The following is a 115,343-nucleotide window of genomic DNA, read 5'->3' as shown; positions in this document are numbered from 1 at the left end:
ATTCTTCTTATATATTCCTTGATAGCAATAAAAGGTACATCATCAATTACTATCTCCCCCTTATCAAAAAGCAGCACTCTATCAAACTTTTTCAAAAGCTCCAAATCATGCGATACAACTATTACCGTTTGTGGTAATTCTTCTATCACTTGCGTAACGCGATGCTTATTTCGTAAATCAAGTAATGTTGTCGGCTCATCAAAAATAATGTAATCTGGTTTCATAGCAACCACACTGGAAATAGCAATGAGTTGTTTTTGCCCACCACTTAATAAATGAACAGCGTGATTTCTGAAATCTTGAAGTTCATAGCGCTGTAAAATTTCATCTACACGCTTCTTAATTTCGTCCTTACTAAGCTTCAAATTTTTAAGACCAAAGGATAAATCTTCTTCCACTAGGGGTAAAACAATTTGATTATCAGGATTTTGAAAAACAAATCCTACTTTACGCTTTACCGCCTTTGCATCGCACTTTGTATCAAGCCCATCAACACTTACAAAACCATGAGATGGTAATTGGAGCCCATTAATAAGACGCACAAATGTACTTTTTCCAGAACCATTCGCACCAATAATGGCAATGCGTCTTTCGGTAAGTTGTACAGTAATATTCTTTAAAACACACAACTCACCAAAGACTTGTGTCACCTTATCAAATTTTATAATTCCCAAGGTTTATTCCAATCAAACCCTTTATATTATTACCACCTTCTATTGTTATCGCTTAAGCTTATAGCCTAAAAGTAAAAATAAGCACCATAGAGGGATAATAATAACTGCCAAACTCATATCAGGCATCTGTACAGGAATATATGTTTCAAGAAAAGGTACTCTTATTCCTACCATATCCAAAAGTCGCGCTATTAATCCATTTTTTCCAAACCCACTTATAAGCATTATACAAAATAATAAAACAAGAAAGCATAAGCAAAGATAGTTAGCGTAAGGATATAAACTAAACGCATAAATAAAGTTTCCTTTTCTGTTTTTATGCGCCTTTCGAAATTTTAAATGAACAATAACAATAATAGCCCAAGTAATAAGTGCAGCAGCAGTTGCAAGAGCCATAATTCGCATAAAACTATTATCAGGAACGAGAGCATTAATAACAACGATTATTGCCGTACACAACGATGAAAAAAGGATAGCAACATAAGGAACACGAGCAGCATTCAGTTTACCGAAAATATGTGGTGCATTTTTTTGTATCGCTAAACTATAAAGCATACGACCATTAGAATAAATGCCACTGTTGTATACAGAAATAGCCGCCATAATAACCACAAAATTCAAAATATGACCCGCAGCGGGAATTCCTACAGTTTCAAAAATTGTAACAAAGGGACTACCATTTTTTCCAATCATATCCCACGGACTGATTATCATAATAACGCTGATAGAACCAATATAAAAAATTATGATTCTCCACATAACTTGACGAATAGCCGCCGGAATTGTTTTTTGTGGATTAGATGCCTCTCCAGCAGCAACACCAATAAGCTCGGTTCCTCCAAAAGAAAACATTACTACAGAAGTTGCCAAAACAACCCCTATAATTCCATAAGGCAAAAAACCACCGTGATCCCAAAGATAATGGATATTCGCTTGATTTTCCCCTATTCCAGTGACAATGAGAAAAATCCCAAAAATAATCATACCAAGAACAGCAGCAACTTTGATCAAAGCACAACCAAATTCAAATTCGCCATAAAAACGAACATTCGATAAATTAACGAGTGTAACAAACAAAAGTACAATAAAGGATGACTTCCAGTGATCAATCAAAATCCAATGATCTAGATAAAATCCAATCACTGTAAGTTCAGTCATACTGACGAGAATATAAAGAAACCAATAATTCCAACCTGTTATGAAACCTGCTAAACTTCCCCAATATTTATAAGCAAAAAAACTAAAAGCACCCGAGGTTGGTTCTTCTACAGACATTTCACCAAGCATTCGCATAATGAAATAGATAATAAGTCCCCCGAAAAGATAAGCTAGAATAGCCGAAGGGCCAGCCAATTGAATTGCTTCTGTCGATCCATAAAAAAGCCCCGTCCCTATAACGCCACCCAAAGCAATCATCTGAATGTGGCGATTTTGAAGATTACGCTTCAATCCATTATCCGCATTCTTCAGCATTACTCTTCACTCCCCCCTCAATATTGATTGTAATCTTTACACGAAGGGCTGATAATATCTTCGACATATTTTTTTTTCAACAGAAATTATAAAAGAGAACATAAATCTATTTTTTTGTCATAATGCAACTCCTTATCTTTCTGTGCATTATGCGAATGTTCCATTGAAACTACAGGAAGAAATATGCTTCGCTCTTTATTCAAATTAATGGCTTTCATTTTTGTTACACTAACAATTATAACGTTGGTTATTGATAATGCACACTCCGTCATCACGTCTCATTGGACAATAACCCCCCTTAATAGAATTCTCGTAACTCTTCTGCAAACAGATATCTATAATCTTAATCAATCTCTATGTAAGATAATGCCCGATTTTTTATCCTCCATTTGCATTACTCTCACTTATCTACCAGCATGGATTATCTTTGCTGCTTTAGCAATCATATTTTGTATCTTAACTTATGAAAAACAAAGGCCTTTTCAAAAAATATCATATACATATAATGGAGAATACATTTAAACTTGAAAAAGATTTATAGAACTCACTGTACTATACACAAACGATGTAACCTAGAGTCCCCTCACCCTATCAACACAGCTAAAAGTCATTTGATCATAAAAAAGAAATTAGCGAATAAATTTAATCCCTGCCTATAAAAAACTCTGTACAGAAAAATTGAAATACATTGAAGCCTTTAGATATTTTTGTAGCTGCTTTTTATACTCTACAAAAAACTTTTTTAAGTTTAGTACTAGAAATCATATATAAAAAGTGTCTTCCAATATCAGCACTCTTTATAAGATTGAAAATTCTTGAAATTAATAAGAAAGTTTTCTAAAGTTGATAAAAACTGTTTTCCATGCTAAAAAATACGTCCAATAAAAACTGGTCTGAAAATAACGCAAAATCGCGATAAAGAATTTTTCAAACTTTCCTTCCCTTATGATATTTACTCTATCACATCTAAAAAAAACAAGAGGCTATGACTAGAATTTTTTTCAAAAAGTATCTTCATAGAGGCACGTCCCTCACATAAAATAGAACACCATTAGGTTGCATATTCACGCGCTTGTTTTTAAAAAACATTTCTCAATATGCCCAAGCCTATTTCATGACATCGACCATGAATGATATAACGGTAAATCCATTCAGCACCTCCATCTTGACGCTTGTAAAGGAACAAGCTAACACCCTCACATACTTTGCCAGCCCTAAAATGTTTCGCTACAGCTCTTGGTACTTGAGGTGATTCATAAGAGGCATTTTTCGCCACTTCTTAATAGTTTTTATCCACACGGGCTCCTCCCTCTTGTAACGCGCAAAAGACATGGTTTTTACTTATTCAACATGAGGAAGATTTAAAATAAGAGGATCTTTCGGTATTCAAAGTTTTAATTCAAATTGAATAACGGTAAATATTATAAATCAGCCTGTTACTTTATTGAGAAAATGGCAAAATAACAGCTTCATTAAGGCTGTTCTCTTCTGAATCTGCCAAGCATCTCGTTAAAACATCAACTTTTTAGATATCTTCTCCAAACTTTTCCATTGGTCAGTGACCACACGAGAAAGCTCCTCAATGAATTTTTCTTGGTAAGCTTGCTTCGTTTCTCGTTCTATCAACCGATTTTATCCGACATGATTCCGACTCCATCTTAAGTAAAAAACGTGATTAAGTTTAATAACCCGCCCCCTTTTCCTTCCGATAAAATTGCAAAGTAGTTTCAACTAATTGCGCTCATCTTATTTTCACATTATATAAGATTTATGATAAATTTTAGTTTCCTGAGCACTTATTCAACAAATTTCTTCCATGTCTTAGAATCAGAAAATATTTTTATCTTTTCTAAGATCTCTTAACACCATTTTCTATCCTAAAGAGAGAGGTTTCCAGCTTCTTAATTTGAACACTATCACAAATCGGTAAGCATTTTATAGCATTACAATCATAAGAATACCGCCTCCATGACTCTTGTGCAGTCCTCTCCTTCAATTATTATCACATCTTATAAATTATTGAAAAAAATGCATACTTGCTTTTATACATACTTTTAGCTATTACCCTCAAATTAGTTTTGTTTCATTGACTTACAAACCTATGCCGCATTAGCTCAGTTGGTAGAGCACATCATTCGTAATGATGGGGTCGCTGGTTCGAATCCGGCATGCGGCACCGATTTGTGTGTTTAGAATATTTAAATATATAGATTTTTTCTTTATTTTCTATTTTTAGACCACCTTTTATGGTTTATATAATTTTGCTTATTTTTATACTCCATAAATGAGTGAAGATGCTGGAAAGAGAAATTTTCCTTCCTAACTTCAAGCAGCTTTTATCAAAATCTTTTATATCCCTTGTGTTATTACCCCTAAAAAGATTTCAAAAGCTGAACTGATTTATTTAAGATGCTGCTGGAAATGTAGCCAATACAACACTAGACAAGATAATGCCATTGCCAAAACGCTTCATATGAATAAAAAACATAATCAAGACTGCCGCTCAAATTTCTTACAGTACGATATTCTTTAAAAAATGATTAAATATCATTGATCTATAGATTAAATACGCTCCTCTGATATACTGTTTCAGTTGGAAACAGACTATAAGAGAGTGATAAAATATCCATTATGTTTTCATGTAAATATATTTTATTTATAAAAAAATTTATGTAACAGTTTATTTCAAATCCTTCATGAAGGTATGTTTTTAAGGAAATTAAGCAATTAGAGGAAAAAATAAAGAACAATTAAATTAACTATAGCTTTTTTGATTAAATATGTATAATACGTTATGTATTCGATATGTTGATTCTAAGATAACTGGTATATGGTAATGTTTAATTGTAATATCTCTTTTTGTTTTATAAAAGTTTATATAGTGTGAGTTATAGATTCTGAAATTATTTGAGAATCAATGCCTATTGTTTTGTTCATTATTATATTTCTTACTTTTTGTTGAAAAGCGCTTTTCTTCTATAAAAGTATTGAGGTATTTCAAATAAATTTTTTCTAAATCATTCTAGATCAATTGTATTTATAGGTGAAATATTTGATTATAAATTTATAAATTGGTTGATCAAAAATTGTTGTATTTAGGTTCAAGAGAAAGTTAATTACTACAAAATGAATAGTAATTAATGTGATTTTTGCTCTAATAAAAATGATATGGGTTTTAATAAAGTTCATTAAGGTGGTTTTATATCGATTAAACCATTTCACTGTTTCGTGTTTTAAAATTGAGTAGATGTAAGTTTTAAATTTATGTCCTGCTTTATGTAGTTTTTTATAGGATTAAGAATAATGCGAAAAATATCAACAGAAGGGCTTGCATTGATTAAGCAATGGGAGGGGTTACGTTTAAAGGCCTATGAGGATTCTGGTGGAATATGGACAATTGGTTATGGGCATACAAGTGCAGCTGGCGCCCCAAGTGTCCATAAAGGCATGCAAATTACGGAAAAAGAGGCTGAAGAAATCCTTCGTCGGGATTTGAAAGACTGTGAAGCTGCTGTTGAAAAAGCTGTTACCGTTCCTTTAAGTGATGAACAATTCGCAGCTTTGGTATCATTTTCCTATAATGTAGGAATAACAGCTTTTCGCAAATCTACGCTTTTAAAAAAGCTCAATAACGGTGAATATGAGGCGGTACCAACTGAATTGCAAAAATGGACAAGAGTAGGCGGAAAGCGTATTCAAGGTCTTGTCAATCGTCGAGCAGCCGAAGCAGGGTTATGGGCAAAGGGAGCTCATGTTGCCCCCAATTATCATGTTGTAGAATCAGAAGGCGTAACGGGGATTTGCAAAATAGAGGCTCTTGCACCAATCATAGGCTCTTTTTCAGGGCTTGGAGGGCTTTTTGCAGGAAATGGTCCTGTCCAGTGGGCTTTAGCAGGCGTTATGGTTTTAGCTGCTTGTACAGCTATGATATATATTGCTAAACGTTTTCAGGAACACCGCCTATGATCTTATGGATAAAGAAGTATCTGACGACGACCTCCGCAATCATAGCAGCTTTTTTTCTAGCTTTAGTGAAGGCATTTTTCCTTGGAAAAAGAGTTGAGAAGCAAAAACAAACAAAGGAAGCTTTTAATACAGCGAAAACACGGCTTGAGGTAGAAAATGAAATTAACAAGAAAAGTGATGCTGATGTGCGCAATAAGCTTTCTAACTGGTTGCGCGACGAATGAACGAACTTCTTGTATTGGGTGGCTGCCAATTTATTTGAATCGACAAGACATCAATGTCATTAGTCCAGAATTGGCAAGAGAGATTCTCAAACATAACGAACAAGGTGAGCGTGTATGTGGGTGGAAACGTACACGAAAAGTGAAGAAATAAAAGTACGATTTCTCTGAAACATTCATCAACGAAAAAATTTGAAAGAGGTGAATCCATTTAAATTAAAAACAGAAACCCTTAAAGGATTAAAACACTTTGGTCGTCTATTTGATTTATTTGGAGCGATTTAATTTCATTGGAGTAACAATTTCATTAGAGTGACAAGGGGGAACTTGACTTAAAATCAAAGGATTTAACTGGTTATATTTTCGTAAAATGATTGGATGTATTAAGATATTTTAGGGTTGTTCCTGTTATTCTAACCAAACAAGAGAAGAAAGGATTTTGTAGATTGCCCTTTTATTGCCTTTCAAAGATCTGATGATATAAAAAAGGGCTGTTTTCAGCAAAAATTATTTTTAGAGATCTGTCCATATTTAAGAAATATAAATCCGTAAAATTATATAGAGATATTAGATTTTTAGGGGATTTATTAATGACGTTGTTTCAGCTTTTTACTGTAATGTTCTTGAAGATAAAATAAATACTTTCGCATTGTATCTGCTGTTTATGCTAAAGTGGCGCAAGAATATTGCAAATAATATTGGTTGTTAATTTTTCTGTAGGTAAGCTCTCTATATTTGGAATAACATGCAATTTCAGTGGAGAAAACCAACGCCTATTTTTACCTTCATTTTTTTACTCAGCTTTTTTACTTTCAAAAGCTGCCTGCACAATTTCTTTAAAAGTATTGCTTTGCTATTTTAAAATAGTTTGTTCTCGAAAGATAAATGGCGGCTTCACGAATATCTGGAAAGACTGCTCAATGCGCAAAACTTTATCCGATATGTATTGTAAAAGTTGGAAGTGCTGAATAAAATTTGATAGGTATTGCTGCTAGTCTTACTTCATGTGAAAAAAGTTCTTGGTTGTTTTGCAAGCTTATTTTTTGATAACATGTGCCCTTAACAAATAAAGGTATACCTGCTTATTGTGAAAATTCTGTTCGATTAATTGATATTAGTGCGGGTATTAGCTATGGATCCTGAAAATAACCCATCATGCCATTTCCGATTTTGCTTCGTTTCGCACCATTCCTAACATACAGTATTATTGCTTCTGCAGATAATAAAGAAACAAAATCCATAATTCTCTCAACGTTAAACAATCCTATGCACGTTTATATCCCCCTAGAAAAGCACCCTGTTATAAATATTCATAAGAGTACTGCAAACATCGATATCAGCAAAGCTTCTGTTATCAAAAAGGGGAAAGATATTCTCCTATTTGCCACCGGAAAAATCATCTAAATTTATCTTGATGCAGCTGAAGCACTTCAAAAATATGAAATTATTCCAACAGTTGTCAGTGTATCTACAATCCAACCTTTAGATGGTACATCTCTATATTAGAACTCTGTAAATCTCGCAGATCTATCGTTATTTGTGAAGAGCATTAAGGAGACTTAGAGAAGAAATAGCAAGATTACTCATGGAACAAAATATCGTCTGTAAATTCCGTATCACTATAAATACCGGATGAGCCAATCTATAATGAAAGCCAATGGGATTGTTTTGCAAGTTATAAAATAAATCGATAAAATATAAAAAACTGTATTAGCAATGATATAAGATACAAAAAAATATGAAACTACATCTTAATATGCTCGCCCAGTTTAAAATCATCATAAATCATAGAGGATGCAAAAAAAGAGACTGATAAGCACATTAAATCACGTTGTCTTGCTTTCTAATGAAAGCGTTTTTTAAAAGATACTATACTGTTTTTTTATTATTTAAATATATATTCTATAAAAAACAATATCATGTCCATATAATATATTATTCATTAAAATCAGCATAAATAATATAGATATTATAGAACATATCTCCATTTTTTTATAATTTATACACATTAATAATACATATTGATTTTTTGAATAAAATTAATTATATACTATATGTATTAATTTAATATTAAAAGCATGATTAATATATTATATTTTTTATAATTAGGAGAGGAAAAATGCTCACAGCATTATTTATATCTATTTTTTCTTTCTCAACAGTTGTTATGCCTTTGTTGGCAGCGCTTGTTCCTTTTTATCCTTAGAACGCGTTTTAACAAAGTGAATAACAGGTTTATGAAGTATTATTTGTACTTTTTCTGCTTTGATTGTTATTAAGATTTTTTATTATTATAGTTATTGGATATTTATTGCCATTTTATAGAAGAGATTTTTGACCTTTTTCTTCAACGTTAACTGTCAACATATCTGTAAAATATACAATAATGCTCTTCTATAAAAAATTTCTTTTTCTAAAAGCAGTATAAAAAATAACTTTCATTGCTTAAAAACATCTGTATTCACTAAACTATCGCGTGTAATCTCTTTTACTGTCTGAGCACCAGTCAGTGTCATAGCTACCCGCATTTCATTGGCAAAAAGATCAAGCAGGTGAGTAACACCTTTCTCACCTGCTGCAGCAAGCGCATAAACAAAAGCACGACCAATCATAACGGCATCTGCGCCTTGTGCGATCATGCGTACAACATCAAGACCAGAACGCACACCAGAATCCACTAAAATAGTCAAATGATCCTTTACAGCATCCGCAATTGCAGGCAACGCCTGCGCCGTTGATAAGACACCATCAAGCTGGCGTCCCCCATGATTGGAAACAACAATTCCATCAGCACCAGATTGTACTGCTTCTCGCGCATCTTCTGGATCTAAAATACCTTTCAGAATCATTTTTCCTTTCCAAAAATCGCGAATCCATTGTAGATCATGCCAACTAATTGATGGGTCAAAATTTTCCCCAATCCAACCAACATAATCATCCAGTGCAATCTTCTTTTTGAGATAGGTGGAAACATTTCCAAGATCATGGGGGCGCCCCATAATACCAACGTTCCAAGCCCAATGTGGATGCATAAAAGCTTGTAAAAAACGGCGTAATCCAGCATAAGGACCAGACATCCCCGAATGCGCATCACGATAACGCGCACCTGGAACTGGCATATCAACTGTAAAAACCAACGTGCGGACACCAGATGCCCAAGCCCGCTCTAATGCGTCACGCATGAAACCGCGATCTTTGAGAACATAAAGTTGAAACCAAAATGTATCTCCAACTGCTTCTTGCACTTCTGCAATAGAACAGACTGAAACAGAAGATAGAGTAAAAGGAATCCCTTTTGCAACGGCTGCACGCGCAGCTTGTACCTCACCACGGCGTGCATACATGCCCGTTAGCCCAACAGGTGCAAGAACAATCGGTAAATCAAGTGTCTGATCAAAAAGCTTGATTGAAAGATCAACTGCACCAACTTGCCTTAGAATCCTTTGACGCAGTGCAAGTGCTTGAAGATCTGTACAATTACGTCGCATCGTTTCTTCTGCATAAGCTCCACCATCAATATAGTGAAAAAGAAAGGGAGGAAGACGACGCTTTGCAGCCTTGCGATAATCAAATGTTGAAGAAATAATCATTGATGGCACCATTGTTTCTAAATGAAAAGAGAAGATATCCTAAAACACATAAGAGCCCCCAATACCTCCTATTTAATATCTTCCCAAACGCTCTATTGAATAGATAGAGGTAACAGAGATTGCAACTTTCTAAAAAACTCATTGATAAAAACAACGTCTTTCTGTCTCTTTTCCAAATTTAAAACCTCACAGTATGGAGGAGGATCAATAACCTATTATTCAGACATTTATACATCGTTCATCTACAATTGAAGTGCTAGACTTTACTGTAAACAGATGCCCCTTTGAAAGCTATTGCGCCACCAGTTTGTTTATTGCCATTCAAAGTTATCTCTCCCTTAAAAGTTTATTTACATTATTTTTTATAAGAATAGAGAGTTTCTTATCATGTAGGATAAACTATAATCCCCCCAAAAGATAAAAAAAGTATTTATTAGCTCTGAATAATAAATTTTATAGAGAATAAACTATACTCGGTATTTAAGCTCTAAAACCATGAAGTTTATAGCAGCATCTAGGTCTTGCATGTTTGTTTTGAAAATCAAATACGCTATTGTTATGTTGAGTTTTATTAACTTGTTGATTTATTATCATAATGCATATACAATGACTTATTGAAATAAGAATTGAATACAGTAAAATTCTTTCATTTTAGATCTTTTTACGATGAAACAATTGGAATTATTCTTTTGCTCATGATAAACGGAGCTCATATGGAATAAAAATTGTTAAAAAAGAAGTAAAAATCCCTCTCATATCCTCTAAAATGCAAGGGTAGTCATAACTTTTAAAAATGACAATAAAATGCAGGGAGCCCGTTTTGTGAGGAAAAAAATTCTTACTTAAAAGATATTTCCTGCATAGATTTTATCAAAACTCTTAGTTTTTAGCTCATTTAAAATGCTTGGATAATTTTAAACCCTGTGCTTGATAATGTGACCCGACATCATGCCCATAAAGGGTTGTTGGTCGGCTAAGCATATGCTCATAGACCAAACGGCCAATAATTTGACCATGCTCTAAGATAAAAGGAACTTCATGGCTGCGCACTTCTAAAACCGCTCTTGCCCCTTTACCACCCGCTTCCATATGCCCAAACCCTGGATCAAAAAAGCCTGCATAATGCACCCTAAACTCACCTACTAAAGGATCAAAAGGGGTCATTTCTGCGGCATAAAGTGGAGGTACATGAACAAACTCTCGTGAAACTAAAATATAAAACTCATCAGGATCAAGAATCAGCTCCCTTTGACCACGATCAAAAAGAGGTTCCCAAAAATCTAAAACGTGGGCAACAGCACGTTTATCAATATCAATAACACTTGTATGATGTTTACCACGATAACCTATAAGCCCGTTTTTGTCTCCTTTTAAATTAATGGAAAGCCCAATACCACCAGCGCTAATATTAGGAAGATCATCCGATATCAGCGTTTCTTGCCTTTGCAAAGCATGCAGCTCAACTTCATTTAAATAACTTTGCCCTTTTCTAAATCGAAGCTGTGATAAATGCGAGCCTGTACGCACCAAAATTGGAAATGTTCGTGGGCTAATTTCCAGATAAAGAGGACCATGATAACCAGCACAAATTTTATCAAACTCTTGAGCATTATCTGTAATGACCCGTGTAAAAATATCTAATCGTCCCGTAGAGCTTTTGGGATTGGCAATAGCAGATAAAAATTCTGGTAAGGCTAAATTTTCCAAAAGTGGAACAATATAAACACACCCCGTCTCCAAAACAGCGCCATCTCGTAAATCAAACTCATGCAACTTTAACCGTTCAAGCTTATCCAAAACTTTTGCCTCAAGACCCGGCATAAAGGAAGCACGTATACGATAAGCTTTCTCCCCTAAACGAAGATCAAGGCTTGCTGGTTGTATTTGTGATCTATCAAACGGACTGTGCGCTGTCAGAAAGTTATTATCGATCAAAGCTTGTATATCACTATCCGCTAAAATACCGCTTATACGCTCCATATATATTGCCTTCCCTTTTTACACTGTTTCTTTTTTGACCTAGATGATAAATTGGTGCAAGCTATTTTAGGATGATCAAAATTATTTTTTTTCCAAGTAATTTGTTAATACTTCAAATAATGAAAAAAACTTAGTATAATATGCCCTCGAAAAAATAAGAAGCGTTTAGAAATAATACCTCTCATATCTCCTCATTCTTGAATGTTGTATAAATGATGTTATCATAATTTTCTATAAACCTCTTAAGAATCCTGTTAGAATTTATTATGATTATACGCCATCTTAGCGAAAATATTATTAACCAAATCGCCGCTGGTGAAGTTATTGAACGGCCAGCAAATGTTGTCAAAGAACTTGTTGAAAATGCTATTGATGCTGGTGCAACGCGCATTGAAATTATGACAGCAAATGGTGGAAAAAATTTTATAAAGGTAAGTGATAATGGTTGTGGGATTCCTGCTGATCAGTTAACTTTAGCCGTTTCTCGCCATTGTACCTCAAAGATTACCGATGACGTACACAATATCTGCTTCCTTGGGTTTAGAGGAGAAGCCCTCCCTTCTATTGGTTCTGTTGCTAAACTTAAACTTATTTCACGGACAAAAGAGGCTGAGAATGCCGCTGAAATTTCCGTTACTGCAGGCAAAATTGTAGGTCCCAAACCCACTGCTGCAAATCTTGGAACAATTGTTGAAGTTCGTGACCTTTTCTTTGTCACGCCAGCACGATTAAAATTTATGAAAACTGATCGGGCTGAAACAAATGCTATTAGTGATATGATTAAGCGAATTGCTATCGCATTTCCACATATCCGCTTTTCTCTTTCAGGACTAGACAGAACATCTATGGAGCTGTCTGCGACAGAAAATAATACTCAAGGACAATTACAACGTATTACCCAAATTATGGGAAAAGAATTTGCTCCTAACAGCATTGCACTGAATGCTGAACGCGAATCTGTGCGCTTAACAGGGTTTGCTTGTTTGCCATCTTTTAACCGAAATAACAGCCTGCATCAATTTGCTTATGTTAATGGGCGTCCTGTGCGTGATAAATTTCTATGGGGTGCAATTCGAGGCGCTTATGCTGATGTCATGACACGGGATCGTTATCCTGTCGCTATTCTTTTTATTGATCTTCCTCCTGCTGAGGTCGATGTTAATGTTCATCCAGCCAAAGCTGATGTGCGCTTCCGTGATCCAGGATTAATTCGTGGTTTGATCGTTGGAGCCATTCGTGAAGCATTGCAGCAATCTGGTATTCGCCCAACTTCAACTCGTTCTGAAGCAATGCTCACAGCTTTTCAAACACAAAAACCATTAACACAACAATCATTGGACAATTTTAAAAATGCCCACCAATCCTCTTCTTACAGCCCACAGCCTCATCATTTTGCCGCTGCTTCAATGGTGCACAAACCGTTGGATAGTAACGGTTCTTTTGGTTTAAAAGAAAATGCTACGCCTATTATGGAGGGCTTAAATACACCAAGTGGTGCTACCTACATTCCAAGCAATATACCTTCGTCAGAAGAGTTGTCGTATCCTCTAGGTGCGGCCAGAGCACAAATCCATAAAAACTATATTATTGCCCAAACTCAAGATAGTTTGATCATTGTCGATCAACATGCTGCGCACGAACGATTGGTTTATGAATCACTCAAAAATGCTCTTTATGCCAATCCACTTCCTTCACAATTATTATTGATTCCTGAAATTGTAGAACTCTCTGAAGAGGATGCAACATGCCTCCTAACGCACAAAGATGCTTTGCAAAAATTTGGATTGAGCATAGAACCATTTGGACCTGGTGCAATTCTTGTACGCGAGACGCCTTCCATGTTAGGAGAGATCAACGTTCAAGCCCTTATTAAAGATCTCGCCGATGAAGCTGCTGAGCATGATACAACAAACAATTTAAAAGAAATGCTTGATTATGTTGCAGCAACGATGGCTTGTCACGGCTCAATACGGTCAGGGCGCCTTTTACACCCCGAAGAAATGAACACACTGTTACGACAAATGGAGGCAACGCCCAATACAAGTACGTGTAATCATGGACGCCCTACTTATATTGAACTTAAATTAGCAGATATAGAACGGCTTTTTGGCAGAAAATAAATGTTTAACTCTTTTAGACCAGAAAAATATTTTTAAATTAACTCTCGACTTTATAATATATCCTATGGCATTTTTTTGAATAATACTGTCAAATAAAAAGGAACTAAAATGTTTTCCAATGGTGAACGCGAAGCAAAAGTTCGTTATTCTAATAATGGATATGACATTGTGGAATATGGAACCTATACCATTTGTGCCGTTAGCGGACAAAAAATTCCTATAGATGATTTAAAATATTGGAATCATCACCGTCAGGAAGCATATGCGAGTTGTGAAATTTCCTATCACCGTGAACTTGAATGCAATCCATATCTCAAGAAATTGTTAAAAACAAAAGAAAAATAGACCCTCGAAAGCTATAAATTTAGCCTTTGCCTTTTCGGCGAAGAAAACTCTAGGGAACGTTTTTTAAAGCGGTTCATAACCTCCTCAAGGAGCATATGACAGAAATCTTTTTGAACAAAATCGACATCCACATCAAAAACAATAAGATTTTTCAAATCTTTTTGCGCATGAACTGTCTGTATACGGATATAATCTTTAGCCGTTGTCGCTAGCCATAAATTTTGCATTTGAGCTTTTTGTACAAGGCTTGTTAAATTTTTATCGGTAAAAAAATAGTGATCTGGATAGGTATAAGTTTGCACCACATGACCAGATAATTCTTTAATGGATTGAAAAAATTTATCTGGATTGCCAATCCCTGCAAATGCTAAAAATAATTTTCCTGCAACCTCATCAGAGGCACTTGCCTTAAGATGAGCACGATGCAAAGGTTTTCCCGTACGCGCAACAAGAAAAGCAACCTTATCACGCGCATCTTGGTGACCAATCAATAAAACGCTATCCATAAAAGAAAATTGCGTTTTTAATGGTACACGTAAAGGTCCTGCTGGAAAGACGGCTCCATTCCCAAAACCACGCATCGCATCCACAACAAGTAACGCATAATCCATATAAAGGCGGCGACTTTGAAAACCGTCATCCATTAAAATAAGATTACATCCCTCTTTTTTCAGCCGTTGTGCTGCCGCATAACGATTAGCCGATACAGCGACAAAAGCATGCTGTGCCAATAAAAGGGCTTCATCTCCAACATCATGGGCAGTGTCATATTTCTCATTTACGAGATGCACTCCTTTAATGGCTCCACCATAACCTCGTGATACAACACCAGGAATGAAACCAAGTTCTTTAGCCACTTTGGCAAAAGCGATAACAACCGGCGTTTTACCCGTACCACCGCATGTAAAATTTCCAATACATAAAACTGGAAGATCAATCATGGGAGGCTGCCTTGCCATAAAACGATGTGCAAAATAACCATATCCCCATGAAACTGGAGCTAATAAAAAACGCAAAAGACTTCTATTTTTCCACCAAAAACGGGGGGCATTAATACGCATATCCACCCTGACGCTGACGTAAACCTGTTTGTATGACAAGAGGTTGTAAAAATGGATCTAAAATCTTTAATGTGCGCTCAAGTGCACCTGTCATACCAGTTGCTACGTCATGAGCCTTATCAACCATTTCTTGTCGCAATGTTTCATTTGTTAAAAGCTTATACACTTCAATCGCAAGCTGTTTTGTATCTTGAATCATATATGCTGCATCACGCGTTAAAAATTGTTCGAACATCTCTTGAAAATTTGAAACATGAGGTCCCGTTAAAATAGCAGAATCCAGCAAAGCCAATTCCAATGGATTATGACCACCCTTTCCACATAACGACTTACCAACAAAAGAAACTTTCGATAAACGAAGAAAAAGTCCCATTTCTCCAATCGTATCTCCCCATAAAATGTCGGTATTTATATCTGGAATAGCATTTCTACTTCTCCGAATAAAACGCAAACTCTGATTGTCACATTTTTTGATAAGATCTTCTACACGTTCAGGATGACGAGGTACAATAATTGTCAATAAATCTGGCAAATAATTTTTAACAATCTTATGAACCTCAAAAGCAATCTCTTCTTCCCCTTCATGCGTTGAAATAGCGGCCCAAACTGGGCGGTTGCCGATAGCATGACGATAACGTGCAAGCAATGTTTGATCTTCAACCAAAAAAACATCCGCCTTGAGATTACCAGAAAATGTAACAGATTTTACGCCAAGTGTATGGTAATAAACGACATCTCTTTCGTTCTGACTAATCGCCAAATCAATATCCTCAAAAATATGTCTGGCAAGAACGCGCCGTTTCTGCCAAGCTTTAAAAGAACGTTCAGACATATGGGCATTAACCAGAATCTGCGGAATACGCATTTTAGCAAGCTCTTTAATACGCAGAGGCCAAATTTCCGATTCACAAACCAAAACGAGATCAGGCTTCCAATGATGAATAAAACGCCGCACAACAAAATCTAAGTCCAAAGGCGCATATTGATGAATCACCCGATTCCCAAAATGTTTTTTCACAAGAGAGGAAGAGGTCACTGTCCCCGTTGTCAATAAGACATTGATTTTTAATGATAAAATATGATTAATAAGTGGAACAAGCGTAAGTGTTTCTCCCACACTTGCTGCATGCAACCAAACTAACGAACCTTGAGGACGTAGAAGGGAGCTTTTACCTAAACGCTCTTTTTTGCGACACCACTCTTCTTTTCCACGGATAGCACGAAAAAACAAATAAAAAGGGATAACAGGATATAGGCAAAAGCCAATCATCCGATAGGTTAAAAGAGCCGCGTGTGCCTTTAATTCTACCATTTAACATCACCTCATCCAGCTGTTTTGAGATATTTATAGGCTTATTTTGTTAAAAAATTTATCAACACTATTGGTTTACATCCATATTTTTTTAAGGCTATCCGTATCTTGGATAGAAAACATCTTTCATAAAAAAATTAAAGATACAAAAAGAGAAAAGGAACATGATTTTATTCCCTTTTTCAAAAATTTTTCTATAAGAATAACATATATACAAAATGCAATAGAATAGACAGACCATTGACTATACAATGTCTTTTTTCCAGCTTTCTTTATTCTTTCATATGAAATAGGCACATTTATAGCCATATTTTTTCTCAGATTTAAAGGCATTTCAAACGTTAATAATACTCAAATTTTTTTATAAACGTGATAAGCTGTACATCGTTCTATTCCAATCACAATCATGTTACACTTACACTGTTTTGTAAATTCCATATTTGTCTTTGTACAATCAAGAAAAAATAGAGCAAAAATTTTCTCAATTTGAGAACAAAAAAATTCCAAGACAATACTGCTTATGTAAAAAACGATAACAAATGCGTGATATGCACCTTTGTAATTGTCATCTAAATCTATCTTATAAATAAAGGGATATACCTCATTTCTTTCACAATAAAAACTTGAGCAAACCACCTTGTTATCTTTAAATGCTATATTTTACCAAAGTCACTTAAATGTACCATCTCTTTTTTGAACTCTTTTATGCACTCTGACTTTAAATCTAGAAACTTAATCACACGATATTCGTATAATTAGGCAATATATTGATATATAATGATTTGCCATTGCGTAACTTGTCCCTCAATTACTTACAACCAAGTTATGTTGAAGCAATCAAAACCTTTTGCTCACGCACCACAGAGAGGGAGTATAGATAAAAAAATACTGAAAAAAGGAATAACCATACCCCTTATGCCTCATCTCAAGTGCGAAAGTTTATTCTAATATTTTGACAAAGTGTACAATGATGTAAGAAAAGCATTTTTGTTCATATTTAAGCATAAAAGATAGTGATACAATAAATGCGCAAACACCATTATGAAATGGATTTGACGCCTTGAGAAATATTTCCTTAAGGAAGCGTAAGAATTTACAACAATAATGGTATTTTATTCTACGACGTTCTGTTTTTCTTAAAAGATACGCCTCTGAGAGAGCGTGATAAACAAGCGTAAAACAGCGGATATAATGACCAAATATTCAAGCTTTATTCTGCATCGCCTGTTTCAGTATCAAGAAACTGATGCAAATCTACGATGTAATAACGTTGTAATGCATTATCGACACTGCTTTGTGCTTTTGCCTGCCATGCTTCTTTAGCAGATTGATAACTTGAAAAAATACCAACCACATCTAAATCATCAGGATTCTTAAATTGATTACTCTTAAGATTTTTTAATTCACCACCAAATACAAGGTGTAAATATTGTTTTTTTTCGTTGGTTTCGGTCATATGTGCCTCCATATCATCCAGATAATTTTAGCGTGTTTTTATGTGATTAAACTAACTTTGCCTGATGAACAATATCTATCATATCCTGACAGCAATTATTTTTACCAGCAATTAAAAGTCCATATTGATAAGGTTCAATTCCGTAAGATAATAAAGGGGCATCAAGCGATAAAAAACGTCCCCCACACTCCTGCAAAATAAGATCAGCGGCGGCAATATCCCATTCATGACAATTCGGGCGAACTAACACAATATCGATCTCGTCTTGAGCCACGAGAACAATACGATAAGCAAGAGAAGGAAGGTAACGATAAAGACTAAACCGATTGCGAAAATCATCGGGTAATTTTTGTGCGAGCGATTGATCAAGAGAAATTTTATATTTTCGATGAGCCTGAAAGGCTAAACGAGGAAGTTTTATCCCATTTAATGTTGCCCCTCCCCCTGTGACAGCTGCATAGACATCTCCTTGAGCCGGACATTGTAGAACGCCCACAATAGGACGACCATTCTCAATAATAGCAACCGAAATACACCAATAAGGACTGCCAGAAAGAAAACCTCGTGTTCCATCAATAGGATCAACCACAAAGGAGCGTTCATAACTTTGTTGTTCTCGATTATCTTTTGTTTCTTCTGAAATCCATCCATAATTTGGACGCGCCCCAAGAAGCTTCTCTTTCAAAAAATGATCAACAGCAAAGTCTGCCTCACTGACCGGTGAATTACCCTCTTTCATCCAAACATCCAACGTGCATCCAAAATACCGCATTGCTAAATCTCCTGCCTCTCGACAAACCTCACGCAAAAGATTTAAATCAGAAAAATGATGCGTATTATTTTCCTGCAAGTGTCATCCCTTCAATTAATAATGTTGGAGCCGCTGTACTATAACGCCGATCAATATCATTGGCAGGTGTTAAATGTGCTAACATATGAAGCAAATCAGAACCCAGCGTCACTTCACTCACCGGATAAGCAATTTCACCATTTTCAATCCAAAAACCAGAAGCACCCCGACTATACTGACCGGTAACAAAATCAATGCCATGGCCGAATAATTCTGTTACATAAAATCCACTTCCTAAATCTTTTATCATATCGCAAGGTGATACTAAACCCGGTTCAATAGCAAAATTTGTACTTGTCGGCTGCACCAATGACCCCGAACGCACACCGTGTCCATTTGTTTGAAGTCCTAATTCACGTGCTGTGGATGATGAAAGAAGCCAGTTTTTTAAAATACCATTTTCAATAATATTGAGTGTTCTCCCCTCTATCCCTTCTCCATCAAAAGGATGAGAAGCATTTCCCCGTAATCGCAAAGGCTGATCGGTCACCTTAACATTAGGCTTCATCACTGGCTTGCCTAAGAAGTCCTGTAAAAGACTCGTTTTGCGTGCTACAGATGCTCCATTGACCATAGAGGCGATATGCCCTGCAATTCCACGCGCTGTACGCGGACTAAAAATAACATCAACGCCTCCTGTTGCGGCACGAACGGCTCCTAAACGCCGAACAGCACCAAGCCCTGCATTCTTTCCCACAGTTTCTGCATCCTCTAAATCAGAAAAATGTAAAGCTGTTGTGTAATCATAATCCCGCTCCATCTGTGTCCCTTCCCCCGCAAGAGCACTGCAAGAACGTGAAAAGCAACTGGAGCGATAGGCGCCACAAAAACCATCGCTGGTCACCAGAATAAACCCACTACGACCATAAGCTGTTGCAGCGCCGCCAGAATTGCTTACGCCTTTAACATCAAGAGCTGCTGCTTCTGTTTTTAAAGCATCCTCTGTTAAAAAATGACTGCTGGGTACAAAATTATCAAAAAGATCAAGATCTTTAGGATTCTTAACCAAACACTCTTTATCTGCCAACCCCTCAAATAAACTATCGGGAGAAGCTTTAGCCATTGCAACAGCACGTTCTGCAAGTTCTTGCGGATAAGACGCTAAATTAGCAGAAACACTTGCTACTTTTTTTCCAACAAAAACCCTTAAAGTAAAATCATTGCTCTCGGCTGCTTCTGTCGATTCGACTTTCCCAAAACGAACAGATACACTGGTGGAATGTGCATGAATAATAACAGCATCAGCAGCATCCGCCCCAGAACGCCTTGCCGCTTCAACCAATGAAACCGCTTTCTCAATCTGGTTTTTGTCAGTCATTCATAGACTCCCTAAAATATTTTATTATTTACATTGATAAGTACTCTGACAAATTTATACCAATCAGAATATAACTCTTGTGTGTTCATTCATAAAATTATGCACGTCTTCTGCATTCTTTTTCTTTTAATGCATTAAATCACTTCCCTGTTAGCTTCTTTATGAAAAGAGGTAATATGTCGTAAAATCTCTTTAGTTTCAAGATTTCTCATGGGCCCTTATCATTTTAAAAGCGAAATCTGCAACTCACAACCAGATCAACAGAAAACCTCGTAAATCAATAGAAGACTTAGCAATAACACTTCAATTTAAGCCAAAATCTTCAAAAATTCAAAAAGCATAAAACAACCTAAACCCCACACCTTTTGTTCTCTGAAGTGTCAAATAACCTCCCTCATTCCTATAGCATCCTTTAATGTCTCCACAAGAATCAAGAAAATGTTTTATCTTTTTGGATATTGCTTTACTTCTATAAGCTCTCTCGTAATGAAATGACAATCTTGTAACCATAAATAGTGTAAAATACCATGACAATACTGGCTAAAGCTTCACAAGAGCAGAAAAGAGTTTCTACAATTTTCTTATTTTCAATGAAAAAATCATCTTATAAGTTTTTATATAAAAAATAAAATTTTTATGACTTTTGTAAGATCTTTAGAGAAAAATTAATTCCGTAAGATAATTTGACACGCTCTTAATAGCTAACTAAAAAACTCATTGGTTTGTGATATACTCATAACTGATTTCATCCTAACAAGGCTATAATTTCTGTATCTTTTTTTAAAGATCAACTTCTCTATGAAGACACATCAGAGAGCTTTATTTTCAGTAAGAGCACGTCTACTCATTTCAATCATTGCATCGCGAAGATGTAACTTAATTTTTGATCCAATAATCATTCCGAAGAAAGGAGAAAGTAAACCAGACATCGTTACGGTATGACGAATTTTGTTATTTAAAGAACCAGATTTGGTTGAACCAATATATTCATGATCAAAACTCATGCGTGTAAGAGGAAGTTTTGCATAATCAGAAAAACAAACATTTTTTATAACTTTATCAAGTGTAAAAGTTACTATTGGTCCTTTTTTAGGTTTCATGCGTCCTACAGCGCCTTCCTTGAAAGCACCAGAAAGTTCTACCCATTCAAGTTCATGATCCCAGCAAGGCCATGTTGCTACATCTTCCCACATAGACCAAATCTGCTCTGCACTTGCTTGTGTACTAATTTCTTCACTATGCGTCCATTTAAACATGATAAGCTCCCCTTTTTTACAAAATCCTATATCTTCAGTGACAACGAGTAATATATTAATTACTCTTAAAATTGTATAACGATAAGATATTTAATCTTCTCAAGCGTCTTTAATAGGTAATGATTAAGTCAACAAGCAATATTAATAAAATAAACACAAAAATGTTCAGTATAAATGAACATTATTGTCTCCCTTAAATAAAAATATCTGTTTTTTAAGTTCATACAATAACAAAGAGAGAATTTACGCACCATTTAAGATATCAATGTCGGCGACATAGCTTAAAGCTTTTCACCGTTGATAAAACATTGATGATGAAGGTATAATTGAAAAAAGGAGAAAAAAGATGTCACAATTGTTGTCGTGAAATATATCTCCTATTTAAAAAGAGATATTGATCGGTCGGTAGTAAAGTTCATAATACACGAAAGCTTTGATAATGCGTTTTGCTTTTAATGTCGCTGAAATTAACAAATCAGTCCATAACTTACAAAAATGAGCAGCAGCACATACTGCTAACTCAGGTACAATACTATTTACACCTCAAAGTAATTTAGATTTGGATAGAAGATTAAAAGGTATCTTTCTACATCATAAAGAGCATATATCATAAAAGGTTCGCTTTTTGAGCTATAAAAAAGCTCCCCAAAATAGAGGGATTAAGATAAAAAGCATAATGAAGTTAAAACGCATCAATTTCTTTAACATTAGAATCTTTTATTGATTTTCTGCTTCACCTTGAAAGAAACCATATAAAATAAAGGAAGCTGTAAAGAATTTTTTTCGTCCTACCGGATAAAAAAAAGAACTTTCTCAAGATGCAAGCAATCGTAATTTATAAAGACGTATTGCTGTCTCACCATAAAAACGCTCATCATCTAGATAAAAGACGTCAGGTAAATGAATGATTGTATCTTTCTTTTCTTCAAGTACGAAAAGTGTATCCGCTTTTGCCCACCCCCCTCGCAAAGCTTCTACAAAAGCCTGTTCACCTAAACAACGGCTATAGGGAGGATCAGCAAAAATAACATCAAATGGAAGCATTGTTCCAATCTTGCCAAGTTTTGTTGCATCACGACGCAAAATCCGTCCAATCGACTGTAATTCAAAGGCTTCGATATTTTTTTGAAGCAACCCACGCCCCTCAACCGAATTTTCAACAAAAACAGCAGCCTTTGCTCCACGTGAAAGTGCTTCAATGCCTAAAGCACCAGTACCAGCAAACAGATCAAGAATGCGTTTATTGGTCCAAAATTGTTCTTCACGGCTAGAAAGAATATTAAAAAGGCTTTCTCGCGTACGATCACTCGTTGGGCGAATCGACTGATCAACAGGCGAAAACAAAACACGCCCAGCAAACTTACCGCCGATAATCCGCACGTGGTCCTCCAAATCGCTTCGAAGTTTTTGCACCATCTCTATGTGGTTTAGATTTTTTCAGAGCACCACTAAACGATTTTACCTTGTTTTTTCTCTCAAAAGAACGTTCATCAGGACCACCTCTTATCATTTTCTCTTTATCCTTAGAAAAGTGATCTTTCTTACTAAATGCACGCGTCTCATCATAAGGTGTTTTGCCACGTTTTTGAACAAAACTTCCCCCTTTTTCTTTCTGAAAGTGATTGTCTTTTTGTTTTTTCTTGCCTTGATGAAAAGATTTTTTACCAGTCAAATCGCTCTTATGAGCCTGTGATTTCTCCTCATTATAGGAAAGCTTCCTCCTCGCACTCTGCGGACGTGCACCAGGAGCCATCCAAACATTCGCACGACGAGATCGCGGTAGAAAACGCTCTGCTTTTCCTTCCTCACTTTTCCCTTTATTCATATTCTCATGAGACTTTGTATCTAATCGTGTGCGACCATGCTCAATAGAACGATCTCTCGTGCTGCGCCGCATTGCTCTTTCACTTGAAAAGACCCAACCATCATTTGCAACAGAAACATCCTTCTGTCTTTGTTTTTCCGCAGCAACCGCAGAATTTGAAAAGTGTTTCAGAATAGGAGCATCAAAATCGGCATTGGCCTGCATAATCAAACGCTCTCCCAACTGATCTCGTAACATCCGACCTTTTAATTCTTGTACAGCTCCTTCTTCTAAATCGGAGAGATGAAATGGGCCATAAGAGACACGGATTAAACGATTAACGGATAATCCCAATGCCCCTAAAACATTCTTTATTTCACGATTTTTTCCTTCTCGCAAAGCAACAGAAAGCCATATGTTAGACCCTTGTTCCCGTTCAATTGAGGCTTCAATTGAACCATAGAAAATTCCATTAATCGCAATACCATTTTTAAGGTTATCGAGCGTGCTCTGCTTTACTTTTCCATGGGCTCGGACGCGATATTTGCGGACCCACCCCGTCACAGGAAGCTCTAATACCCGCGCTAAGCCACCATCATTGGTTAAAAGCAAAAGCCCTTCCGTGTTAATATCAAGTCTTCCAATAGAAAGAACGCGTGGCATTCCTTTTGGTAAATGACTAAATACTGTAGGTCTACCTTCCGGATCACGGTTCGTGGTAACAAGCCCTGCTGGCTTATGGTAAAGCCATAAACGCGTTCGTTCTATAGGAGGTAAAGGTTTACCATCAACTTTAATAACATCAGAGCGACTAACATTAAAAGCAGGTGTTGTCACAACTGTACCATTCACAGAAACACGACCTGCAACAATCATCATTTCCGCATCTCGACGCGAGGCAACGCCAGCACGCGCTAACCTTTTAGCAATCCGTTCACTCTCATTATTTTCATTCATTTGCGTTTCAAACCAATTTTTGCCAGTATGTTCAGAAAATTATTCACATGCACCATACCGCTTATCCTGAAAGACGAAGTAGCACAATCATTTATCATTTTCTATCCTTTAACAACAATAACGTATCCATTGACTTGCAAGTTTGTTTTAAACACTTAAAAAATGAAAGTATTTCTTTCATTATAAAAGCGTAATAAATGATTCATTCCATAGCATTCTTTATTGAGATAATCTTTAGATTCTCTATGCTGTCAGTAGAAAGAACATTATGACTTTGACACCCATGGAAATAGCCCTTTTGGAAGCACAGTGTGCTGCAAAAAAACATGAAGTTCCCGTAGGCGCTGTCATTACACGTGGAAAAACTATCATCGCACGTGCTGGGAACTTTATAAAATCTGCCTATGACCCTACAGGACACGCAGAAATGCGCGCAATCCGTATGGCTTGTGAAACATTGCAAAGCGAAAGGCTTCCTGATTGCGATCTTTACGTAACACTTGAGCCTTGTGCTATGTGTGCTGCTGCCATTTCATTTGCACGCATACGACGTCTGTATTATGCAACAAACGATCCCAAAGGGGGAGCTATAGAAAATGGCCCACGTTTCTATCAGCAACCCACTTGTCATCACAAACCTGAAATTTATTCTGGTTTTAAAGAAAAAGAAGCTGCTCAATTACTTAAAGATTTTTTTATCCAAAAGCGATGCTAAAAACAACTCTTTATCCATAACTTTCACTCTTTAGAAACTATTCTATTCCTTCAAAAAGATGATTAATCCTTCTGATATGGCGAAAGCTAATTTCCCTCTAACATTCCTTTAACACTGCAGAGTGCTTCTATTGGATTGATTCATTCATTTATGAGAATAATTCATTGTTTTATCTATAAAATATAAAGTCCAAAAAATCGTAGAATACGCTCATTTCAAATCTGTTTATGGTGAATCAATAAAAATCTCTTTCTCGCACATCACAAAGTGGAGTACCATCTAGATAAAAAACAATTTAGAAAAAACTAAAAATACCCTTTATGAAGACCCTTCACTGCAACGGACCTATCACAACATTAAAGGCTGGCAAATACAATAATGATAACAGCCTGCTCCTTCATAAGCATAAAGATGTCGGTACAACAATAGATTTCACGTTATATCCTCCAAACGAACGATGGTGTGAAATGGTTTTGAAAACCTTGAGAAATACTTCTTGTGAGGGAAACACTGCACCACTCTCTTGATGCTATCACCATATATTTCATGCTTCCCTGCTGCAAAGGGAAAGCTCTGCGCGGATGAAAACTTGATATTATAAGTAATAGAGAACACCTCACATACTTTAATATTTTTTCTCTAGCGAGTAATAGGAGCAGTCTTTGCCGGTTGGCGATAACTTAATGGTGGTTCCGTGAGATAGCGACGGTATTTTGGACTTCCAACTTGTGCTCTTTGACGACGTAAATATTCTTGTCGTTGTTTTGCATTCAACTGTGAAGGATTTTCTGAACTAACGCCATTAACTGAGGACCCTTTGTGAGGAAAAGGAGCATTTCCTTGATGCTGTTTTGATGCTGCTCCTTTATTGATAGATCTATCCTGTTGTGGCAGCGGCAAAAATCGGCGTGCGCTAGCACTTGGTATCACAAGTTCTGGGCGAGGCTTTATAACAATCTGACTGCTGTTATTTACTGGTGTTAATGAAGCAATATTAGCAACATCCTCAAAAAACTGTACCGAAACCGGTTTATTTGTCCCATAGGTAGGAGCAGATAAATTGCATCCCGTTAAAACAAAGCATATACCTAAAATTCCTGCTGGAAATATTTTTACTTCACGTTTTCTCACTGCTTATTCCATTTCCCAAGTATATGGCTTATTAATATTCCCGCTATTTATGAGAGAACGGTCCATACACAAATTTCCCCCCCTGCAGATAAAACAACGGAATTCACCATGTACCACAAAAAACGATATTCATCAATATGGGAAATCTCCTTGCATTTCTTTTCTTTAATCTAAAGTTTTAAATCTTGCCAAGAATTTTTAATTCTCGCAAAGCAGCTGCATCACGAGCAGAGACATCAGGATAAGCTGGATCACTCCCAACATCTTGTGTATAACGCCATGATCTGGCACATTTTTTCCCCAATGCCTTCTGTGAGTATACACCAACACCTTCAACATCATTCAAAGTAAAAGCATCTAAAGGCATTGTATCCTGCACAATTGTGAGAGCACTGGTAATACAGATCTCCGCCATATCCACATTTTCTAGTGCCCCTCGTAAAACCGGATTGGAAATAAAAACAATAGGAGCTGCTTCTAACGAAGATCCAATACGCTTATCAGCGCGTTCAAGTTCTAAAGCTCCTGTCACAACTTTACGGACCTGTCGAATTTTTTTCCAACGCTCAGCCAAAGATTGGTTTTTCCATTCTTCTGGTACAGAGCGAAATTGTTCTAAATGCACCGATTGGCTTTCTGGATAACGCTCTAACCAAGCTTCCTCCATCGTAAAAGGCAACATGGGAGCAAGCCATACCACCATTCGTTCAAAAATCTCACGAACAACCTGCAAAGAGGCCTTCCGTTTTTGTGATGAAGGCGCATCACAATAAAGAGAATCTTTGCGGATATCAAAATAAAATGCCGATAATTCAATGATTGAAAAATCTAACAATGCACGCATAATTTTTTTAAAATCAAATTCATCGTAAGCGTGATTAATCAATTGATCAAGTTCAAAAAGCCGATGTAATATAAATTTTTCAAGATCTGGCAGTGCGCTATAAGATATTTCTTCTCCTTCATCGTAGGCTAAAGTTCCAAGCATCCAACGAATTGCATTGCGTAATTTACGATATGAATCCACATTGGTTTGAAGGATTTTTTTGCCTAAACGCTGATCTTCCCAATAATCAGTTGTCATGACCCAGAGACGAAAAATATCAGCACCAGATGTTTTAATGATCTCTTGCGGAACAACCGTATTGCCTAAGGATTTAGACATTTTCTTACCATTCTCATCCAAAGTAAAACCGTGTGTGATCACTGTCTTATAGGGAGAACAAGCACGCGTACCACTGCTTTCCAAAAGAGAAGATTGGAACCATCCACGATGTTGATCTGAACCTTCAAAATAAACATCTGCAGGCCACTTTAAATCAGCCCGATCTTCTAATACAAAACTATGGCTTGCTCCAGAATCAAACCAAACATCCAAAATATCATAAACCTGCACCCAAGGCTCATGCGCACGATCACCTAAAAAACGTTCACGTGCTCCTTTAGCAAACCATGCATCTGCTCCTTCTGCTTCAAAAGCCTGTAAAATACGCTCGTTCACGCCTTCATCTTTCAAAACAACACCATCCTCATTGGCAAAAATACAAATAGGAACACCCCAAGAACGTTGACGAGAAAGAACCCAATCAGGACGATCTTCTATCATAGAAGCAAGGCGGTTTTGTCCAGAAGATGGCACAAAACGCACCTTTGAAATAGCTTCCAAAGCCCGACTGCGTAAAGTTGAACCATCTCCAAGGTCTTTATCCATTGAAATAAACCATTGTGGTGTATTGCGAAAAATAACTGGTTTTTTCGAACGCCAACTATGGGGATAGGAATGCTTTAAACGCCCCCGCGCAAACAAGCGATCTGCTTTAATTAAAGCGTTAATAACCTCTTTATTGGCATCACCCATTTTTCCATTATCATCAATAACACGAGCAGCCCCCCCTTCACGATCCGGTCCCAAACCCGGAACATCTTTCGTATAGAAACCCGCATCATCAACAGGAAACGGTATCGATGTATCAATCCCCGCTTGCTCCAATAACAGCTTATAATCATTCCAAATTTCAAAGTCCTCACGCCCATGGCTTGGTGCTGTATGGACAAAACCTGTCCCCGCACTCTCTGTCACATGGGCGCCCTCAAGCAATGGAATTTTATAATTATACGCTCCAGCCAAACCTTTGAGTGGATGAGAAAGAACAAGAGCTTTCAATTCGTCAGCAGAAACAGTACGTAAACGTTTCAAAACAAGTTTGGCTTTTTCTGCGCAACCCATAGCGAGAGCATCTGCAAAGAGAAGCTTTTCTCCCACTTGAGGACCAAAATCATTTTCAGCACTTTCAATTTCGTAAAGACCATAAGAAATCTGCGAAGAATAACTCACTGCGCGATTGCCCGGAATTGTCCATGGTGTTGTTGTCCAAATCACGACATAAGCACCATATAAATCATCAGAATTTGCTTCAAAAATAGGAAACTTAACCCAAATCACCTCTGATTCATGATCATGATATTCAATCTCTGCCTCTGCCAAAGCTGTACGCTCCACAACAGACCACATCACCGGCTTAGAACCACGATAAATCTGATCTGATATCGCAAATTTTATCAATTCACTCGCAATGCGTGCTTCTGCTTGAAAAGCCATTGTGGTGTAAGGCGCCTTAAAATCGCCTACGACACCAAGACGTTTAAATTCTTCACTTTGAACGGTTACCCAATGTTGTGCAAATTCACGACATTCTTGACGAAATTCATTAAGAGGAATCTCGTCCTTATTTTTTCCTTGTGCGCGATATTTTTCCTCAATTTTCCATTCAATTGGAAGCCCATGGCAATCCCAACCAGGAACATAATTTGCATTAAACCCCCGCATTTGAAATGAACGGACAACCACATCTTTTAGAACTTTATTTAAAGCATGCCCGATATGAATATGGCCATTTGCATAAGGTGGGCCGTCATGAAGAATATAAAATGGACGATCTTTTGCTTGTTGACGCAATTGCGCGTAAAGCCCTATATTTTCCCAATGCGCCATTAACTCAAGCTCTTTTTGCGGAAGCCCTGCACGCATGGGAAAATTTGTCTGTGGGAGATAAAGAGTTTTTGAATAATCTATTGTTTCATTTTTCACAGTCATTGTGAAATATTCCTGTCCACTTTTACGATTTCATTTTTGCATAACTTCCCTGAACTCTGCAACTCTGGTTTTTATCTATAGGGAAAGCCGAGCTTATCATTCGTATTAAGCAGCGATCAAGAAAATATTCATCACACTCTATGGGCTTTATCATGAAATTTGCAAAAAAAGAAACCAAAAAATGAGCTTAAAAAAATAAAGGCCCCACCGATAGTGGAGCCTCTTAGAAATTTACTCTTAAAACAGATTAGAATTTATAAGCTACACCAACACGGAAATCATTGGTTTTGTAGCTAACTTCAAGCTTTTCCTTTGCAAATTTCTTTTTACCAAAATCGGAGTAACGATATTCTGCACGCACAATGACATTATCCAGCACCGAGAAATCAACACCACCACCAAGGGTGTAACCAATCATGGTTTTAGTTTCATCGGTTAAGTTTCTAGAAGAAGCAACGCTTCCATCTTCACCCTTAACAGATATTGATACAGTGTCTTGGAACTGCCCATAAGCAATACCACCCGCAAGATAAGGCATAAAGCGATCAGCAGCAAAACCAATACGTACCCGTGTAGCACCACCCCAATTTTGCTTGAAAGTATGATTTACAGTTTCAACTTCATCCTCCTGATTAAGACCAAATTCAGAAGCCATCTTTTTCATTTGTTCTATACCATATACGCTGGTATTATCCTTATCCGCCACTTGTTGACTTTGTACTCCATGAGGACGGGAAACATGTGGATGAGTACCATGTGAACCATGTGGGTTAGCACCAGAGCCATGATGCCCACCTGGGTGAGACGCACCATGCGGATTAGCATTATTTGCACTACCATGGGAAGAACTATGATGAGCTCCGTTTTTCGCTCCACTTGCTCCATTGGAAGCACCTGTCCCTGAGTTAGATGATCCTGACCTCGCCAGTACAAGTGGCCCAGCTGGCACTGTTCTTTCTGCTGCTGATGGTTGCGCAGATGCAGACTTTGCTGTGGGTGCGGATGCTGATAATGGTTGTGCAGATGCAGGTTTTGCGGATGCAGGTGTACCTGCTCCTGCTCTGGCGGCAGGTGTTCCTGCTCCAGCTGCTCCGGCGGCAGGTGTTCCTGCTCCTGCTCTAGCGGCAGGTGTTCCTGCTCCAGCTGCTCCGGCGGCAGGTGTTCCTGCTCCAGCTGCTCCGGCGGCAGATGTTCCTGCTCCTGCTCCGGCTGCGGGTGTTCCTGCTCCTGCTCCGGCTGCGGGTGTTCCTGCTCCTGCTCCGGCTGCAGGTGTTCCTGCTCCTGCTCCGACTGCAGGTGTTCCTGCTCCTGCTCCGACTGCAGGTGTTCCTGCTCCTGCTCCGACTGCAGGTGTTCCTGCTCCTGCTCCGACTGCAGGTGTTCCTGCTCCTGCTCCGACTGCAGGTGTTCCTGCTCCGGCTGCAGGTGTTCCCGCTCCAGTTGCTCCGGCTGCAGGTGTTCCCGCTCCCGCTCCGGTTGCAGGTGTTCCTAGCGCAGGTTTTGTTGTTGCTGGATCTGATGCAGCAGGTGCTTTTGGTGCAGATTGTTCTGAAGCAGCTCTTTGTGTTGATGATCCTGTTGTTAGTGTTTGTGCATTTTCTGCTGATCTGCGGGATCTTCCCACTGCATTTTCTACTGTAACGTTATCAGATGAACCTATAGTAATTGTCTTTGTGTGCTTTTTTCCAGACAGCGTTAAATCCGTATCGACACCAAAAATAAAGCTATCACCGAGATCAATATTAGACCCTCCATAAAAACCACCAGCAAAACCTGAAAGTTTAGGAGAGAACTCTTTATCCAGCGGAAAACTCTTTTCTTGACCGATAAGAGCCATATCAGCCTTGCTCGAAAAGCCACCAGCTTGGATACCTAAATAAAGCCCCGTCCATGAAAAAGCGGGCGCAACAATGGCAGAAGAAGGAGTCGATGGTGCTGTCTGATGAGGAATCAGTACATCAGCAGCTAGCGCTGTGGACGCTGAAATTAAAGAAAAAATAGACGCTGTTATTAAACGTTTTGTATTCATAAAATCTCTCCAAATATCCAAAATGAAATGTATATAGAGCATCTTTTTTGAAAGATCTGTAGCAAAAATGACACACTCACAAAAAAATAAAGAAATTATGAAAATAAGGCTTCTTAATTATTTAATTTTTCATCCAATGAAAATTTACCAACTAAACCATACTAAAATTATGTGTCTTAAAGTTGGATTCATTTTCCCTAAACTTTCACATAACTGTTAATGATTATATTTTTTTGTAAATTTCTTTTACCGAAATCTCAGTAACGATATTCTGTACACAACAGAATATTGCTTACCATTAGGAAATCAATGTCAGCGCAAATAATAAAACCCAATCATTGGCTTTTCTACCCAAGTATCATCAAAGTTTCATCTATTTACTAACATGGCCTATTTTTGATATTTTATTTGTATCTTAAATTACGAAAAACAAAAACACAAAAAAGGTGTCTGACTTTTTATGCTTGACGGTGCTATAGAAAATACTGGAATAACTGGCATCAAGAGCCCCTCTGCAAGCTTAACACCTGCTATCCAATAGGCAAACTGTTCATTCATAACAATGCGTTTATTTATAATGATAATTTACTGTTTTATATGTTGAATGAGAGTCTCGAATATCGTAAGATTCTCTTATTTCAAATCTGTTTATCTTAAATCAATAAAACCATCCACTTGCACATCAAAAGCGGAGCTGGCGTGTGAGTAAAACTTAAGAAAAGACTAAAAAATGGCACTTATGAATCGTCTTAATGCAAGAGCTAGCAACACTGAGGCTGGCAAAAATATAACGGATGGTGCCGGTTTGTGAAGTCGCACAAAGGTTGTGCAAAAACACGACCATAGTCCAAACCAACAAAGGGGCGAAGTTCTCCAAAAGTCTTTTTAAGAACCCCATTGTTGCACCACGGAACGTATTCTCAGCATCAAGTCATTACGGATAAAATCGTTATTGCAAAAAATCAAACTCTCACGCATACCACGAACATTGGAGGCGCGCTCCCCCCCAAAGATATCTGCTCTGCAGCCAATAAATTATGCGGTAAATATTGCCCACTCAAAAGATTCCTCTCAATAGGAAATTTCAACCTCCCACCTGAAAAGGTGTCTGGCACTGATCGTACCTGTAAATTTGGCAAATTGAGGCTCTGCATCCCCCGCTCCTAGATCTGGTTTTAACCAAATGAAAAAGGAGAAATCCTTGCAAATAACTATTATCAAAGGTCTAGGTTCCCTCTAACATTTCACTGGAATGCAAAATCCTAAAATTAGTAACACTATAATATTGACGACTCCCAACCTCTATCTTATTGTCAAGAAGGTAATTGTTGGTTCTTTTGTAGAAAGACCTAAATTCAAAGTTGTAAGGAAACACTATAGTAGCGGAGAACCCTGCTTGTACTGGCGTGTAACTTACTGGAATTGCCCGTCGTCTCAATATCGGTAAAATTGCCATGAAATAATACTTTGATAATTATAAACATAGCCATTTAAGCCAAAGGTCCAATCCCCATAGGGAATGCTCACACTTGCTGGAATATTATTACTCTATCTTTCTTGTTCGCTCCTGCCGCAATGATCTGATTAACTGTGTTGATAGCTAAAATATTTTCTAGCTTTAAGCCCGCCTGATAACGCGCATAACCCGTGGAGGATTGTCCCAAATTATCATGGGAAACAGTAACCTTAAAAGCTTTCTCCGGTTGATTGTTAATATTCACAATAGTGCTCCCCTCTTCACTTCCTAGAAGAAGCTCACTTTGAGCATGTCCTGAAATCAGCCTGTATCTGATCAAGCCCCTGCTCAATATCGCGCATATTCAAAATATAGCCTTCCAAACTAGGAAAAGCACTTCACACAACATAATTGTAAGAAGAAGCCGGCAAGCCATTTTAGTAAATATCCGAAAGCTTGCCCTCAACAATAAATTTAAGCACTTTACTGCTTTTTTATACCCTAGTCTGGGATATAAAAACGCGCTGTGACATAGTTTTTATCTAAATAGACTTTAACCTGATTAAAAGCTAGATATCGACAAGACCTATACATCTTCCAACATAAGGATCTGTCACCGCTGCTATAGAACGCTTTTTGATATGATAGTAGGATCTATCAACAATAATATCATGAATTTGAAAGAAGTATCCACTCCCCTAAAAGCACTCCCTATTTTCCCTTTACAAGGTGTTGTAAAGTCTTTGGGCGTTAAGGTGCATGAATAAGAGCATTTCTAATCTTATAAAAAGAAAAAATTAGAAAAAATATTAAAAAATGCATAAGTTAATTGATAATAAAAAAGCATAGTAACAGACTGTGTGCCGTATTTTCTTGCAGCCAGTACCCTTATAGAAGATTAATAGAAACTTTAAACCATGACAAGGATTTAGACGGAAACTATATCAAAAAACACTACAATTTTCTCTAACATTTCAAATAAAACTGCACCTGTGAGTAAACAAGATTCTGCAAAAAAATACAAATTTACGAATGAAAACCTTACTTTTGATGGCATTACTTTCACCACTTTCATGCCTTAAGGGATTTTGATGATATCAAGGGTGACTATCTAGGTGGTTATATTAAAAAGGAAAAAACTATCCCATGATGGCGATTGCTGGGTGTATGATTATGCTAGTGTTTATGATAATGTAAAAATACATCTTTATTGTAAAATCGGTGGTCAAATTTATGAAAATTCTGAAGTTTATGGCAAAGTTAAGATTTCTAGAAATACCGAGATTTGTGGGTTAACCTATATTTGCGGAAACACGAGCATCCCTGAAGATGTCCCCCCCTCTTTCTCACAGCAAAAACAATTCTTTGAGAATAAAAGCGTGATTTACGCCATAGGGAAATTGCACGTGAAATAAAGAAACAATAATGATAAATTCATAATTAGCTACTATAGCAAAGAATATGTTTTTTCTTATAACGAACTTCAAAAAATTATGATGAAAACTTGTATTGGTAATAAAAATGCTGAAAATCTCTCTTGAAGAGATTTGCTATTTTTCTTTTTATTGCCAATACGTACGACTTTAATCCTATAACTAAAGAAATCTACAAGCTCTCCCCCACAAAGCGGTAGCATGATCTCTGTCGTCTCTATCGAAAAATGGGGTAAGATCATTAAGATCTAAACCTGAATTTGATAGCATAACCTCTCTAAATGTACCAAAAAACAGAGAGAACTCATTCTGATGTACAATAGGCAATGTTCCATACGAAGCAATTAATAAGAAATATATTATAGTTGATATTGAGCGTCGTAAAGAAACACCAGAAATAGCTAGAAACTTTCTGAAAGATCTTAATGGATTTTTTAATTAGGCAATTATTTATGAGCGCAATACTATAAGTTTAAACGAAGAGACGCTGTCGTAAAAATAATACAATCATCAAAAATGGAGAATAATCCAAAATAAAATCGCTGCATACTTTCACTTCGTACAAGAAATTACAGGTTATAAACACCGATAAAATGTTGAACTTACAGTGTAATTATTATCTATCGTTTATGAGAAAGTTTTTAAGAAAATCTGAAGAATATCTTTTTACATTTGCAAGTAAAATATAGAGTGTGTGATAATATAGCAACAGAAAAAAGTAGAGGCTCTGTCTTCGACAGAGCCTCTAAGAAGTTTATTTTATGTTTATAATTTCATTTTTATGAAATTAGAATTTGTATGCAACACCAACACGGAAATCATTGGTTTTGTAATTGAACTCACGTGTATCGTTTGCGAATTTCTTTTTACCAAAATCGGAGTAACGGTATTCAGCACGCAACAGAACATTGTCTGTCATTGCAAAGTCAACGCCACCACCAATAGTGAAACCAACCATTGTCTTCGTGTCATCAGCCCAAGTACCACCCGTCAAATCTATAGTTTGCTTATTTCCTTCTGGTAACTCTTCACCCCCATCAGCTTTCTGCTCAACTTTAGCTCTCTCTCCTTTTCCAGCAACGGATTGAATACCCTGCACTTGCGCATAGGCAATACCACCAGCAACATAAGGCATAATGCGGTCAACAGCAGCAAAACCGATACGAACGCGGGTAGCTCCAGACCATTTTTCTTTGTAACTGTGCGTTTCCGTTACTTGGTCATCCTCTATAAATTTTTGCTGTCCTGTTAGTTCAACCTTAGCTTTTTTAAGGGCATCATTAAAAAATGTTGCATCTTTTTTAGTAAGAGTCGATTCACGAGCTGTTTTTGATTCTTCACGGTCTGCCCAAACAGCATCGGTTTCAACACCAAGAATAAGGCCACTTCCAAGGTCTACGTTAGATCCTGCATAAATACCCCCCATGAAACCAGAAGGACTTGGTGTGTTATCTTTCTTGAAAAGCTCTTTGTCTTCCCCTGGAATAGTTACTTTGGTTTTACTCGAAAAATTGCCGATTTGACCACCCAGATAAAAACCTGTCCAAGAGAATGATGGGGCTGTAACCACTGCTGGTGCAACTTCATGAGGAATTATAACATCAGCTGCATTTGCTGCAGAAACTGAAACCAACGTGACAACAGAAGTTGCCATTAAAAATTTTATATTCATAATTTTGCTCCTAAATTCACTATAAATGATTTTACAAGGTTACAGAGCAAAAATCTGTAGTAAAAATATCACAATTACAAATAAAAAGCCCAGAAAACAGCGGTTTTATAAAAGATAAAAACTTCTTGAAAATTTAATTTTTTATTAATACTTTGTATTCATAATTGCCATTTTGATGAAATTAGAACTTGTAAGAGCTCCAACACGGAAGTCATTGATTTTGTAGCCTAGTCTAAGATAGTCCTTTGCAAATTGCTTCTTACCAAAATCTGAGTGACAGTTTGTGTATGCAGCAAAACATTGTCTGTCATTGCGAAGTCAATGACACCTCCTACAATGTTGTAACAAACTATTGTCATCGTTTCAGTGATTCATATTCTGCTTTAAAGACAGTGTAGACTAATCCTGTCTAAAAATATTCCTGTGATTCATGTGAAGATGTCTCCTATGTCGAGATGACTCTAGAGGCAAGCTCTACTCAAGAATATTCATCTCACATAAACACCTCATGTGGGAAGTTTTATATGCACCTATCGCTCTTAATGCTAGAGTTTTGACAATATAATAAGATAAAGGCCTCGTTAAACGAGGCCTTTATATTTTTTGTATTAATTACGTTATTTACGAAATTAGAACTTGTATGCAACACCTACGCGGAAATCGTTGGTTTTGTATTGAAGTTCCTTAGTGTCGTTAAAGTATTTCTTTTTACCGTAGTCTGAGTAACGGTATTCAGCACGTAACAGAACATTATCTGTCATTGCGAAGTCAACACCAGCACCAAGGGTGAAACCAACAAGGGTCTTTGTTTCATCATATACGTTACCAGAGGCAACAACCTTATTAGCATCAGCATCAGCATGAAGACCTTTTTTCACTTCAAGTGCTGAGATGCCCTGCATCTGCGTATAAGCAACACCACCAGCGATATAAGGCATGATACGATCAGCAGCAAAACCAATGCGAACACGGGTCGCTCCAGACCACTTTTCTTTCATAGTAATATTTTCGACGTAGTCATCCGAGTTTTCAACTGTTAGACCATCGTTCCTTTTGATCTTAGCATCATCGAGGAGTTTATTAATTTCTTTAACACTTTTACCAAGTTCCTGTCCAACAACCATGTCCAGACCATTAATTGTGTCTTTTTTACCAATAAAAGAGACATCTGTATCCAAGCCGAAGATCACACCATTGCCGAGATCAACATTGTAACCTGTGTATAGGCCGCCGAGCATACCGGAAAGCTTAAGATCGTGATAACCTAAAGTGCTAGAACCTTTGTCAGTTTTCATTGAACGGCCACCAATCTGAGCACCAAGATAAAAACCTGTCCAAGAATAGGCAGGGGCTGCTGTGATAACTGCTGGGGCTGTTTCACGAGGGACGATAACATCAGCAGCTTGTGCCGCAGAAGCTGCAGCGATAGCGATAACAGAAGTTGTTACTAAAGATTTTATATTCATAAACTTTGCTCCTAATTTATTATGAGCACAGTGCTACAAGATTACACGGAGAAAAGCTGTAGTAAAAATGACACAGTCACAGGAAATGGAGAATTTGCCGAAGATAAAATCACTTCATAATTTCGTTTTGTACGAGAAACCACAAACTGCGTATACAAATAACTTATTGATTTTAAATGTGATTTTGTTGACGGTTTATAAAATTTTTTTAATAAAATCTTAATAATTCTTTTCCAGATCTACTATAAAATATATAATGTGTGATAATATAGCAACAGAAAATAATAGGGCTCTATCAGAGATAGAGCCTCTTTGTTATTTAATTTACCATCTGTTAGAATTTGTAAGCAACACCAACACGGAAATCATTGGTTTTGTAAGAAGTCTCATATTTATCATTTGAGAATTTCTTTTTACCAAAATCAGAATAACGATATTCCGCACGAACAATAATATTATTGGTCATGGCTAAATCAACACCCGCACCAAGAGTGTAACCAACAAGGGTCTTTGTTTCATCAGACAGAGTACCAGAAGCTATGACTTTGTCTGAATCTTTCTCTGTTATTGAAATCGACGCAGTATCTTGGAGCTGTGTATAAGCAATACCGCCAGCAACATAAGGCATAATGCGTTCAGCAGCAAAACCAATACGTACACGTGTTGCACCAGCCCACTTTTCTTTAAAAGTGAAACTGTGTGTTCGTTTATCACCCTTTTTCAGTGCATTTTCACCAATATTAATTGCAGCGTCTTTTAACATCTTGTTAATATAAGCGATGTGACCTTGATCAATAACGTATGTCTTTCCTGTCTTCGTATCACTTTTATCAGCCCACATGATATCTGTATCGACACCTAGAATAAGGCCGTTTCCGAGATCAATATTGGAACCTGCGTAAAGACCTCCCATAAAACCAGATAATTTAGGCAAAAAATCCTTATCTACCGGAATCTTTTGTCCGTTAGCAAGAATATCCATCTTCGTTTTACCCGAAAAACCACCAATCTGCCCCCCAACGTAAAAACCTGTCCAAGAAAAAGTTGGAGCAACAATAACGGGAGCAACAGGTGTTGGACTCGGGGGAACAATAACATCTGCTGCTTGCGCCGCTGAAACTGAAACAAAAGCGAAAGCAGAAGCTGTTATTAACCATTTCATATTCATATTTTCTCTCCATAGCTGAATATTTATTTGAACACGTCATGTCATATAGAGCCCAAACTTCAGATATCTGTAGCAAAAATGATACACTCATAAAAAAAACAAAAAGCCAATCAAAGTGCCCTTCATTGCTTGATCTGTAGTCAATGAGAATGAAACGATACCCATGCACAAATGAGTTCCTCTCACCATATTTTTCTTCTTTATGAATTAAAAAAACTCTTTCATCCCCCATGTAGGACATCTTTTATTAACTATGGAAAGATAGCCTATTGATTATAATAAAAAATTATCTTTTTCTCTGTAATATTGAAGATGCTTTCATCTTAAATCATTTTATTTAAAGTAACTAAAATTACCCACCTCAACGTTACAAACGAGCACGTGTGGATAAAACCGTAAAAAAAGCTAAACATGGCTTCTTATGAAGGCACTTAATATTAAGGACAGCGAGAAAACTATTACGATCTTGAGAACAAGCCAAATGCAACTGTACCATTTAAATTTATATAAACAATGTGTTTAGTTCATTATTTGCAAGACCAAATGCGCATAGCTCTTTGAGAGTTTTTTTACTGTAAAAGATGTGTATCGCACATAAACAAAGTTTTGAATACTTCATGGATTGCAATAAGATCACATTCAATTTACTCACTCTTTGTTTTTACTTTAAGCATTTATTATTTTTGAAAGATTGACCATTTTTTTATCTCAACCTTATAGAAAGTCTTTTTCAGAACTTCAGCCTTCTTTGTAAATGTCCTATCTCATACTCTTGTATAAACTAAATAAAAAAAAAACAATTCATAAACATTGAAACTTATATAAAAACTCTCCCTCAAGCTGAAAAAATGAAAAATCTTTCTTAAAGACATAAAAGCTTGCTTTAAAAATCATGAATTTGGCAGAAAAGCTCTTTTATATTTTAAATTACAGATAAATAAAGCTTTTTTAAACTTCACTACATTTGTACTTCATTACAGGCCTTCTCCTCGATTTTGAGAAAGAATTCTCATCAAATCCTGTATACAAACAGCCCAGATTCTTGTTAAGTGGGTTTTTCTTAGTTTCCTACTCATGTAATTGACTTAATTCAAGGGCGTATGGACCAAGTCCTATTCTTGATCCACCTCGTATCCTAAAAACACTTAAATAAAGGAGACTTATACCCTTCATATAACAAAACTTCAAATGAGGGAATTTGCGACATACATAATAGAGTCATCAAAAATCTACACGTTATATAATTCAATGAAATTTATAACGAGCGAGCACCACTCTACAGTGTGTTCTTTCACCAAAACCTCCCTACCCTTATCTTTTCCGAACAGTACCATTTATTTCCCCGCGCATAATCATAATATCCTTCGCAAATAAATAACTCCCCCCTGTTTTTAAGTGATAAATAGTATCTTCCATATTCAATTCCCTAACATAGACTTTTTGATGTTGTTTTCTTACTTTTTAATAACTCATTGGACTTCGTGCAAATGGGTTTGGCCGTTTGCCTTTTGTTGGTCCTTTTTTAGGTTTAGGACCTTTTTTTTTACCAGAATGTGACACAGGTACTAACTGAGCCGCTGTCATGCATTGATTGTTCTTTGTGCAAGAAAGCTCCATTTGAACAACTTCAGATAAGATCTTGCTCAACTGTTCCCTAAAAAAAAGATCTCTAGGAAGGATAACAGAAGATAGTCCCTCTGTGAACTTTTGAGAAGACAAAAAGCCCGCCCCCTGAGCAAAAGAGATTGAAAAAAAAGTAGCAAAAGCTGTAATAAAATATTTTATGTTCATAAATTTAACCTCGTATAAATATTCATAATGAATTTTACCTAGTGCCTTCATTGCCGATTTCCAGAAAAAATAGCATGTTTATAGATAAAAAGTGAAAACCCTCAAAAAACCAAGCCTTGGAGCATTTTAATTTTAAAATAAATGCAAATTACTCTGTGCGGTCAACATAGAAAATACGTGTTTGGCAATGAATAAAAGCACGAAGTATTGTCTGTGAGACGATAAAGGGCATAGGTTTCATATCAATATATTGATTTATAATAATAATATAGCATTATTTATATTGAATTAGTCGTCCCCCGAATACCATAAAACTTTCTCATATTGAATTAACCAAAACCGTTTGTTTTCACATTATAAGTGGAGAAACTTATGTGGAATGAAACTATACAATAAAAATGCTTCTTATGAAGAGTGCCAAGGATTGTCACAAAATTGGGTGTTGGCAAAATGTGTGAGGGTCGCGGCTTTTTTCTCCATAAGCATAAAGATGATAGTTCTCAATAGATTTTATATCATATTGGAGGATTTTATCGTTAGATCATTCATAAACGCCGCCGTGTCATGGACTTGGGTATCTTAAGAAAGTTTTTTTAAAAAGCACGTGAATGAGAAACCCATATATTCCGTTTAGGGGAGTATTTTGCCTGAGAGACGTGACTCCGCTAAAGAATGTGAAAAACAAAAGCATGAGGCAATGCATAATCTGCATGCCTTAATAGATATTGCTTTAGATATTTTTGAAAGGCGTAAAATAGAATTAGTGATAATAAGGATGAGGTTTGTTTTTACGTCGATGCCTTCATATTCTCCCCAAATTAGACTGTGTACCCGTTTCAAAGATTTCAGTCTCGATCTCTACCGTATATTCTAGCCTCTCTTCAAAATTGCTTTTATTGCCTAAATTTTAAATCAGAGAGCACTTATGTTACAACTTTTTATGAAAAGATGAGAGAAAAAAGGACAAAATGCCTACATTACCGGCATTTTGTCCTCTTGCATCAATAATTCACTTCTATTAAAAGCCGACTTTTAAAGTTAGCTATGGGCAAAAATATCAACTTCCGACCATCCTAAAAGGTCAAGCTTAGCTCTCATAGGCAAAAATTGAAAGCACGCCTTGGCAACACTTTCTCGCTCTTCGCGTCTTAAACGTTCTTCAAATATAACCTTCAAACGATGCAAATATAACACATCCGATGCAGCATATTCAATTTGTGCCTGTGATAACGTTTCTGCCGCCCAATCCGAAGATTGTTGCTGTTTAGAAATATTCACATTCAGCAATTCATTACAAATTTCTTTCAAGCCATGACGATCCGTATAGGTACGCGTGAGTTTTGAAGCGATCTTTGTACAAAAAACAGCCTCTGGCATAACACCAAATGTATGCGCTAAAATAGCAAGATCAAAACGCCCAAAATGGAATATTTTGGTAACTGCATTATCTTTAAGAAGCTTGGACAAATTAGGAGCACTTTTTTGTCCTTTAGCAATTTGTATAATATCCGCAGTTCCATCTCCAGGAGAAATCTGAACAACACACAAACGATCACGATGTGGTTGTAATCCTAAAGTCTCAGTATCAATCGCAACGGCATCAGTTTTATAATTGTCTAAGTTTGGCAAATCACCTTGATGAACGCGAATCTCAGCCATTCACCCTCCTCTTTGCTAAAGCGGTAAGAATGCGTGCCCAAGATCTCTGCCCCTTATGAAATGATTTTAGATTATACTTTTCATTAGGCGAATGAATACGATCATCAGCCAATCCAAAACCAACCAAAAGAGTTTCCATACCAAGAATTGACCGAAAATCAGCAACAATTGGAATTGACCCTCCCATGGCTGTCAAGACAGCAGGAACTTCCCACTCTTGTGATAAAGCATCCTTTGCCTCCTTAATAAAAGGTGAATCATCAGAAAGCTGAAGTGCTGGAGAAGAACCATGATTCTTAAATTCAACCGTACAGTCAGCAGGAATTGAGCTACGGACATAATCACGCAACGCTTGGCGTATTTTCTCTGGATCTTGCTTATGAACTAGACGACAGGATACTTTTGTGCTCGCTTGAGACGCAATAACCGTTTTCATCCCTTCCCCTTCATACCCCCCACTAATACCATTAAATTCCATGGTAGGGCGTGCCCATACAAGCTCTAAAATGCTCCGTCCTTTTTCACCTGATGGAACAGAAAGACCGATAGGACCAAGCAAATTTTCAGCAGTACAATGAAGCGCATTCCATGATTGTAAAATATGTGAAGGTGTTTCTTCTACGCCATCATAAAAACCAGGAAGCGTCACCTTATTATTTTCATCATGAAGTCCTGCCAAAATTTTAGCTAAAATACGAATGGGATTAGCTGCTACACCCCCAAAATAACCAGAATGCAAATCACGATTTGCTGCTGTGATAATAATCTCTTCCGCCATAATTCCTCGAAGAGAAAGAGCAATAGAGGGTGTATTCGCATCCCACATCGACGTATCACAAACCAATGCATAATCTGCCTTAAGTTCATCTTTATTTGCTTTTAAAAAAGGAATAAGAGAAGGAGAAGCACATTCTTCCTCACCTTCACATAAAATAGTCACTTTAACAGGAAGCTGTCCTGTTTCTTTCTTATAGGCACGACATGCTTCAATAAATGTCATCAACTGACCTTTGTCATCTGAAGCACCACGGGCACAAATAACTTTCTCTCCATCTCTCTCTTTTAAAGAAGGTATAAATGGATCATCCTCCCATAAACTCAATGGATCAACAGGTTGAACATCATAATGTCCGTAAAACAACACATGTAAACAATCCTCTGAAGGTCCTGGATGATGCCCAACAACCATTGGATGACCCGGTGTATCACGCCGTGAAGCCTCAAAACCTATGCTTTTTAAATCCTCTACTAACCAATCAGCTGCTTGACGACATGCGTCCTTATAAGCCGAGTCTGTAGAGATCGATTGAAAACGTAAAAGAGAAAAAAGGCGTTCAAGGCTCTTTTCTATATTTCCATCAAGATGTGTTAGTACTTTATTCAGCATAAAAAAACCTCTCAAGCCTCATATATTTATATAATTGTAAGAACCTGACTTTAAGCCTCTTGTAGGATTTTGCAAGACATCTTATTCATTTTTGACACTGTGAGCAGTAAAAACTTGAACGTCCAGCCTGTAAAATACGTAATATAGGCATTCCGCATTCCAAACATTCCTTACCTTCTCGCCCATAAACTGAAAAAGCATGTTGAAAATAACCAAGGGAACCATCTATATGCATATAATCACGTAAAGAAGAGCCACCAGATAAAATCGCTTCAGAAATTACATTGCGTATATTCTGTGCTAAAGAATCTGCAAGTTCACGTGCATGTACCGTTTTTGATGCCAATGTAAATGCACCACGCTGTGGAGACAAACGACTCCGCCAAAGTGCCTCGCAAACATAAATATTTCCAAGCCCTGCAACAATAGACTGATCAAGTAAAACACCCTTGAGAGACATTTTTTTATTAACAAAAGCCTTTTGTAAATAACGACCAGAAAATGCATGACTCATAGGTTCAAGCCCTAGCTTATTTAAAAGTGGGTGTTTATAAAGCTTGTCCGTATCAACTAACAGCATAAACCCAAAGCGACGCACATCATTATAAATAAGATGATAAACTTCACCATTCCTTGTCTGAATATCCATGATAAAATGATCATGCTTAACCAATTTATTGGTCGTTGAAAAAGCTTTTCTTAAAAGAGCATTTTCTATACGCCATGACCCCGACATTCCTAAATGGCTTAAAATCGTTTCATCCTGAGAAAGATGAAATAATAAATATTTCGCACGTCGACCAAGTTCTAGAATTTTTCTACCAATAAGCCGCTCAGAAAAAGCCTCAGGAAAAGGAAAACGCAAATCTCTACGATTAAGTTTGACAGATATTATCTTTGCATCAGTGACAACAGATTCGAGTCCACGACGAACCGTCTCTACTTCAGGAAGCTCAGGCATCACTCCTCTTTAATAATTATGCACTCTCCAAGCATATCCACTGATCAATTGAACTCTTCCCCACACTTAAAGAACAAAAATTTTAATCCCATCTGCTCTGTAAATAACGGTGATTCTTGTCGAGTGGGCTTTACTTGGCTTCATACTCATGTCACTTCATTTAACGAAAGGTATTACACGATCAAGCACTATCTTGAATATTCATCCACGTACTCTAGAAAGACTTGCCCTGTCAAGGAGACTTATCAACCTCAAATGACGTGTTTTACTTTTACGGTATAACAGGATTAAGAAGCCCATTCTCCCTTACGAAAGATAGGAACTCTTACACCATCCTGCGTAAGACCATCTATATCAATTTCACCAGAGCCAATCATCCAATCAATATGAATAATACTTTTATTACCACCACGTGCTGCAATCTCTTCTGATGTCAATGATGCCCCATTTAAAAAACATTTGGAATAACACTGCCCTAAAGCAATATGACAAGCTGCATTTTCATCAAATAAGGTATTATAAAAAAGGAGCTCACTCTTAGAAATTGGTGAAGAATGAGGGACAAGAGCAACTTCACCCAATCGGCTTGCACCTTCATCATTTTGCAAAACTTGCTGAAAAACTGCTTCGCCTGTTGATGCTCTGGCCTCAACAATGCGCCCTGCTTCAAAACGTACTTCAATATTATCAATCAGTGTTCCTTGATAGGAAAGAGGCTTTGTTGAGCGAACAACACCTTCAACCCTATGAGCATGAGGAGTCGTGAAAACTTCTTCTGTCGGAATGTTAGGATTGCAAATAACACCATTTTTTGCAACGGATGCACCCCCATGCCATTCATGGTCATCTGCTAAACCAACGATTAAATCAGTCCCTGGTCCTGTGAAGTGTAAGGCAGAAAAACGCTGCTCATTAAGCCAAGATGACCGTTTCTTCAAATTTGCATTATGGACAGTCCACGCATGGATAGGATCTTCTCCTGTAACACGTGAAGCAGAAAAAATGGCATCAGCTAATTTTTTAACCGCCTCATTAAGCGGTAAAGAAGGAAAAATCGCCTCAGCCCATCCCGCTGTTGGATAAGCAACAATCGACCAATTCATAGCAAAGTTCGATATTTGCTTGAGTGCCGGCTGGTAAGCCATTGAAGTGGCTTTATTTAATCGCGCAATCTTATCAAAATCTTGATTGGAAAGGAGTAAAGGATTATCACCAACAATCGCTAAACGTGCGGCCCCATTTTCAAAAGCCTTCGCCATTCCCTCATAGAGCCAAGAAGGAGCACAATCAAAACTAGCTGTATGGGCATTTTCAAAACGCGTAAGCGATAACATATCATCACTAAAAATTGGTGTAATGACACCAGCACCAACCTTATAAGCATGATATGCAATACGCCTAACAAAAGGTAATGCTGAAGCTGGAGCAGTCAAAACAAGATCCTGCCCCTCTTGTAAATTTAGCCCCACTTTTACCGTAACTTCTGCAAGACGATTAAGCATTTCAGGCGAAATTGTCTCATGAATATCAAAATACATTACCTATACCCTTCTTTAAGTAAAATGCGTTCTTTAACGCCACCATATTCTAAATTGCTTTTCCAGATCCTTTCAATTTACTGTCTCTACATCTATTTATATGTAGCACATTACTAAAGAGTTCACTGAATTCATAAACCGCAATGGGGGGTAAAACTCTTCTTCGGTCGCACAAAAACTTACCAGTTTCTGTGTCGTTTTTCTAACATGGCAACAATTGCATTTAACTGATCTGATGAAGGCAACGCCATAATTGTTTTATTTTCCTCTTTCCTCGCTAGATGTTGAGGGGCATAGGTTGGAATGGGAACTTTATCAAGCTGTACCATAGCAAAAGATGTAGGTTGTACAGTCTTGGACTGAGCTACTTCTGTTGAAGGAGATACACTTTTCTCTGCTTTGACTCCCTTACTTTCTAAACTTTCATCAATAAAGCTTGGCGCATAACCAGAACGCTCCTGAGCAAAGGCATAAGCAACATCATAAGGGCGATTATCCGTAGGAATTTGAAGTGATCCATCACGGGATCGTTTTTCATAAAAAGCATTCCCCCCTGCAACATGAACATAGTGCATGTTTTTATAAGGAAAAGACAAACCAGCGGTATGAAAAAACTTAGCGTGTTTAACCTTCTTATCTCGTTCACCCCGTAAAACTGCATCAGCAGCTTCTCTTACACGAGCAACAGACGCTTTCTCCGTCATAGGACGCGTTAAAACACCAGGCGCAAATTGCTTATATTGACCAACAACACCACAAATCGTCTTAGGATAAGCGCTTGAATTAACACGATTCATAACAACTGTCCCAACGGCAATCATCCCTTCACGGCTCGAACGATTTGACTCAAAATACATCGCACGCATAAGGCATTGGCGCTCTGTCAATGGGTACGTAACTGTTTTTGTTTTTTGATTATTTACTTTTTCAGCATCTAAATGATTTACAGCACACCCCACAACAACTAACGGCGCTACGCAACAGGTAACAAAAACATTCCAACGATTCTTTTTCATCTTAGGCAACACATTCCTATAATCTTTGAGCTATTCAAATTTTGAAATGAGCTTTAAATGTATCTCTCAATAAAGTATACAGCTAATTGTTACCACTCAGTAAAATTTTAATACAAATGGTAATCAAAAACTATCTATGCGAAATAAAAAATAAAATACTCTTAAATTTATAGATCAATATTGTCGCTCCTCATGGAACAATATAAGCCTCTAACAACCCACACATTTCAATCACAATAAAATAATATGATCACTCATTCTACATACGAAAAAAGACTGGGATATTAAAACTCTTTGCATCAATATTGAAAAAATAATACAGAGCCCCCCTTATAATATAAATCTTAACAAAATGATCAGAAAGAAAATCCCCCTCCGACCATAATCCAAGTGATGGTATCATCTAATATATAAAAATGTCAAATTAAGAGTTAACAATCTGCCGTGTTTGCCTAAAAAAACTCTTTGGTGCTTCTGTATGCTTTTTCATCATATGGTTACTATATCCTTTATTATGTTCTTTCTAAAGCTTCTGTATTGTAAGAAAATGCTCAATATATCTACAAGCAACTTTTAATCTCTTTTCTTCTCACCTACGCCAACTTTATAGGTAAGGTCATCGCGAGGACGATCAGAAGACATATGATAACCCGTTATGATATAATGCAACATTTCAGCAATATTGGTAACATGATCACCAATTCGTTCAATATTCTTTAAACAAAACAGTAAGTGCGTACAAACCGTAATATTGCGCATATCTTCCATCATATATGTCAAAAGTTCACGAAAAAGAGAAGTATACAAAGCATCAATCTTCTCATCACGCTCACGCACAGCGTCAATACGCTCTAATCGGCGACTCGTATATGCATCTAAGACTTCTTTTAATTGATTGAGCGCTAAAGCTGTAATTGTTTCAAGCCCATGATAAAAGGAGGCAGACTGACGTATTTCTGAAAGGGCAACAGTCCTCTTAGCAATATTTTTGGCCATATCCCCAATCCGCTCAAGATCAGAAGAAATACGAATGGCTCCTATAATTTCACGCAAATCTACAGCCATTGGTTGACGCTTGCAAATAATAGCAACTGCTTTTTCATCAATATCACGTTCTGCTTCATCTAAAAATACATCATCGGCAATCACTGCCGTTGCAAGTTGAAGATCACTACAGACAACTGATGAAACAGATCGTTCAATCATTCTTTCCGCATGGCATCCCATTTCTGTAATCCTTGCTTTTAGATATTTTAGTTCTGCATCATAAGAACGAACAGTATGGTTCATAGACATATCTTACACTCCTCAATTCACCTATCCAAAACGCCCCGTAATATAATCTTGCGTCCGTTGTTCTTTTGGTGAAGTGAAGATCATTTCAGTTGCACCAACTTCGACTAAATGCCCTAAATGGAACATGGCCGTATATTGAGAAACACGTGCCGCCTGTTGCATGGAATGTGTTACAATAACAATTGTATAATTCTGCCGTAACGCATCGATAAGCTCTTCAATCCGAGCCGTCGCAATGGGATCAAGAGCTGAACAAGGCTCATCCATCAAAATAACTTCGGGACTAACCGCAATGGCACGCGCAATACATAAACGCTGTTGTTGTCCTCCCGATAAACTTGTTCCAAGATCATGAAGACGGTCTTTTACTTCTTCAAACAAACCCGCCTGTCTCAAACTCTTTTCAACCACATCATGCAATTCAGAACGCGTTTTCACCAAACCATGAATACGCGGACCATAGGCAACATTTTCAAATATAGATTTTGGAAAAGGACTAGGCTTTTGAAAAACCATTCCAACACGAGCCCGTAATTCTACAACATCAATTCTTTGGTCATAAATATTCTCCCCATCCAAAGTGATAAGACCCGTTATTTTAGCCCCTTCAATCGTATCATTCATACGGTTGAAACAACGCAAAAAAGTCGATTTTCCACATCCTGATGGACCAATCAAAGCAGTGACCTGATGTTCAGGAATATCAAGGGTAATACCATGAAGTGCTTCTTTGTCTCCATAAGAAACCTTCACATCTTGACCACGCATTTTAATCTTCATGACAAAAACTCACCTTACAAAAATCTCATCGAAGTTGTTATTTTATTTAAATTACTGGCGGCGTTCAAATCGTCGACGTAAAAAAACCGCAGAAATATTCATGATCGCAAGAAAAATCATTAAGACAATAATAGCTCCTGATGTCTTTTCAACAAAAGCGCGCTCTGCTTCACCCGCCCACATAAAAATTTGAACAGGCAAAGCTGTTGCCGGATCCATGGGAGTTGTAGGAGTATTCACAACAAAAGCAACCATTCCAATCAAAAGCAAAGGTGCTGTTTCTCCTAAAGCCTGAGCGACTCCAATAATCGTACCAGTTAAAATACCAGGCGCGGCTAAAGGAACAACATGATGAAAAATCATTTGTGTTTTTGATGCCCCCAATCCTAAAGCTGCCGCACGAATAGAGAGAGGGACAGCACGCAAAGCAGAACGTGTTGCAATAATGATCGTGGGAAGTGTCATGAGCGCTAAAACAAGACCACCAACAAAAGAGGCTGAACGTGGTAATCCTAAAAAATTAACAAAAACTGCAAGTCCTAAAAGACCAAAGACAATCGAAGGAACAGCGGCAAGGTTATTGATATTTACTTCAATAAAATCTGTAAATTTATTTTTGCGTGCATATTCTTCTAAATAAAGAGCCGTTGCTATGCCTATCGGCAGTGAAACCAATAAAACGATGCCGATCATATAAAGAGAACCAATGATCGCAACAGCTAATCCCGCAGTCTCAGGGCGGCTTGAAGCACCAAATGTAAAAAAACCAAAATTAAATGTTTTATAAAGCGTACCATCATGCGCTAAACGCTTTATCCATTCTACTTGTCGATTAGAAACTTTGCGGTTTTTTTCTGCTACATGCAGATCAATCTGCCCCTTATAAGCAGAATCAATATCTGCGGCTGCCAAAACTTTGATTTTTTGCTTTGTGCCAATCAGTTTCGGATTTTTTGTCACCATCTCACGCAGTTGAACACGCACACTATTTGAAAACATACGGTTAATATCCCGCAAAGAGGTGTGATCATTTTGATTGACTTCAAGTTTTTTTGCTAAAGCATTGCGTACAAGAAGCGGATAATTCGCTGTTATGAGGACTTGTGGTTTTGTTTGACGTTGACCACTTGGATCAATGATCTTTTCATCTAAATAAATTGATAATGTCATTTCACTTTGAAAAAAAGCCGTATAGCCTTGACTAATGATCGACCATAAAAGCGCAAATAAAAAAAACAAACCAATAAAAATAGCAATCAAACCATAGGCTCGAAAACGACGTTCAGCCCTATACCGACGCTTAAGGCTAATATTGCGACGAGGGAAAAAATCTTCATTCATTCATATTGTTCCCGATATCTACGCACAATATAAAGAGCTAGAATATTCATCAAGAGTGTCATCACAAAGAGTGTCATTCCCAAAGCAAAAGCCACCAAAGTTTGTGGAGAATTAAACTCAAAATCACCGGTCAATTGATTAACAATCTTAACCGTCATGGTGGTCATTGCTTCGAAAGGATTAAGGGTTAAGTTTGCTGCAACACCTGCCGCCAAAACCACAATCATTGTTTCCCCAATTGCACGCGATGCCGTTAACAAAATAGCCCCCATAATCCCTGGAAGTGCTGCGGGTATAACGACTTTTTTAATTGTTTCAGATTGCGTTGCACCTAAACCATAAGAACCTTCACGTAAAATACGTGGAACAGCCGTAATAATATCATCCGACAAAGAAGAAACAAAAGGAATCAACATAATTCCCATCACAACGCCAGCAGTCAAAACACTTTGTGCCATAATAAAACCACCCCCACCTGAGAGAGAAACAGACAGATCTCGTAAAAATGGTCCAACAACCTTTAAAGCAAAAAAACCATAAACAATGGTTGGAATGCCAGCAAGAACTTCTAATAATGGTTTTACAATTGCTCGTAATCGTGCAGAAGCATACTCGGCCATATAAAGAGCTGAAAATAGGCCTATAGGTACAGCAAAAAGCATGGCGACAAAGGCAATATAAAGCGTACCAGCAAGGAGCGGTATTAAACCAAATTGTCCAGCTTCATCGCCGGCACCACTCACGGAAAAACGCGGATCCCAAACCGTTCCTAAAAAGAAATTTGAAAAGGATACAGATTGAAAAAAGCTTATTGTCTGAAAGAACAGAGACAATGCAATGGCTATTGTCGTCAAGACTGCAACGATAGAAGCACAAGCCAATCCAATAATAATTAAAGATTCAACTTTATTGCGCGCACGTTGATGAGGCGCAATTTGTATTATTCCACAGATAAAACCAAAGGAGGCAATAGCAAAAAGGAAAACACGACCAATAAATTGAAGCTTTTCAGAAGAAAGCATCCATGATCGCGCTATTTTGAACAAATCATCCGATACTTCATGAGGCAACATCAATCCTTTTGCAAGTAATTGTGTCTGCACTTCCTTATAAGAAGCGGTGGATAGATCCCCTTCAAAGCGATGCATCATTTTGACGAGATTTCGAAGAATCTCCCAAAGGAGATCATGATTGACAGATTCTGTTATATGCGCACTATACGCCCCAAACTCTCGAGAGGCATTATATTCTAGATAAATTGTACTCCCAGCATCCCACAAAATTAAAAAAATAAAAGCTGGAATAACAGTAATCAAAAAAGTCCACCAGCCGTAATAGTAGGCACGAGAATGCATTTTATGTTGTTTATATTCAAGAGTACGTGCTCGCATATAAGAAATACAAAAGCCACAAAATCCAAAAAGAAATAACAAAAAAACAATGAAGGAAATGCGCATTTTATCTTTCAGTTTTTATAAAAAATAGCACCGAAAACTCTTACTCTGGAACGACAATAAATTATTTCAACATCATGACTCGACCAGCAGAAAAAGTAGAACGCTGTGCTTGACGTTCCTGTTCAGGAGCAACAATCAAACCATACTCAGCCAAAGGGCTATCTGGACCAATCATTTGTTCAGAAAGAAAAAAATCAACATACTCTCGCAAACCTGGAATAATATCTAAATGTGCTTTCTTAATATAGAAAAAAAGTGGACGAGAAACTGGATATTGTCCGCTAGAAATTGTCTCAACTGTTGGCGCAAAACCATTAATATCGGCAACCTTTAACCTATCAGCATTATTTTGATAAAAAGATAAACCAAAAATACCAATCCCTGTTTTATTCGAAATTAGACGTGCAAATGTTTCAGAATAATCACCATCAATATCAACCGCTTTTCCATCCTTACGAACCGCAATACAAGCAGCGTGTATCTCCTTATCATCCATCCCTAAAGACTTCATTACCTCAACTGCACCACTCTCTTTACAACCCACAGCAAGTAATTTTTCCTCAAAAACTTCACGCGTTCCATGCTTCTCTCCAGGAATATAGGCTGCTATCGTCCAATCAGGAAGAGCACTATTGATGGCACTCCATTTTAAAACATGATTGAGCTGCAACTTCCCGTCTATAATAATGCGAGCTGCAAGGGCTTTATAAACATCTACTGGCTTTAATTTCCAATCAGGACCTTTAATATCTGTTGCAAAAACAATGCCATCGTACCCAATGCGTATTTCCTCAATCTCTTTCACACCAGCCTCAAAACAAGACTGCAATTCACTCGATTTCATTGCCCGCGAAGCATTCACAATATCAACGGTGTTCTCCCCAATACCACGGCAAAATTCCTTAATACCCGCTCCCGTCCCACCTGATTCGATAACAGGAACCTTAAAATGGGGATAAATTTCCCCAAAGGTCTCTGCGACAATCTTTTGATAAGGTAAAACAGTAGATGAGCCAGTAACCTGTATTTGATCGCGTGCATTGCCTATATTTACGGACAGCAGTAACGCAAAAACCAATCCCACTCCAATTGATAAGACTCTGCTCATCTATAAACTCCCTAAAAATCGAGGATAAAGCCTCTTAATTTATATCATACGCTCATTTTAGTTCACATTTGCAACATAACAAAATAAAAAACAACAGGGATCATTTTTTTAACAAAAACCATGATTGAACCCTGTATAAATTAATTTGAACGTTTAAACTCAACAATATCCCAAAACAGATGTGCAATATCTGTACCGCAGAAGCGTTTAATTTCACGAATTCCCGTAGGAGATGTTACATTGATTTCTGTTATATAATCTCCAATCACATCAATCCCCACAAACAGAAGACCACGTTCCTTTAAGGCTGGACCAATGCGTTCACAAATTTCATAATCACGTTTTGTTAACGCAACATTTTCCGCACGACCTCCAACATGCATGTTAGAACGCACATCTGTTTTTGTCGGAATTCGATTAATGGCTCCAACCGGCATACCATCAAGCAAAATAATCCGTTTATCTCCTTTCCGTACTGCCTCTAAATAACGCTGAACAATAAAAGGTTCGCGATAAATGTCCGCAAACATTTCCAACAACGATGCTAAATTGCGATCATCTTGTTTTAAATAAAAAACACCAGCGCCCCCATTCCCATAAAGTGGTTTCACAATAATATCGCCAAATGTCTCTCTAAAAGCAGTTATTTCTTCAATATCTTTGGTAATTAACGTTTCAGGCATCAAATCAGAAAATTCTGTCACAAAAATTTTCTCTGGACTGTTGCGGACCCATGCCGGATCATTCACAACAAGTGTTTTTGGATGAATCCGTTCTAATAAATGTGTCGTGGTGATATAATTGAGATCAAAAGGCGGATCTTGGCGCAAAAGAACCACATCCATATCTCTTAATTCTGTGCGAACAGGCTTTCCTAATTGATAATGCTTTCCCTCTTCATCATAGACAGTCAATGACTCTAAGCGTGCAATCACACAACCATTGCACAGAGATAAACGATCTGGAGTATAATGGAAAAGAGAGTGTCCACGTTCTTGTGCTGCTAAAGCGAGAGCAAATGTTGTATCTCCTTGAATCCGAACTGTTGAAATATGATCCATCTGAATGGCAATTTTCATAAATAAATCCTCCCTATCCGAAAAGCAGACTGGTCTATGCTCCATAAACTTAGTAAACAATAAAATAACGATGACAAGAGAAAATTCATGACACAAGAAACAGATACAAAATTCAATAACGAAGAAATCGAACGCTATGCACGCCACATCATTTTGCCTGAAATTGGTGGTGCGGGACAACAAAAGCTCAAACAAGCGCGTGTTCTCGTTGTGGGTGCTGGTGGTCTTGGGGCGCCCGTCTTAACTTATTTGGCTGCTGCTGGTGTTGGAACCCTTGGAATTGTCGATGATGACACCGTTTCACTTTCCAATTTACAGCGCCAAGTTATTCATAAGACAAAGGCAATCAACCAAAGCAAAACAGACAGTGCTGAAACCACTATAAAAGCCATAAATCCGCATGTTATGGTTGAAAAACACACCCTACGCTTAGATGAAAGGAATGTGGATAAACTGCTCGATGCCTACCATATCATTGTTGATGGAAGTGATAATTTTACCACACGCTATCTTCTTGCTGATCACGCGGCTCAATGCAAAAAGCCTTTAATAAGTGGCGCTGTAGAACGTTTTAATGGCTCATTAACCGTCCTTATGCCGTATAAAGACAATAATCCTCACTATCGCGATTTATTCCCCACCCCTCCTGCTCCCGATACGATCCCAACATGTGCTGAAGCTGGAATCATCGGTGCTTTACCCGGCGTTATTGGAACCCTACAAGCCATGGAAGTCATTAAAATGATCACAAACATCGGAGACCCATTAATCGGAAAAGTTCTCCTCTATAATGGCTTATTAGCGCAATTTCATGTTATTACCTATAAACGTTCAAATTCCAGAGAAAATACATAATGGTATTAAGAAACTTGGAGAATTATGATTTTATCCCTACTCATTTTTAAGACGCTCGCGATATGTCTTAAAAAACCAATTGTCTCTGTCTATAAGAAAAATACAGGAGTATTGATGTCTATAGAAGAATTCAATAAAACCTCATGGAGAGCTTTAACCACACAATGATTTATTATTCAAAAGCAGAAAGCCGTCATTCTGTGAATTGATAATCCTTCAACTATAATTTCACAGACAAGCATATGTGGAAAAAATGACGCAAACAGATCTTGAAAACCAATCTGCAGATGGTAGTGTAAAGAGTGTATTTTCTTACAAAATCTCTTTAAAACAAGCAGATGAATCGGTAACGTTAAATATCTTCCGTTTTACGTGAGAGGCGTTGTCCCTATCAAAACATCAATAAAATCTCTTTCAATAAAACCTTGAAACTAAAATCATAAACAAAAAAACTAATCATCTTTCTTTCTAAAATGAACCATCTATTATAGCATAAGTTAGTTTGGCTGGTTTGCTTTATTATTATCCGTTGGTATGGGAACAGGATGATCGGATAAACTGCGTAAATAAAGCAAAAGATCTGCACGATCTTGGTCATTTTTAATTCCACGGAAAGACATAATAGTCCCAGGGAATGCCTTATGTGGAGAATGTAGATAACGATCTAACGTTACAAAATCCCATTTTTGATCAGAATGTGCGCGCAACGCCCGTGAATAGGCAAAACCTGCTGCTGAGGCCAAAGGACGATTAACAATCTCCCAAAGAACAGGACCAACACGCCCTGCTTGATTGCGTCCAGAAGTGTGGCATATGGCACATTGGCGAAAAATTTTACGCCCATTTTCAAAATTGCCTTGTTGAAGGCGGCTATTGAGTGATACGGCGATATGAGATTCTTTTTGTTTTTCTTTGAATGTATCATTTTTGGTAGCTGTGTGCTGATATTGGACTGATGGAGAATGATCGTAAATGATATCGCTCAGTGTGGAAATCCCCACAACAATAACGAGCACACATAAACACGCACAAATAAAATAGATAACTTTCGAGCGATTCATAAAAACTCAAATGTTCATGGTTTCATTACCATTTTTAGTATAAGCTTTTTCTTTGTAACACACAACATCATAAATACATAACAGACGACATTTGGAACCTTATAATGGCTCTTGAACCGATTATTCTTATTCCTGCCCGTATAGGCTCAACCCGCCTTCCCCAAAAAGCTCTCGCTGAAATCGGTGGAAAGCCGATGATTGTTCATGTCGCAGAACAAGCCAAAAAAGCAGCAATAGGGCGTACAATCGTTGCAACAGATCACAATGATATTGCCAAAGTCGTTGCAGAGTATGGACATGAATATCTCTTAACACGCAGTGATCATAAGTCTGGATCTGATCGTATTTATGAAGCTTTAATACATATTGATCCTGAACAACGCTACAATGCTATTTTAAATATACAAGGTGACCTCCCAACGATCATGCCACATGAAATCATCAGTGCTCTACACCCTTTAGAAAATAGCTTTACTGATATCGCAACCTTGGGGGCTCAAATCATTGAGGAAGATGAAAAAAGAGATCCCAATGTTGTCAAAGTCATTGGAACACCGCTTTCTCAAAATCGCCTTCGTGCTCTTTATTTCACTCGTGCTACAGCTCCTTATGGAGGGGGACCTCTTTATCATCATATTGGAATATACGCTTATCGGCGCGAAGCACTTGAGAAATTTGTATCATTCAAACCCTCTACGCTCGAGATGCGTGAAAAACTTGAACAATTACGGGCTTTAGAGCATAATATGCGTATCGATGTGGAAATAGTCGATACGATTCCTTTAAGTGTAGACACACAACGTGATCTTGATAGAGTACGTAAGATTTTAGCATGAAAACACTCAAAAAAACCAATAAAATCTCTTTCCAAGGAGAATATGGTGCTAATTCCCATATTGCTTGCTCCAATATGTTCCCCAATATGGATGCTGTGCCCTCTGCTACTTTTGAAGAAGCCCTTAATTTGGTGGAAAATGGGAAAGCTGATCTTGCTATGATCCCTATTGAAAATACTCTTGCTGGACGCGTTGCAGACATTCATCATCTTTTACCACAATCATCACTTTATATCATTGATGAATATTTTTTGCCTATCCATTTTCAACTTATGGTTTTGCCCGGCGTTACCCATGACGAAATTAAAACCGTCCACAGTCATATACATGCCCTTGCACAATGTCGAAAAATCATACGAAAAAACGGTTGGAAACCTGTTGTTTCTGCTGACACCGCTGGAGCTGCGAAATTTATAAAAAAAAGTGCTCAACGTTCACAAGCAGCCTTAGCCCCTATGATCGCAGCAGAACTCTACGGGCTTGATATCCTTGAAAGAGATGTTGAAGATAACCCTCATAATATTACGCGTTTTGTCATTCTTTCGCGTTCTCAACAGCACGTGCCTATCCCCCAAAATGGCGAAAAAATCATCACAAGTCTTCTTTTTCGAGTGCGCAATGTCCCCGCTGCTCTCTATAAGGCTATGGGAGGATTTGCAACAAATGGTATCAATATGACAAAATTAGAAAGCTATCAAATTGGTGGAAACTTCAATGCAACACAATTCTTTGTTGACCTTGAAGGACATCCTGAAGATCCAATGATGAAACTTGCCTTAGAAGAATTGTCTTTCTTTTCTGAAGAACTTCGTATTATCGGTACTTATCCAGCACAAAACGACCGAACATCGTATATATAAAAGCAACAAAACCACCATCATTTCTCGCTGACATCGAAGAATATCCTAAAAATCCTATAGCAATGTGTCTTGAAGAAACTCGTTTTTTTACGCTCAACGTACTTCATCATGAAGCTAAAACAGATAAAGAGTAATAACATCCGATAATAGAATATATAAATTGCTTTGATAATATCCTTTGGAAATTTACATTATGATAAACAGCAATTCGACACGTACAAAGCTATGTAAAGGAAGCTTCTTAAAACAATCTATCATTTCCTCTAGCCGTTTATTCCCATAAAGATAACGAACTTCTAAATTAGTTCATAAAAACAATTTAACTTATCATTAGAGTATATTAAGTAACAGATCATTCAAACCTCTTGAATTTAGATAATTTTCAACGTGCTTTTTATAAAGCGAGAAAATGCTTTTAAACCCTGTTTTTTTGAATTCCGTTTGAATTTTCCTATTTTATAAAAACTGATTTATGATTCTTTTGTTAAAAAAGGAGACGATAATGCAAAAAATCTTCACGCAAGGATTATTAGCTGCAAATATTCTCGCCTACTCTAGTATTGCATTTGCTGGACTTGGTGAATCTATATGGGATTTTAAGCCAAATGAAACTGTTACAATTGGTGCACCCGATGAAATACAGCAAGGTGCTGAATATGGGTGCAAAGCATTTAAACCCGAAAAAGTATCCTTTACTTTATCATACTCATCTCCTTCTGACGTCAACAAACTACACATTGCTGCAGATGATGAAAAGAAAATAACACATGATAAAGAACATAAGATCTTTACGATCAAAGATGTCAAATCCCTCGATATAGGTTTCCCTAGATCAGGATATTATACTTTTAAAAATATTACTCAAGAAAGAGTTATTGGTCTAGATTGTGAAGCAGGGGATTTTTAATAATATTTTCAACAATATCTTAGCGTTGCGCAGATGTATAAAAAGGCTTAAAGTGAGCTTTTTTTCGAAATCGGGCATGTAAATCATTAACGCTCAGTTTTTAAAAAATTCAGCTTTGTGCTTATGGAATAAAAACGATATCATAAAGTTAAACCATCAAGAAAAACAAATTTCAAAAAGGCTGAAGATTGGACAACTTTTGTAAATTATGGAATTGTTTATTATATTTTCATTATCAGAATGACTGGTTTGTATGAGATTATCGTATCTGTCTGCGCCTTGAAGCCTCTCAAAATTGCTACACGCTATATCGTATATAAACAGAGAAATAAAAAAGCTTTGTTCATGGCAAATCAGTGGAGGAATTGTTTCTGAAAATTTAAATCTCCATTACTTTTTGTTGTCTATAATACAAGAATGAAGTTCAAAAGAAAAATTCTTATGTTTGTGTTATATTTTTTGTTTCTGAGCTTGATTTTTCATTTCAAATGGACAATATGAACTTGGGAGGTTGGTGGTGGACGAACTACTCGCCAACTGGGTCAGGTCTGGAAAGAAGCAGCCCCAACGAGTTCTAGTACGGGTCATCGTGCCAGCCTCCTTTTGCTGAAGGGATTATTTTTATGCTATGTTTTAGCAAGGTATTTAATCTTCAGAGCAGCATTTGTATGCAGCATGTAAAGGGATTTGGTTATTTTTAAGAAAATGATCCCATAAAAAATACATTGATTGAGAAAAAATCCTTTTATATGAGGGTACAGTATTGACCTATGCTTTGTGTATGATCAAAATGTACGCATAAAAAATTTCAAAGTTGGAAACATTCATGGAAAATGTGCCGGCAGAAACAGCCTATCGTGTTCTTGCTCGTAAATATCGACCTCAAAACTTTTCTGATCTTATTGGTCAAGAAGCGATGGTGCGTACTCTCACCAATGCCTTTGAAAAAGGTCGTATTGCGCAAGCGTGGATGTTAACAGGGATTCGTGGTGTAGGTAAAACTACAACAGCACGTATTTTGGCACGTGCACTCAATTATAAAACAAAAGATATTGATCAACCAACAACGGCCTTGGAATCCCTTGGTGAGCATTGCACACAAATTATCGAAGGGCGTCATATTGATGTTATAGAAATGGATGCCGCTTCTCATACTGGCATTGACGATATTCGTGAAATTATTGAACAAATACGCTATCGTCCTGTTTCTGCACGCTATAAGGTTTATATCATCGATGAAGTCCATATGCTCTCAACGCAAGCCTTTAATGGTTTGTTGAAAACGCTTGAAGAACCACCATCCCATGTGAAATTTATTTTTGCCACGACAGAAATTCGCAAAGTTCCCATTACAATTCTTTCACGTTGCCAACGTTTTGATTTGCGACGAATTGAATCAAAAGCTTTGAGTGCGCATTTGCGTAAAATTGCGAAGTATGAAAAGGTCGAAGTAGAAGATCAAGCACTCTCTATGATTGTTCGTGCTGCAGAAGGCTCTGCACGTGATGCATTATCCATTTTTGATCAAGCTATTGCCCATAGCAATGGCAATGTTAATGCCACCGCAGTGCGTACAATGTTAGGATTAGCGGATCAAGCACGTATTATTGATCTCTTTGAATTTATCATGAAAGGCGATGTTGTCCATGCTTTACATGAATTACGTAGTCAATATGATTCAGGCGCTGATCCTCTAACGATATTAACAGAATTGGCCGATTTTAATCATCTGGTCACACGTTTACGTTTCACACCAGAAATAGTGGAAGATTTCTCACTGACTGAAGAGCAACGTTTAAGAAGCTTAGACTTTTCAAAAAAACTTTCCGTTCCTGTTTTATCCCGAAACTGGCAAATGTTGCTCAAAGGCATACAAGAAGTTAATCAAACTGCACGTCCACTGCAAGCAACAGAAATGCTTTTAATTCGTCTTGCACACACAGCTGATCTCCCCACTCTTGATGAAGCCTTAAAAAAACTTACGCAGGAAAAAACACCTCTCACGTTTGTTTCAAACTCTTCTCATCAAGAATCGATAAATGCAAATAATACAACAAAAGAAACAACAGCTGATATCCATGCTTCCTCGAGCATTTCACATACATTACCAAATCAGACAGATTTAAAAACATCCTTGCAAGACCAATTAGACCACTCCTTAAAACTAGAAAATTTTGTTAAAAATCAAAAATATGACAACACCAACACCCAAGAAATAATAGAACCTCTTGAAACGCCTCAATCGACTAAACTTTCTGAAAATATTGCAAATTTATCGCAGTCTGTCACGCAAACAATAGGAGAGATTACTGAACCTAAACCCCTCGTGATTAATTCTTTACACGATATTGTTAAATTAGCCGAACAGCATAATGATGTGCCTTTCAAACTCCTTGTTAAAGAGTTTGTTCATCCTGTTTCTTTTGAAAATGGACGTATTACTTTAAGACTTTCTGAAAATACCCCACAATTTCTTACTCATGATATCGAAAAAAAAATCTCTCAATGGGCTGAAAAACGCTATGTGATAACTTTTGTTAATGAAGGCGGCGGTCCAACCTTACAGGAAGAAAGTGTTGCGATTCAAAAGACTCTTTTTTCCAATGCAGAGACAGATCCAGATATCGCAAAAATCCTCAACCATTTTCCAGAAGCAAAAATTGTCGATATTCGACTTAATAGAGAAGAAAATGATCTTGATTTACACCCCGATACCTTTAAAAATACTGATCTCTTTAAAAATGAAAACGATAACAATGATGAATAAGGATACCTATTCCTATGCGTGAAATGATGAGCATGATGAAAAAAGCCAAAGAAATGCAAGAAAAAATGCAGAAAATTCAAGAGGAAATGGCTAATCTGCAAGCTACCGGCACTGCAGGAGGTGATCTCGTCAGTATCACTTTAAATGGCAAAAATATTATAACAGCCATTCAAATTGATCCTTCATTACTCAAACCTGAGGAAGCTGAAATTCTTGAAGATCTTATTATGGCAGCTTATAATGAAGCAAGGACAAAAATTGACAACGCACTAGAAGAGAAAACCAAAAGTATGACGGCAGGACTACCTCTCCCATCAGGTTTCAAGCTTCCATTTTAATAAAACGGTTTTTTCCCCATGGAACAAAATATATGTCTAAATACATTGCAGGCCCTGAGATTGAGCGTCTCATTCAGATTTTATCACGGTTGCCAGGTCTTGGTCCGCGTTCAGCGCGTCGTGCTGCGCTTCATCTTATTAAAAAAAAGGAAACTTTGCTGGAACCTTTAGGAGCAGCGGTACAAACAGCGATAGAAAAAGTCGGCATTTGTTCTGTTTGTGGAAATGTCGATACTATTGATCCTTGTTCAATTTGTACAGATCCGCGACGTGATGATACAACGATCATTGTTGTTGAGGATATTGCTGATCTGTGGGCTCTTGAGCGCGCAAAAACTCTCGCCGCACGTTATCATGTATTGGGTGGACGCCTCTCCCCTTTAGATGGAATAGGTCCTGACGAACTGAACATTGCCACCTTAATACAACGTGTTGTACAAAACTCAATTATGGAGATTATTCTTGCTGTTAATGCGACTGTCGAAGGACAAACAACCGCTCACTATATCACCGATCAGCTTTCGAATTTTTCAGTTAAAATTACGCGACTTGCTCATGGTGTTCCTGTAGGAGGCGAGCTCGATTATCTTGATGATGGAACTTTAGCAGCGGCTGTACAAGCAAGAACAAATCTTTAAAACTTTTTACTTTGAACCTTTAGCTCTTTAATGATGGGGGAATATTCAAATGCTAAAGAAAAACCTCTCACTTTTAAACAACTTTGGTCCTGGTATTTTAGTATGTTTACTCATATCAGCTTTGGCGTATGGTTTAGAAGTCCTAGAAAAACAGCTTTTTGGGCAAGCATGGCTTGAAAGTCTTGTTTTAGCAATTCTCTTAGGGTCTGTTACCCGTAGTTGTTTTACGATGCCAACCTATTTTCAAAAAGGTATCACTTTTTGTGCCAAAACACTTCTTGAAGTTGCTATCGTCCTTCTAGGAGCAAGTATTAGTATTCATGCCGTTCTTTCCGCTGGTTGGAGTTTACTTGCAAGCATTGTATTCGTTATATTTGTAACCATTATTCTTAGCTTTATCATCGGGCGAATTTTCGGGCTTTCTAAACATTTGGCAATGCTCGTTGCTTGTGGAAATGCTATTTGTGGGAACTCAGCCATTGTTGCCGTTGCCCCTGTCATTAAAGCAAAACACGAAGAGATTGCTGCATCAATTGCTTTTACAGCTCTTTTGGGAATTCTTATTATTTTATGTCTCCCCTTTGCACATCCACTTCTAAATTTATCCTTTAATCAATATGGTGTGCTTGCTGGCATGGTTGTTTATGCTGTACCACAAGTTTTGGCGGCTACTGCATCTGTCTCTTTTGCCAGTGTTCAAATTGCAACCATTGTTAAATTGGTACGCGTTCTCATGTTAGGCCCTCTTATTTTTGCCCTGTCACTCATCTATCGTCGATCAGAACAAATACATTTTCGTTGGCATACTCTCGTTCCATGGTTTATTATTGGTTTCATTATGATGATGTTAATCCGCTCGAGTAATCTTATCCCCGAAACAGCTCTCAATCCGATCAAATTTATTGCTCAATTGTTCACGGTCATTTCAATGGCCGCATTAGGACTAGGCGTTGATATTCGTTCATTAAAAAAAGCAGGATGGCGCGTTATTTTGGCTTCGACTTGCTCTATCATTATTCTCGGTATTTGTAGCCTTATCATGATACAATTGAATGATTTAAATCATATAACATTTTGAAATATTTTTGTTTCTTGTTTCAACGGAACATGCAATCAATTTAAGGATTTGCCAATATTATTAAAACAGCTCTTTCATTTAAATAATTCTTTCTTAAACGATTTTATCCATATACTAACTCTGCTTATGATATGTAAGAAAATGGTTTTGATTTATGGGTTTAAATTGAACATAGAAACAATAAATTATCATTATAAATCAATTTATTGATAACCAAAACCGGATCAAATCAACATCTTCTCGTCCTATTCCATAAAAAGATAATGTTGCTTATTGGCACTAGCAACTTTCTTATAAATGAACTATACGACGATAAAAAAGATTTAAAACACAATAAGCCTTTTTTCTATCGTCTTATTCAATTAAAATGTTTTTATGCTTATTCTTGCTATCGATACTGCCTCAATTTATTGCGCTGTTGCGCTCATTCATCATAAGTCTGTTATTGCGCGTATCGATGAGCGCATGAATAAAGGGCATGCTGAAAGACTTATTGGGCAGATTACACAAATAATGACACAAGCCAATATGACGCTTGATCAAGTTGAGCGTATTGCTGTCAATGTTGGTCCTGGATCATTTACTGGTGTGCGTGTTGGTGTTGCCACAGCACGCGCTTTGGCATTAGCACTTGAAATACCAGCTGTTGGAGTAAGTGCACTTGAAGCGTTAGCCGCACAAGTCACAACCAGTCAAAATACTGCATCAGCCATTACTGTTGTTATTGAAGCAGGGAGAGGGATGTTCTACCATCAAAATTTCCATAAGGATCTCACACCTTTGGGAGAACCGAAATTACAAACAATTGAAAATATCCTCGAAGATTTGCCCAAAAAAACCCAACTAACTGGTCCAGCGGCTGATATCATTGAGCAACATATTAAAAAACATAAAATAAACGAAAAAATTGTCTTGGAAAAAATCCCTTGCGAAGCAGCGGATATTGTAAACTATGCTTACCTTTCTGCAAACAAACAACCACAAAATTCGCCTCGCCCCCTCTATCTACGCAGCGCTGATGCAAAACAACAAACCAATTTTGCTTTACCACGAAAAAAATAATGTTTAAATTTTCATTAACAAAAAAGCGTTTTGGAATTGCTCCACTACACGTTCATGATAGTGCTGCTCTTCATCAAATTCATCAATGTTGTTTTACCCCTGCTTGGGGAAAACAAGCTTTTGATACCTTTTTAACCGATCACTCTATCTTCGGATACAAAGTCTTTCTCATTAATCAATCTGATCAAATTTTAGGCTTTTGCCTATGCCGTCTCATTCTTGATGAAGCAGAAATCATCACAATTGCTGTCCATCCTCATTATCGTCAACAAGGAATTGGTACCTTGCTTATCGATCATACAATGCACCATCTTCACGATAAGCGCGCTATAAAATTATTCTTGGAAGTAGAATCCACAAACCTTTCTGCTTTAAACCTTTATCAACGCTTTGAATTTCAAAAAATTTCTGAACGTCTTTCCTACTACCCGTCAAAAAATGGTCGCGGTGATGCAATTATCATGCAAAAAACTTTTAAGCAAATAGATTGAGATTTATGTAAAAAACATTTAGACAAGCACTATGAATAAAGTAAATCCTAAAAATACATCTCCTGTTGCTCCTAAAAAGGTTTTTATCAAAACCTATGGGTGTCAAATGAACGTTTATGATAGCCAACGGATGACTGATAGTCTCAGTTCACAAGGTTATGTGACAACACAAACACCGGATGATGCCGATCTTATCCTTGTTAATACCTGTCATATTCGTGAAAAAGCAGCAGAAAAACTTTATTCTGATCTGGGTCGTTTGCGCGTTATGCGTCAAGAGCGAACACCTGATAAACCCTTAACCGTCGGTGTAACAGGCTGTGTTGCACAGGCTGAGGGAAGTGAAATCTTGCGTCGCGCTCCAATAGTGGATCTTGTGATTGGTCCACAAATGTATCATCGCTTGCCAGAATTGTTAGAAAAAGCCAAGCAAGGTAAAAAAATTATTGAAACAGATTATGCTGTTGAAGATAAATTTGCTCATTTGCCGCCTCATAATAAACGTGCAGTAAGAAAACGGGGTGTTAGCGCATTTTTAACAGTACAGGAAGGGTGCGATAAATTTTGCACTTTTTGTGTTGTTCCTTACACACGCGGTGCTGAAATATCACGCTCAGTCGAGCAAATTACTGAAGAAGCGCGTCAACTTATTGAAGCGGGTGTTAAAGAAATTACGCTTCTTGGACAAAATGTCAATGGTTGGCATGGGCAAAGTGCAGATGGCAAAACATGGCGGCTTGGTGATCTTCTTTATCATCTTGCAAAACTCGATGGTTTAAAGCGTTTGCGTTACACAACCAGTCACCCCCGTGATATGGATGATAGCCTTATTGCCGCGCACCGTGATCTTGATATGTTAATGCCTTACCTGCATCTCCCTGTTCAATCAGGCTCAGATCGCATCTTAAAAGCAATGAACCGCCAACATAAAAGCTCTTATTATCTTCAGCTTATCGAAAAAATTCGGGCTGTACGGCCAGATATTGCTTTTTCAGGTGATTTTATTGTAGGGTTTCCAGGAGAAACAGATGAAGACTTCGAAGAAACCATTAAGCTCGTTCAACAAGTACAATACAGTTCAGCTTATTCTTTTAAATATTCCCCCCGTCCTGGAACAGTGGGAGCTACAATGAAAAATCACGTTGATGAAGCTGTAAAAGATGCCAGACTCCAACATTTACAAGTTCTTCTCCTTGAACAGCAAAATACATTTTTACGTTCTAAAATTGGTCAAAAAACAGATGTTCTTATTGAAAAACCTGGACGTCACTCGGGACAAATGGTGGGACGTTCCCCTTGGCTTTTACCCGTTGTTGTAGATACAGAATCCTCTACAGGTAGCGTGATAGAAATTCATATTAAAAATGCAAGCTCAAATAGTTTTGTTGGTGAAGTGACAAACAGATAAACAAGCCTCTACCATCTTGTTCACAATAAAGATTTTGGAAAACTCTTTTATTTTCGAAGAAAGTAATTACATCTAAAGCATGAATTTTTATGAAAGAAAATTTGCCTTTTATAAAGTTTACTTAAAAAAATGTATAATATTGATGTCGATATGGAGAATAAGCTGAAAGCTTCAACTGAAAAAATAAATGCTGACATTGAAAAAATTGATCCCTTGGAACAAGAAAGCACTTCAGACATAAGTCAAGTTGTTTTAGTTTTCGAAAATAATCAATATGCAAAAGCGGTTTTTGGTAAATTTGATGAGAATCTTATCTATATCGAAAAAAAACTCAAACTTAGTATTCACCCGCGTGGTAATGAAGTTTTAATCCATGGAGATATTTCTGTTATAAAACGTGCGCAATATATATTGCAGCAGCTTTATGAACGTGCCAAAACACACCAAGAGCTCACTTTATCAGATATAAAAGGGGCGATTACCATGGCAAGTATACGACAAAAGCAGAAGGAAAACACAATAACACACAAGTCTACACCGAAACATCCACCAGCAAAATTAAGTACCCATAAAAAAATAATTCATGCAAGGACTCCAACGCAAGCTGCTTACATACGCGCGATGGAGCATACTGAACTTGTATTTGGTATAGGGCCAGCCGGAACAGGAAAAACGTATCTTGCCGTTGCTCATGCTGCAATGCTTCTAGAACGTGGTATCATTGAGCGAATTATTCTCTCACGTCCTGCTGTTGAAGCTGGAGAACATCTGGGGTTTCTTCCCGGTGATCTTAAAGAAAAAGTCGACCCCTATTTACGCCCCCTTTATGATGCTCTTTATGATATGATGCCTGCAGAAAAAATAGAACGCATTTTAGCTTCTGGTGTCATAGAAATCGCTCCTCTTGCTTTTATGCGCGGACGAACACTTGCTCATGCTGCGGTTATTCTTGATGAGGCACAAAATACGACACCGATGCAAATGAAAATGTTCCTCACACGTCTTGGAGAAGGAACACGTATGATTGTTACTGGTGATGTAAGCCAAATTGATTTGCCTATAGGACAAAAATCAGGTCTCATTGAAGCAATCCGCATTCTTTCAAATGTAGAAAATATTGCCATTGTGCGCTTTGATGAAAAAGATGTTGTACGCCACCCGCTTGTTGCTGCTATCGTTCATGCCTATGATCGTGATTCTGAAATACAAAATAAAAAAAAATCACGCACGTGCGATACATTAAAAAATGAATTTGATTCATCATGATTATTATTGATATAATGATTAAAAGCGCAGGGTGGAATGATGAGAAAATGCTTTATAATATCACCGAAAAAGCATTAATGGCGGTGATGCGTCATGTTTCATTGGAAAATGTTGTAAGCGAGATTAGCCTGCTTTTTACGGATGATGAACATATGGCACAAATCAATGCACAATGGCGGGGTAAAAACAAATCTACTAATGTGTTATCCTTTCCGGCGTTCCCAATTAAAGCTGGAAGTTCTCCTGGTCCCATGCTGGGTGATATTATTATTGCGCGAGAAACTGTTGTGCTCGAAGCAGAAAAACAAGGAAAAACATTTCAAGACCATTTAACGCATATGATCGTTCATGGTACCTTGCATCTGCTTGGTTATGACCATGAAACCGATGATGAAGCCTATCAAATGGAAATGCTCGAAAGAGAAATTCTTCAAAAGCTCTCCATCAAAGATCCTTACGCTGAGTTATCTATAAATGATAAAATTTAACTTTTAAAATCAATATGACGAGCATACCATTTAAAACCTCTCATTCACCTATCATAAAGAGAAAGTTTAGAAGATTTTAAAACCATGGCAAACAAAATAAATGAACAAAATAATAGTCAAATATCTTCTAATAATGAAAAAGATACCTCTCAACAGACGAATCATACAGAAAAATATTCCCTGATGAATCATTTGTTTTCATTCTTACGCGGCCGTAATTGTGCATCTACGTCACTGCGCGATGATCTTACCGTTGCACTTGCGACTAATAATGAAAAAGATACCGACCTCTTCTCACCTGAAGAACGTACTATGCTGCATAATATTTTACGTTTGCGTGAAGCACGCGTGGATGATGTTATGATACCGCGTTCTGAAATTGAAGCATTGGAAATAAATACCTCGCTTGGAGAAGCCCTTAAATGTTTCGCAAAAATTGGTCATTCTCGCATCCCTGTTTATGCTGAAACTTTAGATGACCCGCGCGGCATGATCCATATCCGCGATATTCTTAACTATATGACTCGCTTTATTATCAACCCTACAAAAACCGAACAGAAATCCAATTTGCTTCCATTAAACCATACAGATTTACATACCCCTATCGGTGAATTGGATTTGATCCGAACCGTTCTCTTTGTTCCAAGTTCTATGCTTGCAAGCAAATTATTAACACGAATGCAAACCACACGAACACAAATGGCTCTAGTTATTGATGAACATGGAGGAACAGATGGTCTCGTTTCAATGGAAGATATTGTTGAATTGGTCGTGGGTGATATCGAAGATGAACATGATCATGTCGACAATGCGATCGTCCGCGAACACAACAATAAATGGCTCGTTGATGCAAGAACCGAACTAGAAGATGTAGAGAAAGCTCTTGGACCTGATTTTATCGTAGGGGAATATGGTGATGAGGTTGATACTATTGGTGGTTTAATAGTCTCCATTCTTGATCGCATTCCTGCAAAAGGTGAAGTTATCGAAGCTGTTCCTGGCTATAAATTCCGTATTTTAGAAGCTGATAAACGCCGAATTAAGCGATTGCGCATTTTTCGCATTCCAGAAAATGAGAGTCTTGAAAATAATACCATTTCTAAAGAATAGTCGAGTGTTTTTAAACAATTTTATCGTTTTTTTGTTCTCTATTACCGGCTGGAAGCGACAAGCATGGATATTTCTATGTGGTGCTCTTACTTCCCTTGCACTGCCACCCTTTTATTTAACACCTCTGTGCTTTCTAACTTTTCCTATTTTTATCGTTTTACTTGACTCGATACAGTCCTCTCCAAACAATAAAAAACATTTTTTTACCTACGCTTTAAGCTGTGGAACTTTTGGTTTTAGTTATTTTATTTGCGGACTTTGGTGGCTCTGCAATGCTTTGTTGACAGATCCAGATTCTTTTGGTTGGGCTGTCCCACTAGCCATTTTATTTCCTCCTCTCTACCTTTCTCTGTATTGGTTTTTTTCTGGTTTTATTATCGGTTTATTATGGACAAAGGGAATAGCACGCTTTTTCGTTTTAGCCTTTGCCTTAGGGTTGGCCGAGTGGTTGCGTGCGTTCTTATTCACAGGATTTCCGTGGAATGCTCTTGGCTATACAGCCATGCCAACCCCGATGTTCATGCAATCTGATGCAATCGTAGGACTTTACGGAATGAATATTCTTGCTGTCTTAACCTACAGTTTGCCAACAGTTTTACTCACGGATGAAAAAAAGAAAGCAGCACTTTCTCTTTGCTTAGCACTTATATTCATTCACAGTAGTTTTGGATTTTATCGTCTCCATAAAATAGAGAATACAGCTGAAGATCAAACGAGAAATTATTGGGTGCGCATTGTCCAACCTTCTATCCAACAAAATATAAAATTGCGCGATAATACACGAGAAGCCATATTGGAAGCGCATATGCATCTGAGCGCAATACCAATAACTGGTAAAAATCCAGAACCCGATTTTATCGTATGGCCCGAAGCATCCGTTCCTTACCTTCTCTATGATAACTCATCTGTCACAATGCATATTGCCTCTATTTTAAAACCTAAACAATGGGCTATTATCGGAGCGATACGCGCCAGTGATGATATCCCTCATTCCCAAACACAATATTTTAATACAATTGCAGTCATTAACGCTCAAGGTAATATTTTACACACTTCCGATAAACTTCATTTGGTCCCTTTTGGTGAGTATCTTCCCTATCAGAATTTATTGGAAAAAATTGGATTGCGTATTCTCACTGATAATATTGGTGGATATAGTGCTGCACATGTACGCAAAACTGTCACAATGCCAAACGGATTTTCTTATCTACCGTTGATTTGTTATGAAGCAATATTTCCTCATGAAATGACTTTTAAAGGTTCTCCGCCTCAAGCAATCATTAATGTTACAAATGATGCATGGTTTGGTGTAACACCAGGCCCCTATCAACATCTTCAACAAGCACAGCTTCGTGCCATTGAACTGGGAATTCCCCTCATACGAGCAGCCAATAATGGAATATCAGCTATTATTGATTCTTATGGACGAATCGTTGTAGCCCTTCAACAAAATGCTGTGGGCATTATTGATTCAAAAATTCCATCATCCATTACCCCTATAGGAAGCAATGAATACAGAACTTTCGCTACTTTTATCTTATTCATCCTTATGCTATTGTGTCGTATTGGTTTTGGTTTTACAAAACAGCTTAAATGATTCAAGTGCTCCTTGTACGGTATTATGTTGCGTTTACCAGTAATATTGGGAAAAAATATTACATATTATTTTAATTGTATGATAAACCAACTTCGCATAAATCTGATGTTGGTTTAAAAGAAAAGTGCTGGAAATTAAAGAGTTGCATTATGACCGAAACTAGAAAAAAACCTGACCCTATAGATATCTATGTTGGAACTCGTATCCGTTTACGTCGTAATATTTTAGGACTTACTCAAGAAAAACTAGGTGAAAAATTAGGAATTACTTTTCAGCAAATCCAAAAATATGAAAAAGGAACAAACCGTATTGGTGCCAGTCGTCTTCAAGCGATAGCAGAAATTATGGATGTTCCTGTTTCTTACTTTTTTGATAAAGGCCTTACCTCTCAACAAGTAGAAGGTTTTGCTGAAAGTGATCACAATTTTATGGACTTTTGTTCTAGCAGCGAAGGTATCCAGCTGATGCGGGCTTTTACGAATATATCTGATGCTAAAGTGCGTCGAAAAATCATTGACTTGGCAAAAGCACTTTCTGAGGAAGATTTGACAGATAAGCTATAAAATTAAAATTATATTTTTTCTCTCTTGTTCATATCAATTTGCATTGACGATTTGCTATGATATTGGCAAATCGTAGCGATTTTAGTAGGCAATTAATTGAATTGTTGGTTTTCTTTTTTGAAGGAGTTCCTATGCCGCATCAAGATTATCTTTTTACGAGCGAATCGGTATCGGAAGGGCATCCTGATAAAATTTGTGATCGTATTTCTGATGAAATCGTTGATATGATCTATAAAGAAGCGCAAAAGACTGGTACTGATCCGTGGCTAGTGCGCGTTGCTTGTGAAACTCTCGTCAGTGTCAACCGTGTTGTTATCGCCGGTGAAGTCCGTGTTCCTGATACGCTCTTAAAAAAAGATAAAAATAAAGAATTTATTTATGATGAAACTGGCTTTCCACTCATTAATCCTACGCGTTTTCGTACAGCAGCGCGTCGGGCTATTCGCGCCATTGGCTATGAACAAGCAGGTTTCCATTGGAAAACTGTTAAAATTGATGTTCTTTTGCGCCCTCAATCCGCTGACATTGCAAGAGGCGTTGATAATGCGACAGATCGGCATGGTGAAGAAGGAGCAGGTGATCAAGGCATCATGTTTGGATATGCTTGCCGTGAGACACCTGACCTTATGCCTGCACCCATTTATTATGCGCATAAAATTCTCAAACTTCTTGCCGCAGCCCGCCATAAAGGAGAAGGAGAAACTGGGAAATTAGGACCAGATGCTAAAAGCCAAATCACCATACGCTATAAAGATGGAAAACCCATAGAAGTAACATCCATCGTTCTTTCAACACAGCATCTTGACGAAAGTTGGGATTCCAATAAAGTTCGCACAGTCGTTGAGCCTTATATTCGTCAAGCTTTACATGATATTCCCATTGCAGCTCAATGCAGTTGGTATATTAACCCAACAGGAAAATTTGTCATTGGTGGCCCTCAAAGCGATGCTGGACTGACGGGACGCAAAATTATCGTGGATACTTACGGAGGAGCTGCCCCCCATGGAGGCGGTGCTTTCTCAGGAAAAGATACAACAAAAGTTGATCGTTCTGCAGCCTATGCAGCACGCTATCTGGCTAAAAACATTGTTGCTGCTCATTTAGCAGAGCGGTGTACCATTCAGCTCTCCTATGCAATTGGTATTGCGCAACCTTTATCGATTTATCTTAATCTTCATGGAACAGGAAAAGTCGATGAAAAGGTTATTGAAGCAGCTATTCGAAAAATAATGGACCTTTCTCCCACTGGAATTCGCAAACATCTTGATCTTAATAAACCGATCTATACAAAAACAGCTGCTTATGGTCATTTTGGGCGAAAACCAAAGCATGATGGTTCATTTTCATGGGAAAAAACTGATCTCGTGAAAACGCTTCAAACAATGATCAAAATCCCATGATGAAACATAATGCACGCAAGAGTGAAGCCTTTTTTGGACGCCGGCAAGGAAAGCAGCTGCGAAACAATCAGCTTGCGCGTATAAAAATGCTTCTCCCTCATTTTAATATTGATTTAAATATCCCTCCTCCCTCAAATCTCACATCCTTATTTTCGAGTAAAGTAAAAGAAATTCGACTTGAAATCGGCTTTGGTGGCGGTGAACATTTACTCCATGAAATGGAACATTTTCCACAAACCGGTTTTATCGGCATCGAACCTTTTATCAATGGCATGGCAAAAATATTGTTTTCCCTTGAACAGCAGATACACTATCAAAATCATCTCCGTCTCTATAATGATGATGCTACACGCCTGCTTGATTGGCTTCCTGATAACTCACTTGATGGAATAGATCTTTTCTACCCTGATCCTTGGCCTAAAAGGAAGCACTGGAAACGGCGTTTCATCAACATAAAAAATCTTAACCGTTTTGCTCGCGTTCTTAAAACGGGAAAAATTTTTCGTTTTGCTAGCGATATAGATAGTTATGTAAACTGGACCCTCTATCATTGTGCACACCATGATCACTTTGAGTGGAAAGCAGAAAGCCCCCAAGATTGGAAAACCCCTTATCCACTATGGAGAGGAACCCGCTATGAAGCAAAAGCTTTACGAGAAGGGCGAACACCTACCTATCTTACCTTTATCAAGAAATAAAAGATCAAGCGCTTTTCTCATAAAGATCTTGAAAAATTTTGAATTTAAGAGTATCAATAACTAAATTCTTGGTCTTATGATGAAGAGTGGGTCGTTGGACCTGCTCTTTTTTAATATCGTAAAACTGACGAAAATAACTTGGATAAAATGTATGAACGAAGCTGAGAAAATAAGCAATCTTGATGAGCCACGTCTTTTTGAAGAAGATGGTATCGAGGCAAGAGTTGCTGCTCTTGTCATACCATTGCTTAAACCTTTAGGTTTTCGTTTGGTTCGTGTGAAGCTTCTTGGACAAAATGGTTTAACACTTCAAATTATGGTTGAACGGGCTGATGGTTCTCTCACCGTAGAAGATTGTGAAACTGTTAGTCGGACTGTTTCCCCCCTCCTTGATGTGGAAAATGTTATCGAACGCAAATATCATTTAGAAATCTCATCCCCAGGAATTGATCGTCCATTGGTACGAAAATCCGATTTTTTTCATTGGCAAGGGCATCTTGCAAAAATTGAAACCAAAATAACCATTGATGGACGCCGAAAATTTCGTGGAACACTTACTAATATCACGCAAGATGGATTTATTTTAAACACTGATAAAGCTGCTTACGGAGAAGCCATGTATACCTCTATTTCCTTTTGTGATATCATAAGCGCGCATTTAGTGCTTACCGATGAGCTTATTCGCGATGCATTGAAAAAAAATAAAGATTTAAGTCAACAATTCATTTCCGAAGATACTCCTACCGACTCAATACAGACGCTCAATTTCAAAAAATAATATCACTGGGAAATACCCATCGTGTGGCACAAAGAAGGAGAAATTTGATGGCTACAAGCGCTAACAGGCTTGAGATTTTGCAAATTGCAGATGCTGTTGCACGTGAAAAGTCAATCGACCGTGAAATTGTCATTTCTGCGATGGCTGATGCCATTCAGAAAGCAGCACGTTCTCGTTATGGTCAAGAAACCAATATTCGTGCTGAAATCAATTCCAAAACAGGTGAAATTAAATTACAACGCCTGCTTAAAATCGTTGATGTTGTTGAAGACTATACAACGGAAATTACTTTATCCGATGCACTCAAACGCCAAGCAGATGCAAAAATTGGTGATTTTTTTGCTGATCTTTTACCTCCTATGGATTTTGGACGCATCGCAGCACAATCGGCTAAACAGGTGATTGTACAAAAAGTACGTGACGCAGAGCGTGATCAGCAATATGAAGAATTCAAAAATAAAGTTGGTGAAATTATTTCTGGTACAGTCAAACGTGTGGAATATGGCAATGTTATCGTTGATTTAGGACGCGGTGAAGCTATTGTGCGTCGCGATGAATTAATTCCCCGTGAATCCTTCCGCTATGGAGACCGTATCCGAGCTTTTGTTAATGATGTACATCGTGAAACACGTGGACCTCAAATTTTTCTTTCACGCACACATCCTCAATTTATGGTAAAACTTTTTACGATGGAAGTTCCAGAAATTTATGATGGTATTATAGAAATCAAATCCGTTGCCCGTGATCCAGGTTCACGAGCCAAAATTGCTGTTGTTTCACGCGATGGTTCTATTGATCCTGTTGGCGCATGTGTGGGAATGCGAGGAAGCCGTGTACAGGCTGTTGTTGCAGAGTTACAAGGTGAAAAAATTGATATTATTCCTTGGTCGCCTGATGCTGCAACATTTGTCGTTAATGCATTGCAACCTGCTGAAGTTTCTAAAATCATTCTTGATGAAGATGCTGAACGCATTGAAGTCATTGTTCCGGATGATCAACTCAGCCTCGCTATTGGACGACGTGGACAAAATGTTCGCTTAGCTTCACAATTAACAGGATGGAACATTGATATTTTAACGGAAAAGGAAGAATCTGAAAATCGTCAAAAAGAATTTACTGAACGCAGTAAATTGTTTATGGAAGCCTTAGAGGTTGACGAAATGATCGGGCAGGTTATGGCATCAGAGGGCTTTTCTTCTATTGAAGAAATTGCCTATATTGATCTTGAAGAAATTGCTTCTATTGATGGTTTTGACCATGATACCGCTAATGAAATCCAAAGTCGGGCCCGCGAATATCTTGAGCATCAAGAAAAAGAACTTGATGAAAAACGCAAAAAGCTTGGAGTTTCTGACGAATTGCGTACACTTCCTGGAATGACAAGTGCTATGCTGGTTGCTGTAGGTGAGGATGGTGTAAAAACAATAGAAGACTTTGCTGGCTATGCCGTTGATGATTTAGCTGGTTGGAGAGAACGTAAAGAAGGACAAACAAAAAACTTTTCTGGTATTTTAACCCCTTTTGACATTACACGCGCAGATGCAGAAGCTATGGTTTTAGCCGCACGTGTACAAGCAGGCTGGATAGACCAAGCTGATCTTATTACAGAAAATCCTGTAGAAGATGAAAACTCTACAGAAAATGAGAAAACAGATGATTTGAATGTGGATACACTTTAAATGAATGAACGAACTTGCATTGTGACCCGACAAAATGCTTCAGCACAAACGCTGATCCGCTTTGTTATGGGTCCCAATAACCAAATTGTTCCTGATCTTAAAGCGAATTTACCAGGGCGTGGCGTTTGGATTTCTGCCCATCATGCTGTTATTGAGAAAGCGATCAAACAGAAAGCTTTTCATAAAAGTTTTAAAACAGAGGTTGAGGTTGCACCAAATCTTGTGCATATTGTCGATACGCTTTTACTCAAAGCCGCTCTTTCAAGCCTTTCCATGGCAAGAAAAGCGGGAGCTGTTGTCACGGGAGCAACCAAGGTTGACACTGCTATCCGCTCCGGTAAAGTTATTCTTGTACTTCATGCTAAAGAAACAACAGAAGATGGAAAACGAAAAATTGCACAGGCCATCCATACAATACACCAACAAACAAATCGGACAATAAAAACCATATCTTTATTTACAAGTGATGAAATGCGCGTGGCTTTTGGCTCTACTCCTGTCATGCATGCAGCCTTATTGGACACAAAGGCTGCGGAAGGATTTCTTAAAACGACATATAAATTGATCAGCTATCGTGATGACAACCATAGTAAACACGGTGAGATGACGGCACAAGCCGTGAAGGAAGTACAATGAGTGAAAATAACAACGACAAAACAACAGGCAAGAAGACACTAACTCTCAAGCGGTCTGTCTTGGAAACGAGTACGGTCAAACAAAATTTTAGCCATGGCCGTACGAAGGCTGTCGTTGTCGAAACCAAACGACGTAAAATTACGCGACCTGATGAAAAAGCTGAGACCCTTCAGCCTATTACAAAGCCGCATGTGGCACCTCAGCGCTCTAAACCGCGTTTTGAAGAAAAAAAACCTAAAGAATCTGTGGCCAAAAGCAATCTTTCATCGGCTGAAATGGAAGCAAGACTTCGTGCGTTAGAAGAAGCACATATCCAAGAAAGGATAACGAGAGAACAAGCTGAAAAAGAAGCAAGACGCGCTAAAGAGCGTGAAGAAATTTTAAAGCAAGAAATCAAAGAAAAAGAAATACTTCAAAAACAAGAAGAAGAAAAATCGCCAGTACAGATTCCACCTGTTTTTTCTGAGCCTCCCCTCATTGAGGAGACAGATATTCCTCTTACGCCTAAAAATGCAACTGTGATTGAAAAACGCAAAATAGATGAAAATAAAGAGGAAGAACGGCATAGCCGACGTGCTAATCCTGCTAAATCAGAAATACGTGCACCAAAAGTTATCAAAGGAGCTGATGAGCGACGCCGTGGAAAACTGACTCTTAATAGCGCGCTGGACGATGAAGGAAGTGCGCGGGGGCGATCAATGGCTGCAATGCGACGCAGACAGGAAAAGTTTAAGCGTGCACAAAACCAAGAACCAAGAGAAAAAATTTCTCGCGAGGTTGTTCTTCCTGAAACGATTACCATTCAAGAGCTCGCACAACGTATGACTGAGCGTTCTGTTGATGTCATTAAATTTTTAATGAAACAAGGACAAATGATGAAACCTGGCGATGTTATTGATGCAGACGTTGCCGAACTCATTGCTGTTGAATTTGGTCATACTGTTAAACGTGTTTTAGAATCTGACGTAGAGGAAGGTATCTTTAATATAACGGATAATCCTCAAAATATGCAGCCGCGTCCCCCTGTTGTAACCATTATGGGCCATGTTGACCATGGAAAAACTTCTCTTCTGGATGCTATTCGCAAAGCCAATGTTGTTTCTGGTGAAGCAGGTGGTATTACGCAGCATATTGGTGCCTATCAAGTAGAACAAAACGGTCAAAAAATTACCTTTATTGATACACCGGGGCATGCTGCATTTACTGCTATGCGTGCCCGTGGAGCTCGTGTTACCGATATTGCTGTTCTTGTTGTCGCCGCTGATGATAGTGTCATGCCGCAGACAATTGAATCAATTAATCACGCTAAAGCTGCTGGTGTCCCTATTATTGTTGCTATCAACAAAATTGATAAACCAGCTGCGAATGCACAAAAAGTGCGTACAGAACTTTTACAACACGAAGTGTTTGTTGAAACGATGGGCGGTGAGACTTTGGACGTTGAAGTTTCCGCTAAAACGGGTCAAAATCTTGATAAACTTCTGGAAGCTATCCTCCTTCAGGCTGAAATGCTTGATCTAAAAGCAGATCCTCAACGAACTGCAGAAGGCGTTGTCATTGAAGCCAAATTGGATCGTGGACGCGGATCTGTTGCAACCGTTCTTGTTCAAAAAGGGACATTACACCCTTCTGATATTATTGTTGCCGGAAATGAATGGGGGCGGGTACGTGCTTTGATTGACGACCATGGTCGCCATGTTAAAGAAGCTGTTCCCTCTACACCAATTGAAATTTTAGGCATGCAAGGAACACCCCAAGCTGGAGACCGTTTTGCTGTTGTCACGCATGAAGCAAAAGCACGCGAAATTTCTGAATATCGTCAACGATTAGCACGTGATAAAGCTGTTGCTCGACAAACCGGTTCACGTGGTTCTCTTGAACAGATGATGACAAAATTGCAAACCACTGGTGTTAAGGAATTTTCTCTTATCATCAAAGGGGATGTGCAAGGATCCATTGAAGCAATCGCTTCGGCATTGGAAAAATTAGGGAATGATGAGGTTCGTGCGCGTGTTGTCCATTCTGGTGCTGGAGGCATTACCGAAAGTGATATTTCTCTTGCGGAAGCTTCTAACTCAGCTGTAATTGGTTTTAATGTTCGAGCCAATAAACAGGCGCGTGATTTTGCTAAAACACAAGGAATTGAAATTCGTTATTACAACATCATTTATGATCTTGTCGATGATATAAAAGCAGCCATGTCTGGTCTCCTCTCACCAGAACAGCGTGAAACTTTCCTTGGTAATGCTGAAATTCTAGAAGTCTTTAACATTACAAAAATCGGAAAAGTCGCTGGATGTCGTGTTACAGAAGGTAAAATAGAACGAGGAGCCGGTGTTCGCCTTATCCGCGATAATATCGTTATTCACGAAGGAAAACTGAAAACACTCAAACGCTTTAAAGATGAAGTCAATGAAGTACAAAGTGGTCAAGAATGTGGAATAGCCTTTGAAAATTATGAGGATATGCGCGCGGGAGACATCATTGAGACCTTCCGTATCGAACATATTAATCGCACATTATAAAATAATCCAATAGCCTTTACTCTGTTTAAAAATGAGAAAAGTTTTTGGAATTCTATACACAATACCTCTTTTTTTCCTTATTGAGATGGTCAAAAGAAGAGGTCTTGGAGCAAGGATAAAACTTTGATGAAAAATGCAGGACCATCACAACGCCAACTTAGAGTAGCAGAGCAAGTACGTCATGCAGTAGCGCATATACTACAGCGTAATATTTTGCTTGATGAGGTCTTGAAAGATGTTGTCATTTCTGTCTCTGAAGTGCGCATGTCACCAGATTTAAAAATTGCTACTTGCTTTGTATCACCTCTCAGCACACTGAAAAATTCTTCCCATACCGATGTTGTTGATACCCTCAACAAACATAGTCGTTTTCTCCGTGGAGAGATCAGTCATGCGTTACGACAAATGAAATATATGCCAGAACTGCGTTTCAGACTTGATAATAGTTTTGATAATTTTTCAAAAATTGATGCCCTCCTCCGGTCACCTGAGGTTGCGCGTGATCTTCATAGTGGTAAAGATGAGGATTAAAGAAATGACACGGCAACGCAAAAAAAAAGGGCGTCCTGTTTCTGGCTGGGTCATATTTGATAAACCAAAAGGCATGAAATCAACAGAAGCTGTTTCACAAATCAAATGGCTCTTTCACGCACAAAAAGCAGGACATGCAGGTACGCTTGATCCTCTTGCTTCTGGTCTTCTCCCCATTGCCTTAGGTGAAGCAACCAAAACCGTTCCTTACGTGATGCAAGGCAAAAAAACTTACCGTTTTCATATCGCTTGGGGGCAAGAGCGTTCAACAGATGATCGAGAAGGAGAAATAACGAAAACATCTCTCAAACGTCCAACACAAGAAGAAATACTTGCTCTTCTTCCTCAATATACAGGTATTATTTTGCAAACACCTCCACAATTTTCAGCAATAAAAATTGCTGGAAATCGCGCCTATGATCTAGCACGTGAAGGGGAAATCGTTGAAATTGCGCCCCGTGAAGTGGAAATAGAAACTTTCAAGTTCATAGAAATGCCGTCAAAAGAGTGTTCTATCTTTGAAATAACCTGCGGGAAAGGAACTTATGTGCGCTCGCTAGCACGTGATATGGGACGTGATCTGGGTTGCTATGGGCATATCGCTGATTTAAGACGTATTGCCGTCGCGCCTTTTGATGAAGAGGATCTCATTACATGGGACGAACTAAAAGCAGCAATATCGCCCAATAAAAACACCACAGATGAAAATCAGAGTTCTTTTGAAAAAGACTTCTCAACACTGGATGAACTGCTCATTGAAACGGGAGCTGCATTAGATTGTCTCCCTCATTATACGCTTACCGTAAGCCAAGCGCAGAGAGTTATGAGGGGGCATTCTATTCCTTTGTGCGCTGATAAAACACCTCTTGATGAAGAGGAGGTTTGTCTCCTCTATAAGGAGCAACTTCTTGCTATTGGCACTCTTGACAAAGGTCTATTTAAACCAAAGCGGATTTTCACAATTTAAGTGTTTATTTCTTCTAACCACTCTTATTGAAGGATATTATTTCCTATCGAATTAAGAGAAATATATTGCTTTTATTTCTCTATGCTCACCTTCTTCATATCAAAACTTAAAGAAGTGCGACAAGCCAAAACCATTATACACTGTGTTTATCCCTTAATGTCATAACCCTCGTATTTGAGAAACTTTATAAGAAGCTTTTTTATTTCTTTTTCAATCGTTTTTACCTATACGTTTGCGCCCATTTTTAATGTGCAAGAAAATAATTTGGATTGATTCAATATAAATAAGATCAATAGCTTTAAAATGAGAAAAGCTTTAAATTTTAAGGCTATCACTCAACATAAAGAATGACAAAGTATCATTAAATCAATGTATTAACCATTGAAACACTCATTTTTTGTTCTTATGCTAACCAATTGATCTCAAAAATATGATCATATTGAATATTTTACGAAAAAACTGTTCTAACCTTAAGGAAGATGATCAGAAGGAACTTTTAAAAGCATCTCATTGACTTGGGGGATTGTCTGTCGTTCAATCATACGATGCACTCTGATACCGTTAGGAGCGCAATTTAAATGACGCAAACGCTTATTAACTTCAGCATCCGCTTTTGTACGACGATGATTATGGCGTAAATAATCTACCCATGTTGGCATATGATAAGCCTCTGTCCAATATTCTGGTCTTTCAAGATCTCGTAAAAGAACCCATTGGCGCGCACCATCACGTAAACGAATATGGCGTCGACGCGTCATCACTTTGAGAAACTCTTCCAGATCATTTTCATGAATTTGATAATCAATCATGATCATGATCGGACCACTTCTTGCTTTTAGGTCGAGTAAGAGTTCTGGCTCTCTAAAATGATCAAGAGGATTCAAATCTATTTGAGGAATTTCTTGAATTCTAAATTTTACCCCCGCAAGAGCCCCAACAATCAAGAATAGAGAACAAACACTCAAAGCAATTGTTGGAGAATAACCATCAGCCAAAGCTCCCCAAATCGCACTTCCAACAGCCATTCCCCCGTAAGATGCCGTTTGATACAGTGCTAAAGCACGCGCAACAACCCAGCGTGGTGTAGAGAGTTGGACAGATGTATTAAACAATGATAATGCCAAAACCCAACTGAGTCCTGCAGGAAATAAAGCAATATGGCTTATAATCAGTGAGCGGCTTATTCCCAATAAAAAGCAAGAAACGGCAAAACCAATAAATGCACTTGCAATAATTGTTTCTGAACGAAAATGATGCCGTACAAATGCATTAATAATCCCTGCTGTCATGGCTCCTAACCCAAAACAACCAAGCAATGTACCATAAAGAAGGGCACTTCCTCCGAGAACTTTATGCGCAACAATTGGCAAAAGGGCTAAAATCGAAATCGCTCCTATGCCAAAAAGGAACGCTCGGACCATAATACTCAGGAGATTAGGCGACATCGCAACGTAACGCAAACCATCTGAAACAGCCCCTAACAGTCTTTCTCTTGGTAATGGATTGTTTTCATCATTCGACTTCCAGAAAAATAATGCACCAATAAGAGGGATATAGCTTATAGCATTAAACAAAAAAGCAGCAGAAGCCCCCAAAGTTGCAATGATGGCTCCCCCAATAGCGGGACCTATACTCCGCATCAAATTAAAACCGACACTATTCAAACTAACAGCAGCAGGAATATTTTCCCTGCTCACAATATCTCCTATCGTTGCTTGCCAAGAAGGATTATAAAAGGCTGTGCCACATCCAATCAAAAACGTGAAACATAATAAAAGCCAAGGTGTTAAAAATCCCATATAGGCTAAAATAGATAAACTCATGGATATGACCATCATCATAATCTGTGCGCACAGCATAATTTGACGCCGATTAAAATTGTCCGCTAATGCCCCTGCCATCAAAGAAAACATAACAAGGGGTAATGTTGTCGCACTCTGAACCAACCCAACCATGGAATGTGAAGAACTGATTAACGCCATTAACCACCCTGCTCCAACAGCCTGTATCAGCCCCCCTAAATTAGAAATAAGCGTAGATGACCATAAGTTTCGAAATACCGAATTACGAAAAAGTTTGAATGTTGAAATGCTCTGCATCTTTTTCCTCCAAATCGGTATTTATCACTTTTGTTATCACACACACGCTCATAATCTTCGTATCAAAAGGATGCATAAATCTTTAAAAAACTTCTCATAAAACCCTATTTAAATCAATATTTCAAAACAAAAGCCTTTATTTAAAGAAAGACTTCAAAATTCTGTTAAGGACTAGTATTTTAACCTTCTTTCCTATATAAGAGCGAAAATGGGTAAGAGTCTTCGACTCTTCTTATTTCCTCGCAGACCCTGGCTGAACGACATCTCGGCTATGGGTGACTTTATGTTTCTTCGTTTTTTGAAAGGATAATACGATGTCGATTACAGCTGAACGTAAACAAGCTCTTGTCGCAGAATACGCAAATAAAGTTGGTGATACAGGATCACCAGAAGTACAGATTGCTGTACTTTCTGAACGTATTTCTAATTTAACAAACCACTTTAAATCTCATAAAAAAGATAATCATTCTCGTCGTGGTCTTTTAAAGATGGTGTCTCAACGCCGGCGCCTTCTGGACTATCTTAAAGGAGTTGACCAAAATCGTTATCAAACACTTATCAAGAAGTTAGGTTTGCGTCGCTAAAAGTAAAATGGGGTGGTGTAAAAAACCACCCATTTTTTCAACATGTTGCTTTTCATTAAAAATTTTAAAAACTGACACGTTATTATGGGATAGCACTGCTTATTATTTCGCATTTAAGGCAATTTATCTCTCTCTTCTCACAACAAAGATGGAAGTAGCTTGTTGTCTACCCCAGAGCTTAAAAAAATGCTACGCAAAGCCAGAATGTGAGCAATCAAAGATTTAAACACTGGTCATTAAGGATAAAAAATGTTCAAAACGCACAAGATAGAAATTGAATGGGCCGGGCGTCCGCTCACCCTTGAAACAGGGAAAATAGCACGTCAAGCTGATGGTGCCGTGATTGCTACCTATGGTGAAACGATTGTCTTAGCAACCGTTGTATCGGCAAAAAGCCCAAAACCAGACCAGGACTTTTTTCCACTCACCGTTAATTATCAAGAAAAATCCTATGCTGTTGGCCGAATACCTGGGGGCTATTTAAAACGCGAAAGTCGGCCAAGTGAAAATGAAACTTTGGTTTCACGTTTGATTGATCGTCCAATTCGTCCTCTCTTCGTTGAGGGTTATAAAAATGATACACAAGTCATTGTTTCCGTTATACAGCATGATCTTGAAAATAATCCCGATATTCTTGCAATGATTGCATCCTCTGCCGCTTTGACCCTGTCAGGAGTTCCTTTCATGGGACCTATAGCAGGTGCCCGCGTTGGATATTGTAATGGACAATATGTTCTCAATCCTCATATCGATGAAATGCCTGAATCAAAACTTGATCTTGTGGTTGCTGGAACAGAAAGTGCTGTTTTGATGGTCGAATCAGAAGCACAAGAATTACCAGAAGATATTATGTTGGGTGCTGTGATGTTCGGTCACAAAGGCCTTCAACCTGTCATTGATGCTATTATCAAGCTTGCTGAGGTAGCTGCAAAAGATCCGCGTGATTTTGTTCCTGAAGATCTTTCTGACCTTGAAAACGCAATGCAAGAAATGGCCGAACAGGGTATACGAAAGGCCTACACAATTACCGATAAGCAAGAACGTTACGCCGCAATTGATGCCCTAAAAACAGAAATCATTCATAAATTTATGCCAGAAACAGAAGGAGACTGTCAATTTAGTGCTGACCAAATTGCAACCGTCTTTAAACAGTTGCAAGCAAAAATTGTTCGCGGAAACATTCTTGATACAGAAAAGCGTATTGATGGACGCAATCTTTCTACTGTGCGCCCTATCCAATCAGAAGTGAGTATTTTTCCCCGCACACATGGTTCTGCACTCTTTACCCGTGGAGAAACACAAGCGATTGTCATTGCAACATTGGGGACTGGTGAAGATGAACAATACGTTGATTCCTTAACGGGGATGTACAAGGAAACGTTCCTTCTTCATTACAATTTCCCCCCATTTTCAGTAGGGGAAACAGGACGCCTTGGTTCTCCTGGTCGTCGTGAAATTGGACATGGGAAATTAGCATGGCGAGCAATTCATCCCATGTTGCCAACAAAAGAATCTTTTCCTTACACTATTCGTGCTGTCTCAGAAATTACTGAATCTAACGGATCTTCTTCTATGGCAACGGTTTGTGGAACATCGCTTGCTCTCATGGATGCTGGTGTTCCGCTCGCGCGCCCCGTTGCAGGGATTGCCATGGGCTTGATTAAAGAAGGAGAACGCTTTGCTGTTCTGTCTGATATCTTAGGAGATGAAGATCACCTTGGAGATATGGATTTTAAAGTTGCAGGAACAGAAAATGGTATTACTGCTTTGCAAATGGATATCAAAATTGATGGTATTACCGAAGAGATTATGAAAATCGCACTTGAACAAGCTAAAGACGGACGAATCCATATCCTTCATGAAATGGGCAAAGCTTTAACCAGTGCACGCGCTGAACTTAGCGAATTTTCGCCACGTATTGAAGTTATGAATATTGCTGTTGATAAAATTCGCGATGTGATCGGCTCTGGTGGTAAAGTTATTCGAGAAATTGTGGAACAAACTGGAGCAAAAATTAATATTGAGGATGATGGGACCATTAAAATTGCTTCTGCTGATGCTAAAACCATTGAAGCAGCAAAACGCTGGATCCATTCTATCGTCGATGAACCTGAAGTTGGTGCTATCTACCAAGGAACAGTTGTAAAAACTGCAGACTTTGGTGCGTTTATAAACTTTTTTGGTTCTCGTGATGGGCTCGTTCATATCTCTCAACTTGCATCAGAACGCGTCACCAAAACAACAGACGTTGTTAAGGAAGGTGATAAAGTTTGGGTTAAACTCATGGGCTTTGATGAACGTGGAAAAGTTCGACTGTCCATGAAGGTCGTTGATCAAGAAACCGGAAAGGAAATGACCGATGATCAATCGGTAAAAGAAGAAAAGTGCTTGGATGAAAAAAAACAATCTGACAATAAACGCCGCCGGAAGAAAAAAGAAGAGTAATCTTTTCTTCTTATTGTAATCATGAAATGCCATCCCAATATTGGAATGGCATTTTTCTTTGAAAGAACCACATGTGTTATCATTTTTACCTTTTGAAAATCATGCACTCCCCTATCCAGATCCAAACCAATGCTGGCTAAGTTTCGGTTTAACCGAAATCCCCTCTCCAGAATGGGCGAAAAATTTAAAAGTTATTACGCCTTGGCGACCAGATTTTTTAAAATTTGTCGATACTCAATTTCACTGCTCTCCTCAAATAGATAAAACTCTCATCTATGATGGTGCGCTTTTGCACTTGAGTAAATATCGTGGTTTTAACCAAAATTGTTTTCTTGATTTATTAGAATGCGTTAAACCCAATGGATGGATTGTGATCAGTGGGAATAAAACGGCTGGTGCTGCTTCAATGATGAAATGGGTCAAAACCATTGTTCCCATCACCCATAAACTCTCTAAAAATCATGGTCTCGTATTTTGGCTGCAAGTTCCTCCACAAATAGAGAAACAAAATATCGCACAATTGCGCTCACCACCGCTCTCTTTTGATAAATTTCAAACCACTTCTGGTATGTTCTCACATGGTCGTATTGATTTAGGATCTGCTGCCCTTGCTTCTTATCTGCCCAAAGTTATTTCTGGGAAAACAGCTGATTTTGGGGCTGGTTGGGGCTATCTTTCTCACGTTGCACTTGAAAGCAATGTAAAACTGACGACTCTTGATCTCTATGAAGCAGATTACAACGCTTTGAAAACAGCAAAACAGCACCTTAATCCCATAAAAGCCCCTTTCCCAATTCATTTTTATTGGCATGACCTTGTGCATGAGCCTGTCACAAATCTGTATGACACAATCATTTCAAATCCACCGTTTCACACACAACAAACGACAGATGTCTCCTTGGGAAAACATTTTATTATAAATGCTGCAAAATGTCTAAGGTCAGGTGGCAGTCTACTTCTTGTTGCAAACCGCCACTTACCCTATGAAACATTGTTAAAAGATATTTTCCGCACAGTGGTGATCCATGAACAAGCCCATGGTTTCAAAATTATCGAAGCACGCAGATAAACAAAACAGGCAATATCTCTAAAGAATAAAACGGGAAAGATCGATATCAGCAGCAAGCTCACCAATAGATTTTCTCACATAAGCAGCATCAATTTTAAACGATGTTCCAGCTCTATCCGGTGCCGTAAAAGAAATCTCATCCAAAACGCGCTCCATAACGGTTTGTAACCGGCGTGCCCCTATATTTTCAATCCTTGCATTTAAATCTACAGCAATATCTGCTAAAGCATCAATCGCATCATCGGTTATTTCCAAATGAACCTCTTCCGTTGCCATAAGAGCAATATATTGTTTAATCAAACTTGCTTCTGGTTCTGTTAGAATGCGTCGTAAATCTTCTCTTGTTAAAGGGTTAAGCTCCACACGGATAGGCAAACGTCCTTGAAGTTCCGGTAATAAATCAGATGGCTTGGAAACATGAAATGCACCAGAAGCAATAAAGAGAATATGATCTGTTTTGATTTGCCCATATTTTGTAGCAATTGTTGTTCCTTCCACCAAAGGCAAAAGATCACGTTGGACGCCCTCACGCGAAACCGCAGCGCTAGCTCCACCATCCCTCGTTGCAATTTTATCAATTTCGTCGATAAAAACAATACCGTCATTTTCAGCGACACGCAGCGCTTCTTGAATAATTTGTTCCTGATCAAGGAGTTTTTCAGATTCGTCATCAATGAGCGGTTTAAAAGCATCCCTTACTGTCGTTTTACGGACTTTTGTACGACTGCCCATTTTGCCCAAAATATCGGATAAATTCATAATCCCCATTTGCGCTCCAGGCATACCAGGAATATCAAAGGTTGAAGCACTATTGCTGTTATTATCAGCTACTTCAATTTCAATCTCTTTCTCATTCAATTCACCTTCACGCAATTTTTTGCGAAAACTATCACGGGTAGCCGGACTTGCTGTTTTACCAACAAGGGCATCTAAAACGCGCTCTTCAGCATTCACGTGAGCCTTTTCTTTTATTTCATCGCGTTTTTTTTCACGCACAAGAGAAATGGCAATCTCAACAAGGTCTCGAATAATTTGCTCAACGTCACGCCCTACATAACCAACTTCAGTAAATTTAGTCGCTTCTACTTTCACGAAGGGTGCTCCAGAAAGTTTTGCTAATCGACGTGCGATCCCTGTCTTACCAACACCTGTTGGTCCTATCATTAAAATATTTTTTGGCATCACTTCTTCACGCATCGGCTCATCAAGCTGTTGTCTACGCCACCGATTACGCAGTGCAATAGCTACAGAACGTTTGGCATCATTTTGGCCAATAATAAAACGATCAAGTTCAGAAACAGTCTCACGAGGGGAAAATACAACACACATTTAAATAGCTTTCTCTAAAGAAGATAATTCTGCATCCAATGTTTCAATTGTAAAATGATCATTGGTGTAAACACAAATTTTAGCGGCAATAGCCATAGCTTTACGGGCAATCGTTTCGGCATCCAAATCCAAGTCCATCAGTGCCCGCGCTGCTGAAAGAGCAAAATTTCCTCCAGAGCCAATGGCCATAACCCCATCTTCTGGTTCTAAAACATCACCAAGCCCTGTTAGAGCTAAAGTTACTTTCTTATCAGCCACGAGCATCATTGCTTCCAAACGACGCAAATAGCGATCTGTTCGCCAATCCTTTGCAAGTTCTACACATGCACGCATAAGCTGATCAGGATATTGCTCAAGCTTTGTTTCCAATCTTTCCAGTAATGTGAAAGCATCTGCCGTAGCACCTGCAAAACCAGCAATAACCACTCCGCTTTTCCCAAGACGGCGGACTTTACGTGCATTGCCTTTCATAATCGTCTGTCCAAGAGAAACCTGACCGTCACCAGCCATCACGACTTTGCCACCTTTTCGTACCGTAATAATCGTTGTACCATACATTATGTCTGGCTTATGTTCTGTCATAAGGACACTCCTTAAATATTACTTTTCTTTTTAATATTATCTTTTCATCCAATGTAAAACTCAATGACTACTGTCCTATTTAAGAACATATACAGCAAAACACAATGATTCAGCATCACTCAATTTGTTGAAATTGAAAAAATGATATTATTGTTGTCAATGTAAATTACTGCTAAATAGTTTTATGTAAACAGTTTGTGCCTTTATAGAGGAAAATTATGAAAAAAATAGCTATAGGAACCTTAGGTGGAACAATTGCAATGACTGCTGATCGTTTTGGTCACATGCAACCGACTTTAACTTCAGATAATCTCATAAAAAGTGTTCCTGATTTAAACAAGGTTGCTGATATTCATGCACAAACATTAATGCAAATGCCAAGTGGATCTTTATCTTTTAAAATTCTTTTTGAAATAATCGAGTGGGCAAAACAACAAATAAATGCTGGCGCAAAAGGGATTGTTTTAACGCAAGGAACTGATACTTTGGAAGAAACTGCTTTTTTTCTTTCTCTTTATTGGAAGGAAGCTGAACCACTTATCATAACCGGTGCTATGCGTACCCCTCACGAAGCAGGTGCTGATGGCCCCGCTAATATTTTAGCAGCAACGCGTGTCGCAGCCGCCCTACAAAGTCGTAATAGAGGTGTTCTTGTTGTCATTAATGATACGATTCATTCTCCTTATTGGCTCTATAAAAGCCATACTGTCAAGGTTGAAACATTTCAATCAGGCCTTGCAGGTATCTTGGGAACTATTTTAGAGGGAAAACTTATTTATTTCAATGATCAAAAATTTTTTCCGACAACGTTTGATCCCCCCCAAAACTACGATCATCAAATTGCACTTCTCTACTCCTCTTTATCATCTGATGCACACTTAATGAAACTCTGCCTTGAAAGTGGGCATTATGCTGGGCTTGTTATCGCTGGTTTTGGTGCAGGACACTGTAGTTTTCAAGAAGCAGATCTTGTACAACAGTACGCACAAAAAATACCAATTATTATTGCGAGTCGTTGTTGTAATGGCTCAACAACTCGTATAACTTATGGCTATAAAGGTTCAGAAATCGATATGATTGCTTCAGGTGCTCTTATGTCTGGTTATTTGTCAGCCGTAAAAGCGCGCCTCCTTTTATGGGCTTTTTTGGCACAAGGGTACTCATTGGCACAAATCCATGCACTCTGGAATGACTGGACGATAAGTTAATAAAAATGATCTGTTATCTTAAAGAAGAGAGCATGCAAAAAAAAATTATTTGAACACAAAGCAGCTCATCTGTCCGCTCTTAATCAAGTGCTGCTGCAAAAAAATTCGATAAATAAAAATGATTGATACGACTATAAAAAAAATTAATCAGAAAGATAATTTGGTCAAATCCATTTCTGACCGATATTCACCCTATCGTGTTTTTACAGCACAAGAATGGTCAGAGTTTCGTGCAGACACACCCCTTACTTTGACTTTTGATGAAATTAAGCGTTTACGCTCTATTGATGATCCTATCGATCTTGAAGAAGTCCAACGCATTTACCTTTCTTTATCACGTCTGCTCTCATGCCATGTTGAAGCAGTGCAGGAACTTTTTCACAAACGTCAGCAGTTTCTCCATCAAGAAGAGAGTCAAAAAACGCCCTTTATTATTGGAATAGCTGGTTCTGTTGCAGTAGGAAAATCAACCACCGCTCGTATCCTTCAAGAACTGTTGAAACGTTGGACATCTAGCCTTAAAGTTGATCTGATCACAACGGATGGTTTTCTCTATCCTAATGCGATCTTAGAGCAAAAAAATCGTATGAATCGTAAAGGATTTCCTGATTCCTACGACATTAAAAAATTGCTGTGCTTTCTTTCAGCTATAAAAGCAGGTATTGGAAATATCCCTGCTCCTCTTTATTCTCATATGACTTATGATGTTCTAGAGAATCAGACAATTACCATTGACCGTCCTGATATTTTAATTGTTGAAGGGATTAATGTATTACAGGTTAGTGATCTTCCTAAAGATGGAAAAGCCATTCCTTTCGTGTCGGATTTTTTTGATTTTTCAATCTATGTCGATGCCGAAACAGAAGTCATTCGTCACTGGTATTTAGAGCGTTTTAAACGTTTACGTAAAACAGCCTTTCAAAATCCTGAATCCTATTTTCATCGTTATGCCCTGCTTAATGAAAAAGAAGCCTCAAAAATCGCTGAGGATCTTTGGCAAACGATTAACTTAAAAAACTTACAGGAAAACATATTGCCAACACGACCACGGTCCAATCTCATTCTACGAAAGGGAAAAAATCATTTGGTCGAGTATGTCGCACTTAGACGACTATAAGGATCTCATAAATTATGCACCAACACTCCATTCATTTTACCTCAACACGTATTGATACCAGTTGCCCTATCATCTTGGTAAATCAAAGAAATCTTGCCAACTTATCACTTGATGCCTCAACAAAAGCATGGATAAGAGTTAATGATTTTACTGGCAAAGCAGGACAAATACTCTTTGTTCCTCACGAAACGGGACACTTAAAAAAAGTTTTATTTGGAATTGGCGAGGGGAGCGATCCCTTTATCACAGGACTGCTTGCTCAAAAGCTTCCTGCTGGTCACTGGCATTTAAAAGGTGAAACCTCTGATGAAATAAATGCCTATCTTGGATTGGCACTGGGAAGCTATCAATTTAAGCGTTATCGCCAAAACTTTTCCTCCAAAACATTGTCGGTCTATGTCAATGAGGCCGTTGATTTTGATGAGCTCCAACGTATTTATGAAGCTGTCTTCTTCGTCCGTGATCTCATCAATCTTCCAGCTAATGATATGACGCCTGATACTCTTGAAGAAGAAGCACGACAACTAGGGAAAACATACGGTGCTCATGTCAGAAGTATTTGTGGAGATGATCTCTTAACCCATAATTTTCCGATGATCCACGCCGTAGGACGAGCAGGCAGTACTGCACCACGACTGATTGAATTACACTGGGGGCAAGAACATCATCCTACAATAACGTTGGTAGGTAAAGGCGTAACTTTTGATACAGGGGGACTGGATATTAAATCAGCCAATAACATGTTGCTTATGAAAAAAGACATGGGGGGTGGAGCACATGTTTTGGGATTGGCTAAACTGATCATGGATGCAAAATTGCCTTTCCGTCTACGTGTTTTGATTCCAGCTGTAGAAAATGCAATTTCTGCCAATGCTTACCGACCAGGTGATATTCTCAAAAGTCGTAAAGGTTTAAGTGTTGAAGTGGGCAATACAGATGCTGAAGGTCGACTTGTCCTTGCCGATGCACTTGCCTATGGCGATGAAGAAAGTCCAAAATTCATGCTTTGTATGGCAACTTTAACGGGAGCAGCACGTATAGCATTAGGACCAGATCTTCCCGCATTTTATTGTAATGATTCAATATGGGCACAACAAATTTCTGAATCGGCTCACGCTGTTTTCGATCCTCTTTGGCAAATGCCCCTTTGGAAACCTTACCAAGAGATGTTATCATCACCCATTGCTGATCTTAACAATGTCACTGGAAATAGCTTTGCTGGCTCTATAACAGCTGCTTTATTTCTTAATTCTTTTGTTGAAAAGGCTGAACATTTTGCGCATTTCGACCTTTATGGATGGGTTCCAAAAGAAAAACCAGGATACCCCGTTGGGGGATCAGCACAAACGATTCGTGCTCTTTATAATCTTTTTAAAAGCAAAAATTAGCCACAAAATTTCCACAAAGATGGACAATTGTGAAATTTCAGAGAAATTGTCTTATCACTTTAAATTATATTCTGTGTTTTATTTAAAGATGAGAAGTTCTGCCTCTACAACTGTTGTGAACCTATTTAAAATAAAAATGGAAGGTAAATGAATGGTCTCTATAGATCCCAGATTAAATGCATTCAGAGAAGATCTAGCAGACAAGCGTCTTGAAGGAAAAGTTACAGCACGGCACTTTGTGCAAGGTGAAAAAAGACGTGTTAATATCCCTGCTGCTGGACTGTTTAAAGAAAACAATAAAAAAAGTGAAATGCAGACAGAGTGCTTATTCGGGGAAGAGCTTCTTATCTTTGAACATGGAGAAACAATGTCTTGGGGACAATCCCTCAAAGATGATTATGTTGGCTATATTGATACAACAGCGCTTTGTACATCAACTGTCAAACAAACACATATCGTTTCAGTTCCACGTACTTTTCAATACTTCCAAGCTGATTTGCGTGGACCAATGGAATATCCTTTATCCATGGGAAGTAAGGTAACTGTTGTTGATGAAGTTGAAATCCGTAAAACCATGTATTCTATACTTGAAGACGGAAAAGCAATCACTAGCAATCATCTTAGTCCCATTGAGCACGTGTATAAAGATTATGTTGCCGTTGCTGAAATGTTTATCCGCACACCTTACCTTTGGGGTGGAGCCAGTGGCTTTGGACTTGATTGCTCAGGAATCATCCAACTTTCTATGATGATGACCGGTCAAAGGGTTTTACGCGATACTGATATGCAGCGGGAAACTATAGGACATCAACTCTCAGACAATGATAAACTTCAGAGGGGTGATTTGATTTTTTGGCAAGGTCATGCTGCCATTATGGTTGATCATGAAAATATTATCCATGCAAATGGCTTCTCTATGGATGTTATAATCGAGCCACTTGAAGGAGTCATTACACGTATTGCTGAAAAATATCAACAATATCCCATCGCAAAACGTCGTCCAATTCAAGAAACTTAATACAACCCCTTATAAAAAATAATTCATTGAATGTTTTTTATATTTAATCGTTTGTTAGTCGTATGTTTTATGTTTTTTAATTTTTTTTCTTACGCACAGCTTTTTGTACGTCAGTGAAATGTTTTGAGTAAAGAATCGTAGAGCATCAAGAGAAAAAGGACAATTCATAATTATGAAACATTATGTTATTATACTAAATCTATTAAGATGACGCTTAAATTATTGGTCATGTAAAATAATCTCTCATAACAAGCTTAAAGCGTTCTCTTCTAAAGAATTTTTTAAAATTTTTTCTATTATTGATATCTCATGAAATAAATGTTCCTGATATTTCTTAGAACCCCCAAGCCCAACTCACAACAATATGCGTAAAAAGTATAAATCCATTATCTAGCACCATTTTATGTTTCTGAATCATGCGAAGCTAACATTATAAATTTTGCCAATTTTCAATATCACGATAATCTCTTAGCTATTGGAGAGTGTTTTTTCAGCACAAATTTCATGTCTTTTTTTAATTGTTTTATCTACGTGGCTCTCTTCGCTGCTTGGAACATGCGAAGAACATGGCTTTAATTGATTGAGCATTCATAGATTTTAAATGTGAAGATTTTGCAGGATTAGGCTTTTCCATCTAATATGAAAAGTTATAAATAAGTACTTATATTTAAAAAATATTTTCCTCTTATACACATTAAAGAAGGTGATTTTTTAATACCTGAACCAATGGTTTATCAGCATCAGGCATAGGATATCTCTCAAGATCATTCATAAAAACCCATTCTAAACTTTGCCCCTCGCGTCCTTGCGCAACCCCCTCATAATTGTCACAAAGATACAACGGCATTAAGAGGTGAAATGTTGCATAACTATGGCTCGCAAACGTTAAAGGGTGTAAATTATTTGCCTGAACATATACGCCAAGCTCTTCCTCTAGTTCACGAATCAATGAGATCTCTGGAGTTTCACCTTTCTCAACCTTTCCACCAGGAAACTCCCATAAACCAGCCAGCGATTTTCCTTCAGGACGCTTGGTAAGCAAAACACGGTTATTTTGATCTACCAATGCGCAAGCAACAACAAGAAGAAGGGGATTTTTTATACCCATATCGCTCTCCAATGAGAATATAACTGTCTCTTTATCATATATTCTCTTACCTCAAAAAGAATTCATATATCTCATTCTCTTTTTTAAAAAATAATAGACCGTTATATATAGAGAGCCTGCATCCGTTAGCTTCTGTAATCGCTATTGATCATAACGTACTCTTTTGTTAAGTCGCAAGACCAAACCGTCGCGGTACTCTTACCCAAACCGATATCAACATGAATCGTGATATGTTTACCTTGCATATACGAACCTATTGTCTCTTCACAATATGCAGGGTCTCGTTCGCCATTCACTGCCACACGATGTTCCCCAAACCAAATCGTCAACAGATCACGATCAACTTCAACACCGGCCTTCCCAACCGCCATAACGACTCGCCCCCAATTTGCATCTTCACCGGCAATAGCCGTTTTTACAAGCGGTGAATTTGCAATTGATAAAGCAATCGTTTTTGCTGCATCGTTTGTTGTAGCACCACTCACATTAACCTCAATTAAATGACGCGCACCTTCACCATCACACACAACTTGAAGTGCAAGTTCATGCAGAAGTTCACTCAATTGTTTCACAAAAATGCCATAACGTGAATCAGATTGACTCGTAAGGCATGGAAAATGTTCTTTTCCTGTCGCAAACAACAGAAGCGTATCTGAAGTTGAGGTATCACTATCGACAGTAATCGAATTGAAAGACCCCTCAACGGCCTCTGATAACATGGATTGAAGCATCTCCGAAGAAATAGTCGCATCACTGACCACAAACGAGAGCATTGTCGCCATATCGGGTGCAATCATACCTGCACCTTTTGCAATTCCATGAATAGTAACATTCTCTCCCCCACAATCAAACGTACGCGTCGCAAGTTTTGGAAATGTGTCGGTTGTCATTATGGCCTTTGCTGCTTCCAACCAATTTCCCTCTTCTGCTGTCTTCGCCATATTTGGTAAAAGATTTACAATACCCGATGCATCCATTGGCTCACCAATAACACCTGTAGAAGCTATAAAAATTTCATTTTCTCCTACCTTTAAAGTGTTCGCTGCTGCACAGACGATTTCATTGGTTGTGTTCTTTCCTTTGCTTCCTGTAAAAGCATTTGCATTTCCAGAATTCACAACAACACCCCTAGCAACCCCATGAGGAAGCGATGCACGACAATGCTCTACAGAGGCAGACGGGCATTTTGAACGTGTAAAAACACCTGCTACACTCACTGGTTTATCGAATACAATAAAAAGGAGATCTGTACGATCTTTATATTTAATTCCAGCTTTAGCTGTTGCTATCCGTACACCAGACAATGGGGAAAGCTCTTGGGGGGAAAGCTCTTGGATGTTTTGGGGCATTAAAGGAGATCTTTTAAAAACCACACTATACTTTCTATAAAAACAAATAAAATGATCACAGCTTAATAACCTCTTAATAGAAAACTGCTCGTTTTTTTTGAAAAAACAAACCTCGCAAACTATCTATTAAAGAGGCTATCTACTTATTTTTTCTCGTTATTCCGTATCTTCTTCGTCGGATGTCTCATCAGGAAGCAATGTTCCATTTTGATGAAGCGATTCCATGATTTTTGTAACATTAGGATCAGGATATTTCACATCTATCTTACTACGCAAATCAACAATGAGTTCTTGATAACGCTTTTTTATCAACTGTGTACGCAACATCTCTTTAACATCATCAAATGCAGGAGGTTGTTTTACACGACGATCTTCTAATTTAATAATATGCCAACCAAAAGGACTTTCAACGGGTTGTTTCGTATATTCGCCAATCTTCAAACCAAATGCAGCATCTTCAAAAGGCTTGACCATTTGACCATGGCTAAAATAACCAAGATCACCCCCAACAGCAGCGGAACCATCTGTTGAACTTTTCTTTGCAATCTCTTCGAAATTTTCGCCTTTATTTAAATGCTTAATGATAGCCTCTGCCTCTTTTCTGGTTTTGACCAAAATATGACGGGCTTTAACTTCATCTTCTTTAGGTAAAGCAGCAATTTCTTGCTTATAAAGAGCTTCCAAATCAGTATCCGATATTTTGTCAACAATCGCCTGTTTAAAATAAAGCTGTTGAAGCACATTGTCACGCATAACTGCCATACGTTTATCGTAAGCTTCTGTCTTATCAAGACCTTTGCTTTTGGCTGCTTTTGCAAGTGCCTGCATATCCAAATAAGCTTTTAAAACCATCATACGGCGTTGTTCATCAGGGAAACGGGCTAAATTAGGATTTATTTCAAGCGCTAACTCATCCAATTGTCCTGCTGTAATATTCTTTCCATCAATAACAGCCATAACATGAGAAGGAGAAATAGCTTTTTCAGAAGCTTTCTCCAAAGTCTTTAAATCATTCGGCGATGAATTCAAACCTTCTTGGGCCCTCACCCCTAAACTTGTACTTGCCAATAAAGTTGATGCTAAAAATAGCGTGATAAAGTTAAATTTCATAAATATACTCCTTAAAAATGCAAGGCAGGTTCAAGATTCCAATTTTCTTTACCATAACACTTTAATCTTTAAACATAGAGAAATAAATGAGCAATTCATTTTAAAAAGTATAAAATTGCCCTTTTATCTCAGTTTTTTCAACCCTATCTAACGCAAATGAAAAACATGATAATAGAAAAAATGGCACATTATATCTTAAATTACTTTGAATTGTATCCGTTAAATAACATACCTAAAGTTGACATAGCGCCCTTAGCCTCTTATCTCTACTTTACAATTTAAAGTGAAAAATTGCACACCGGCAAGTATAATGGTACCATCTGCATTTCATGATATCAGAAAGCTTAAAGAAAATGTGGAACATGGGAAGAGCGTATGAATTTCCCAACAAGAATGATAACGATTAAAAGAAAGGGCCAGAGATGGTCAGTTTAGGTGTTTTTGCACGTAAATTTTTTGGTTCAGCTCATGAGAGACGTCTCAAAGCACTCCGCCAAAAAGTTGCACAAATTAATGCTTTGGAAGAACAATTTGTAAAATTAAGTGATGAGCAGCTTTGCCAAAAGACAGAAATCTTTCGTAAACGTCTTAGTGAAGGTGAAAGTGTTGATTTACTCTTACCAGAAGCGTTTGCAACGGTTCGTGAAGCCGCAAAGCGTGTTTATGATATGCGTCCTTTTGACGTACAACTTATTGGTGGAATGGTCCTTCACGACTGTGGCATAGCTGAAATGCGTACCGGTGAAGGTAAAACATTAATGGCTACTCTACCAATTTATCTCAATGCATTGGAAGGTAAAGGTGTTCATGTTGTGACAGTAAACGATTATCTCGCCAGTCGTGATGCTGAAACAATGGGAAAAATTTTTAGTTTTCTAGGGCTTACAACGGGTGTGATTCTTCATGATCTTGATAGCGATGCCCGTAGAGCAGCCTATGCATGTGACATCACCTATGCGACAAATAATGAACTAGGTTTTGATTATTTGCGTGATAATATGGCTTTTGATCATAGTCAAATGGTTCAACGTGGGCACCACTATGCAATTGTCGATGAAGTGGATTCTATCCTCATTGATGAAGCGCGTACACCCCTTATTATTTCTGGTCCTCTAGAAGATCGTACAGACTTTTATAACCTTATTGACACATTTATTCCTGCCTTAACGCCAGAAGACTATGAAATAGATGAAAAACAAAAAACAACGACCTTTACCGAAGTTGGTACTGAAAAAATTGAAAAAATGCTCGAACAAGCTGGGTATCTTAAAGGTGAAAGTCTTTACGACATAGAAAATGTTGCTATCGTTCATCATGTTAATAATGCTCTAAAAGCCCATAAACTCTTTGTTCGCGATAAAGATTACATTGTTCGCAATGATGAAATTGTGATCATTGATGAATTTACAGGTCGTATGATGCCTGGACGACGTTATTCTGAGGGACTGCATCAAGCGTTGGAAGCTAAAGAGCATGTTGCTATTCAACCAGAAAATCAAACACTTGCTTCCATCACTTTCCAAAATTATTTCCGCATGTATAGAAAATTATCTGGAATGACAGGAACTGCAACAACAGAAGCCGAAGAATTCAGAAATATTTATGGTCTTGACGTTGTCGAAGTTCCAACCAATTTGCCAGTACAACGTCTTGATGAAGACGATGAAATTTATCGAACAGCAGAAGAGAAATATCGGGCGATTGTACGTAATATCCGTCAAGCGCACGAAAAAAAACAGCCTATTCTTGTTGGAACAACCTCTATTGAAAAGTCAGAACAATTGGCAGAACGTTTGCGAAAAGAGGGTATTACCGATTTTAGAGTCTTAAATGCTCGCTATCACGAGCAAGAAGCATACATTATCGCGCAAGCAGGCGTTCCTGGCGCTCTTACCATCGCAACCAACATGGCAGGACGTGGTACGGATATACAGCTTGGTGGGAATGTTGAAATGCGCATCCGACAAGAATTACACGATATCCCCGAAGGGCCAGAGCGAACCGCTAAAATTGAAGAAATAAAAAAAGATGTTAAACAACTTAAAGAGGAAGCTTTAGCGGCTGGAGGACTTTACGTTATTGCGACTGAACGCCATGAAAGCCGTCGTATCGATAACCAGCTTCGTGGGCGTTCTGGTCGCCAAGGCGATCCTGGTCGCTCAAAATTCTTTCTTTCTCTTCAAGATGATCTTATGCGTATCTTCGGCTCCAACCGTATGGATAGCATGCTACAGAAACTTGGATTGAAAGAAAATGAAGCTATTATCCATCCGTGGATTAATAAAGCCCTTGAAAAAGCACAAAAAAAGGTCGAAGCACGAAACTTTGAAATTCGTAAAAATCTGCTAAAATATGATGATGTTATGAATGATCAACGCAAAGTTATTTTTGAACAGCGTATGGAGATCATGAACGCAGACGATTTATCAGAAATGATCCATGAAATGCGCGATGAAGTTGTGGAGGATCTGGTAGAGGTTTATATTCCATCAGGAACATATTCTGAAAAATGGGATGTAAAAGCTCTCGAAGAGGAGATTCGAGAGCTCTTTAATCTTGAGCTTCCTGTAGAAGAATGGGCAAAAGAAGATGGAATCGCCGAAGAACAAATTTTAGAGCGTATCTTAGATGCTGTTACAAAACTCGAAAATGAGCGTACTGAACGCTACTCTCCAGAGGTTATGGCTTATTTTCACAAAGCAGTCTTGCTCGAAACCATTGACACGTTATGGCGTGAACATCTGGTAAGTTTAGATCATTTGCGTTCTGTTGTGGGTTTTCGTGGTTATGCGCAGCGAGATCCACTCAATGAGTATAAAACAGAATCTTTTGAGCTCTTTCAAAGTATGTTGAGAAATTTACGCCGAATTGTCACTTCTAAACTTATGCGCTTTGAAATTATTCAACAACCTACCGAACCGACCATGCCTGAGCAAACTGATGCTGATTCTTCTGTCTTTAATGATCAAAATCAAGGAAATGGTTCCCCCTTATGGGCACGAGCACAAGAAAATAGGTTTGTTAATCCACAAGACCGTGATCCTAACGATGTAACCACATGGGGGAAAGTTGGACGCAATGAACGTTGCCCTTGCGGTTCAGAGAAAAAATACAAACACTGTCATGGAGCCTTTGTTTGAAAAGCAAACAATGAAGATGAATAAAAAGCGAAACTATGAACAAGAATTACGCGCAGCTGGTTTAAGAGTAACGCGCCAGCGGCGTGTTATTCTTGATATTTTGGCTGATACAAACGATCATCCCAATGCATGTGAAATTTTTCAGCGTGCAAACAAAATAGATTCGAGTATTTCGCTCTCAACAGTTTATCGAACCATGAAAACGTTGGAAGTAAATGGAACAATTCACCGTCATACCTTTAGTGGTGGACCTTCTCGTTTTGAGCAAGCCGATGGACAACATCATGATCATCTCATTGATATAGAAACAGGACAAGTTATCGAGTTTCATTCTGATGTTATTGAAAAATTACAAGAGGAAATTGCAAAATCCCTTGGCTATGATATTATTCATCACCGTCTTGAACTTTACGGAAAAAAACTCTTAAAGAAATGATCCTATATCATGAGATGGAGATATCTCAGACAAATCGGGTTTTATAAAAATTTCACTTGAAAATAGAATAGTTTTCATTGGCAAAAAAGTTTTTCTACTTTATTACCGCTTTTTGTATGATGCTATACTACGGTAATTCGTCGCCAATGTTCTAACAAAAAAGCATTGCAATAAGATATTATAAAAAATTTATTATGAAAAATTAGGCCAATATTATCATGGTTTCTTTGCCACAAGATCGCATAAAACAACTTGAAAAGCGCTTTGAAATAATTGAAAGCCAAATGACAGCCAATCCAAATGCTGAAACATATGTCAAATTAGCTTCTGAATATGCAGAACTACAACCCGTTATTGCCTCTATACGCGCATTAAATGCTCTTTACGCAGAGATTAGAGAATTAGAAACGATTATCAACGATAAACAAACAGATATAGAGATGCGTCATCTGGCCCAAGAAGAACTCCCATCGTTATATAAAAAGGTAGAACACCTTGAAAAAGAACTCCAGATTCTTCTTTTACCTAAAGATGTTGCTGATGAAAAAAGCGCTATTGTTGAAATTCGAGCAGGAACGGGTGGATCAGAAGCAGCACTTTTTTCCGGTGATCTTTTCCGCATGTATGAACGTTATGCTCATGCTCATCATTGGAAAGTAGAGGTTATTTCACTCAGTGAGGGGGAAGTTGGCGGATATAAAGAGATTATTGCGACCATCTCAGGCAAAGGTGTCTTTTCTAAATTGAAATATGAATCAGGTGTCCATCGTGTGCAACGCATTCCTGAAACAGAGACCGGAGGACGTATCCATACATCCGCTGCTACTGTTGCAGTGCTTCCAGAAGCTGAGGAAATTGATATTAATATTCGTCCTGAAGATATTCGTATCGATACAATGCGTGCATCTGGAGCAGGAGGACAGCATGTCAATACAACGGATTCAGCTGTTCGTATCACACATATTCCAACAGGAATTATGGTCGTACAAGCAGAAAAATCACAACATCAAAACCGAGCACGAGCCCTTCAAATTTTACGGGCACGTTTGTTCGACATCGAACGACAAAAAGCAGAAAGTGAACGTTCAGCTTCTCGTAAAAACCAAGTTGGTTCTGGTGATCGTTCAGAACGTATTCGTACCTATAATTTTCCACAAGGACGCGTCACGGATCACCGTATTAATCTAACCCTTTATAAGCTTGATCGAATTTTGGAAGGAGATCTTGATGAGCTTATTCATGCACTCATCTCAGATCATCAAACAACACTTCTCATGGAAATGGATAATAATTGAACGAATATTCTTTCAAGAATGTCATCCGACAAACGCGAGAAAAATTGCGCACGAAAGGAATTTTAGAAGCCGATCTCGATGCGAAAATACTCGTTGAATGGATAACAGGAATAAATGCTGCTGAAAGAATTTCTAGACCAGATATGCATGTATCTTCTGAGCAGATTATACAAATAGAACAGGCTGTACAACGGCGTATTGCAGGCGAACCGGTTTACCGCATTATAGGAATAAGAGAATTTTATGGCATACCTCTCAAATTGTCTCAAGAGACGTTAGAGCCCCGTCCAGATACAGAAACGCTCATCGATCTTGTTCTCCCTTTCCTAAAAAAACAGGTCGAAAATTCGAAAAAAACAACACTCCTTGATATGGGTACGGGAAGTGGTGCTATTGCCATTGCCATTCTTAAACAAATTCCCCAGTCCTATGCAGTGGCGGTCGATATTTCTGAAGATGCCCTTAAAACAGCAACAAAAAATGCAAAAAATGCTGAAGTCATACATCGCTTCACACCTCTCCTTAGCGATTGGTTTGATGCGGTCACAGGCCACTTTGATTTTATTGTTTCCAATCCACCCTATATCCCTGCAAAAGATATCAAAAAACTTGCAAAAGAAGTGCGCTTATATGATCCATTGCGTGCTCTGATCGGAGGAAAAGATGGGCTTGATTTTTATCGAAAGCTTGCCCATGAAGCAGCTAACCACTTAAAAGAAAATGGCTATGTTGCTGTTGAAATTGGTTACTCTCAAGAAAAAGATGTCTGCGATTTATTTCAAAAAAATGGTTTTCAATGTTTGGAAATGCGCAAAGACCTCAGTGGGATACCCCGCGCACTTCTGTTTGCATACAAGCCTTAAAATTCCCAATCATCATCCGTAGTCGCAACCGCCTTGCCAATGACATAGGAAGAACCAGCCCCTGAAAAAAAGTCATGATTCTCATCAGAGTTTGGTGATAAAGCCGCTAAAATAGCAGGATTAACACGACAAACCTCAGGGGGAAAAAGGGCTTCAAAACCTAAATTCATTAAAGCCTTGTTGGCATTATAATGAAGAAAAATTTTTACATCTTCTGTCAATCCAAGGGTATCATAAAGATCTTCAGTATATTTGCACTCAATGTTATAAAGATCAAAGAGCAAGTTAAAAGCAAAATCTTTAATTTCTTGTCTTTTTGTTTCATCAAGCTTGGCATAGCCCAATTGAAATTTATAGCCTATATAATAACCATGGACTGCTTCATCACGAATGATAAGCCGAATGAGATCTGCTGTATTGGTCAGCTTAGCGCGACTAGCCCAATACATGGGCAAGTAAAAACCAGAATAAAATAAAAAGCTTTCCAGCAAGGTCGAAGCAATTTTTTTCTTGAGTGGATCATTTGCTTCATAACGCTCAAGGACTAATCTAGCCTTTTTCTGCAAATGACTATTTTCTTCTGACCATCTAAATGCATCATCAACTTCTACCGTCGAACAAAGAGTTGAAAAAATAGAGGAATAAGAACGTGCATGAACCGCTTCCATGAAGGCAATATTCGTCAAAACCGCCTCCTCATGCTCTGTTATCGCATCAGCAAGCAATGAAATGGCACCCACGGTGTTTTGAATGGTATCTAGAAGCGTTAATCCTGTAAAAACACGAATCGTCAATTGACGCTCTTCATCCGTTAAGCTTGACCATGAAGGAATATCATTGGAAAGTGGAACCTTCTCAGGCAACCAAAAATTTCCAGTTAAGCGGTTCCATACTTCAAGATCTTTCTCATCGTGTAATCTATTCCAATTAACAGCAGACACAACAGGATTTTTGGTTGTAATCTTTGTCATATGATGACCTCCTATAAACTGCACGAAACACAGCCATCGACCTCTGTCCCACTCAATGCGACTTGCCGCAGTCGTACGTAGTAAATACTCTTTATACCCTTTTTCCAAGCATAAATTTGTGCGCGGTTAATATCACGTGTGGTCGCGGTATCAGGAAAAAATAGTGTTAATGAAAGACCTTGATCGACATGCTGGGTCGCAGCAGCATAGGTATCTATAATTTTTTCAGGACCAATCTCATAAGCATCTTGGTAAAAATTTAAATTCGTATTATCCATATAAGGAGCGGGATAGTAAACACGCCCAATTTTTCCCTCTTTGCGAATCTCAATTTTTGAAGCAATTGGATGAATAGAAGAAGTGGCATGATTAATATAGGAAATCGATCCCGTAGGAGGAACTGCCTGCAAATTACGGTTATAAAGTCCATACTCAATAACGTTTTTCTTGAGCTCCTGCCAATCCTTTTGATCTGGGATAACAATGTTATTCCGTGTAAAAAGATCTTGTACAAGTGCAAATTGTGGTTTCCATTCTTTTTCAATATATTTTTCGAAAAAACGTCCATCGGCATAAGCTGATTTTTCAAATCCTGCAAATATTTCTTGACGTTCGCGCGCAATTAAGTTGGAAGCCCGTATAGCGTGATATGTCACAATATAAAAATAGATATTGGTAAAATCAATCGCTTCTGGAGACCCATAATAGATTTGTTCACGCGCGAGAAATCCATGCAAATTCATTTGTCCCAAACCAATCGCATGACCTTCAGCATTGCCTTTTGCAATGGAAGGAACGCAAGCAATATTACTCATATCCGAAACCGCAGTAAGAGCACGAACAGCAGATTCTACGGTCTGTCCGAAATCAGGGCTTTTCATTGCTTTGGCAATATTCATGGAACCAAGATTACAGGATATATCACTTCCAATCGTGCGATAGGTTAAATCTGTCTCCAGTTCACTCGCCTCACTCACCTGCAAAATTTCTGAACATAAATTACTCATACTTATGCGCCCAGCAATCGGATTGGTTCGATTAGCAGTGTCCTCAAATAAAATATAAGGATAACCAGACTCAAATTGAATTTCCGCTAATGTCTGAAAAAAAACGCGTGCACTTATTTTCTTCTTACGAATTTTTGCATTATCAACAAAAGAGCGATAATGCTCCGTTAAAGAAATATCGCTAAAAGGTTTGCCTGTCACACGCTCAATATCATAAGATGAAAAGAGATACATGTCCTCATTATTGCGTGCAAGCTCAAAAGTAATATCAGGAATAACCACACCAAGCGAAAGCGTTTTGATTCTAACTTTTTCATCCGCATTTTCACGCTTTGTATCCAAAAACTTCATAATATCTAAATGATGAGCATGCAAATAAACAGCTCCAGCCCCCTGTCGCGCCCCAAGCTGATTGGCATAAGAAAAAGAATCTTCCAAGAGTTTCATCACCGGTAAAACACCAGATGATTGATTTTCTATTTGCTTAATTGGCGCTCCAGCCTCCCGCAAATTGGTTAAACAAAGAGCTACACCTCCACCGCGTTTTGAAAGCTGTAAAGCCGAATTAACCGCACGACCTATCGACTCCATATTATCTTCAACACGGAGCAAAAAACACGAAACCAATTCACCACGTTGTTTTTTTCCCGCATTTAAAAATGTTGGCGTTGCTGGTTGAAAACGCCCTGTAATAATCTCGTCCACAAAACTTTCAGCAAGAGCTTTATTCCCTTGTGCCAAATATAAAGCCACAAGACAGACACGATCTTCATAACGTTCAAGATAACGCTTCCCATCAAAAGTCTTTAGCGTATAGCTGGTGTAGTATTTAAATGCACCCAGAAAAGTAGGAAAACGAAATTTAAATGCATAAGCGCGTTTAAAAAGCTTTTTAATAAAAGAAAAATCATAAAGCTCAAATAAAGCTTTTTCATAATAACCTTCTTCTATTAAGTAATCTATTTTTTCCTTCAGGTTATGAAAAAAAACTGTATTTTGATTAACATGCTGAAGGAAATATTGCCGCGCAGCAAGCCGATCCATATCAAATTGGATATGACCATTTTCATCATAAAGATTAAGCATCGCATTCAGCGCATGATAATCAGTAATCTGATCAGACTTCTGCGACTGTTTTATACCAATTGTTTCCAAAATCTTTCCAATCCCTTTTTTACACAAAGAACGTCTTCATCCGTTCCACGCAGCTCAAAACGATAAAGGCAAGGGACACAACATTTTTCAGCAATGATCTTACTGGCTAAATTATAATAGCGACCAAAATTACGATTCCCACCGCCAATGACACCACGAATGAATTTGCGATTCTCAACTTCATTAAGAAAATGAATCACGGCTTTCGGTACTGCCCCTCTTCCTTCTCCATCTGCATATGTAGGAACAACCAATACATAAGGCTCACCAACTAATGCAGAGGGTTTCCTTTTATCAATTTTGAAGAGTCGTTGGCCAAGCTGCGAGACAAAATGTTCTGTATTACCCGTTGCACTCGAATAATAAACAATAAGCCCCATTAAACACAAAGACCACTAATCATATCTGGTCTAAAACCAGACCAATGATTCTCACCACAAACAACGACAGGAACTTGGCGATACCCCAGAGATTGGACAAAACTGTATGCTTGTTCATCACAGGAAATATCAACAACCCGATAATGAATGCCTTTTGCGTCAAAAGCGCGGCGTGTAGCATCACACTGAACACAAGATGGTTTGCTATAAATAGTGATCGACATTTTCTTCAACTTTCACAATTCAAAACAATCAACTCTAAAAGAGTTAATCTAATAATTTTAAATACTCAAGAATAACAAACAACAGAAATTGCACGCAAAACGTGTGGTTATTTTCAAACAGCACACAGATTTCTGAACATAACAGAATCTCTCATCAAATAAATTCAAAGACTATGATGAGAATAAACGACCATTCTATAACTTAAATGGGGTTCCCCAGTTATAAAACAATCTTTCGCTTGGCAAACAATTCCCTCCTGCTGTCTAAAAAACTAACGTTCTAAACCACCGTTTTCAAGAGTTCTGTTTTACTCTTTTACGGCAAAAATCAATTACAAAAACGAAAGGAAATTCTTCCAAAAGAGACAGTTCAGCAAGAATATTGCTATACCCTTGCTCAATAAACTTTTACAATAACATTGGAAATAACTTAGATACCAAACGAAACACACTAACACCCTCTCTTGTGCTTATTTAGAATCACCAATCATTTTGATACTATATATAGTATATACTCTCTCTCTTTCGTCAAGGAGAATTCGACGATTATTTTGAATTGTCCACGATCTTCCCACTAAAATATTCATCTCTCAAAATTATGTAATAATATAACATTTTATTGACAAACGTTATATTATTACATAGTTTCTAAAATAATAAGTAAAGATGGTATAAGTTATGGACCTGCACTTTAAAAAGACAACATTAGGCTATGGGAATAGAATAGCGATCAAAGATTTTTCAGCAAAGTTAAAAGCGGGTTCATTGGTCGCAATCACGGGTGATAACGGTGCTGGAAAATCAACATTGCTAAAAGCCATTGCTGGATTGATTAAACCCCTTAAGGGAAAAATTACAAAACCGAAAAAGAGCCGCATTGCTTATCTTCCTCAGCAATGTGATATCGATCAAACATTTCCAATTGATGTGAGAGCACTTGTAAAAACAGGACTATGGTCTTTTTGTGGATTATGGAAAAATCAGCACCCTTATGAGTCTAAGATTCAGAATGCACTTGAAATGGTTGGGCTCACAGCACTTACCAACCGTTCGCTCGAAACATTATCAGGTGGGCAATTACAACGCGCCCTTTTTGCACGTATCATTGTACAAGATGCCGATATTATCTTGCTTGACGAACCTTTCAATGGTATCGATCGCAATACTCAAAAAGACCTTCTTGCACTGATCACGGACTGGCGACAGCAAGGGCGCACAGTTCTTACAGCACTCCACGACCCTCTCATCGTGCGGGATTTTTTTCCTCAAGTGATTCAAATTAATCAACAAAACGCCTTTTATGGAGAAACAACACAGTTTCTCGATAATACCATTTATTCCATTATACCTCCTCTCAGCTCCAACTCTTTGTGTATTAATACACGACAGCTCCTGCCTCCTATTAATGATTCTCTCTTTCTTCGGTTATAAGACGTGTATGCATTTTTTCTTGCCCCCTTTATTGATTTCCACTTTATGCAAAATGCTCTTATCGGCTCTATTCTGCTCTCTATGAGCGCTTGTCCTGTTGGTGTCTTTTTGATGCTCCGTGGAATGAGTTTGACAGGAGATGCTATCTCTCATGCCATTCTTCCTGGTGTTGCAACTGCTTTTCTCATTTGTGGCTTCTCCCTCATATCTATGACACTTGGTGGTATTTTCGCTGGCATTATTGTGGCTTTAGCAACCGTTTTAATTTCACGAAATAGCTTTCAGAAAGAAGATGCATCCATGACCGTTTTTTATCTTATTGCACTCGCAGCAGGTGTCATTATTATCTCAATGAAAGATTCAACCATTGAACTACTTCATCTCTTATTCGGATCAGTTCTTGCAATTGATACACAGAGTCTCTGGTTGATCACCACCATAATGTTGATCACACTCTGCAGTCTTTTTATTTTTTGGCGTGCCCTCGTCTTAGAAAGCTTTGATCCCCTCTTTTTTAAATCACTCTCTCCATTGAGTAAATATATTCACATTTCATTGCTTGGACTTGTGGTGTTGAATCTGGTTGGAGGCTTTCAATCACTAGGAACATTACTTTCCGTTGGCATTATGATGATTCCCGCAATTACAGCCCGTTTTTGGTTTTCACGGCTAGGTCCTATTTGCGTACTTTCTACTCTTTTTGGAATCATTTCTAGCGTATGTGGTCTTTTGCTTTCTTTTCATCTCTCTCTCCCCTCTGGCCCTGCTATTATCATTGCCGCAGGATTGATTTACCTTATTTCCTGCTTTATCAGTCCACGCGGTTTTATTGTAACATGGTTTCCCAACCTTTTTTATACTTCCTCACTTTAAAGAAAAAACAATGCCTAAATTTACTCAAAAATTTGTTCTTCTCAGTGCTTTATTGTTTGTCCTTTCTCTCTTTCCTGCTTCTGCTCACAATAAAATAAAAGTTGTTGCAAGCTTCTCTATTCTTGCAGACCTCGTAAAAAATGTAGGAGGCAACAATATCTCTATGACTACTTTTGTAGGACCCAACGCGAATACACACACTTATGAACCTACCCCCCTTGACGCTCAAGCTCTTAGAAATGCTCAGATTATTTTTATCAACGGACTTCATTTAGAGGGGTTCATTGACCGCCTCATCACTGCAAGCGATACAAAAGCACTTCTTGTCGAGGTTAGCGCCAAAATTCCCCCGCTCGAAATGAAAAATCAAGAACATGGTGCCCATCACCATCATCACAGCGCTCTTGATCCACACGCTTGGCAAACAATTCCCAATGTCGAAATCTATGTGAAGAATATCGCTGTTGCTTTTTGTAAAATTGATCCACAATCTTGTCCGCTTTACAATAAAAATGCCGAAACCTACATCAAAAAGCTTAAAACAACACAAGAGACCTTAAAAACAAAAATTGCCACTATCCCTAAAGATAAACGTATCATTATTACATCTCATGACGCTTTTGGCTATTTTGCCAAAGAATATGGCTTCACTATCCTTGCCCCCCAAAGCGCTTCAACAGAAGCTGAAGCAACCGCAGCTGATGTTGCTAAACTTATCAAACAAATTAAAGCTAATAAGGCAGCAGCATTGTTCGTTGAAAATATCTCCAATCCCCGTCTCATAAAACAAATTTCAAAAGAAACAGGTTTAAAAATTGGTGGAACTCTTTATTCGGATGCATTGTCAAACGAAAATGGCCCTGCTGCAACTTATCTCGATATGATGGAGCATAATGTGAATACCATCATTGATGCCATCACAAAACATTAAAAAATCTTTTTATAGAAGAAAAAAGTTCATAAAATCATAGTCCTATGATTATGTTATTAATGATAACCAATATCCATAATTAATAACAATGATATGAAACAAAGCTAATTTTATAGACAAAACTTATATCCTATAAATGCTCAGATAGATAAAATCATAAGTGGAGTTATTACTTCATGCTGCCCAAATCGGTAAGCATTATTATTCTATTTTCCAATGTTTCTTTTGCAATAATTCTCAACACTTGAAATAATTTATAAGAAGCATTTTAAATCCTTTCTTAATAGTTTTTTATTCGCATGACTCTCTCCGTTTATAACGGCAAGCGAATGATTTTGATACTTCAACATGGAACAGATTTGGAATAAGAAAATTTTACGGTATTAGGGCTGTTCCTTAATACACAAAACAGTAAATTATCATTATAAATCAATCTACTGCCTTTAAGGAGACCGTACTTATTTTTGTACAAGATACTCAGAATAGCGTTCTGTTTTTATCGATAAAATGGACTTTTTATATCACCGATCAAAACTAAAATATGGGGACTTAATGCCACCATTTGAGAATAATTTTCTCTCTTTATTTTCCTTATTCATTCTTTACAAAAGACATAAATTATAACCTTAGGAAAAATTTATAACATATTGTTTTTATAAATAAATCACCTTTCCAAATGAGAAGAAACATGGTTATAAATAGTCATTACCTATTGATAGGTTCCTACAATAAAAAAAACTTATTATATTTGAAAATAATGTTCTTCTTATAGAGCGTAAAAAGAAATAATTTCTTCATATGAGTATTTTAACATTCTCGGTGTCATGGGGCAATGGGTCATTACAAAAACTTTTAATTTGTTTTAATCTCATCGTTACACTTTTATTTTGTGAATATAATCGAGAGAGTCAAAACACAATATTATCATGATACAACATAACAGAACGCTTTGTCACATCAATTAATGTTTACTTATTCTTTGTGCGCTTTCCAGTGTTTTTGTTAAAGGTATGAAAATTCTGATGAGGGACAGTGAAACTTAGTTTTTGACCATAGTCGTGTGTCAAGCGTTCTTTTATTTCAATCGTAAAAATGATATCATTCCAACGTGTTAAAACATGGCAACCTGTTCCGATCGGCTTGATAAGCTCAATTTTTGTGTGAAAGACAGGTCCTTTATCGGGGTGTTCGCCCAATAAGATTATTTCAGGTCTGAAAGCTAAAAGATCCGTTTCTCCGCTGTAAGAACATGAATGGCCTAAATGTTGTTCTAAGACATAACGATCAAGAAAATTCATAGGAGGAGAACCAATAAAATCGGCAACAAATGTGGTTGCTGGCGTATCATAAATTTCCATTGGTGTTCCAATTTGCTCGATCGCTCCTTTATTCAAAACGACTATTCTATCAGCTAATGTCATGGCTTCTAGTTGATCATGAGTAACGTAGAGGCTGGTTGTTCCTAATGAACGCTGTAGCGTTTTTATCTCAATACACATTTGCGCCCGTAATTTTGCATCAAGATTTGAAAGAGGTTCATCAAAGAGAAAAACACGGGGTTGACGTACAATCACACGTCCCATCGCAACACGCTGGCGTTGTCCCCCTGATAATTGTCGTGGTTTACGATCAAGAAATGGCTCTATCTCCAAAAGCTTTGCAGCATGTGCGATACGTTTTTTTATTTCTTCTTTTGGAGTTTTTCGATTTTTAAGACCATATTCTAGGTTTCCGCGAACTGTCATATGGGGATAAAGGGCATAATTTTGAAAAACCATCGCAATATCACGATCAGCCGGTTCACGATCATTGATCCGTTCGTTATCAATACATAGTTCACCTGAGGTGACTTGTTCAAGCCCTGCAATAATACGTAACAAGGTTGATTTTCCGCATCCTGAAGGACCAACAAGAACAAGAAGTTCTTTATCAGCAACAGTTAAGTTTAAGTCATCAATGACCAGAATGCCGTTGTCATACTGTTTTTTTATATTTGATAACTGGATTGTGGCCACAATTACTTCTCCGTTTCAATAAGGCCTTTGATAAAAAGCCGCTGCATAAAAACAACAACAAGAACAGGTGGTACCATGGCAACAACCGATACTGCCATAAGGATATTCCATTGAGGATCATGTTGTAGTGATTCGACAATAAGCTGTTTTAAAATAATAAGAATTGTTTGATGATTTTGATCCGTTGTGATGATAAGAGGCCAGAGATATTGTATCCATCCATAAATGAACATAATGATAAATAAAGCAGCGATATTACTTTTGCTGAGCGGAAGAAGAATATCCTTAAAAAATTTAAATGGTCCTGCACCATCAACACGTGCTGCCTCTAAGAGTTCATCAGGCACAGTCAAAAAAAACTGGCGAAATAAAAATGTAGCGGTTGCGGATGCAATCAGAGGGATAATCATTCCACTATAAGTGTCGATCATCCCCAATTTTGCAACAACCGCATAGGTTGGAAGAATACGAACTTCAACAGGGAGCATCAATGTAACAAAAATAAGAATAAAAGCCGTTTTTCGGAAGGGAAAACGCATATAAACAATTGCATAAGCAGACAAAAGTGAAATAATAATTTTTCCAATGCTAATCCCTAAAGCCATAATGAGTGAATTCAGTAAGAGTGGCCAGAGGTTGGGGAGACCAAGCCTTGCAAGACCATCACCAAAAATTGTTTTATAGTTTTCCAGAGCATATTCCCCAGGTAAAAGAGGAAGCGTTCCCGAATTAAATGCTGCTGAACTATGGGTTGATGCAATGATCGCAACATAAACTGGAAAGCAGATAATGATAATACCAACAATGAGAATGATATGCGTTAGAAATTTCAAAAGAGGGCGATTTTCAACCATAATTTGTTTCCTAATATTGTACACGACGCTCAATCCAGCGAAACTGGATAAACGTTAAGACAATAACCATCAACATCAATATTGTTGATTGTGCTGCTGATGTACCGATTATTTGATTTCTAAAGCCATCGTCATATACTTTATAGACGAGAGTGCTCGTTGCACGCGCTGGGCCTCCAGAAGTTGTGTTATCAATAATACCAAAAGTGTCAAACATAACATAATTGATATTGACGATAAGAAGGAAAAATGTCGTTGGTGAAATTTGCGGAAAGACCACAGTCCAAAATCGTTTAAAGGGACCAGCACCATCAATGGCTGCTGCTTCTATTTGAGAACGCGGAACAGACTGAAGAGCTGTAAGAAAAAAGAGAAAATTGTAAGAAATTTGTTTCCAGCTAGCGGCAATGACAATCAGAATCATCGCTTGAGTGCCATTAATACGATAATTCCATAGCACCCCTATTTTCTCAAGAAGAAAAGGGATAATTCCGATGGTGGGATGAAAGATGAACAACCATAATATACCTGCCAATACTGGCGCAACAGCATAGGGCCAGAGCAAAAGCATTGTATAAGCTTTTTTGGCACAGATAACACGGTCAACACAGACAGCCAAAAGAAGTGATATTGTCATTGAAGCGACAGTAACTGAAATGGAAAATACTACAGTTGTAAAAAGTGATTGCAAATAAGTAGGATCAGAAAGAACAGTTAGATAATTTTCAAAACCAATAAAGGTTGTTGTAAAGCCAAAAGGATCTTCACGCTCAAAGGACGACTTTATGGCTTGCGCAGCAGGCCAAAAGAAAAACAAAAAAGTTATAAGAAGCTGAGGAAAAAGCAATCCGTAAGAAAGGAGTCTATTTTTAAAATATGCTTGTTTTTCTTGCATTCGCAGGGCTCTTTAAATGTAGAGGCTTTAAAAAGATAAACAAAAAGGACTCAACTGTTTTTGTTGAGCCTTTAATGTTTAACAAAAAAACAAAATTAATGATTGGATTTTTCAAATTCACGCAAGAGTTTATTTCCACGTTTAACAGTCTCATCTAAACCATCTTTCGGTGTTTTTGAACCACTAAGAACAGCTTCCAACTCCTGATCAAGAATAGTACGAATTTGTGGTAAATTACCAAATCTTATCCCTTTCGAGTTAACTGTCGGTGGATTAAGGTTGATTTGTTTGATCGCAATATCAGCCCCTGGCGTTTTTTCATAGAAATGTTGTTTTTTGCTCAATTCATAAGTTGCTTTTGTGGTTGGAAGATAACCTGTTCCTTGATGCCATTTTGCTTGGTTTTCTGTTTTTGAAAGAAACTTAAGAAAAGCTGCTGCTCCAGCATATTCCTTTGGAGTATGACCCTTAAACGCCCAAATAGAAGCTCCCCCAATAACTGAATTTTGTGGTGCGCCTTCCGCATCCTTATAATACGGTAACATACCAACACCTACATTAAACTGAGCTTCAGAAACAATTCCAGCATGTGATCCTGAAGATTGCATAAAAATTGCACAGTTTTGTGCCATAAACATTGGTGTTGAATCTAATGCGCCTGCAGGACCACCATAGCGGAAAATACCTTGATCAGACCATCTTTTCAGGTCTGTCCACATACGCACTTGTAAAGGTCCATTAAATGTAAGTTCTGAATCAAGCCCTTTAAAGCCATTTTCCTTCGTTCCAAAAGGAACATTATGCAACGCTGAAAAATTTTCTATACCAATCCATTGAGCGGCATAAGCCATGGTAAAACCACACGTTGCCGCCTTGGTCTCAAGAATTTTTTTAGAAAAATCTTCTACATCTTGCCATGTTTTAGGGGGCTGTTCTGGATCAAGTCCTGCTTTCTTGAAGATATCTTTGTTGTAATAAAGGATCGGTGTTGAAATATTGAATGGCATAGAGATTATATGCCCCTGTTCATCAGAGTAATAGCCGCTAATAGCAGGAAAATAATCGGTAGGATCGAATTCTTGTTTTGTATCAGCCATCAGTTGATAAAATGGATAGATCGCCCCTTTTGCAGCCATCATCGTTCCAGTACCAACGTCATAAATTTGGGCGAGAACAGGCTGTTTCTTTCCACGAAATGCTGCAATCAGTGCGACCAAACCTTCTTCATACTCACCGCGAAATGAAGGCACAACTTTGTACTCAGATTGACTTGCATTAAAATCGTTAATGAGACTTTCAGTTTGCTTTCCTAATTCACCACTCATAGAATGCCAAAAGCTGATTTTTGTCTGTGCAAAACTCGCTGTTATTCCTGCTGTGGACATTATGATAGCAACCGTGGCCGCTATGGAAAGATAAAAACGACTCATGGTTCACCCTTTCTGAAGTGATGGAATACAAACTACCCCTGAATTTATAGTATTACACATGAACATGCTATGACAGTTTTATTTCAGAAATACATATCCTCATTTAAACAGGAACCACCAAAAGGTCAAATGAATTTGTTTAGGTTTATTCGTTTTCTTTTATAAGCTTTCTTATGTATGAACGAGATACGCGTTTATAACGAGCTGAAAAAAATGAGATGACTTATGACTTAAATAAGCAAGGGAATAGTAAAAAAGCATAGATCGTAAATGTCAGTTAATAACTTTTGGAATATCTATAATATCTGGATTTCCTTTTTAATAAAAGAATTGTTTATTCTTTTATTATTTGTCTTATAACTTTCGGCTTATAACCTTAATACGATGTTACGACTGAATTTCACGAAGAGACAAAGAAATTTTCTCTTAAAATGAAGAAAATCATTTTGAAACGTTTAAGTATTTCCTTCCCTGTAATGGGATCACACCTCTCATGCAAAAAATATATTGTATGACCAATTTCCATTTTGTTAAAAAA

Annotated in this window: 91 protein-coding genes, 1 tRNA gene, 1 other RNA gene and 3 pseudogenes (1 of these 96 running past the window's edge); 48 read left to right on the top strand and 48 right to left on the bottom strand. The window is 37.9% G+C overall.

Annotation, left to right across the window (positions count from 1 at the left end; translation table 11 throughout):
* Positions 1-674 carry the 5' portion of an energy-coupling factor ABC transporter ATP-binding protein gene (locus FJG96_RS03960; RefSeq protein ID WP_139412838.1) on the bottom strand. The gene continues 7 nt to the left of window position 1, outside the view, so 674 of the gene's 681 nt are visible here — the first part of the coding sequence; the start codon lies at positions 672-674; its stop codon lies off the left edge, out of view.
* 45 nt (positions 675-719) lie between these two features.
* Positions 720-2,147 (bottom strand): amino acid permease, encoded by a 1,428-nt coding sequence (locus FJG96_RS03955; RefSeq protein ID WP_139412837.1) that lies wholly within the window; start codon positions 2,145-2,147, stop codon positions 720-722.
* A 183-nt stretch (positions 2,148-2,330) separates the two neighbouring features.
* Between FJG96_RS03955 and FJG96_RS09020 the strand changes: the two genes are divergently transcribed.
* A complete protein-coding gene (locus FJG96_RS09020; RefSeq protein ID WP_139412836.1) occupies positions 2,331-2,669 on the top strand; it encodes a hypothetical protein in 339 nt (112 codons plus the stop codon).
* A gap of 987 nt (positions 2,670-3,656) precedes the next feature.
* On the opposite strand, the gene FJG96_RS09015 is transcribed toward FJG96_RS09020, so the two are convergent.
* The gene (locus tag FJG96_RS09015; RefSeq protein ID WP_246046894.1) at positions 3,657-3,773 is read right to left on the bottom strand and encodes a SlyX family protein; all 117 of its coding nucleotides are present in this window, start codon (positions 3,771-3,773) and stop codon (positions 3,657-3,659) included.
* 477 nt (positions 3,774-4,250) lie between these two features.
* Between FJG96_RS09015 and FJG96_RS03940 the strand changes: the two genes are divergently transcribed.
* The 3 genes from FJG96_RS03940 (at position 4,251) to FJG96_RS03930 (ending at position 6,337) form a co-directional block, all read left to right on the top strand.
* Positions 4,251-4,323 (top strand) — tRNA-Thr (locus tag FJG96_RS03940).
* Between the two features lie 1,127 nt (positions 4,324-5,450).
* On the top strand, positions 5,451-6,113 hold the full coding sequence (locus FJG96_RS03935; RefSeq protein WP_139412835.1) for a lysozyme: 663 nt from the start codon (positions 5,451-5,453) through the stop codon (positions 6,111-6,113).
* The gene (locus tag FJG96_RS03930; RefSeq protein ID WP_139412834.1) at positions 6,110-6,337 is read left to right on the top strand and encodes a hypothetical protein; all 228 of its coding nucleotides are present in this window, start codon (positions 6,110-6,112) and stop codon (positions 6,335-6,337) included. The genes FJG96_RS03935 and FJG96_RS03930 overlap by 4 nt, the downstream gene beginning before the upstream one ends.
* Before the next feature lie 667 nt (positions 6,338-7,004).
* Here the strand turns inward: FJG96_RS03930 and FJG96_RS09005 are convergent.
* The 3 genes and pseudogenes from FJG96_RS09005 to FJG96_RS03905 all read right to left on the bottom strand — a co-directional run.
* A pseudogene (locus tag FJG96_RS09005) lies at positions 7,005-7,223 on the bottom strand (integrase); the annotation flags it as partial.
* A 1,549-nt stretch (positions 7,224-8,772) separates the two neighbouring features.
* Complete coding sequence (gene lldD / locus FJG96_RS03910; RefSeq protein ID WP_139412832.1) at positions 8,773-9,924, bottom strand: FMN-dependent L-lactate dehydrogenase LldD; 1,152 nt, start codon at positions 9,922-9,924, stop codon at positions 8,773-8,775.
* Positions 9,925-10,815: 891 nt separating this feature from the next.
* Positions 10,816-11,904: a 2'-deoxycytidine 5'-triphosphate deaminase gene (locus FJG96_RS03905; protein WP_139412831.1), complete on the bottom strand. Its 1,089-nt coding sequence runs from the start codon at positions 11,902-11,904 to the stop codon at positions 10,816-10,818.
* Positions 11,905-12,170: 266 nt separating this feature from the next.
* Between FJG96_RS03905 and mutL the strand changes: the two genes are divergently transcribed.
* Complete coding sequence (gene mutL / locus FJG96_RS03900) at positions 12,171-14,024, top strand: DNA mismatch repair endonuclease MutL (protein ID WP_139412830.1); 1,854 nt, start codon at positions 12,171-12,173, stop codon at positions 14,022-14,024.
* A gap of 108 nt (positions 14,025-14,132) precedes the next feature.
* Complete coding sequence (locus tag FJG96_RS03895) at positions 14,133-14,369, top strand: DUF2093 domain-containing protein (protein WP_139412829.1); 237 nt, start codon at positions 14,133-14,135, stop codon at positions 14,367-14,369.
* An 11-nt stretch (positions 14,370-14,380) separates the two neighbouring features.
* Here FJG96_RS03895 and lpxK read toward each other — a convergent pair whose 3' ends face one another.
* The 8 genes from lpxK to FJG96_RS03855 all read right to left on the bottom strand — a co-directional run bounded on the left by lpxK (position 14,381) and on the right by FJG96_RS03855 (position 24,383).
* Positions 14,381-15,430, bottom strand: a complete 1,050-nt coding sequence (gene lpxK / locus FJG96_RS03890; RefSeq protein WP_139412828.1) for a tetraacyldisaccharide 4'-kinase — start codon at positions 15,428-15,430, stop codon at positions 14,381-14,383.
* Complete coding sequence (waaA, locus tag FJG96_RS03885; RefSeq protein WP_139412827.1) at positions 15,420-16,742, bottom strand: lipid IV(A) 3-deoxy-D-manno-octulosonic acid transferase; 1,323 nt, start codon at positions 16,740-16,742, stop codon at positions 15,420-15,422. Before waaA ends, lpxK begins: the two co-directional genes overlap by 11 nt.
* 1,210 nt (positions 16,743-17,952) lie before the next feature.
* Positions 17,953-18,198, bottom strand: a complete 246-nt coding sequence (locus FJG96_RS03880; protein ID WP_005774085.1) for a DUF4170 domain-containing protein — start codon at positions 18,196-18,198, stop codon at positions 17,953-17,955.
* Positions 18,199-18,244: 46 nt separating this feature from the next.
* The gene (locus FJG96_RS03875) at positions 18,245-19,048 is read right to left on the bottom strand and encodes a 3'(2'),5'-bisphosphate nucleotidase CysQ (RefSeq protein ID WP_139412826.1); all 804 of its coding nucleotides are present in this window, start codon (positions 19,046-19,048) and stop codon (positions 18,245-18,247) included.
* Positions 19,035-20,366 (bottom strand): TldD/PmbA family protein, encoded by a 1,332-nt coding sequence (locus FJG96_RS03870; RefSeq protein WP_005774088.1) that lies wholly within the window; start codon positions 20,364-20,366, stop codon positions 19,035-19,037. Before FJG96_RS03870 ends, FJG96_RS03875 begins: the two co-directional genes overlap by 14 nt.
* 809 nt (positions 20,367-21,175) lie before the next feature.
* Positions 21,176-21,622: an SRPBCC family protein gene (locus tag FJG96_RS03865; protein ID WP_139412825.1), complete on the bottom strand. Its 447-nt coding sequence runs from the start codon at positions 21,620-21,622 to the stop codon at positions 21,176-21,178.
* An 813-nt stretch (positions 21,623-22,435) separates the two neighbouring features.
* Positions 22,436-23,002: a 16S rRNA (guanine(966)-N(2))-methyltransferase RsmD gene (rsmD, locus tag FJG96_RS03860; protein WP_005774090.1), complete on the bottom strand. Its 567-nt coding sequence runs from the start codon at positions 23,000-23,002 to the stop codon at positions 22,436-22,438.
* Positions 22,983-24,383 (bottom strand): pseudouridine synthase, encoded by a 1,401-nt coding sequence (locus FJG96_RS03855; RefSeq protein WP_139412824.1) that lies wholly within the window; start codon positions 24,381-24,383, stop codon positions 22,983-22,985. The genes rsmD and FJG96_RS03855 overlap by 20 nt, the downstream gene beginning before the upstream one ends.
* Positions 24,384-24,651: 268 nt before the next feature.
* Here FJG96_RS03855 and FJG96_RS03850 point away from each other — a divergent pair, with 268 nt between their 5' ends.
* Positions 24,652-25,098: a nucleoside deaminase gene (locus FJG96_RS03850; protein WP_139412823.1), complete on the top strand. Its 447-nt coding sequence runs from the start codon at positions 24,652-24,654 to the stop codon at positions 25,096-25,098.
* A 639-nt stretch (positions 25,099-25,737) separates the two neighbouring features.
* On the opposite strand, the gene FJG96_RS03840 is transcribed toward FJG96_RS03850, so the two are convergent.
* The 4 genes and pseudogenes from FJG96_RS03840 to FJG96_RS09300 form a co-directional block, all read right to left on the bottom strand.
* Positions 25,738-26,229 (bottom strand): hypothetical protein, encoded by a 492-nt coding sequence (locus tag FJG96_RS03840; RefSeq protein WP_139412821.1) that lies wholly within the window; start codon positions 26,227-26,229, stop codon positions 25,738-25,740.
* A gap of 178 nt (positions 26,230-26,407) precedes the next feature.
* The gene (gene ileS, locus FJG96_RS03835) at positions 26,408-29,323 is read right to left on the bottom strand and encodes an isoleucine--tRNA ligase (protein ID WP_139412820.1); all 2,916 of its coding nucleotides are present in this window, start codon (positions 29,321-29,323) and stop codon (positions 26,408-26,410) included.
* A gap of 247 nt (positions 29,324-29,570) precedes the next feature.
* Positions 29,571-31,352, bottom strand: coding sequence for an outer membrane protein (locus FJG96_RS03830; RefSeq protein ID WP_139412819.1), 1,782 nt, complete (start codon positions 31,350-31,352; stop codon positions 29,571-29,573).
* A gap of 806 nt (positions 31,353-32,158) precedes the next feature.
* Positions 32,159-33,506, bottom strand: a pseudogene (locus FJG96_RS09300) (ShlB/FhaC/HecB family hemolysin secretion/activation protein); the annotation flags it as partial.
* 417 nt (positions 33,507-33,923) lie between these two features.
* On the opposite strand from FJG96_RS09300, the gene FJG96_RS03820 reads away from it, so the two are divergent.
* Together FJG96_RS03820 and FJG96_RS08990 are read left to right on the top strand one after the other, a co-directional pair.
* A complete protein-coding gene (locus FJG96_RS03820) occupies positions 33,924-34,223 on the top strand; it encodes a hypothetical protein (RefSeq protein ID WP_246046892.1) in 300 nt (99 codons plus the stop codon).
* Positions 34,224-34,508: 285 nt separating this feature from the next.
* Positions 34,509-34,680 (top strand): annotated as a pseudogene (locus tag FJG96_RS08990) (tyrosine-type recombinase/integrase); the annotation flags it as partial.
* A gap of 348 nt (positions 34,681-35,028) precedes the next feature.
* On the opposite strand, the gene FJG96_RS03810 reads toward FJG96_RS08990, so the two are convergent.
* The 15 genes from FJG96_RS03810 to gshB form a co-directional block, all read right to left on the bottom strand.
* The gene (locus FJG96_RS03810; RefSeq protein WP_139412818.1) at positions 35,029-35,913 is read right to left on the bottom strand and encodes an outer membrane protein; all 885 of its coding nucleotides are present in this window, start codon (positions 35,911-35,913) and stop codon (positions 35,029-35,031) included.
* Between the two features lie 629 nt (positions 35,914-36,542).
* Positions 36,543-37,379, bottom strand: coding sequence for an outer membrane protein (locus FJG96_RS03805; RefSeq protein ID WP_139412817.1), 837 nt, complete (start codon positions 37,377-37,379; stop codon positions 36,543-36,545).
* A 334-nt stretch (positions 37,380-37,713) separates the two neighbouring features.
* Positions 37,714-38,547, bottom strand: coding sequence for an outer membrane protein (locus FJG96_RS03800; RefSeq protein WP_139412816.1), 834 nt, complete (start codon positions 38,545-38,547; stop codon positions 37,714-37,716).
* 1,461 nt (positions 38,548-40,008) lie between these two features.
* The gene (locus FJG96_RS03795; protein ID WP_246046891.1) at positions 40,009-40,338 is read right to left on the bottom strand and encodes a hypothetical protein; all 330 of its coding nucleotides are present in this window, start codon (positions 40,336-40,338) and stop codon (positions 40,009-40,011) included.
* Between the two features lie 1,038 nt (positions 40,339-41,376).
* On the bottom strand, positions 41,377-41,997 hold the full coding sequence (locus FJG96_RS03790) for a ribonuclease D (RefSeq protein WP_005774102.1): 621 nt from the start codon (positions 41,995-41,997) through the stop codon (positions 41,377-41,379).
* Positions 41,990-43,384: a M20/M25/M40 family metallo-hydrolase gene (locus FJG96_RS03785; protein WP_139412814.1), complete on the bottom strand. Its 1,395-nt coding sequence runs from the start codon at positions 43,382-43,384 to the stop codon at positions 41,990-41,992. The genes FJG96_RS03790 and FJG96_RS03785 overlap by 8 nt, the downstream gene beginning before the upstream one ends.
* A gap of 85 nt (positions 43,385-43,469) precedes the next feature.
* Positions 43,470-44,345 carry a bifunctional DNA-formamidopyrimidine glycosylase/DNA-(apurinic or apyrimidinic site) lyase gene (mutM, locus tag FJG96_RS03780; RefSeq protein ID WP_139412813.1) on the bottom strand — a complete coding sequence of 292 codons (876 nt, stop codon included), beginning with the start codon at positions 44,343-44,345 and terminating at the stop codon, positions 43,470-43,472.
* Positions 44,346-44,632: 287 nt separating this feature from the next.
* On the bottom strand, positions 44,633-45,883 hold the full coding sequence (locus tag FJG96_RS03775; protein ID WP_139412812.1) for an aminopeptidase: 1,251 nt from the start codon (positions 45,881-45,883) through the stop codon (positions 44,633-44,635).
* 179 nt (positions 45,884-46,062) lie between these two features.
* Entirely contained in the window at positions 46,063-46,899 is an 837-nt protein-coding gene (locus FJG96_RS03770; RefSeq protein WP_139412811.1) for a cell wall hydrolase, read from the bottom strand.
* Positions 46,900-47,472: 573 nt separating this feature from the next.
* Positions 47,473-48,195 (bottom strand): phosphate signaling complex protein PhoU, encoded by a 723-nt coding sequence (phoU, locus tag FJG96_RS03765; protein ID WP_139412810.1) that lies wholly within the window; start codon positions 48,193-48,195, stop codon positions 47,473-47,475.
* A 21-nt stretch (positions 48,196-48,216) separates the two neighbouring features.
* Positions 48,217-48,975, bottom strand: coding sequence for a phosphate ABC transporter ATP-binding protein PstB (gene pstB, locus FJG96_RS03760; RefSeq protein ID WP_139412809.1), 759 nt, complete (start codon positions 48,973-48,975; stop codon positions 48,217-48,219).
* A gap of 51 nt (positions 48,976-49,026) precedes the next feature.
* Positions 49,027-50,316: a phosphate ABC transporter permease PstA gene (gene pstA / locus FJG96_RS03755; RefSeq protein WP_139412808.1), complete on the bottom strand. Its 1,290-nt coding sequence runs from the start codon at positions 50,314-50,316 to the stop codon at positions 49,027-49,029.
* Complete coding sequence (pstC, locus tag FJG96_RS03750; protein WP_005774110.1) at positions 50,313-51,773, bottom strand: phosphate ABC transporter permease subunit PstC; 1,461 nt, start codon at positions 51,771-51,773, stop codon at positions 50,313-50,315. Before pstC ends, pstA begins: the two co-directional genes overlap by 4 nt.
* Positions 51,774-51,834: 61 nt before the next feature.
* The gene (locus FJG96_RS03745; RefSeq protein ID WP_139412807.1) at positions 51,835-52,881 is read right to left on the bottom strand and encodes a PstS family phosphate ABC transporter substrate-binding protein; all 1,047 of its coding nucleotides are present in this window, start codon (positions 52,879-52,881) and stop codon (positions 51,835-51,837) included.
* 140 nt (positions 52,882-53,021) lie between these two features.
* The gene (gene gshB / locus FJG96_RS03740) at positions 53,022-53,960 is read right to left on the bottom strand and encodes a glutathione synthase (RefSeq protein WP_139412806.1); all 939 of its coding nucleotides are present in this window, start codon (positions 53,958-53,960) and stop codon (positions 53,022-53,024) included.
* Positions 53,961-54,047: 87 nt separating this feature from the next.
* Between gshB and FJG96_RS03735 the strand changes: the two genes are divergently transcribed.
* Positions 54,048-54,815: a molybdopterin-synthase adenylyltransferase MoeB gene (locus tag FJG96_RS03735; protein WP_139412805.1), complete on the top strand. Its 768-nt coding sequence runs from the start codon at positions 54,048-54,050 to the stop codon at positions 54,813-54,815.
* 497 nt (positions 54,816-55,312) lie between these two features.
* Here FJG96_RS03735 and FJG96_RS03730 read toward each other — a convergent pair whose 3' ends face one another.
* The gene (locus FJG96_RS03730) at positions 55,313-55,876 is read right to left on the bottom strand and encodes a c-type cytochrome (protein WP_139412804.1); all 564 of its coding nucleotides are present in this window, start codon (positions 55,874-55,876) and stop codon (positions 55,313-55,315) included.
* A gap of 104 nt (positions 55,877-55,980) precedes the next feature.
* Between FJG96_RS03730 and FJG96_RS03725 the strand changes: the two genes are divergently transcribed.
* The 24 genes from FJG96_RS03725 (at position 55,981) to truB (ending at position 80,499) form a co-directional block, all read left to right on the top strand.
* Entirely contained in the window at positions 55,981-56,712 is a 732-nt protein-coding gene (locus FJG96_RS03725) for a 3-deoxy-manno-octulosonate cytidylyltransferase (protein ID WP_139412803.1), read from the top strand.
* Positions 56,709-57,572: a prephenate dehydratase gene (locus tag FJG96_RS03720; RefSeq protein ID WP_139412802.1), complete on the top strand. Its 864-nt coding sequence runs from the start codon at positions 56,709-56,711 to the stop codon at positions 57,570-57,572. The genes FJG96_RS03725 and FJG96_RS03720 overlap by 4 nt, the downstream gene beginning before the upstream one ends.
* A gap of 502 nt (positions 57,573-58,074) precedes the next feature.
* Positions 58,075-58,479, top strand: coding sequence for a hypothetical protein (locus tag FJG96_RS03715; protein WP_139412801.1), 405 nt, complete (start codon positions 58,075-58,077; stop codon positions 58,477-58,479).
* A gap of 506 nt (positions 58,480-58,985) precedes the next feature.
* Positions 58,986-59,083, top strand: an RNA gene (gene ffs, locus FJG96_RS03710) — signal recognition particle sRNA small type.
* 222 nt (positions 59,084-59,305) lie between these two features.
* Positions 59,306-61,246 (top strand): DNA polymerase III subunit gamma/tau, encoded by a 1,941-nt coding sequence (locus FJG96_RS03705; protein ID WP_139412800.1) that lies wholly within the window; start codon positions 59,306-59,308, stop codon positions 61,244-61,246.
* A 14-nt stretch (positions 61,247-61,260) separates the two neighbouring features.
* Positions 61,261-61,584 carry a YbaB/EbfC family nucleoid-associated protein gene (locus FJG96_RS03700; protein WP_139412799.1) on the top strand — a complete coding sequence of 108 codons (324 nt, stop codon included), beginning with the start codon at positions 61,261-61,263 and terminating at the stop codon, positions 61,582-61,584.
* A 32-nt stretch (positions 61,585-61,616) separates the two neighbouring features.
* A complete protein-coding gene (recR, locus tag FJG96_RS03695) occupies positions 61,617-62,222 on the top strand; it encodes a recombination mediator RecR (protein WP_139412798.1) in 606 nt (201 codons plus the stop codon).
* 49 nt (positions 62,223-62,271) lie between these two features.
* The gene (locus FJG96_RS03690; protein WP_139412797.1) at positions 62,272-63,300 is read left to right on the top strand and encodes a YeiH family protein; all 1,029 of its coding nucleotides are present in this window, start codon (positions 62,272-62,274) and stop codon (positions 63,298-63,300) included.
* Between the two features lie 375 nt (positions 63,301-63,675).
* The gene (gene tsaB / locus FJG96_RS03685; protein ID WP_139412796.1) at positions 63,676-64,362 is read left to right on the top strand and encodes a tRNA (adenosine(37)-N6)-threonylcarbamoyltransferase complex dimerization subunit type 1 TsaB; all 687 of its coding nucleotides are present in this window, start codon (positions 63,676-63,678) and stop codon (positions 64,360-64,362) included.
* Positions 64,362-64,853: a ribosomal protein S18-alanine N-acetyltransferase gene (rimI, locus tag FJG96_RS03680; protein WP_139412795.1), complete on the top strand. Its 492-nt coding sequence runs from the start codon at positions 64,362-64,364 to the stop codon at positions 64,851-64,853. The genes tsaB and rimI overlap by 1 nt, the downstream gene beginning before the upstream one ends.
* Positions 64,854-64,884: 31 nt before the next feature.
* Positions 64,885-66,261 carry a tRNA (N6-isopentenyl adenosine(37)-C2)-methylthiotransferase MiaB gene (gene miaB / locus FJG96_RS03675; protein WP_139412794.1) on the top strand — a complete coding sequence of 459 codons (1,377 nt, stop codon included), beginning with the start codon at positions 64,885-64,887 and terminating at the stop codon, positions 66,259-66,261.
* A 129-nt stretch (positions 66,262-66,390) separates the two neighbouring features.
* Positions 66,391-67,527 (top strand): PhoH family protein, encoded by a 1,137-nt coding sequence (locus FJG96_RS03670; protein ID WP_139412793.1) that lies wholly within the window; start codon positions 66,391-66,393, stop codon positions 67,525-67,527.
* A complete protein-coding gene (gene ybeY, locus FJG96_RS03665) occupies positions 67,524-68,015 on the top strand; it encodes an rRNA maturation RNase YbeY (protein ID WP_139412792.1) in 492 nt (163 codons plus the stop codon). Before FJG96_RS03670 ends, ybeY begins: the two co-directional genes overlap by 4 nt.
* 84 nt (positions 68,016-68,099) lie before the next feature.
* Positions 68,100-69,125, top strand: coding sequence for a hemolysin family protein (locus FJG96_RS03660; RefSeq protein ID WP_139412791.1), 1,026 nt, complete (start codon positions 68,100-68,102; stop codon positions 69,123-69,125).
* A complete protein-coding gene (gene lnt / locus FJG96_RS03655; protein WP_139412790.1) occupies positions 69,088-70,722 on the top strand; it encodes an apolipoprotein N-acyltransferase in 1,635 nt (544 codons plus the stop codon). The genes FJG96_RS03660 and lnt overlap by 38 nt, the downstream gene beginning before the upstream one ends.
* Before the next feature lie 149 nt (positions 70,723-70,871).
* Positions 70,872-71,285 (top strand): helix-turn-helix domain-containing protein, encoded by a 414-nt coding sequence (locus tag FJG96_RS03650; protein WP_005774131.1) that lies wholly within the window; start codon positions 70,872-70,874, stop codon positions 71,283-71,285.
* 131 nt (positions 71,286-71,416) lie between these two features.
* A complete protein-coding gene (gene metK, locus FJG96_RS03645; RefSeq protein ID WP_139412789.1) occupies positions 71,417-72,685 on the top strand; it encodes a methionine adenosyltransferase in 1,269 nt (422 codons plus the stop codon).
* Positions 72,682-73,383, top strand: a complete 702-nt coding sequence (locus FJG96_RS03640) for a tRNA (guanine(46)-N(7))-methyltransferase TrmB (RefSeq protein ID WP_139412788.1) — start codon at positions 72,682-72,684, stop codon at positions 73,381-73,383. The genes metK and FJG96_RS03640 overlap by 4 nt, the downstream gene beginning before the upstream one ends.
* 151 nt (positions 73,384-73,534) lie before the next feature.
* Positions 73,535-74,161 (top strand): ribosome maturation factor RimP, encoded by a 627-nt coding sequence (gene rimP, locus FJG96_RS03635; protein ID WP_139412787.1) that lies wholly within the window; start codon positions 73,535-73,537, stop codon positions 74,159-74,161.
* Between the two features lie 47 nt (positions 74,162-74,208).
* On the top strand, positions 74,209-75,840 hold the full coding sequence (nusA, locus tag FJG96_RS03630; RefSeq protein ID WP_139412786.1) for a transcription termination factor NusA: 1,632 nt from the start codon (positions 74,209-74,211) through the stop codon (positions 75,838-75,840).
* Positions 75,841-76,476 (top strand): RNA-binding protein, encoded by a 636-nt coding sequence (locus tag FJG96_RS03625; RefSeq protein WP_139412785.1) that lies wholly within the window; start codon positions 75,841-75,843, stop codon positions 76,474-76,476.
* Positions 76,473-79,001 carry a translation initiation factor IF-2 gene (infB, locus tag FJG96_RS03620; RefSeq protein ID WP_139412784.1) on the top strand — a complete coding sequence of 843 codons (2,529 nt, stop codon included), beginning with the start codon at positions 76,473-76,475 and terminating at the stop codon, positions 78,999-79,001. The genes FJG96_RS03625 and infB overlap by 4 nt, the downstream gene beginning before the upstream one ends.
* Before the next feature lie 126 nt (positions 79,002-79,127).
* Positions 79,128-79,532, top strand: a complete 405-nt coding sequence (gene rbfA / locus FJG96_RS03615) for a 30S ribosome-binding factor RbfA (protein WP_005774138.1) — start codon at positions 79,128-79,130, stop codon at positions 79,530-79,532.
* 4 nt (positions 79,533-79,536) lie between these two features.
* Positions 79,537-80,499 (top strand): tRNA pseudouridine(55) synthase TruB, encoded by a 963-nt coding sequence (gene truB / locus FJG96_RS03610; RefSeq protein ID WP_139412783.1) that lies wholly within the window; start codon positions 79,537-79,539, stop codon positions 80,497-80,499.
* 470 nt (positions 80,500-80,969) lie between these two features.
* Here truB and FJG96_RS03605 read toward each other — a convergent pair whose 3' ends face one another.
* Entirely contained in the window at positions 80,970-82,598 is a 1,629-nt protein-coding gene (locus tag FJG96_RS03605; RefSeq protein ID WP_139412782.1) for an MFS transporter, read from the bottom strand.
* Positions 82,599-82,912: 314 nt separating this feature from the next.
* On the opposite strand from FJG96_RS03605, the gene rpsO reads away from it, so the two are divergent.
* The 3 genes from rpsO (at position 82,913) to FJG96_RS03590 (ending at position 86,696) form a co-directional block, all read left to right on the top strand.
* Positions 82,913-83,182 (top strand): 30S ribosomal protein S15, encoded by a 270-nt coding sequence (rpsO, locus tag FJG96_RS03600; RefSeq protein WP_005774142.1) that lies wholly within the window; start codon positions 82,913-82,915, stop codon positions 83,180-83,182.
* A 249-nt stretch (positions 83,183-83,431) separates the two neighbouring features.
* Positions 83,432-85,627: a polyribonucleotide nucleotidyltransferase gene (pnp, locus tag FJG96_RS03595; RefSeq protein ID WP_139412781.1), complete on the top strand. Its 2,196-nt coding sequence runs from the start codon at positions 83,432-83,434 to the stop codon at positions 85,625-85,627.
* Between the two features lie 73 nt (positions 85,628-85,700).
* Positions 85,701-86,696 carry a class I SAM-dependent methyltransferase gene (locus FJG96_RS03590; RefSeq protein WP_139413610.1) on the top strand — a complete coding sequence of 332 codons (996 nt, stop codon included), beginning with the start codon at positions 85,701-85,703 and terminating at the stop codon, positions 86,694-86,696.
* Positions 86,697-86,714: 18 nt separating this feature from the next.
* Here FJG96_RS03590 and hslU read toward each other — a convergent pair whose 3' ends face one another.
* Both hslU and hslV read right to left on the bottom strand, forming a co-directional pair.
* The gene (gene hslU, locus FJG96_RS03585) at positions 86,715-88,025 is read right to left on the bottom strand and encodes an ATP-dependent protease ATPase subunit HslU (protein WP_139412780.1); all 1,311 of its coding nucleotides are present in this window, start codon (positions 88,023-88,025) and stop codon (positions 86,715-86,717) included.
* The gene (gene hslV / locus FJG96_RS03580) at positions 88,026-88,607 is read right to left on the bottom strand and encodes an ATP-dependent protease subunit HslV (RefSeq protein WP_012230625.1); all 582 of its coding nucleotides are present in this window, start codon (positions 88,605-88,607) and stop codon (positions 88,026-88,028) included.
* 218 nt (positions 88,608-88,825) lie between these two features.
* Between hslV and FJG96_RS03575 the strand changes: the two genes are divergently transcribed.
* From FJG96_RS03575 to FJG96_RS03560, 4 genes are all read left to right on the top strand, one after another.
* On the top strand, positions 88,826-89,815 hold the full coding sequence (locus FJG96_RS03575; protein ID WP_139412779.1) for an asparaginase: 990 nt from the start codon (positions 88,826-88,828) through the stop codon (positions 89,813-89,815).
* Positions 89,816-89,987: 172 nt separating this feature from the next.
* A complete protein-coding gene (gene coaA, locus FJG96_RS03570) occupies positions 89,988-90,932 on the top strand; it encodes a type I pantothenate kinase (RefSeq protein ID WP_246046920.1) in 945 nt (314 codons plus the stop codon).
* Positions 90,933-90,946: 14 nt separating this feature from the next.
* Positions 90,947-92,320 (top strand): leucyl aminopeptidase family protein, encoded by a 1,374-nt coding sequence (locus tag FJG96_RS03565; RefSeq protein WP_139412777.1) that lies wholly within the window; start codon positions 90,947-90,949, stop codon positions 92,318-92,320.
* Between the two features lie 151 nt (positions 92,321-92,471).
* Positions 92,472-93,338, top strand: a complete 867-nt coding sequence (locus FJG96_RS03560) for a C40 family peptidase (RefSeq protein WP_139412776.1) — start codon at positions 92,472-92,474, stop codon at positions 93,336-93,338.
* A gap of 694 nt (positions 93,339-94,032) precedes the next feature.
* Here FJG96_RS03560 and mutT read toward each other — a convergent pair.
* The 3 genes from mutT to FJG96_RS03545 form a co-directional block, all read right to left on the bottom strand.
* Positions 94,033-94,446, bottom strand: coding sequence for an 8-oxo-dGTP diphosphatase MutT (gene mutT / locus FJG96_RS03555; protein WP_139412775.1), 414 nt, complete (start codon positions 94,444-94,446; stop codon positions 94,033-94,035).
* Between the two features lie 125 nt (positions 94,447-94,571).
* Positions 94,572-95,819: a bifunctional glutamate N-acetyltransferase/amino-acid acetyltransferase ArgJ gene (argJ, locus tag FJG96_RS03550; protein WP_139412774.1), complete on the bottom strand. Its 1,248-nt coding sequence runs from the start codon at positions 95,817-95,819 to the stop codon at positions 94,572-94,574.
* A 132-nt stretch (positions 95,820-95,951) separates the two neighbouring features.
* Positions 95,952-96,905: a peptidylprolyl isomerase gene (locus FJG96_RS03545; RefSeq protein ID WP_139412773.1), complete on the bottom strand. Its 954-nt coding sequence runs from the start codon at positions 96,903-96,905 to the stop codon at positions 95,952-95,954.
* A 422-nt stretch (positions 96,906-97,327) separates the two neighbouring features.
* Here FJG96_RS03545 and secA point away from each other — a divergent pair, with 422 nt between their 5' ends.
* From secA to prmC, 4 genes are all read left to right on the top strand, one after another.
* Complete coding sequence (gene secA, locus FJG96_RS03540) at positions 97,328-100,045, top strand: preprotein translocase subunit SecA (RefSeq protein WP_139412772.1); 2,718 nt, start codon at positions 97,328-97,330, stop codon at positions 100,043-100,045.
* Positions 99,984-100,481 carry a Fur family transcriptional regulator gene (locus FJG96_RS03535; protein WP_005774156.1) on the top strand — a complete coding sequence of 166 codons (498 nt, stop codon included), beginning with the start codon at positions 99,984-99,986 and terminating at the stop codon, positions 100,479-100,481. The genes secA and FJG96_RS03535 overlap by 62 nt, the downstream gene beginning before the upstream one ends.
* A 218-nt stretch (positions 100,482-100,699) precedes the next feature.
* A complete protein-coding gene (prfA, locus tag FJG96_RS03530; protein ID WP_139412771.1) occupies positions 100,700-101,776 on the top strand; it encodes a peptide chain release factor 1 in 1,077 nt (358 codons plus the stop codon).
* On the top strand, positions 101,773-102,639 hold the full coding sequence (gene prmC, locus FJG96_RS03525; RefSeq protein WP_139412770.1) for a peptide chain release factor N(5)-glutamine methyltransferase: 867 nt from the start codon (positions 101,773-101,775) through the stop codon (positions 102,637-102,639). The genes prfA and prmC overlap by 4 nt, the downstream gene beginning before the upstream one ends.
* Here the strand turns inward: prmC and nrdF are convergent.
* Genes nrdF through nrdH form a run of 4 tightly spaced genes read right to left on the bottom strand, consistent with a single transcriptional unit; the run spans position 102,636 to position 106,376 of the window.
* Entirely contained in the window at positions 102,636-103,610 is a 975-nt protein-coding gene (gene nrdF, locus FJG96_RS03520; RefSeq protein WP_005774159.1) for a class 1b ribonucleoside-diphosphate reductase subunit beta, read from the bottom strand. The two genes, prmC and nrdF, sit on opposite strands and share 4 nt — an antisense overlap.
* An 11-nt stretch (positions 103,611-103,621) precedes the next feature.
* Complete coding sequence (gene nrdE / locus FJG96_RS03515; RefSeq protein ID WP_139413609.1) at positions 103,622-105,772, bottom strand: class 1b ribonucleoside-diphosphate reductase subunit alpha; 2,151 nt, start codon at positions 105,770-105,772, stop codon at positions 103,622-103,624.
* Positions 105,754-106,152 carry a class Ib ribonucleoside-diphosphate reductase assembly flavoprotein NrdI gene (gene nrdI, locus FJG96_RS03510; protein ID WP_139412769.1) on the bottom strand — a complete coding sequence of 133 codons (399 nt, stop codon included), beginning with the start codon at positions 106,150-106,152 and terminating at the stop codon, positions 105,754-105,756. Before nrdI ends, nrdE begins: the two co-directional genes overlap by 19 nt.
* Positions 106,152-106,376 carry a glutaredoxin-like protein NrdH gene (nrdH, locus tag FJG96_RS03505; protein WP_139412768.1) on the bottom strand — a complete coding sequence of 75 codons (225 nt, stop codon included), beginning with the start codon at positions 106,374-106,376 and terminating at the stop codon, positions 106,152-106,154. Before nrdH ends, nrdI begins: the two co-directional genes overlap by 1 nt.
* Before the next feature lie 678 nt (positions 106,377-107,054).
* Between nrdH and FJG96_RS03500 the strand changes: the two genes are divergently transcribed.
* Genes FJG96_RS03500 through FJG96_RS03490 form a run of 3 tightly spaced genes read left to right on the top strand, consistent with a single transcriptional unit; the run spans position 107,055 to position 109,611 of the window.
* Entirely contained in the window at positions 107,055-107,807 is a 753-nt protein-coding gene (locus FJG96_RS03500) for an ABC transporter ATP-binding protein (protein WP_139412767.1), read from the top strand.
* 3 nt (positions 107,808-107,810) lie between these two features.
* Positions 107,811-108,680, top strand: coding sequence for a metal ABC transporter permease (locus FJG96_RS03495; protein ID WP_139412766.1), 870 nt, complete (start codon positions 107,811-107,813; stop codon positions 108,678-108,680).
* Between the two features lie 10 nt (positions 108,681-108,690).
* Positions 108,691-109,611, top strand: a complete 921-nt coding sequence (locus tag FJG96_RS03490) for a metal ABC transporter solute-binding protein, Zn/Mn family (protein WP_139412765.1) — start codon at positions 108,691-108,693, stop codon at positions 109,609-109,611.
* 968 nt (positions 109,612-110,579) lie between these two features.
* Here FJG96_RS03490 and FJG96_RS03485 read toward each other — a convergent pair.
* From FJG96_RS03485 to ugpB, 4 genes are all read right to left on the bottom strand, one after another.
* Positions 110,580-111,626: a sn-glycerol-3-phosphate import ATP-binding protein UgpC gene (locus FJG96_RS03485; RefSeq protein WP_139412764.1), complete on the bottom strand. Its 1,047-nt coding sequence runs from the start codon at positions 111,624-111,626 to the stop codon at positions 110,580-110,582.
* A gap of 2 nt (positions 111,627-111,628) precedes the next feature.
* Positions 111,629-112,480 (bottom strand): sn-glycerol-3-phosphate ABC transporter permease UgpE, encoded by an 852-nt coding sequence (ugpE, locus tag FJG96_RS03480; protein WP_139412763.1) that lies wholly within the window; start codon positions 112,478-112,480, stop codon positions 111,629-111,631.
* A 10-nt stretch (positions 112,481-112,490) separates the two neighbouring features.
* On the bottom strand, positions 112,491-113,375 hold the full coding sequence (gene ugpA, locus FJG96_RS03475) for a sn-glycerol-3-phosphate ABC transporter permease UgpA (RefSeq protein ID WP_139412762.1): 885 nt from the start codon (positions 113,373-113,375) through the stop codon (positions 112,491-112,493).
* Positions 113,376-113,470: 95 nt separating this feature from the next.
* The gene (gene ugpB / locus FJG96_RS03470; protein WP_139412761.1) at positions 113,471-114,805 is read right to left on the bottom strand and encodes a sn-glycerol-3-phosphate ABC transporter substrate-binding protein UgpB; all 1,335 of its coding nucleotides are present in this window, start codon (positions 114,803-114,805) and stop codon (positions 113,471-113,473) included.
* Positions 114,806-115,343: the final 538 nt, after the last annotated feature.

It is taken from the genome of Bartonella mastomydis, assembly GCF_900185775.1.
Taxonomy (GTDB): Bacteria; Pseudomonadota; Alphaproteobacteria; order Rhizobiales; family Rhizobiaceae; genus Bartonella; species Bartonella elizabethae.
This window is presented reverse-complemented; position numbering and strand designations above follow the sequence as displayed.

Bases quoted from the DNA above. Each gene is read 5' to 3' on its own strand.
- FJG96_RS03955 (WP_139412837.1), bottom strand. From the start codon at position 2,147: ATGCTGAAGAATGCGGATAATGGATTGAAGCGTAATCTTCAAAATCGC.
- FJG96_RS09020 (WP_139412836.1), top strand. From the start codon at position 2,331: ATGCTTCGCTCTTTATTCAAATTAATGGCTTTCATTTTTGTTACACTA.
- FJG96_RS03935 (WP_139412835.1), top strand. From the start codon at position 5,451: ATGCGAAAAATATCAACAGAAGGGCTTGCATTGATTAAGCAATGGGAG.
- FJG96_RS03930 (WP_139412834.1), top strand. From the start codon at position 6,110: ATGATCTTATGGATAAAGAAGTATCTGACGACGACCTCCGCAATCATA.
- lldD (WP_139412832.1), bottom strand. From the start codon at position 9,924: ATGATTATTTCTTCAACATTTGATTATCGCAAGGCTGCAAAGCGTCGT.
- FJG96_RS03905 (WP_139412831.1), bottom strand. From the start codon at position 11,904: ATGGAGCGTATAAGCGGTATTTTAGCGGATAGTGATATACAAGCTTTG.
- mutL (WP_139412830.1), top strand. From the start codon at position 12,171: ATGATTATACGCCATCTTAGCGAAAATATTATTAACCAAATCGCCGCT.
- FJG96_RS03895 (WP_139412829.1), top strand. From the start codon at position 14,133: ATGTTTTCCAATGGTGAACGCGAAGCAAAAGTTCGTTATTCTAATAAT.
- lpxK (WP_139412828.1), bottom strand. From the start codon at position 15,430: ATGCGTATTAATGCCCCCCGTTTTTGGTGGAAAAATAGAAGTCTTTTG.
- waaA (WP_139412827.1), bottom strand. From the start codon at position 16,742: ATGGTAGAATTAAAGGCACACGCGGCTCTTTTAACCTATCGGATGATT.
- FJG96_RS03880 (WP_005774085.1), bottom strand. From the start codon at position 18,198: ATGACCGAAACCAACGAAAAAAAACAATATTTACACCTTGTATTTGGT.
- FJG96_RS03870 (WP_005774088.1), bottom strand. From the start codon at position 20,366: ATGACTGACAAAAACCAGATTGAGAAAGCGGTTTCATTGGTTGAAGCG.
- FJG96_RS03865 (WP_139412825.1), bottom strand. From the start codon at position 21,622: ATGTTTAAATGGACGCATAGTGAAGAAATTAGTACACAAGCAAGTGCA.
- FJG96_RS03855 (WP_139412824.1), bottom strand. From the start codon at position 24,383: ATGAATGAAAATAATGAGAGTGAACGGATTGCTAAAAGGTTAGCGCGT.
- FJG96_RS03850 (WP_139412823.1), top strand. From the start codon at position 24,652: ATGACTTTGACACCCATGGAAATAGCCCTTTTGGAAGCACAGTGTGCT.
- ileS (WP_139412820.1), bottom strand. From the start codon at position 29,323: ATGACTGTGAAAAATGAAACAATAGATTATTCAAAAACTCTTTATCTC.
- FJG96_RS03830 (WP_139412819.1), bottom strand. From the start codon at position 31,352: ATGAATACAAAACGTTTAATAACAGCGTCTATTTTTTCTTTAATTTCA.
- FJG96_RS03810 (WP_139412818.1), bottom strand. From the start codon at position 35,913: ATGAATATAAAATTTTTAATGGCAACTTCTGTTGTCACGTTGGTTTCA.
- FJG96_RS03805 (WP_139412817.1), bottom strand. From the start codon at position 37,379: ATGAATATAAAATCTTTAGTAACAACTTCTGTTATCGCTATCGCTGCA.
- FJG96_RS03800 (WP_139412816.1), bottom strand. From the start codon at position 38,547: ATGAATATGAAATGGTTAATAACAGCTTCTGCTTTCGCTTTTGTTTCA.
- FJG96_RS03795 (WP_246046891.1), bottom strand. From the start codon at position 40,338: ATGAACATAAAATATTTTATTACAGCTTTTGCTACTTTTTTTTCAATC.
- FJG96_RS03790 (WP_005774102.1), bottom strand. From the start codon at position 41,997: ATGGCTGAGATTCGCGTTCATCAAGGTGATTTGCCAAACTTAGACAAT.
- FJG96_RS03785 (WP_139412814.1), bottom strand. From the start codon at position 43,384: ATGCTGAATAAAGTACTAACACATCTTGATGGAAATATAGAAAAGAGC.
- mutM (WP_139412813.1), bottom strand. From the start codon at position 44,345: ATGCCTGAGCTTCCTGAAGTAGAGACGGTTCGTCGTGGACTCGAATCT.
- FJG96_RS03775 (WP_139412812.1), bottom strand. From the start codon at position 45,883: ATGTATTTTGATATTCATGAGACAATTTCGCCTGAAATGCTTAATCGT.
- FJG96_RS03770 (WP_139412811.1), bottom strand. From the start codon at position 46,899: ATGAAAAAGAATCGTTGGAATGTTTTTGTTACCTGTTGCGTAGCGCCG.
- phoU (WP_139412810.1), bottom strand. From the start codon at position 48,195: ATGTCTATGAACCATACTGTTCGTTCTTATGATGCAGAACTAAAATAT.
- pstB (WP_139412809.1), bottom strand. From the start codon at position 48,975: ATGAAGATTAAAATGCGTGGTCAAGATGTGAAGGTTTCTTATGGAGAC.
- pstA (WP_139412808.1), bottom strand. From the start codon at position 50,316: ATGAATGAAGATTTTTTCCCTCGTCGCAATATTAGCCTTAAGCGTCGG.
- pstC (WP_005774110.1), bottom strand. From the start codon at position 51,773: ATGCGCATTTCCTTCATTGTTTTTTTGTTATTTCTTTTTGGATTTTGT.
- FJG96_RS03745 (WP_139412807.1), bottom strand. From the start codon at position 52,881: ATGAGCAGAGTCTTATCAATTGGAGTGGGATTGGTTTTTGCGTTACTG.
- gshB (WP_139412806.1), bottom strand. From the start codon at position 53,960: ATGAAAATTGCCATTCAGATGGATCATATTTCAACAGTTCGGATTCAA.
- FJG96_RS03735 (WP_139412805.1), top strand. From the start codon at position 54,048: ATGACACAAGAAACAGATACAAAATTCAATAACGAAGAAATCGAACGC.
- FJG96_RS03730 (WP_139412804.1), bottom strand. From the start codon at position 55,876: ATGAATCGCTCGAAAGTTATCTATTTTATTTGTGCGTGTTTATGTGTG.
- FJG96_RS03725 (WP_139412803.1), top strand. From the start codon at position 55,981: ATGGCTCTTGAACCGATTATTCTTATTCCTGCCCGTATAGGCTCAACC.
- FJG96_RS03720 (WP_139412802.1), top strand. From the start codon at position 56,709: ATGAAAACACTCAAAAAAACCAATAAAATCTCTTTCCAAGGAGAATAT.
- FJG96_RS03715 (WP_139412801.1), top strand. From the start codon at position 58,075: ATGCAAAAAATCTTCACGCAAGGATTATTAGCTGCAAATATTCTCGCC.
- FJG96_RS03705 (WP_139412800.1), top strand. From the start codon at position 59,306: ATGGAAAATGTGCCGGCAGAAACAGCCTATCGTGTTCTTGCTCGTAAA.
- FJG96_RS03700 (WP_139412799.1), top strand. From the start codon at position 61,261: ATGCGTGAAATGATGAGCATGATGAAAAAAGCCAAAGAAATGCAAGAA.
- recR (WP_139412798.1), top strand. From the start codon at position 61,617: ATGTCTAAATACATTGCAGGCCCTGAGATTGAGCGTCTCATTCAGATT.
- FJG96_RS03690 (WP_139412797.1), top strand. From the start codon at position 62,272: ATGCTAAAGAAAAACCTCTCACTTTTAAACAACTTTGGTCCTGGTATT.
- tsaB (WP_139412796.1), top strand. From the start codon at position 63,676: ATGCTTATTCTTGCTATCGATACTGCCTCAATTTATTGCGCTGTTGCG.
- rimI (WP_139412795.1), top strand. From the start codon at position 64,362: ATGTTTAAATTTTCATTAACAAAAAAGCGTTTTGGAATTGCTCCACTA.
- miaB (WP_139412794.1), top strand. From the start codon at position 64,885: ATGAATAAAGTAAATCCTAAAAATACATCTCCTGTTGCTCCTAAAAAG.
- FJG96_RS03670 (WP_139412793.1), top strand. From the start codon at position 66,391: ATGTATAATATTGATGTCGATATGGAGAATAAGCTGAAAGCTTCAACT.
- ybeY (WP_139412792.1), top strand. From the start codon at position 67,524: ATGATTATTATTGATATAATGATTAAAAGCGCAGGGTGGAATGATGAG.
- FJG96_RS03660 (WP_139412791.1), top strand. From the start codon at position 68,100: ATGGCAAACAAAATAAATGAACAAAATAATAGTCAAATATCTTCTAAT.
- lnt (WP_139412790.1), top strand. From the start codon at position 69,088: ATGAGAGTCTTGAAAATAATACCATTTCTAAAGAATAGTCGAGTGTTT.
- FJG96_RS03650 (WP_005774131.1), top strand. From the start codon at position 70,872: ATGACCGAAACTAGAAAAAAACCTGACCCTATAGATATCTATGTTGGA.
- metK (WP_139412789.1), top strand. From the start codon at position 71,417: ATGCCGCATCAAGATTATCTTTTTACGAGCGAATCGGTATCGGAAGGG.
- FJG96_RS03640 (WP_139412788.1), top strand. From the start codon at position 72,682: ATGATGAAACATAATGCACGCAAGAGTGAAGCCTTTTTTGGACGCCGG.
- rimP (WP_139412787.1), top strand. From the start codon at position 73,535: ATGAACGAAGCTGAGAAAATAAGCAATCTTGATGAGCCACGTCTTTTT.
- nusA (WP_139412786.1), top strand. From the start codon at position 74,209: ATGGCTACAAGCGCTAACAGGCTTGAGATTTTGCAAATTGCAGATGCT.
- FJG96_RS03625 (WP_139412785.1), top strand. From the start codon at position 75,841: ATGAATGAACGAACTTGCATTGTGACCCGACAAAATGCTTCAGCACAA.
- infB (WP_139412784.1), top strand. From the start codon at position 76,473: ATGAGTGAAAATAACAACGACAAAACAACAGGCAAGAAGACACTAACT.
- rbfA (WP_005774138.1), top strand. From the start codon at position 79,128: ATGAAAAATGCAGGACCATCACAACGCCAACTTAGAGTAGCAGAGCAA.
- truB (WP_139412783.1), top strand. From the start codon at position 79,537: ATGACACGGCAACGCAAAAAAAAAGGGCGTCCTGTTTCTGGCTGGGTC.
- FJG96_RS03605 (WP_139412782.1), bottom strand. From the start codon at position 82,598: ATGCAGAGCATTTCAACATTCAAACTTTTTCGTAATTCGGTATTTCGA.
- rpsO (WP_005774142.1), top strand. From the start codon at position 82,913: ATGTCGATTACAGCTGAACGTAAACAAGCTCTTGTCGCAGAATACGCA.
- pnp (WP_139412781.1), top strand. From the start codon at position 83,432: ATGTTCAAAACGCACAAGATAGAAATTGAATGGGCCGGGCGTCCGCTC.
- hslU (WP_139412780.1), bottom strand. From the start codon at position 88,025: ATGTGTGTTGTATTTTCCCCTCGTGAGACTGTTTCTGAACTTGATCGT.
- hslV (WP_012230625.1), bottom strand. From the start codon at position 88,607: ATGACAGAACATAAGCCAGACATAATGTATGGTACAACGATTATTACG.
- FJG96_RS03575 (WP_139412779.1), top strand. From the start codon at position 88,826: ATGAAAAAAATAGCTATAGGAACCTTAGGTGGAACAATTGCAATGACT.
- FJG96_RS03565 (WP_139412777.1), top strand. From the start codon at position 90,947: ATGCACCAACACTCCATTCATTTTACCTCAACACGTATTGATACCAGT.
- FJG96_RS03560 (WP_139412776.1), top strand. From the start codon at position 92,472: ATGGTCTCTATAGATCCCAGATTAAATGCATTCAGAGAAGATCTAGCA.
- mutT (WP_139412775.1), bottom strand. From the start codon at position 94,446: ATGGGTATAAAAAATCCCCTTCTTCTTGTTGTTGCTTGCGCATTGGTA.
- FJG96_RS03545 (WP_139412773.1), bottom strand. From the start codon at position 96,905: ATGAAATTTAACTTTATCACGCTATTTTTAGCATCAACTTTATTGGCA.
- secA (WP_139412772.1), top strand. From the start codon at position 97,328: ATGGTCAGTTTAGGTGTTTTTGCACGTAAATTTTTTGGTTCAGCTCAT.
- FJG96_RS03535 (WP_005774156.1), top strand. From the start codon at position 99,984: ATGAACGTTGCCCTTGCGGTTCAGAGAAAAAATACAAACACTGTCATG.
- prfA (WP_139412771.1), top strand. From the start codon at position 100,700: ATGGTTTCTTTGCCACAAGATCGCATAAAACAACTTGAAAAGCGCTTT.
- nrdF (WP_005774159.1), bottom strand. From the start codon at position 103,610: ATGACAAAGATTACAACCAAAAATCCTGTTGTGTCTGCTGTTAATTGG.
- nrdI (WP_139412769.1), bottom strand. From the start codon at position 106,152: ATGGGGCTTATTGTTTATTATTCGAGTGCAACGGGTAATACAGAACAT.
- nrdH (WP_139412768.1), bottom strand. From the start codon at position 106,376: ATGTCGATCACTATTTATAGCAAACCATCTTGTGTTCAGTGTGATGCT.
- FJG96_RS03500 (WP_139412767.1), top strand. From the start codon at position 107,055: ATGGACCTGCACTTTAAAAAGACAACATTAGGCTATGGGAATAGAATA.
- FJG96_RS03490 (WP_139412765.1), top strand. From the start codon at position 108,691: ATGCCTAAATTTACTCAAAAATTTGTTCTTCTCAGTGCTTTATTGTTT.
- ugpE (WP_139412763.1), bottom strand. From the start codon at position 112,480: ATGGTTGAAAATCGCCCTCTTTTGAAATTTCTAACGCATATCATTCTC.
- ugpA (WP_139412762.1), bottom strand. From the start codon at position 113,375: ATGCAAGAAAAACAAGCATATTTTAAAAATAGACTCCTTTCTTACGGA.
- ugpB (WP_139412761.1), bottom strand. From the start codon at position 114,805: ATGAGTCGTTTTTATCTTTCCATAGCGGCCACGGTTGCTATCATAATG.